Annotated in this window: 91 protein-coding genes (2 of these 91 only partly in view); 45 read left to right on the forward strand and 46 right to left on the reverse strand. The window is 65.1% G+C overall.

Annotation, left to right across the window (positions count from 1 at the left end):
• From ADBZ9O_RS30480 to ADBZ9O_RS30495, 4 genes are all read right to left on the reverse strand, one after another.
• On the reverse strand, window positions 1-1,107 hold the 5' portion of the coding sequence (locus ADBZ9O_RS30480) for a hypothetical protein (RefSeq protein WP_526527241.1). It extends 645 nt beyond the left edge of the window; only the first 1,107 of its 1,752 coding nucleotides appear in the window; the start codon lies at window positions 1,105-1,107; the stop codon falls past the left edge of the window.
• 45 nt (window positions 1,108-1,152) lie between these two features.
• Window positions 1,153-1,509: a hypothetical protein gene (locus ADBZ9O_RS30485; protein ID WP_526527243.1), complete on the reverse strand. Its 357-nt coding sequence runs from the start codon at window positions 1,507-1,509 to the stop codon at window positions 1,153-1,155.
• Between the two features lie 197 nt (window positions 1,510-1,706).
• Window positions 1,707-2,474: a hypothetical protein gene (locus tag ADBZ9O_RS30490; RefSeq protein ID WP_526527245.1), complete on the reverse strand. Its 768-nt coding sequence runs from the start codon at window positions 2,472-2,474 to the stop codon at window positions 1,707-1,709.
• A 516-nt stretch (window positions 2,475-2,990) separates the two neighbouring features.
• Window positions 2,991-3,764: a trans-aconitate 2-methyltransferase gene (locus ADBZ9O_RS30495; RefSeq protein WP_526527246.1), complete on the reverse strand. Its 774-nt coding sequence runs from the start codon at window positions 3,762-3,764 to the stop codon at window positions 2,991-2,993.
• A 20-nt stretch (window positions 3,765-3,784) separates the two neighbouring features.
• Between ADBZ9O_RS30495 and ADBZ9O_RS30500 the strand changes: the two genes are divergently transcribed.
• Genes ADBZ9O_RS30500 through ADBZ9O_RS30510 form a run of 3 tightly spaced genes read left to right on the forward strand, consistent with a single transcriptional unit; the run spans window position 3,785 to window position 7,802 of the window.
• Window positions 3,785-4,669: an amidohydrolase family protein gene (locus ADBZ9O_RS30500; RefSeq protein WP_526527247.1), complete on the forward strand. Its 885-nt coding sequence runs from the start codon at window positions 3,785-3,787 to the stop codon at window positions 4,667-4,669.
• 52 nt (window positions 4,670-4,721) lie between these two features.
• The gene (locus ADBZ9O_RS30505) at window positions 4,722-6,563 is read left to right on the forward strand and encodes an ArnT family glycosyltransferase (RefSeq protein ID WP_526527248.1); all 1,842 of its coding nucleotides are present in this window, start codon (window positions 4,722-4,724) and stop codon (window positions 6,561-6,563) included.
• Window positions 6,564-6,590: 27 nt separating this feature from the next.
• On the forward strand, window positions 6,591-7,802 hold the full coding sequence (locus tag ADBZ9O_RS30510) for an alpha/beta hydrolase family protein (protein ID WP_526527249.1): 1,212 nt from the start codon (window positions 6,591-6,593) through the stop codon (window positions 7,800-7,802).
• On the opposite strand, the gene eccE is transcribed toward ADBZ9O_RS30510, so the two are convergent.
• The 12 genes from eccE to ADBZ9O_RS30570 all read right to left on the reverse strand — a co-directional run bounded on the left by eccE (window position 7,792) and on the right by ADBZ9O_RS30570 (window position 22,674).
• On the reverse strand, window positions 7,792-8,772 hold the full coding sequence (eccE, locus tag ADBZ9O_RS30515) for a type VII secretion protein EccE (RefSeq protein WP_526527250.1): 981 nt from the start codon (window positions 8,770-8,772) through the stop codon (window positions 7,792-7,794). The two genes, ADBZ9O_RS30510 and eccE, sit on opposite strands and share 11 nt — an antisense overlap.
• Window positions 8,769-10,154 (reverse strand): type VII secretion-associated serine protease mycosin, encoded by a 1,386-nt coding sequence (mycP, locus tag ADBZ9O_RS30520; RefSeq protein ID WP_526527251.1) that lies wholly within the window; start codon window positions 10,152-10,154, stop codon window positions 8,769-8,771. Before mycP ends, eccE begins: the two co-directional genes overlap by 4 nt.
• The gene (gene eccD, locus ADBZ9O_RS30525; protein ID WP_526527252.1) at window positions 10,151-11,596 is read right to left on the reverse strand and encodes a type VII secretion integral membrane protein EccD; all 1,446 of its coding nucleotides are present in this window, start codon (window positions 11,594-11,596) and stop codon (window positions 10,151-10,153) included. Before eccD ends, mycP begins: the two co-directional genes overlap by 4 nt.
• A gap of 21 nt (window positions 11,597-11,617) precedes the next feature.
• Window positions 11,618-12,463 (reverse strand): ESX secretion-associated protein EspG, encoded by an 846-nt coding sequence (locus tag ADBZ9O_RS30530; protein WP_526527253.1) that lies wholly within the window; start codon window positions 12,461-12,463, stop codon window positions 11,618-11,620.
• Between the two features lie 3 nt (window positions 12,464-12,466).
• Window positions 12,467-12,754 (reverse strand): WXG100 family type VII secretion target, encoded by a 288-nt coding sequence (locus tag ADBZ9O_RS30535; protein WP_526527254.1) that lies wholly within the window; start codon window positions 12,752-12,754, stop codon window positions 12,467-12,469.
• Between the two features lie 25 nt (window positions 12,755-12,779).
• Complete coding sequence (locus ADBZ9O_RS30540; protein WP_526527255.1) at window positions 12,780-13,073, reverse strand: type VII secretion protein EsxS; 294 nt, start codon at window positions 13,071-13,073, stop codon at window positions 12,780-12,782.
• A 76-nt stretch (window positions 13,074-13,149) separates the two neighbouring features.
• Window positions 13,150-13,464 (reverse strand): PE domain-containing protein, encoded by a 315-nt coding sequence (locus ADBZ9O_RS30545; protein WP_526527256.1) that lies wholly within the window; start codon window positions 13,462-13,464, stop codon window positions 13,150-13,152.
• A complete protein-coding gene (gene eccCa / locus ADBZ9O_RS30550) occupies window positions 13,461-17,426 on the reverse strand; it encodes a type VII secretion protein EccCa (RefSeq protein ID WP_526527257.1) in 3,966 nt (1,321 codons plus the stop codon). Before eccCa ends, ADBZ9O_RS30545 begins: the two co-directional genes overlap by 4 nt.
• A complete protein-coding gene (gene eccB / locus ADBZ9O_RS30555) occupies window positions 17,423-18,964 on the reverse strand; it encodes a type VII secretion protein EccB (RefSeq protein ID WP_526527258.1) in 1,542 nt (513 codons plus the stop codon). The genes eccCa and eccB overlap by 4 nt, the downstream gene beginning before the upstream one ends.
• Complete coding sequence (eccA, locus tag ADBZ9O_RS30560; RefSeq protein ID WP_526527259.1) at window positions 18,961-20,754, reverse strand: type VII secretion AAA-ATPase EccA; 1,794 nt, start codon at window positions 20,752-20,754, stop codon at window positions 18,961-18,963. Before eccA ends, eccB begins: the two co-directional genes overlap by 4 nt.
• A 196-nt stretch (window positions 20,755-20,950) precedes the next feature.
• The gene (locus ADBZ9O_RS30565; RefSeq protein WP_526527260.1) at window positions 20,951-21,844 is read right to left on the reverse strand and encodes an SAM-dependent methyltransferase; all 894 of its coding nucleotides are present in this window, start codon (window positions 21,842-21,844) and stop codon (window positions 20,951-20,953) included.
• Window positions 21,845-21,861: 17 nt separating this feature from the next.
• Window positions 21,862-22,674, reverse strand: a complete 813-nt coding sequence (locus ADBZ9O_RS30570; RefSeq protein ID WP_526527261.1) for an oxygenase MpaB family protein — start codon at window positions 22,672-22,674, stop codon at window positions 21,862-21,864.
• A gap of 91 nt (window positions 22,675-22,765) precedes the next feature.
• Here ADBZ9O_RS30570 and ADBZ9O_RS30575 point away from each other — a divergent pair, with 91 nt between their 5' ends.
• The gene (locus ADBZ9O_RS30575; protein ID WP_526527262.1) at window positions 22,766-23,386 is read left to right on the forward strand and encodes a TetR/AcrR family transcriptional regulator; all 621 of its coding nucleotides are present in this window, start codon (window positions 22,766-22,768) and stop codon (window positions 23,384-23,386) included.
• Here ADBZ9O_RS30575 and ADBZ9O_RS30580 read toward each other — a convergent pair.
• A complete protein-coding gene (locus ADBZ9O_RS30580) occupies window positions 23,379-23,948 on the reverse strand; it encodes a VOC family protein (protein ID WP_526527263.1) in 570 nt (189 codons plus the stop codon). The genes ADBZ9O_RS30575 and ADBZ9O_RS30580 overlap by 8 nt on opposite strands.
• Window positions 23,949-23,999: 51 nt before the next feature.
• Between ADBZ9O_RS30580 and ADBZ9O_RS30585 the strand changes: the two genes are divergently transcribed.
• The 4 genes from ADBZ9O_RS30585 to ADBZ9O_RS30600 are packed head-to-tail and all read left to right on the forward strand — an operon-like array spanning window position 24,000 to window position 28,625.
• Complete coding sequence (locus ADBZ9O_RS30585; protein ID WP_526527264.1) at window positions 24,000-25,136, forward strand: alpha/beta hydrolase family protein; 1,137 nt, start codon at window positions 24,000-24,002, stop codon at window positions 25,134-25,136.
• Window positions 25,112-26,077, forward strand: coding sequence for a 2-hydroxyacid dehydrogenase (locus ADBZ9O_RS30590; protein ID WP_526527265.1), 966 nt, complete (start codon window positions 25,112-25,114; stop codon window positions 26,075-26,077). Before ADBZ9O_RS30585 ends, ADBZ9O_RS30590 begins: the two co-directional genes overlap by 25 nt.
• 50 nt (window positions 26,078-26,127) lie before the next feature.
• The gene (locus tag ADBZ9O_RS30595) at window positions 26,128-28,317 is read left to right on the forward strand and encodes an acyl-CoA dehydrogenase family protein (protein WP_526527266.1); all 2,190 of its coding nucleotides are present in this window, start codon (window positions 26,128-26,130) and stop codon (window positions 28,315-28,317) included.
• A gap of 20 nt (window positions 28,318-28,337) precedes the next feature.
• Window positions 28,338-28,625, forward strand: coding sequence for a hypothetical protein (locus tag ADBZ9O_RS30600; RefSeq protein ID WP_526527267.1), 288 nt, complete (start codon window positions 28,338-28,340; stop codon window positions 28,623-28,625).
• Window positions 28,626-28,634: 9 nt separating this feature from the next.
• Here the strand turns inward: ADBZ9O_RS30600 and fadD2 are convergent, their stop codons facing one another.
• Window positions 28,635-30,317, reverse strand: a complete 1,683-nt coding sequence (gene fadD2 / locus ADBZ9O_RS30605; protein WP_526527268.1) for a long-chain-fatty-acid--CoA ligase FadD2 — start codon at window positions 30,315-30,317, stop codon at window positions 28,635-28,637.
• A 55-nt stretch (window positions 30,318-30,372) separates the two neighbouring features.
• On the opposite strand from fadD2, the gene ligD reads away from it, so the two are divergent.
• From ligD to ADBZ9O_RS30630, 5 genes are all read left to right on the forward strand, one after another.
• Entirely contained in the window at window positions 30,373-31,620 is a 1,248-nt protein-coding gene (gene ligD, locus ADBZ9O_RS30610; RefSeq protein ID WP_526527269.1) for a non-homologous end-joining DNA ligase, read from the forward strand.
• A 192-nt stretch (window positions 31,621-31,812) separates the two neighbouring features.
• Complete coding sequence (locus ADBZ9O_RS30615; RefSeq protein WP_526527270.1) at window positions 31,813-32,187, forward strand: hemophore-related protein; 375 nt, start codon at window positions 31,813-31,815, stop codon at window positions 32,185-32,187.
• Window positions 32,188-32,247: 60 nt separating this feature from the next.
• On the forward strand, window positions 32,248-33,594 hold the full coding sequence (locus tag ADBZ9O_RS30620) for an alpha/beta hydrolase (protein ID WP_526527271.1): 1,347 nt from the start codon (window positions 32,248-32,250) through the stop codon (window positions 33,592-33,594).
• Between the two features lie 83 nt (window positions 33,595-33,677).
• Window positions 33,678-34,991: an NtaA/DmoA family FMN-dependent monooxygenase gene (locus ADBZ9O_RS30625; RefSeq protein ID WP_526527272.1), complete on the forward strand. Its 1,314-nt coding sequence runs from the start codon at window positions 33,678-33,680 to the stop codon at window positions 34,989-34,991.
• Between the two features lie 149 nt (window positions 34,992-35,140).
• Window positions 35,141-36,781: an ABC transporter substrate-binding protein gene (locus tag ADBZ9O_RS30630; RefSeq protein ID WP_526527273.1), complete on the forward strand. Its 1,641-nt coding sequence runs from the start codon at window positions 35,141-35,143 to the stop codon at window positions 36,779-36,781.
• Between the two features lie 72 nt (window positions 36,782-36,853).
• Here ADBZ9O_RS30630 and ADBZ9O_RS30635 read toward each other — a convergent pair whose 3' ends face one another.
• Together ADBZ9O_RS30635 and ADBZ9O_RS30640 are read right to left on the reverse strand one after the other, a co-directional pair.
• Window positions 36,854-37,351 (reverse strand): flavin reductase family protein, encoded by a 498-nt coding sequence (locus tag ADBZ9O_RS30635; protein ID WP_526533680.1) that lies wholly within the window; start codon window positions 37,349-37,351, stop codon window positions 36,854-36,856.
• On the reverse strand, window positions 37,351-37,836 hold the full coding sequence (locus ADBZ9O_RS30640; RefSeq protein WP_526527274.1) for an NADPH-dependent FMN reductase: 486 nt from the start codon (window positions 37,834-37,836) through the stop codon (window positions 37,351-37,353). Before ADBZ9O_RS30640 ends, ADBZ9O_RS30635 begins: the two co-directional genes overlap by 1 nt.
• 352 nt (window positions 37,837-38,188) lie before the next feature.
• Here ADBZ9O_RS30640 and ADBZ9O_RS30645 point away from each other — a divergent pair, with 352 nt between their 5' ends.
• From ADBZ9O_RS30645 to ADBZ9O_RS30665, 5 genes are read left to right on the forward strand one after another with little or no spacing between them, the layout of a single operon-like run.
• Entirely contained in the window at window positions 38,189-40,186 is a 1,998-nt protein-coding gene (locus ADBZ9O_RS30645) for a dipeptide ABC transporter ATP-binding protein (RefSeq protein ID WP_526527275.1), read from the forward strand.
• 31 nt (window positions 40,187-40,217) lie between these two features.
• Window positions 40,218-41,534: an NtaA/DmoA family FMN-dependent monooxygenase gene (locus tag ADBZ9O_RS30650; RefSeq protein ID WP_526527276.1), complete on the forward strand. Its 1,317-nt coding sequence runs from the start codon at window positions 40,218-40,220 to the stop codon at window positions 41,532-41,534.
• A 23-nt stretch (window positions 41,535-41,557) separates the two neighbouring features.
• Window positions 41,558-42,436, forward strand: a complete 879-nt coding sequence (locus ADBZ9O_RS30655) for an ABC transporter permease (RefSeq protein WP_526527277.1) — start codon at window positions 41,558-41,560, stop codon at window positions 42,434-42,436.
• Complete coding sequence (locus tag ADBZ9O_RS30660) at window positions 42,436-43,431, forward strand: ABC transporter permease (RefSeq protein WP_526527278.1); 996 nt, start codon at window positions 42,436-42,438, stop codon at window positions 43,429-43,431. The genes ADBZ9O_RS30655 and ADBZ9O_RS30660 overlap by 1 nt, the downstream gene beginning before the upstream one ends.
• A 38-nt stretch (window positions 43,432-43,469) precedes the next feature.
• Entirely contained in the window at window positions 43,470-44,717 is a 1,248-nt protein-coding gene (locus ADBZ9O_RS30665) for an MFS transporter (protein ID WP_526527279.1), read from the forward strand.
• On the opposite strand, the gene ADBZ9O_RS30670 is transcribed toward ADBZ9O_RS30665, so the two are convergent.
• The 5 genes from ADBZ9O_RS30670 to ADBZ9O_RS30690 all read right to left on the reverse strand — a co-directional run bounded on the left by ADBZ9O_RS30670 (window position 44,649) and on the right by ADBZ9O_RS30690 (window position 49,845).
• Window positions 44,649-45,458, reverse strand: a complete 810-nt coding sequence (locus ADBZ9O_RS30670) for a GntR family transcriptional regulator (RefSeq protein WP_526527280.1) — start codon at window positions 45,456-45,458, stop codon at window positions 44,649-44,651. The genes ADBZ9O_RS30665 and ADBZ9O_RS30670 overlap by 69 nt on opposite strands.
• Before the next feature lie 78 nt (window positions 45,459-45,536).
• Window positions 45,537-46,655, reverse strand: a complete 1,119-nt coding sequence (locus ADBZ9O_RS30675) for an MFS transporter (RefSeq protein ID WP_526527281.1) — start codon at window positions 46,653-46,655, stop codon at window positions 45,537-45,539.
• A 41-nt stretch (window positions 46,656-46,696) separates the two neighbouring features.
• Window positions 46,697-47,857 carry a 3,4-dihydroxy-2-butanone-4-phosphate synthase gene (gene ribB / locus ADBZ9O_RS30680; RefSeq protein WP_526527282.1) on the reverse strand — a complete coding sequence of 387 codons (1,161 nt, stop codon included), beginning with the start codon at window positions 47,855-47,857 and terminating at the stop codon, window positions 46,697-46,699.
• 2 nt (window positions 47,858-47,859) lie between these two features.
• Window positions 47,860-49,158, reverse strand: a complete 1,299-nt coding sequence (locus tag ADBZ9O_RS30685) for an NtaA/DmoA family FMN-dependent monooxygenase (RefSeq protein WP_526527283.1) — start codon at window positions 49,156-49,158, stop codon at window positions 47,860-47,862.
• A 90-nt stretch (window positions 49,159-49,248) separates the two neighbouring features.
• A complete protein-coding gene (locus tag ADBZ9O_RS30690; protein WP_526527284.1) occupies window positions 49,249-49,845 on the reverse strand; it encodes a TetR/AcrR family transcriptional regulator in 597 nt (198 codons plus the stop codon).
• 229 nt (window positions 49,846-50,074) lie between these two features.
• Here ADBZ9O_RS30690 and car point away from each other — a divergent pair, with 229 nt between their 5' ends.
• The gene (gene car, locus ADBZ9O_RS30695) at window positions 50,075-53,626 is read left to right on the forward strand and encodes a carboxylic acid reductase (RefSeq protein ID WP_526533682.1); all 3,552 of its coding nucleotides are present in this window, start codon (window positions 50,075-50,077) and stop codon (window positions 53,624-53,626) included.
• Between the two features lie 70 nt (window positions 53,627-53,696).
• Here car and ADBZ9O_RS30700 read toward each other — a convergent pair whose 3' ends face one another.
• From ADBZ9O_RS30700 to ADBZ9O_RS30710, 3 genes are all read right to left on the reverse strand, one after another.
• A complete protein-coding gene (locus ADBZ9O_RS30700; RefSeq protein WP_526527285.1) occupies window positions 53,697-54,029 on the reverse strand; it encodes a hemophore-related protein in 333 nt (110 codons plus the stop codon).
• A gap of 171 nt (window positions 54,030-54,200) precedes the next feature.
• Window positions 54,201-54,500, reverse strand: coding sequence for a hypothetical protein (locus tag ADBZ9O_RS30705; protein ID WP_526527286.1), 300 nt, complete (start codon window positions 54,498-54,500; stop codon window positions 54,201-54,203).
• A gap of 115 nt (window positions 54,501-54,615) precedes the next feature.
• The gene (locus tag ADBZ9O_RS30710) at window positions 54,616-55,485 is read right to left on the reverse strand and encodes an ArgP/LysG family DNA-binding transcriptional regulator (protein ID WP_526527287.1); all 870 of its coding nucleotides are present in this window, start codon (window positions 55,483-55,485) and stop codon (window positions 54,616-54,618) included.
• 128 nt (window positions 55,486-55,613) lie between these two features.
• Here ADBZ9O_RS30710 and purU point away from each other — a divergent pair, with 128 nt between their 5' ends.
• Window positions 55,614-56,483 carry a formyltetrahydrofolate deformylase gene (gene purU / locus ADBZ9O_RS30715; protein WP_526527288.1) on the forward strand — a complete coding sequence of 290 codons (870 nt, stop codon included), beginning with the start codon at window positions 55,614-55,616 and terminating at the stop codon, window positions 56,481-56,483.
• A gap of 12 nt (window positions 56,484-56,495) precedes the next feature.
• Here purU and ADBZ9O_RS30720 read toward each other — a convergent pair whose 3' ends face one another.
• Window positions 56,496-56,750, reverse strand: a complete 255-nt coding sequence (locus tag ADBZ9O_RS30720) for a hypothetical protein (protein ID WP_526527289.1) — start codon at window positions 56,748-56,750, stop codon at window positions 56,496-56,498.
• A gap of 210 nt (window positions 56,751-56,960) precedes the next feature.
• Here ADBZ9O_RS30720 and ADBZ9O_RS30725 point away from each other — a divergent pair, with 210 nt between their 5' ends.
• The gene (locus ADBZ9O_RS30725; RefSeq protein WP_526527290.1) at window positions 56,961-57,230 is read left to right on the forward strand and encodes a YdeI/OmpD-associated family protein; all 270 of its coding nucleotides are present in this window, start codon (window positions 56,961-56,963) and stop codon (window positions 57,228-57,230) included.
• A gap of 22 nt (window positions 57,231-57,252) precedes the next feature.
• On the opposite strand, the gene ADBZ9O_RS30730 is transcribed toward ADBZ9O_RS30725, so the two are convergent.
• The 3 genes from ADBZ9O_RS30730 to ADBZ9O_RS30740 are packed head-to-tail and all read right to left on the reverse strand — an operon-like array spanning window position 57,253 to window position 59,872.
• Window positions 57,253-57,882 carry a 3-oxoacid CoA-transferase subunit B gene (locus tag ADBZ9O_RS30730; RefSeq protein WP_526527291.1) on the reverse strand — a complete coding sequence of 210 codons (630 nt, stop codon included), beginning with the start codon at window positions 57,880-57,882 and terminating at the stop codon, window positions 57,253-57,255.
• A complete protein-coding gene (locus ADBZ9O_RS30735) occupies window positions 57,879-58,664 on the reverse strand; it encodes a CoA transferase subunit A (protein WP_526527292.1) in 786 nt (261 codons plus the stop codon). The genes ADBZ9O_RS30730 and ADBZ9O_RS30735 overlap by 4 nt, the downstream gene beginning before the upstream one ends.
• Window positions 58,661-59,872 (reverse strand): thiolase family protein, encoded by a 1,212-nt coding sequence (locus ADBZ9O_RS30740; protein ID WP_526527293.1) that lies wholly within the window; start codon window positions 59,870-59,872, stop codon window positions 58,661-58,663. Before ADBZ9O_RS30740 ends, ADBZ9O_RS30735 begins: the two co-directional genes overlap by 4 nt.
• Window positions 59,873-59,948: 76 nt before the next feature.
• On the opposite strand from ADBZ9O_RS30740, the gene ADBZ9O_RS30745 reads away from it, so the two are divergent.
• From ADBZ9O_RS30745 to ADBZ9O_RS30790, 10 genes are all read left to right on the forward strand, one after another.
• Window positions 59,949-60,830: a LysR family substrate-binding domain-containing protein gene (locus tag ADBZ9O_RS30745; protein WP_526527294.1), complete on the forward strand. Its 882-nt coding sequence runs from the start codon at window positions 59,949-59,951 to the stop codon at window positions 60,828-60,830.
• A 171-nt stretch (window positions 60,831-61,001) separates the two neighbouring features.
• Window positions 61,002-61,610, forward strand: coding sequence for an L-lysine exporter (gene lysE / locus ADBZ9O_RS30750; protein ID WP_526527295.1), 609 nt, complete (start codon window positions 61,002-61,004; stop codon window positions 61,608-61,610).
• A 99-nt stretch (window positions 61,611-61,709) separates the two neighbouring features.
• Window positions 61,710-62,507 carry an SDR family oxidoreductase gene (locus tag ADBZ9O_RS30755; protein ID WP_526527296.1) on the forward strand — a complete coding sequence of 266 codons (798 nt, stop codon included), beginning with the start codon at window positions 61,710-61,712 and terminating at the stop codon, window positions 62,505-62,507.
• Window positions 62,508-62,556: 49 nt separating this feature from the next.
• Window positions 62,557-63,546, forward strand: coding sequence for an ABC transporter substrate-binding protein (locus ADBZ9O_RS30760; protein WP_526527297.1), 990 nt, complete (start codon window positions 62,557-62,559; stop codon window positions 63,544-63,546).
• Between the two features lie 23 nt (window positions 63,547-63,569).
• Complete coding sequence (locus ADBZ9O_RS30765) at window positions 63,570-64,271, forward strand: queuosine precursor transporter (RefSeq protein ID WP_526527298.1); 702 nt, start codon at window positions 63,570-63,572, stop codon at window positions 64,269-64,271.
• Window positions 64,271-64,900 (forward strand): 5-oxoprolinase subunit B family protein, encoded by a 630-nt coding sequence (locus ADBZ9O_RS30770; protein ID WP_526527299.1) that lies wholly within the window; start codon window positions 64,271-64,273, stop codon window positions 64,898-64,900. The genes ADBZ9O_RS30765 and ADBZ9O_RS30770 overlap by 1 nt, the downstream gene beginning before the upstream one ends.
• A 2-nt stretch (window positions 64,901-64,902) precedes the next feature.
• Window positions 64,903-65,778, forward strand: coding sequence for a 5-oxoprolinase/urea amidolyase family protein (locus ADBZ9O_RS30775; RefSeq protein ID WP_526527300.1), 876 nt, complete (start codon window positions 64,903-64,905; stop codon window positions 65,776-65,778).
• 25 nt (window positions 65,779-65,803) lie between these two features.
• Complete coding sequence (locus tag ADBZ9O_RS30780; protein WP_526527301.1) at window positions 65,804-66,349, forward strand: GNAT family N-acetyltransferase; 546 nt, start codon at window positions 65,804-65,806, stop codon at window positions 66,347-66,349.
• A 165-nt stretch (window positions 66,350-66,514) separates the two neighbouring features.
• Window positions 66,515-67,660, forward strand: a complete 1,146-nt coding sequence (locus ADBZ9O_RS30785; protein WP_526527302.1) for a uroporphyrinogen-III synthase — start codon at window positions 66,515-66,517, stop codon at window positions 67,658-67,660.
• Window positions 67,660-68,349: a sirohydrochlorin chelatase gene (locus tag ADBZ9O_RS30790; protein ID WP_526527303.1), complete on the forward strand. Its 690-nt coding sequence runs from the start codon at window positions 67,660-67,662 to the stop codon at window positions 68,347-68,349. The genes ADBZ9O_RS30785 and ADBZ9O_RS30790 overlap by 1 nt, the downstream gene beginning before the upstream one ends.
• A gap of 9 nt (window positions 68,350-68,358) precedes the next feature.
• Here ADBZ9O_RS30790 and ADBZ9O_RS30795 read toward each other — a convergent pair whose 3' ends face one another.
• The 5 genes from ADBZ9O_RS30795 to ADBZ9O_RS30815 all read right to left on the reverse strand — a co-directional run bounded on the left by ADBZ9O_RS30795 (window position 68,359) and on the right by ADBZ9O_RS30815 (window position 74,607).
• Complete coding sequence (locus ADBZ9O_RS30795; RefSeq protein WP_526527304.1) at window positions 68,359-70,290, reverse strand: alkaline phosphatase family protein; 1,932 nt, start codon at window positions 70,288-70,290, stop codon at window positions 68,359-68,361.
• A 110-nt stretch (window positions 70,291-70,400) separates the two neighbouring features.
• Window positions 70,401-70,760, reverse strand: a complete 360-nt coding sequence (gene nirD, locus ADBZ9O_RS30800) for a nitrite reductase small subunit NirD (RefSeq protein ID WP_526527305.1) — start codon at window positions 70,758-70,760, stop codon at window positions 70,401-70,403.
• Window positions 70,757-73,318: a nitrite reductase large subunit NirB gene (nirB, locus tag ADBZ9O_RS30805; RefSeq protein WP_526527306.1), complete on the reverse strand. Its 2,562-nt coding sequence runs from the start codon at window positions 73,316-73,318 to the stop codon at window positions 70,757-70,759. The genes nirD and nirB overlap by 4 nt, the downstream gene beginning before the upstream one ends.
• A 98-nt stretch (window positions 73,319-73,416) precedes the next feature.
• Window positions 73,417-73,800, reverse strand: coding sequence for a hypothetical protein (locus tag ADBZ9O_RS30810; protein WP_526527307.1), 384 nt, complete (start codon window positions 73,798-73,800; stop codon window positions 73,417-73,419).
• 48 nt (window positions 73,801-73,848) lie between these two features.
• Window positions 73,849-74,607 (reverse strand): isocitrate lyase/PEP mutase family protein, encoded by a 759-nt coding sequence (locus tag ADBZ9O_RS30815; protein ID WP_526527308.1) that lies wholly within the window; start codon window positions 74,605-74,607, stop codon window positions 73,849-73,851.
• Between the two features lie 127 nt (window positions 74,608-74,734).
• On the opposite strand from ADBZ9O_RS30815, the gene ADBZ9O_RS30820 reads away from it, so the two are divergent.
• The 5 genes from ADBZ9O_RS30820 (at window position 74,735) to ADBZ9O_RS30840 (ending at window position 78,968) form a co-directional block, all read left to right on the forward strand.
• Window positions 74,735-75,034 carry an Rv0250c family protein gene (locus tag ADBZ9O_RS30820; RefSeq protein ID WP_526527309.1) on the forward strand — a complete coding sequence of 100 codons (300 nt, stop codon included), beginning with the start codon at window positions 74,735-74,737 and terminating at the stop codon, window positions 75,032-75,034.
• A gap of 80 nt (window positions 75,035-75,114) precedes the next feature.
• A complete protein-coding gene (gene sdhC / locus ADBZ9O_RS30825) occupies window positions 75,115-75,936 on the forward strand; it encodes a succinate dehydrogenase subunit SdhC (RefSeq protein WP_526527310.1) in 822 nt (273 codons plus the stop codon).
• Between the two features lie 44 nt (window positions 75,937-75,980).
• Window positions 75,981-77,897 carry a fumarate reductase/succinate dehydrogenase flavoprotein subunit gene (locus ADBZ9O_RS30830; protein WP_526527311.1) on the forward strand — a complete coding sequence of 639 codons (1,917 nt, stop codon included), beginning with the start codon at window positions 75,981-75,983 and terminating at the stop codon, window positions 77,895-77,897.
• 1 nt (window position 77,898) lies between these two features.
• Window positions 77,899-78,648, forward strand: a complete 750-nt coding sequence (locus ADBZ9O_RS30835; RefSeq protein ID WP_526527312.1) for a succinate dehydrogenase/fumarate reductase iron-sulfur subunit — start codon at window positions 77,899-77,901, stop codon at window positions 78,646-78,648.
• A 158-nt stretch (window positions 78,649-78,806) separates the two neighbouring features.
• On the forward strand, window positions 78,807-78,968 hold the full coding sequence (locus ADBZ9O_RS30840) for a hypothetical protein (protein ID WP_526533812.1): 162 nt from the start codon (window positions 78,807-78,809) through the stop codon (window positions 78,966-78,968).
• A gap of 11 nt (window positions 78,969-78,979) precedes the next feature.
• Here ADBZ9O_RS30840 and ADBZ9O_RS30845 read toward each other — a convergent pair whose 3' ends face one another.
• The 5 genes from ADBZ9O_RS30845 to ADBZ9O_RS30865 form a co-directional block, all read right to left on the reverse strand.
• Window positions 78,980-79,465: a flavin reductase family protein gene (locus ADBZ9O_RS30845; protein WP_526527313.1), complete on the reverse strand. Its 486-nt coding sequence runs from the start codon at window positions 79,463-79,465 to the stop codon at window positions 78,980-78,982.
• 57 nt (window positions 79,466-79,522) lie between these two features.
• A complete protein-coding gene (locus tag ADBZ9O_RS30850; protein WP_526533684.1) occupies window positions 79,523-81,235 on the reverse strand; it encodes a fatty-acid--AMP ligase in 1,713 nt (570 codons plus the stop codon).
• 62 nt (window positions 81,236-81,297) lie between these two features.
• Window positions 81,298-82,425 carry an acyltransferase PE gene (gene pe, locus ADBZ9O_RS30855; protein WP_526527314.1) on the reverse strand — a complete coding sequence of 376 codons (1,128 nt, stop codon included), beginning with the start codon at window positions 82,423-82,425 and terminating at the stop codon, window positions 81,298-81,300.
• A gap of 57 nt (window positions 82,426-82,482) precedes the next feature.
• On the reverse strand, window positions 82,483-85,509 hold the full coding sequence (locus ADBZ9O_RS30860; RefSeq protein WP_526527315.1) for an MMPL/RND family transporter: 3,027 nt from the start codon (window positions 85,507-85,509) through the stop codon (window positions 82,483-82,485).
• Between the two features lie 45 nt (window positions 85,510-85,554).
• Complete coding sequence (locus ADBZ9O_RS30865; RefSeq protein WP_526527316.1) at window positions 85,555-86,976, reverse strand: condensation domain-containing protein; 1,422 nt, start codon at window positions 86,974-86,976, stop codon at window positions 85,555-85,557.
• Between the two features lie 245 nt (window positions 86,977-87,221).
• On the opposite strand from ADBZ9O_RS30865, the gene ADBZ9O_RS30870 reads away from it, so the two are divergent.
• Window positions 87,222-98,177, forward strand: coding sequence for a type I polyketide synthase (locus ADBZ9O_RS30870; RefSeq protein WP_526527317.1), 10,956 nt, complete (start codon window positions 87,222-87,224; stop codon window positions 98,175-98,177).
• A gap of 6 nt (window positions 98,178-98,183) precedes the next feature.
• Here the strand turns inward: ADBZ9O_RS30870 and ADBZ9O_RS30875 are convergent, their stop codons facing one another.
• The gene (locus ADBZ9O_RS30875) at window positions 98,184-99,233 is read right to left on the reverse strand and encodes an NAD(P)H-dependent amine dehydrogenase family protein (RefSeq protein ID WP_526533686.1); all 1,050 of its coding nucleotides are present in this window, start codon (window positions 99,231-99,233) and stop codon (window positions 98,184-98,186) included.
• A gap of 285 nt (window positions 99,234-99,518) precedes the next feature.
• Between ADBZ9O_RS30875 and ADBZ9O_RS30880 the strand changes: the two genes are divergently transcribed.
• Window positions 99,519-101,354, forward strand: coding sequence for an acyl-CoA dehydrogenase C-terminal domain-containing protein (locus ADBZ9O_RS30880; RefSeq protein WP_526527318.1), 1,836 nt, complete (start codon window positions 99,519-99,521; stop codon window positions 101,352-101,354).
• 271 nt (window positions 101,355-101,625) lie between these two features.
• On the opposite strand, the gene ADBZ9O_RS30885 is transcribed toward ADBZ9O_RS30880, so the two are convergent.
• A complete protein-coding gene (locus tag ADBZ9O_RS30885; RefSeq protein WP_526527319.1) occupies window positions 101,626-102,927 on the reverse strand; it encodes an acetyl-CoA C-acetyltransferase in 1,302 nt (433 codons plus the stop codon).
• Between the two features lie 190 nt (window positions 102,928-103,117).
• On the opposite strand from ADBZ9O_RS30885, the gene ADBZ9O_RS30890 reads away from it, so the two are divergent.
• The 3 genes from ADBZ9O_RS30890 to ADBZ9O_RS30900 all read left to right on the forward strand — a co-directional run bounded on the left by ADBZ9O_RS30890 (window position 103,118) and on the right by ADBZ9O_RS30900 (window position 106,531).
• A complete protein-coding gene (locus tag ADBZ9O_RS30890; protein WP_526533688.1) occupies window positions 103,118-104,479 on the forward strand; it encodes a 3-oxoacyl-ACP reductase in 1,362 nt (453 codons plus the stop codon).
• Window positions 104,479-105,333, forward strand: coding sequence for a MaoC/PaaZ C-terminal domain-containing protein (locus ADBZ9O_RS30895; protein WP_526527320.1), 855 nt, complete (start codon window positions 104,479-104,481; stop codon window positions 105,331-105,333). The genes ADBZ9O_RS30890 and ADBZ9O_RS30895 overlap by 1 nt, the downstream gene beginning before the upstream one ends.
• 217 nt (window positions 105,334-105,550) lie before the next feature.
• A complete protein-coding gene (locus ADBZ9O_RS30900) occupies window positions 105,551-106,531 on the forward strand; it encodes a GGDEF domain-containing protein (RefSeq protein ID WP_526527321.1) in 981 nt (326 codons plus the stop codon).
• A 23-nt stretch (window positions 106,532-106,554) separates the two neighbouring features.
• Here the strand turns inward: ADBZ9O_RS30900 and ADBZ9O_RS30905 are convergent, their stop codons facing one another.
• Together ADBZ9O_RS30905 and ADBZ9O_RS30910 are read right to left on the reverse strand one after the other, a co-directional pair.
• Window positions 106,555-107,193 (reverse strand): TetR/AcrR family transcriptional regulator, encoded by a 639-nt coding sequence (locus ADBZ9O_RS30905; RefSeq protein ID WP_526527322.1) that lies wholly within the window; start codon window positions 107,191-107,193, stop codon window positions 106,555-106,557.
• Window positions 107,194-107,262: 69 nt separating this feature from the next.
• Window positions 107,263-108,450, reverse strand: a complete 1,188-nt coding sequence (locus tag ADBZ9O_RS30910; protein ID WP_526527323.1) for a glycoside hydrolase family 3 N-terminal domain-containing protein — start codon at window positions 108,448-108,450, stop codon at window positions 107,263-107,265.
• 115 nt (window positions 108,451-108,565) lie between these two features.
• Here ADBZ9O_RS30910 and ADBZ9O_RS30915 point away from each other — a divergent pair, with 115 nt between their 5' ends.
• The 4 genes from ADBZ9O_RS30915 to ADBZ9O_RS30930 form a co-directional block, all read left to right on the forward strand.
• Window positions 108,566-108,739, forward strand: coding sequence for a DUF2613 family protein (locus ADBZ9O_RS30915; protein ID WP_526527324.1), 174 nt, complete (start codon window positions 108,566-108,568; stop codon window positions 108,737-108,739).
• 58 nt (window positions 108,740-108,797) lie between these two features.
• On the forward strand, window positions 108,798-113,015 hold the full coding sequence (locus ADBZ9O_RS30920) for an alpha-(1->3)-arabinofuranosyltransferase domain-containing protein (protein ID WP_526533690.1): 4,218 nt from the start codon (window positions 108,798-108,800) through the stop codon (window positions 113,013-113,015).
• Window positions 113,016-113,085: 70 nt separating this feature from the next.
• Window positions 113,086-114,003: a phosphotriesterase family protein gene (locus ADBZ9O_RS30925; RefSeq protein WP_526533692.1), complete on the forward strand. Its 918-nt coding sequence runs from the start codon at window positions 113,086-113,088 to the stop codon at window positions 114,001-114,003.
• A 1-nt stretch (window position 114,004) separates the two neighbouring features.
• Window positions 114,005-115,343, forward strand: the 5' portion of a protein-coding gene (locus ADBZ9O_RS30930) for an AMP-binding protein (protein ID WP_526527325.1). 143 nt of this gene lie beyond the right edge of the window; only the first 1,339 of its 1,482 coding nucleotides appear in the window; it begins with the start codon at window positions 114,005-114,007; the stop codon falls past the right edge of the window.

A 115,343-nucleotide genomic window follows, 5' to 3' on the forward strand; every position in this document is an offset into this window, starting at 1 on the left:
CACCGGCTTGAACACGAACAGAACCGCGCCCCAGCCACCGTTGCCACCATTGCCGCCTGTCCCGCCGACGCCGCCGGTGCCACCCAGGCCGCCGGCTCCGCCTGCGTGGGTGGCGTTCGCGCCCGCGCCTCCGGTACCGCCTGCTCCGCCTGCGCCGCCCGACCCCCCGATGCCGCCACCGCCGTAGATCAGGCTGCCGTTGCCGCCATTACCGCCATTACCTCCTCGCAGGCCGTTGCTTCCCGTCGACCCGGTGGCACCCACCGCTCCGGCGGTCGCAGCCCCGCCGGAGCCACCGCCTCCGCCGTTGCCCCACAGCCCGAACACGGATGCGCTGCCGCCGTTACCGCCATTACCGCCGGCGATGCCGGACACCGTGGTCGTGGATGCGCCACCCCCGTCGCCGCCCGCACCGCCGCTACCGCCCAATAGGCCACCCGCACCGCCACTTCCACCGTCGGAGCCTCCGCCGCCGGTGCCACCCGCACCGCCGTCACCGAACATCCGCGCTGACCCCCCTGCCCCGCCGGCGCCGCCCGCCAGGCCGGTGGTGGTAGGCCTGGATCCACCCGCGCCGCCGTTGCCTGCGAGGATCCCACCCCGTCCACCGACGCCCGCGGTCCCAGTGGCGCCGATGCCACCACCAGCGCCTCCGCTGCCGAACAATCCGGCGTCACCGCCCTGCCCGCCGATGCAGTTGCTTACGCACGAACTGGATGCGGCACCGCCGTTGCCCGCTGCGCCCACGAAAACCCCGGCGTTGCCACCGAATCCCCCATTCCAGCCGTTACCACCGGAGCCGATGAACAACCCGCCCTGACCACCGCTACATGCGGTGGTTCCGGTGCAGGTGGTGGCGTCGTAGCTGAATCCGTTGCCGATCAGCAGACCCGCATTCGGATGCTCGGCGGTGCCGTTGGCGATCAGCAGGTTCACGATGCTGCCGGGCGTCCAGTTGGCCACCACGGGCGCAGCGGGTGAGGTGTCAGCACGCGCCAGTGCGGAGCCCAGGGCCAGCGGCGTCCCTAGGGCCAAGGCACCGATGGCCAGCCAGGTGTACGGCCGCAGTGCTGTTCCTGGCGTCGAATTGCCTAGTTGCCTACCCATGTCAATACCCTTCTGGCCCAATGACTTCGGCCAAACATCCAGCCGCTACGTGGTATGCGGGATGACACCGAACAGGCCGCCGCCGGCCGCGTCTCCGAGGTAGTACACGACGTCGTTCTCCCGGAACAGCAGGATCCCGGTGTTGAGGTAATACGTCGTGTTACCCGGCTTGTAGTTCTGGACGCTGACGATCTTCAGATCCGCTTCGCCCGACGCCGGGCTCTTGGTGGTGAAGTCATACAGCGCGACCTGGGCTCCGGTGGTCGTGGTGGCCGAGACGTAGAACTGCAGGCCACTCTCCAAGTTGCCGCCGTCGGTGATGGCGGCGTACTGGGTCGGCAGGGGAAGCGGGGTCATGTTGGTGTTGTGCACTGTGGTGCTCGCCCCGGTGTCGGCGGTCATCCCGACGTCCGCACTGGTGAGGACCGTGACGTCGGCACCGGTGTTGGGGTCCTTGATCGAGATTGTGATGTTCGCCCGGAACGATTGCTCGCCGTAATAGCGAACGTTGCTGTAGGGATTTTTCGCCCACGACGGCGCGTACGGGTCGATGACGGCAGGGATGTACGCGCCAGTGGGGTCCGCAAGATCGGCCGAGGTTAGGCCGATCTGGAGCCAGGCCGTCCCGGCCGGGTCGAAATGGATGCGGTATCCGGGAAGGACGCCGTTGGTGAGACCAGCTGAGCCAGCACGTTGGAAATCCCGTTGGTCCCATAGGGCTGCGCCAGGCCGAAGTCGCCGTAGAACGCGCCGTTGATCGGTGGAGTGGAGGTGCCCGCGGGCAGACCATCCGGAGTCCAGAGCGACTTGTCACCGTTGGTGATGCTGTCCATCTGACCCACAACGACTCGGGCCGTCGACAGCAGCGGCGTGCCGTCTGAGGTGTAGAGAGAGACCTGCGTCGTGGCGGCGTAACCCTGGTAATAGTTGCCGCTGTCGTAGAGGACATCGACCTGGCTCGGCGTGGTAACCACACCGTCGCCCCACCAGTCGGAGTTATTGGTGTTGTTCGGCGCATAAGCGCCATAGAGGCCGGGGCCACCGGTATCCAACTCGAACAACGCGGGTGTGGCGTTCGAGCCCAAGGCGACGTAGATGCCCAGCTTCTCGTTCGGACCGCCGTTGACGAGCGTCGGGTACACCGGCACCACGATCGGCTTCGTGACGACACCGACGCTGGACGGGAAGAAGGTGCGGCGCAGCAGATACACCGTGCCCTGCACAAGGTCGGTGAACGGATTCGCCGGCAACGTTGCCAGCCAGTTCGCCGCTCCGGTGAGGATCTGACTCAGTCCCGAGCCCATACTCTGCAACGGGGAGACGCTCAGCGCAGCAGGCGATCCGCCGACTGTTACGACAGCTGCCACCGCGGGGGTGACCGTGGTCGTCGTGAGCGAGGGGGCGTCGGGCGCAGAGTCTGCAGATCCGACTGGTTGGGTACGCGAATGAACTTGCTCCCGAACAGATTTCGATCCACTACCGTTCGGTGACGCTGTCATTGCAGCAGGTCGCTGCGCGGAGATGGCGCTGGTGCGCGTGCTTCGGACGGCGGCCTGACCCGATTTGGCAAGATGACCACCGGACCCGCGCCCCGCCGACGTCGCCGACGACGACGACCGCGTCAGCTTCGTCGCCCCAGCGTCGGAAGATGCCGCTACTGCACCTGAGTCAGCACCATCGTCGGCGCTCGCAACGGCGGCATGCGGCACCGCGAGCGTGAGCCCCACCAGAAACGTTGCGGCACCCAACCGTGCAGCACAATTCAGCATTAAATTACCCCCGACCTCCGGCGCGCAGAAGGACTGACCCGCGAAAACGATACGACAAGATCGCTCAGAAGGGACGATTTCTCACCCGCGCCAAGAGGCAAATTTCCGCGGACCTCAGCCCACCTGCGCGACGACGAAGATACGCCGGAATGGGAAGAACGTACGGCCATCCGGGCGGGGCGGGTAGGCCTCGGTCAGCAACGGGATCAGCTGATGTCGGTACTGTGCGTAGGCCTCGGCGGAAAGCCGGCTCTTCACCTCGGTCAGCGCTGTGCCGCTGATCCAGCCCAATACCGGGTTCTCGCCGGTCAATTCGTGAACGTAGGTGGTCTCCCAGGTGTCCACCGTGCAGCCGGCGTCAGTCAGGAGCTCGGCATAGCGCACCGGTGTCTCGACGATTTTTCCTTCATTGAACCGCAAGTCACTCAACGGGTTTGCGAATGGCGCGCGACGGGCCACTTCACGTACCGCCCGATGCGACGGCGCATCGAAGTTGCCAGGGACCTGGAATGCAATCCACGACCCTGGGGCCAGTTCGCGGGCCCAACGGACCACCAGCTCGGTGTGGTCGGGGATCCACTGCAACGCCGCATTGGACACCACCACATCGGTATCGGGTTTCGGTGACCAGGCGCCGATGTCACCGACGACAGCGTCGACCCCGCGTTCGACGGCGGCCGCGACCATTTCCGGCGAGCTGTCGACCGCCTCGACCTCGGCGGCAGGCCAACGCTGGCCCAGGGTCACCGTCAAGTTGCCGGGACCGCACCCCAGGTCGACCACACGACGTGGCTGGGCGGCGGCGACCCGCGACAGCAGGTCGAAAAAGGGCCGGCCACGGTGATCCGCGAAGGCCAGATAGACGTCGGGGTCCCAGGGATTCGGCATGGTGACATCATCTATGACCGATGCATGAATCTGACTCGGTCAACAGGATCTGGATGTCGCTGCGACTGCCCGGCATCGTGGACGTGCACACCCATTTCATGCCGAAATCGGTGATGGACAAGGTCTGGCAGTACTTCGATTCCGCGGGTCCACTGACCGGGCGGGTCTGGCCGATCACCTACCGGACGGCGGAATCGGAACGTGTCGAGACGTTGCGGCAGTTCGGTGTGCGGGCCTTCACGTCGCTGGTCTATGCGCACAAGCCACAGATGGCCGCCTGGCTCAACCAATGGGCGGCCCAATTCGCCGCGGACACCCCGGACTGCCTGCGCACAGCGACGTTCTATCCCGAGGACGGTGCCACCGGGTACGTCGCCGACGCGATCGACGCAGGTACCCGGGTCTTCAAAGCCCATGTCCAGGTCGGCAACTACGACCCGAACGACCCACTGCTCGACGGGGTCTGGGGCACGATCGAGGACGCGCGCACCCCCGTCGTCATCCACTGTGGCTCGGGCCCGGCACCCGGCGATTTCACCGGACCGGACCGGATCCGCGCCCTGCTACGCCGGTATCCGCGGCTGGTCCTGATCATCGCCCATATGGGCATGCCGGAGTACACCGAGTTCCTCGACCTCTGCCAAGACCACGACCAGCTCCGCCTGGACACCACCATGGTGTTCACCCCGTTCGCGGAGACCATGATGCCGTTCCCACCGTCTGCGCTGGGCCGCCTGCGAGATCTCGGTGACCGCATCCTGTTCGGCAGCGATTTCCCGAATATCCCCTACGACTACGCGACCGCAATGCAGGCGCTGACCAGCCTCGACGGTATCGATGATGACTGGCTGCGTGGCGTGTTCCACGATAATGCGGCACGGCTCTTCGGGCTGACTGCCAGCTAGTTCGCAGCTATCACCCAGGGCCGCCACCAGGGTTGACCGCCACAGTGGTGCCGTGACTGCCGTCGCTGACAGCCCCGCCGTCCGGCCCTCTGCCCACGCCGAGCGGCCCGCCGACTCCCGGTCACCGCGCTGGCCGCCCTACGCCTTGGCTGCGCTCCTGGCGCTCACGGCTGTGTTGTACCTCTGGGACCTGTCGACCAACGGGTACGGCAACGCTTTCTACGCCGCCGCCTCCCAGTCCGGCGCGCAGAGTTGGTCGGCGTGGTTTTTCGGCTCGCTGGACCCGAACAATTTCGTGACGGTCGACAAACCGCCTGCGGCCCTGTGGGTGAGCGGCCTGTCGGTGCGACTGTTCGGGATGAACCCGTGGTCGGTTCTGGTGCCGCAAGCCCTGATCGGCGTTGCCACCGTCGCCGTCCTTACCGCGGCGGTGCGCCGGGTCGTGACCAACCCGCGTCTGGGCGCGGCCGCGGGCCTGCTGGCCGGCGCCGCGTGCGCGCTGACACCGGTGTCGGTGCTGATCTTCCGCTACAACAATCCTGACGCCCTGATGGTCCTGCTGATCACCATCGCCGCCTACTGCCTGACGCGGGCCGTGCAGGCCGCATCGTGGCATTGGCTCGCGCTGGTCGGCGTCGCGCTGGGTTTTGCCTTCCTGACCAAAATGCTCGAGGGCCTGCTGGTGTTGCCGGTATTCACCATGGCCTATCTACTGTTCGCTCCGACGCGTTGGCGAAAGCGGTTGGGCCACTTATTGATCGCGGGTATCGCCCTGCTGATCTCCGCCGGCTGGTGGGTGCTGGCGGTTGCGCTGTGGCCGACCGATGCCAGGCCCTACATCAGCAACTCAGGCGATAACAGCGTGCTCGATCTCGCACTCGGCTACAACGGGGTCAATCGGATTGTCGGCAGCAACAAACACGAAGGTGGGTTCGGTACGGCGTCCAGCCTGCACCGGCTCTTCGTTTCCGAGATGGGCAACGAGATTTCGTGGCTGCTGCCGGTCGCACTGTTCGCCGTGTGCTTCGGCATCTATCTGAGTCTGCGCGGCGCGCTCAGCCGTGACGAGAAGGCTGCACTGCTCACCTGGGGTGGCTGGCTCCTGCTGTGCGGCAGCGTATTCAGCTATATGGATGGCATGGTCCATCCGTATTACACGGTGGCGATGGCTCCTGCGATCGGGGCGTTGGTCGGCCTCGGCGGCGTGTGGGCGTGGCGGCGCCGCACCGGTTGGGACGGCCGGGTGGCGATGGCCGCGATGATCACCCTTGGCGCCGGATGGGCGATTCTGCTGTTGCATCGGGCTGGGCTCGGCCCGGTGTGGATCCGGTGGGGTATCGCCATCGCAGCCATCGCCGCGGTCGCGACGCTCACCGCGTCACACCGAATGCCGCGGCTGATTCCGGTGGCTACCGTCGTGGGGGTGGTCGCGAGTCTGGGTGGAACCGCGGTCTTCGCGATCGCCACGGCGGCGACACCCCATGACGGCGCGATACCGAATGCCGTGCACACCGGCACCATGTGGCCGACCGTCGGAAAACGTTTCGGGGCACCGGTGTTCCGGATGGGCGATCTGCAGACGAATGCCGCATTGGGCGAAATGCTGCGCGGCACCTCGACGCGGTGGTCGGCGGCCGTCATCGGCTCCCAACCGGCCGCAGCGCTGGAAGTGTCCTCCGGTACCGCGGTGATGGCGATCGGCGGCTGGAGCACTGACCCGGTGCCGACACTGGACCAGTTCATCGACGATGTGCGGTCCGGTCAGATCACCTACTTCGTCGACAGCGGTAGGAACCACATCATGGCGCCGTACGGCAAGGCGATCGCGAACTGGGTGATTGCCCACTATCCGGTCAGCAATATCAGCGGGACGAAGGTATACCGCCTCGGCTAACCGATGGCGCCCGCTAACATCGCGGTCGTGGCAGCTCCCCCGGATAACGCAGCTATTGCCGACCCCGTAGTCCCGCTTCCCGTCCCCGATGTCCCCGGTGACGACGCCGATGCGCGGGGCCTGCCGGACCGGTCCGAGTTATCGGTGGGCCAGCGCGCGATTGTCGATGCATCGGTGGTTGCCGATCTCGGTCTGCGCACCGCCGTCGCGTCGCTGGTGGGGGCGGCGATGCTGCCACCGGTGATCACCGGCCTGCTGCGCCGCAGCGACGCGAAAGCCGAACGCGATAACTTGGCGTTCTACGCCGACCTGGCCGCCCACCGGGACAGCACGAAATCGTTTCCGGCACCCACCGTCGCACCCTCGGTATCGACGCGGGGCGCCAATCCGCTGGCCAGCTGGATGGCTCACGGTCATGTGGAGCACATCAGGTTCACCAGCAGCTTTGCACCGGTCAACCCAGCCATGCGCCCACTGTGGCAACGATTCGACCGCAATAACGTTGTGCACGCCCAGCATTGGCGTCACGACGATGACGGGCCGCGGCCCACGCTGTGCGTCATCCACGGTTTCCTCGGTTCGGCGTACATGTTCAACGGGATGTTCTTCTCGCTGCCGTGGTTCTTCCGTTCGGGCTATGACATCGTGCTGTACACGCTGCCGTTCCACGGCCGTCGGGCCGAGAAGCACTCGCCGTTCAGTGGTTACGGCATTTTCGCCAACGGCATGGCCGGGTTCGCCGAATCGATGGCGCAGGCGGTGCACGACTTCCGTTCGGTGCTGGATTATCTGCAGTACACCGGTGTGGACAAGATGGCCGTGACCGGTATGTCCCTGGGCGGCTATACCTCGTCGCTGATCGCCTCGGCCGATGACCGCCTGGCCGCGGTGATCCCCAATGTTCCTGTGGTGACTCCCGAGTCGGCCTTCGACGACTGGTTTCCCGCGAACAAGCTGGTGTCTTTGGGCCGCGCGTTCGGTGGGGTCAGCAAGGAAGCGTCGGCGGCGGCATCGTCGTATCACTCACCGCTGAACTACGCGCCGCGGGTGCCCAAGGAGCGACGGCTCATCATCACCGGGCTCGGTGATCGACTGGCACCCCCGGAACAGGCCGAAGCGTTGTGGGAGCACTGGGATCGCTGCGCGCTGCACTGGTTCCCCGGCAATCACGTCTTGCATGTCAGCCAGCCCGAGTACCTGCGCCGGATGACCAGGTTCCTGCGGCCATTCATGTTCTGACGGGCACCCGATTCGCATGCCAACTCAGCCCGGAGTCCGCGCGCCAAGGAAATGACTGTGCGGCAACGTATCCGGTGAAAAACGGGTGAAGGGCCGTCAGCGCCGCGCGCTGCAGGCCCGGTTGTGGCCCGAGTTCGGGTAGCGGCGCGGCGGCCGCGGGTATCTCGTCGGTACGCACCGCGCACGCCACCGATGCCTGCACATCATCGCCGGAACCGCTGAACTGCAGAACTGTCCACACTTCGACGCAGGGCAGTGCCCACAGCTCGGGCAGCACCTCGGCCGGTGCGGCGCCTGCCCGCACCTCATAGGCGGCGACGTAACCGTGTGCACCGTCCTGCACGGCTCGCCACCGCTCCTTGACCTGGGGTCCGAGCAGATCGGGCACGCCGATATCGACGGTGCTGACAGTCCACCCATATTCGCGAAGGTGATCGGCCAGTCGGCGCAGCACGATCTCGGCGGTGTCCCGCAAGGGAATTGTGGCCGAACGTGCCTGCAGCGCAGCCAGATTAGTGGCGGCCGACATGGTCAGGCCGATCCACGTGGTCCGGCCCGCCACAGTGTCCCGGCTGGTCACCCGTACGGCGTCGCAGCGGATACCGTACCTATCGAGATACTCCGCGATCAATGGCAACGGCAGATCTGGCGACAGTTCATCGGACCGTTCCGGCAGCACACGGAGCACGACCGTGGTGCGGGCATCGGCCGCCGATCCGTCCACCAGTGTGTGTGCGCCGGATTCGTGGCCGGCACCCCCGCGCAACAGGGCCAGTCGCCGCCCCACGATGGTGGTGAGGTGCAGGCCACGCCACCAACTCAGCAGCACAACCGCCACGATGACCGCGATGCCTGCGATCCACCGCTCATTGGTGGTTCGCCACGGGTACATCATTGCCGCTGGCACAATCACCAACAGCACCAGTGTGATTCGTCCCGCTCCTGGCACGGCGACCCCCCCTGGACTCACTGGGCCTGTTCCTTTCGTCTGTGCATGGCGAATGCCGCCACCGCCACGGCGAGCACGAGCACCGCTGCGCCCGTGAACGCGATGGTGCGCGGTCTGTGGTTGACCGGGGGCGCCGCCACCGGCGCCGCGATCTGAGTGGCCGGCACGACGACCGGCTCCGATGAGACGGGCAGCTGCCAGGTCAACGCCGCGACCGGGTCCACCGTGCCCGCCCCGATCAGATTCGACGGTGCCTGCGCGCCACGGTGCGCGCTTGCGGTCAGGCGGTTCATCACCTGTGCCGCAGCGAGTTCGGGGAATCGACTGCGCACCAGTGCGGCCACCCCGGAGACATACGCCGCGGCATAACTGGTTCCGCTGAGGCTCGACAGGGTGCCGCGACCGTCCGGCATACCGTTGGCCAGGCCTCCGCCGTCACCGTTACTCAGCGAGACGATGTCCTGTCCCGGTGCGGCGATCCCCAGCCACGGCCCGGCCATGGTGAATGCGGACGGCTGCGCCGCCGAGGTCAGCGAACCGACGCTCACCAAATACGGCTGCCACCATGATGGGGACGAAACCGACGTGACCCCAGCCCAATTGCGCGGATCATCGGCATTTCCGCCATTGCCGAGCGGATTGGATACGCACGCCGCACCGCCGGACAGCCCGGTCGGTGCCGCATTACCCGCTGCCGCGACGATCACCACATCTTTGTCCACCGCCGCGTAGCGAAGCGCCGCACCGAGTGCGGACTGGTCGACGGTGTTGTCGGCGGGCAGGCACGTCACGGTGGAGATGTTGATGATCCGGGCGCCCAGGTCGGCGGCGTGCACGATGGCCCGCGCCAGCGAGGCGGTATCGATGGCGGCCCGCGCCAGCGCCGGGTCTTCACCCGGTGTGCGTGGTGCGTACGCGGCCGAGGTCTGGCGGATGGACAGGACGCGGGCACCGGGCGCCACACCGGAGAAGGCATCGTCACCGGGCTGGCCCGCGATGATGCCCGCGATCAACGTGCCATGGCCGTCACAATCGGTCAGGCCGTCGGTGCTCGCCACGTAGTCACCGCCGGGTTCGACGTTGGGCAGCCTCGGTCCCGGGGTGACGCCGGTATCGATCACCGCGACAGTCTGGCCCTCGCCGCGGGAGAACTGCCATGCCCCAGCAAGATTGAGCATCGCCTGCGCCGGCGCCGCCGCATCGGCGGGCGTGCCGAGCGTTCCGGGAATGACGCCGGTGGTGACGCACTCGGTGCGCTGGGTCATCGGCACCGCGGGCCCGGTGCTGCCGGTTGGCGGCGCAGTCTCCCCTGCGACGACCGGCGGGCTGATCGCCCACGCCGCCGGGCACGCCAGCAGCGCCACCGTGGCAGTGACCGCCGCCGAACGCACGAGACCTCTCATCGATTGAGCACCCAAGTGAAGATGCCGACCAGGTAAGCCATCACCGGGATCAGTGAGGCGTCGAAACCGGCGGAGACAAAACCCACCAACCGCCGCATCGGCAGGGAGAAGCTCTCCGGTGATGCCAGCCGCGGATTGGTCGCGACGACGACCCAGGCGGCTACCAGCACCGCAAGAACCGCCAACGTCCACAGCGCCAGCAGGAAGCGGTGCTGCACGGTGAAGATGACCACCAGCGCCAGCGCAACGAGGAACGGCGCGGCGAGCAGCCAGGCCTTGCAGGCGGCGGTATCCCACACTCGGGCGCGCAGCACAGCCGCAGCGGCGGTGGCGATCACCAGATACCAGCCCCAGATACCCGATGATTCGGCCCGGCCGACGATCAGCAGCGAGCCCAGAACCGCCAGCAGCACGGCCCCGGCGATGAATCCGGTCTGATGGGCGTTACTGACCCGTACCCGCCGGGGCAGGTCTGCCAGCACCTTCAGCGATGGCGCCGACGGCGCCGGATCGCCGGGCGCGGGGATGACCGGCACCGGAAAGCGCGCCCACATCGCCGACAGTTGTGCGGCCTGAATGGTGACCACCAGCGCCAGCACGATCAGCACGCAGCCCAGAGTCAGCAGCGGCAGAGCCCAGATGGCGGCCACCGCGGCACTCAGCAGCACACCCGCCCCGACCACCGCGGTCGCCGTGAAAAAGCCGAGTTCCGCTTCGTTCCCGTCGCGGCCCAACAACATGGCAATCAGTGACCATGCGGTCACGCCCGCGGCGGCGAGCAGAACATGTGCAGAGCCGATATCGCCGGGGATCGCCAGGACGAACGCCGCGGCGATCGGAACCAGCGCGACGATGGAGATCTCGGTGGCCGGGCGCTGTGTCTTGGCCCGCAGGAGTAGGGCCGCAACCACGGTCACCGCCACCAGCGCACTGACGACATAGAGGCCGACCGAGCCGCCGCTGGCCGCACTGTGCGCGACCGCGACACCGGTGATGGCCAGTACCAGGGCGACGACGCCGGCGCGGGCGATCGCCTGGATGTGTGCCAACCCCCACGAGTTCGACCGCGACGCCGAAAAGATGACGGCCGCATCGGCGATATCCTCGACAATGCCCGGCGCGGCCGGACCCACCGGAAGCGGTTGCAGCGCAAGTAGATCGCCGTCGACGATACCCACGGTGTCCAGACTGGCATCGAGGCTGAACGGCGCCCCACCGATCGGTGCGAGGCTCAGCCGCCGTGATGCGACAGGAGATGGTTCATCCCAGTCGGTGGCCTCGTCGTCGCTGGTGAGCAGCAGCCGTTGCACGGCGGGCAGTATCTCGCGCAGTGGTAACTCCGCAGGCAGCGCCATCTCCGATATCCGGCTATCGGCGAGGATTGCCACCCGCACGATCGGCAGGGCTACGGTCCCCACGGGACCCGTCGAAACCTCAGTCATGTGTTGGTTCGTCTCTTTCGCTCAGTGGGACAGTTGTGCGGCCGGAAACCATTGGCCGTCAGTCAAGGTGGCGGTCAGGCCATCGACGGCCAGCGCAATCGCCAGCGGCGTTCCCGGTGCGAAGGTCGATACCCATTCACCGTCGAACGCCTGCGCCGGGCTGACGAGCACGCGGCCCTCGCTGGTGTCGATGACGGCGATACCGACCTCGGTACTCGCATAGGTGCCGTCGTGGTGCTGTCCCGCCACGACCTCGACGTAGGTGCGTTGACCAGCGAACACCGATTCGACCACCCGCCGAGCCGAGGCGGGGACGCCGAGGTAGTCGAGTACACCGGCCAGGTCGGCGCCGCTGCGCAGCTGCTCATCGGCCCGGGCGCCGACGCGCGCAGGCAGCGAGAACTCGGTGAACCGCGCGGGTGCGCGCGGGGACAACCCGGCGGCGAGAACCGGTACCAGTCCGGACGGGTCATCGATATCCATCGCGGTGAAGGTGACCAACGCCGCGCTGCGCAGCGCGACGATGGTCCGGGCGCCGCGCCGGGCGACGAAACCACGCAGCATCGCGGGCGTCTCCGCCGCCGATGCGGACGTGGCTTCGACGTAACGTAATTCGAGCCAGCGGTCGGGGAAACACACCGCTTTGATCCAGTCGGCGACAACCGGGTCGATCCGGCCGGTGTCAGCGGCGATCACCCCGAGCCCCATCAGATCCTCGGCCTGTCTGGTATTGAAGGCAGACCGCTGAGAGACATCGGCATACGGCGGGGTAATGGCCAGCACCCAGGGAAATGTGCCGAGCCCCAACGCATCCGCGATGTACCACGCGGCGTCGACTGTCAGCTCGACAGCGTTAGGAGCGCCCACAAGTTAGCCCCACTTGGCGCCTTCGGACTGATCGCGCGCCAACATCGACATGGTGTTGGTCTCGTGCGTCCCGGCCATGGCGCGATAGGCGCGGACGAGATCCTCCATCGCCTGATTCCACTGCGCCTGCCAGGCCTGATAGGTGATGGCGGTATCACCGGCCCAGGCATTGGACAGAGCGGACTGCTCGACTGCGATATCCGCACCGACGGCCTGCAACGCGCCGGAGTAGCCGGCCATATCCCCCGCGTGGCCGAGCATCGCGGGGTAGTTGTACATGATCTGCGACATGGTATTTCGCTCCTGTCAGTGTGTTTCAGTGACTGCCGTAGGTGCTGGCTGCTGCCGCATCCTGGGCAACGTAGGTGGCGCCCGCTTCTCCGAGGTTGGCCTGGGCGATGTCAAGCAGCATGTTCACCCTGGCCGCGACCTCGACGAAGCGCGCGTGCGCGGCCTGGAAGGCTGCCGACGATTCGCCGACGTGGAACGCCTGCGCGGACATTGCGGCTTGCTCGGCCTGGCCGATGGTGCTGCGCATCAGCGCCGTCTTGGCCCCGAACGCCGCTTCTGAGGCAATGATCTGCGGGATATGCGCGTCGAGAAGACTCATCCTCGTTGTGCTCCAATCACTTTTAGTGTCGTTTGTTTTCGGTGGTTTCGAACAGACTGCTGGCGGTCAGGAGTGGTCATCGGCCGCCGCGTGCGAGCAGGTACGTCGAGGCGGCCTGCGCATCCCCGGTCGCATAACTGGCGGCGGACTCACCGACACCCGCACCGGAGCGGCCGAGCTCGTCGATACCGTGGGTCGCGAGGGCGGCATGTTCGGTGCCCTGCGCACTGAACCCTGCTGCGGTTTGCAGTGATACCGGATCAGCAGCCGGTGGAATCACCGCGGTGATCAACGGTGCAGCCGCGGCGTGCGCGGCCGCGAGTCGGGCGGTCAGCGCCTCGACGGCGGCGCTGGTGGCCGCCAAACCTTCTGGAACAACGCGAAGGGTCATGACGGATACTGCCTTCCTATTTCTCGCTGTGCTGAACCACTGTGCTGCGCAACCCGCGGATGCACGAGTTGCAGATGGGTGCCGGTGTCGCCGTCGTCGAGCAGCACCGCCCGCCCGGCGGGCAGCCGGGTGAAGCGTTGGCCGCGGATCTTTCCGCCGTCCTGCGGGTTACCCGACAGCATCAGCGTGGTGGCCTGCAGATCGTTGAGCCGGCGCAGCAGCGGATTGGTCATCAGCGCGTGCGCCGAACCGGTGGCCCGCCCGGTGACGATCACCCGAAGACCCAGATCGATGGCCTGGGACAGCAATCCGATCAGCGGCGTCCACGGTCGCTGGCCCACGTATGGTCCGTTCAACGCGGGACTGTCCGGAATCTGATCGACATCGTCGATCAGCAGATAGTGGGTGTGACCGGTGTAGTCCCTGGGGCGACGCGCTTGGATGAGGGCGGCCAGGCCGAGCATCGCCGGGGTGATCCGGTCGATATTGCCGGTGTACTCGTTATCACCGAACAGCGGCTCGTCGGCGAGCTGAAGCCTGCGATCCAAGACGGTGAAGGCCACCTGATCCGGCGTCGAGTTCTCCCGGATCGTGCGGATGAGATGCCGCAGCAGTGTGGTCTTTCCGGACTTGCTGTCGCCGAGGACCATCAACAGCGGCTGGTCAGCAAAATCGATGGCAACCGATGCGAGATCGTCCTCGCGCTGACCGATGACCACCCGATCGGGGCCAAGGTACACCGGAGCCAACTCGCGCGGGTCGAGGTCGGTGGGCAGCAGGCGCACCGGCGGTGCAGCGACGCCAGGGTGACGGGAGTTGATCACAGCGATCTGATCGAGTTGCGGTGCGGCGAAAAGGAAGTGCTCGGCCGCCATGGTCAGGCCGCGCCCGGGCTGGTCGTGCGGGACGCTCTCCGCCGGTCGGTGCAGCGCTCCGACCACCCGGACGTTGCTCTCCCTGGGATCGGCCAGCCGCAGCTCCAACCGCATACCCAGCCCATCACGCATCGCCAGCGGCACCTCAAGCCAGTTCGGCGTGGTGATGACGACATGGATACCGTAGGCCAGACCGACATTGGCCAGCTCGGTCACTCTGGCCAGCAACGGATTACGAGTGTTGAACTGGTCGGTGTTTTCACGGCTGAACGCGTAGAGATTGTCGATCACCAAAAACACCGGGGAGAACCCGCCGCTGGCGTGGCCCGCCTGTTGGCGGGCGTGCAACAGCGCATCGAGTTCTCCGAAGGTGCGCCGGATCCGTTCGCCGTCAAGCGGCGACGCGACGCTGCCCACGTGGGCCAGCGACTCCAGCTCACGCAGCTTTCCGCCGCCGTAGTCCAGGCAATAGAACGACACCTCGCGGGGTGAGTGCAGGGCCGCCGCGGACAAGATGAAGGTCTGCACCGCTGTCGATTTTCCGGATTTGGGCCCACCGTGGATCAGCAGGTTGCCCGCCGCCGACAGTGCGTCGAAAACCAGAGGGTCACGGCGCATCTCGAAGGGTTTGTCGATCTCGCCGACCGGCCACCGCATCAGGCCTGGCTCGACTCCTGCGGTGCCAAGCAGCGACGTCAGCGGGACAGGTTCGTCCAGCGGCGGCAGCCACAGCGGCGGTGCGTAGGGGCCATAGGCGGCGAGTTGGTCGCCGATGGTGGCGATGAGTTTCCTCGGCGGGCCAACCGGCAGATCGTTCTGCTCGGCCAGGGTCACGATGTCCTGGTCGAGTTCCACGGCGCCCGCGGTGAATAGCCGCGGCTCCGGAGTCGTCGGCACGACAAACGATCTCACCGGTTGCGGCGGATCGTAGATACCGTCGACATAGGTGGCACGAAACTTCACCGGATCGGCACCTGGAGCGGGAACCAGGAAGCCGACGCCTTTGTGCTCTTTACCCGATTCGATGTGATAGGCGTCCTCGACGCCGATGATCTGTCGGGATACCGACGGGCTGGCCACCTTCAAGCCGATTCGGTAGGAGGTGTTCTTGTCGATATCTTTGATCTTGCCGACATCGAGCGTCTGGGATGCGAACAGGATGTGGATCCGGAACGAGCGCCCCTTGCGCGCAACGTAATCGAAGAGCTCGGCGTACTCGGGATGATCGGCCAGCATCAGCGTGAACTCGTCGGCGACGACGAACAGGGTCGGCAGGGCCGGCAGGTCGATGCCCGCTGCTTCGGCCGATTCACGGGCAGCCTCGTACTCGGTCACCGAGTTGAAGGCGCTGCCCTGAATCCGGCGACCGGACTCCCGCAGCAGCGTCTCGCGGCGAGCCACCTCACCGCGCAGGGTGTCGGCGAACCGGTCCGCCAGCGATTTCTTCTCGGCCATATTCGAGATCACCGCGACGACCTGGGGAAAGTGCCGGAAGATATCGGCACCCGCCTCACCCTTGAAATCGGCGTAGATCACGATGAGGCGGTCAGCGGAATGGGTGGTCAACAGGGACAACAGGATTGCCATCAGCGTCTGGGATTTGCCCGCGCCGGTCATGCCGATCATCAAGCCGTGCGGACCCATCCCGCCCTCGGCTTCATCCTTGAGGTCGAAGTACAGCGGTTCACCGTTGGGAGTGACCCCGATCGGCACCCGAAGCTCATCCTCGCGTCGTCGCGGCGCCCACAGGGTCGGCACATCCAACTGGGACGCATCGGCGATATCGAGCAACGTGGTGAATGTCGCTCCCCTGGTGGCGGCCGAGCGCAGACCGGCATGGGTGGGATTGGAATCCCAGCGCGACAGCTGCCGGGCCAGATGCGCCGCGTCGGCGGTCGACAAGGCGTCGGCGCGGTCGACATAGGGCGCCCAGCCGTTAGACAGCCAGCGTTCGATGCGAGCCACTTCCTCAGTACCACGCCCGACCCGCAGGATCGGCTTCTCCGGATCCGGGTACTGCTCGCGGTGCGGCGGCGTCTGCGAAAGATGGATGACAGTGACACCTGCCAGGCCCGCGGAAAGCACCGAGCTGGCCAGGTCATAGCCGGGATCGTCGACAATGATCAGCAGGTGGCGTTGCGACTGGTGGTTGGCGCCGTCAGCGGCACCGAAGAGGGCGCGCTCGGCCAGTAGTGGGCCGATCTTCGCGATCAGTTCATCGGGCGAGGCACAGAGGAAGCGGGCCGGACCGACCCCGTCGATATCACCGGGGATATCCACGTGCGGCAGCCATTTCAGCCACGACCAGCTCTGTGACTCCAGGTGGGGACTGGCCAGCGCGACTCCGAGCACGGATGGGTCGTGCCAGCTGACCGCCTGGGCGGTCCAGGCGCGGACCGCGGCCCGCGCCTGGTCGATATCGCCGGTCACCGTGACTCGGGAGACCGCGGTCAAGTCGATCCCGGTCGGGGCGTCGCGGACGGTGCGCTGGGTGTCGAGGAGGCCGCGAAGACTGCTGTGCGACACCGGTTCCAGATCGATGTCGTCGGCGGCATCCTTGACCCGCACGGTGGTCTCCAGTGGGACATCGTGCAGTCCGGTGCGCAGGACCAGGAAGTCGGAATCGTGCGGATCGCGCTCCCACTGCCGTCTGCGTCCCCTCGATCCGAGAATCTCGGCCAGCGCGGCAGGTTCGGGATGTGACCACTGCAGTGCGACCCGCTGGTCGGCGGCTTGGGCTCGGACGTTGTCGCGGATCACCGACAAGTAGCGCAAATAGTCGGCCCGCTCGGCGTCGACCTCCTCGGTGCGCATCTTGTTTCCGGTTCCGCGGTAGAGCGCGGTCGCCGCCAACAGCAGCACGAAGGGGAAGAAGAGCATCTGGGGTGAGACCAGACGCATTCCGGTGGCGATCAGCGCGATGATCATCCCGACAATCAGGATGACGATCAGATATGGCAGCGCGCGGCGCAGCAGTGACGGCGGAATCACCCGCGGCAACTCCGGTGGCGCCTCGATGGTGATGGTGCCCTTGCGTGACTGCGGTCGTGGCAGACGTCTACGTGCCTCGAAGATCAGCCTGCTCATCGGTTCTCCGTCCCTGCATATGCCGTTAGCGCATCAGCCTTCGACAGTGCGGTCCCCGCCGAGAACAGGGACAGCACCGACCACGGCATCGGTGTTGCCGGCAGCGTCAAGCCCAGCGCGGCTACGGTTTTGGCCACCTGGTCCTCGTCCCGGCCGCCTTCGATGCCGTACCGGACACCGGTATCGGCGACCCAGAACAGCGACCCGGCCGCTGGCGAGACCGGCTCCTGGCCCACGGTCTGCACGAAGTATCCGGAGCCGGGGGTCAGTGCCACCCGGGTGGCCGACCCGTCAAGGCCGCCGCCGACCAGATCGACGGTGTGCACCCCGTCGGCAAGTGGCAGCGAAGAGCCGGACAGCAGAGTCAGCGAACTCGTCGAGGCATCAACGGGTTTCGTCCAGCGAACGCAGGTCACGGGCGCGGCCGCCGCATCAGCCAGCGACAGTTGACGCACCGGATAGGCACCGGTGTCGATCATTCGCGAGACGGGCATCCTGGCGATATCGTCGGCGCCGAGCCGCGGCGGCTGCGCCATCCCGTAGGAGTTGGTGTTGCGCAGTACGGCCGCCAGAACCGGTGAGACCGGCTGCAATCCATCGGAGAGCACCGCGTAGTACAGCAGCGTGTTATCGGTGCCGTAGGCGACCACGACCGCGCCGACCGGAGCCGGAACCGGCAGCGCAAACTGCGGTGGCGCCCCGGCGTCAGGGATGGGTGGCGCACTCAGCGGCGCACTCTCGGGGATTGCATTGAACAGTCCCGGCGAGATAGACCGCGCGGCAGGGATTTCCGCGCCAAGGCCGAGTGCGGAGGTCACCGCACGGTCGGCGAGGTTGATCGGACTGCGACGACCGTCCCACAGCAGCCAGGTCGCGGGACCCGTCAAGGATCCGTTGTCCACCAGGACCGCGGAGCCGTCGGCGAGAGCGGCGGCCCGCTCGCCACCCGTGGCAGGGGTGCCCGCGATAACCGTGACGCCGGGGGCGGCGGTACCCGAACCTTCGCAGACCGTCCAGTCGGCATCGCGTGCGGTGTTCTGCACCATCCGCTCCGGTGCTCCTGGGATGCCGATCGCACTTCCGCGCGGAAGCTTGTCCAGCTCAGTGCTTTTCACCTGCACTGGGTTATCCGGCTTGCCGACAATGAGCCGTGCGGAGGTCAGGTTCAGGACGGGGTGGAGTTCGTCGTTGACCCGGACATACAGTGCGGCGGTGTCCCGGTCGGCGAGCACGGCGTTATCGCCGACGACGCCGTTGGGGCGGATCAGCGAGAAGACAAAACAGCCGATGACGCCGGTGATCACGATCAGCACACCCATCAGCACCGCGCGCGACTGGCTGCGCAGGGGGTCGACGAGCATCCGGGCATCGTGCAGTGCGACGCCAGAGGCGATCCGGCGCATGACAAATCGCCACCCGGTCACCTGATGTCGGGTCACGAAGCCGCGGCGGTAGGTCACCCGGTCCTGGTTGGTGTTGGCCGGGGTGCGAGAGGTGAAGGCGCGACGGTCGTTATCCCCAGAGTTGTCGTCGCTCATGCCGGTACCGTCAATCCGAGGCCACGCAGCAGCGGCACCACCGAGGTGCGGACGTCGCTGGCGGTGATGGTCATGAGGTCCTCGTCGGTAAAGGTGACCGGGCCTGCCTGCGGAGAATGCTCCCGGTGGTCGAGCCGGAATTCGCGTTCCTCTTCCGAACGCTCGACGACGTTGCGGACGAACCGGCCGTTACCGGCGATATCGAGACTGCGGCGGTCGACACCGGCGGCGTCGGGGCTCGACGATGCGGCCAACTGCCCAAACAGCGTCTGTAGATCGTCGAGGGCAGCCTGGGAGAAGACGCTGTCCCGTTGGCCCGCCATCGCATTGGCGATCTCGACCAGTTCGGCGGCCGAATACGACGGGAAGTCGATGCTTCTGGTGAACCGGGATCGGAGGCCTTCGTTGGTGTCGAGAAACCGGTCGAGATCGGCGCGGTAGCCGGCGATGATGACGACCAACCGGTCGCGGTCGTTCTCCATCCGAGCCAGCAGCGTATCGATGGCGACCAGACCGAAATCGTTCTTGGCGCCGGTGGCGACCAGGGCGTAGGCCTCATCCAGGAACAGCACGCCGTCGAGTGCGCTGTCGATCATGGCGTTGGTCTTCGCCTCGGTCTCGCCGATGTGCTGACCGATCAGATCGGCGCGATGCACCTCTTTGACGGTTTCCTTCTTCAACAACCCCAGGCCGCAGTAGATCTTCGCAACCACACGCGCGATGGTCGTCTTACCGGTTCCCGGCGGACCGGCGAACACCAGGTGATGGGTGCGCTGGGCGACCGCGAGCCCGCGCTGCTGGCGCAGCAATGCCATCGCCACCGAGCTCTTGAGGCGCGCCACCTGATTCTTGACTTCGTCGAGACCGATGAATTCGCCAAGCTGCTGCTCGGCTTCGGCCAGGAGTGCCGCCTTGCGTTCATGGGCGCCGGGATCAACGAAATCTGCGTCACTGGGTTCGGTTTCGCGATCCCATGGATCGCTGCGGGCTTCGATACGCGCTGCGGTGGTGGTGACGATTCCGAACGACGGATCCGACAAGGCCTGTTCGATCTGGCCATTCTCCGGGTTCGCGGCATACAGGTCCTGCAGCACCTCGCTGGCGGTCTCTTCGTCACCGTGTGCGCGCAGCGCCAGTGCCTTGGCGAACGCCCCGTCGGTGGCTGCAACTGCCACCGGACCCGCAGCATCCTCCAGGTAGGACAGCGCCGGAGCGAACATCCCGAGGCGCGCCAGAGCCGTGCCGAGGGTGACCTTGGCGGCGTGCGCGAACAGTTCGTCGAGACTGTCATCGTTGACGATCGGTGTGAGCAGTTTGACCACGTCCGACCAACGTTCGGCGCGGTAGTTCACCGCGACCGCGACCCAACGCGCCCGCGGTGACTTCAGGTCAGGGATCAGTGCCGCTGCCTCGCCGAATCTACCGGCGGTGGCGAGCGCCGCCGCATACGCCAAATGGAAATCCTGCGGACCCGTCGCCAGGAACTGCAAGTACAGACCGGTGTCGTACTCGAAGCCCAGCGCGTGCGGAGCGATGTCGACCTGACGCTGCAATACCCCTGCGCTGTTCGCGGTCTCTGACACAGCGTGCAGAACCCGCAACGAGAGATCGCCCGCAGCCGCCAGCCCGGTCCACGCGTCGCACTGTTCGTGGGCGACGCGGGTCAGCGCGGCGAAACCTGACCGCGCAGCCGCGAGATCGGCGGGGCGGCGACGGTCGTAGACCTGCAGTCCGAGTGCTCTGCAACAGGTCGCGAACCGACTGACGACATCGTCGTCGACACGGGGCATCGTCCGTGCTGGCGGCCCTGCTGCCGACTGCACCGCAAGGGTGTCACTACCGATTTCCATGGGCGATGTAGGCGGGCGCAGCATGGCGCGGCCCCGCCGTCTCCTTAAGTTAGATATGCCTACGCTAACTTCAGGAAGTTAGCATCGCATAACCTAACAGTCGAGATCGCCCAAGTGGGCTCCCCACGTAGCGGACCTAGATCTTCACCGCACTGACCAGTGTGTTCGACCGAACCATCTGGCTGGCCTCGGAATCTGCCGTAGGCAGAGTGCGGCCCATCTGGACCAGATACTCACTCAGTGGGGTGCGCTCCGGCGTCCACCCGTGCCGCCCGAACCACGTATCGGCGCGCTCGAATTGCTCGTTGTAGATCAATGCGAAGAAGGTGGCGTCGGCACCTTCGGCTTGTTCACGGGCCTTCAGGAATTGGAAGACCTCGTCGGGCATCGGCTCACCCTCCTCGATAGCCACGTGGCTGCCCGAGCAGGCGAGGCTGTCGATCCCCGCGAACAACTGGCCCTGCGCGACGGCAGGCAGGTAGACCATCAGGCCCTCGGCGAGAAACGCGGCCGGTCGGTGCCGATCGAACCCGGCATCGTTGAGGGCCGTGGCCCAGTCGTCGCGCAAATCGACCGCGATCTCGCGTCGATCGGCCGTCGGCTGGTCGCCACGCCCGGCGAGGACGTCGCGCTTGAATTCGAGGACCAGGGGCTGATCCAACTCGAAGACGACGGTGTCTTCGGGCCACGGCAGGCGGTAGGCCCGAGAGTCCAACCCGGCTGCCAGCAGGACGATTTGACGTACACCGGCGTCGGCGGCGCGGACAAAGTAGTTGTCGAAGTATCTGGTCCTGGCGCCCTGAAAATTGACGAAATGAGCACCGAAGTCGCCGGTCAGCTTGCTCTCGGGTGACTTACCGTCGATGACGTCGGCCCAGTGTTCCCCGGCCGCCCGGCAGAACACCTCAGCGTAGGGGTCGACGGCCAGCGCATCTGGCTTGTGCGCCTCCAGCGCCCTGGCGGCCGCGACCAGCAGTGCCGTCGAGCCAACGCTTGTGGTGATGTCCCAGCTGTCATCGTCGGTGCGCATCTGGCCGAGGCAACGCGCTACACCAGTGGGCGACCTGTCCTGATCCGCCAGTCCACGTCGCGCAGCAGCACGTTGAATGGGAACTGCCGCAGAAACCGCGGCATGGCGCCGTTGACGGCACCGATCACCTTCACCAGACGGTCGAACCGGCGTTGCCGCTCCGGGTCCCACGAGAGGCGCATCTCATCGCGAAAGCGTTGTGGCAGAAAGCCTGTGGTAATCAACAGCGCCAGGCTCTCGGACCGTTGCCGGATCGCTGCGGGCAGGCGGACGCCGCGGATCCGGTTCACCGCAATGGGGTACAGGTACTCGCGGATCGCGTCGTCGATATGCACCTGGTCAAGCGATTCCTGCCAGTAGCGATCGAAGGCCGCCCGGTCGGCAGGCCACATCTCCTGCGGTACCTGCAGTGTCGTGCCCAATGCACTGCCTTCGATGTAGTGCCGGTCAGCGGCCTCGTCGTCCATCTCGCCGACGAAGGCTCGGTACACGTCAACGCCCCCTTTGTAGAGGCAGGCCGCGACCCAGAGCTGCAGATCCTTGTCGAAGGCGTTGTAGGCGACCGGACTGTCGTCGGTCGAGTACACCTGAGCATGTGCCCCGTTGACCGCGCGCCGGAATGCCGCCTTCTGCGCGTCACTCCCCATGGAGGCCACTGCCAGGTAGGTGAACGTGGTGCGGGCCCGCTTGATCGGATGCCGGTCCACCCGTCCGCTCTCGACCCGGCTCTCCATGACGCCATAGCCGACGCCCGGCCGCGCCAACTGCATGATCACGTTGGCCGGCCCGGCCAGTAGTGCAACGCCCATCATGCCGTCATCAATCGTCATGGCTCGACTCCCCGGAATGCTCGCGACCAAATGTGAGAACGAATGTTTCCTGATATTGCCCGTAGTGGCGGACAGGTGTCAAGATGATCCGGTGGCCCAGGTCAGGACGTATCGCGGCATCGAGGCATCGGACCGCCTCGCACAACGCAGACGCAGTTTCCTCGAGGCGGGCCTGGAGTTGCTCGGCGGGGAGTCCGCACCGGATGAATTGACGGTGCGAGCGGTGTGTCAGCAGGCGGGCCTGGCCTTGCGGTACTTCTACGAGAGCTTCGCCGATAAGGACGCGTTCGTCGTCGAGGTGGTGGACTCGGTGACGGCCGGCTTGGCCGCCACCACCCAGGCTGCGGTGGCTGCCGCCCCAGTACCGGAGCAGAACCGCGCCGGTATCGCCAATATCGTGTCGACCATCGCCGCCGACCCGCGGATCGGCCGACTGCTGTTCAGTACTCAACTCGCCAATGCGATCGTGCTGCGTAAACGCGGCGAGCGCGGCGGGCTGTTCGCCATGCTGTCCGGTGAGCACATCCAGTCAGCATTGCGCGTCGAACAGAACACCCGCGTGAAGGCAACCGCACACTTTGTCGTCGGGGGTGTCAGCCAGACGATCAGTGCCTGGCTGGCAGGTGAAATAGCCATGGAGGCAACCGAACTCGTGGATCAGCTGACGTCGATCCTGGACGGGTTCGCCGATCCGAGACTGTATCTCAGCTAGCGCTACGCCGGTCCGCCGCGGTCTTGGGCTCCGTTTGCGTGTCGTTGGCCGCGAATTCCTTAGTCCAGCAGGCGAATTCGAGGGTGATTCCGTCAGGGTCGAAGAAGTAGAACGAGCGCACGTACACACCGGGGTGCAGTTTTGCGGCCACCTGCGCCGGGCTCTCGTCGTGATTGAGCACCGGGCCGACGCGTACCCCCTTGTCCTTCAACCGCTGCCGGTAGGCGTCGAACTTCTCCTCGGGCACATGGAACGCCAGGTGATTCATGGAGCCGACGGCGCTGACGATCTCGCCGATGCCCGGGATGGCGGCGGGAGCAGAAATGCCGGGCACCCCGTCCGGTGCGGTGGCGAACCAGAAAAACGCCACGCAGTCACCATTGCCGGCATCGAAGAAGAAGTGCTGGCCCATGCCGCCGGGCAGATCCAGCGACTTGATCAACGGCATGCCAAGCACACCCGAATAAAACTCGACTGTGCGCGCCATATCGGCGCAGACCAGCGCGACATGGTTGATACCGCCGAGTTCGAACTCGCTGTTGGTGTTGTGCGGCTTGATCATGTCGCGCACCTCCCTGTTCAAAGCCGTTTCTCGAACCTAACATCGAAGGCAATGGGTACTCCGGGTGTCATCCGCGAATTCATCGGACTGTCCTCCCCCACCGCCAAGCGCAACGGCGCTGGTGGGCACCCCTGTCAGGGACTGTATTACCGCGGTGTCGGCCGCAAACCCAAGGTGGCGATGATTGCCACGCACTACCAAATCGACTTTTCCGAGCATTACCTGGCCGACTACATGGCGACCAGGGGTATCGGCTTCCTCGGCTGGAACACCCGCTTCCGCGGTTTCGAAAGCAGCTTCCTGCTCGATCACGCGTTGGTCGATATCGGCGTCGGCGTGCGTTGGCTGCGCGATTCTGCCGGGGTGGACACCGTGGTGCTGCTGGGCAATTCCGGTGGCGGCTCGCTGATGGCCGCCTATCAGGCGCAGGCCCAGGCCGCCCAACAGCAGATCCATCACGTGACACCGTTGGAGGGGATGCGACCCGCCGCCGGGCTCAACGAACTACCACCCGCCGACGGCTATATCGCCAGTGCGGCGCATCCCGGCCGCCCCGACGTGCTGACTGCCTGGATGGATGCCGCCGTCGTCGATGAGAACGATCCGGTGGCCGCAGACCCCGCGCTGGATCTGTTCGACGAGCGGAACGGTCGTCCGTTCAGCGCCGATTTCCTCACCCGCTATCGGGCCGCCCAGACCGCCCGCAACGACGCCATCACCGACTGGGCCGAGGCCGAACTCGCCCGCGTGCGCGCGGCCGGATTTTCCGACCGCCCGTTCACCGTCATGCGGACCTGGGCCGATCCGCGGATGGTTGACCCGACGATCGAACCGACCAAACGCCAGCCCAACCTCTGCTACGCCGGGGTGCCGGCCAAGGCGAACCGCTCGACGCACGGCATCGCCGCGGCCTGCACCCTGCGGAACTGGATCGGGATGTGGAGCCTGCGCCACGCCCAGACGCGGGCCGAACCGCATCTGGCGCGCATCGATTGCCCGGCACTGGTGATCAACGCCGACCAGGACACCGGGGTGTTCCCCTCCGACGCCAAGCGCATCTTCGACGCGCTCGCCGGCACGGACAAAAAGCTGTGCTCGATCGACACCGACCACTACTTCACCACCCCTGGGGCACGCAGTGAGCAGGCCGATACGATCGCGAAATGGATAGCGAAAAGGTGGCGGTGAGAGTCCTCGCGCACTTCACTCCTGGCAGCAGAGTTCTCGAACAGGTTGCCGCCGAGGCAGATTGGCTCGATATCCGATGGGTTGCCGAAGATGACGACGCCGCGCTGTACCGAGAGTTACCTGAGGCTGATGTCATCTGGCACGTGCTTCGGCCGTTGACCGCTGCTCAGATGGAACGCGCACCCCGACTGCGCCTGATCCACAAGCTGGGTGCAGGGGTAAACACCATCGACATCAACAGCGCCACTGCGCGAGGTATCGCCGTCGCGAACATGCCCGGTGCGAACGCCCCATCGGTCGCCGAAGGCACCGTGATGATGATGTTGGCCGCGCTGCGACGACTCCTTGCGCTCGACCGCGCCACCAGGGCGGGTCAGGGTTGGCCATCGGATCCCGACCTCGGCGAGACGGTGCGCGATCTCGGCAGCTGCACCGTTGGGCTGGTGGGTTACGGCAACGTCGCCAAGCGGGTGGAACAGATCGTGCGCAGCATGGGTGCCAACGTCATCCACACCACCTCCGCGCGCGACCCGTTTCACCTCCACTGGACGACGCTCAACGAGCTTCTGAAGAACAGCGATATCGTCTCGCTGCACCTGCCACTGACGGCCGCCACCGAACGGCTGATCGACGCCAACGCCCTGGCGAAGATGAAATCCGATGCCGTCCTGGTCAACACGTCGCGTGGTGGCGTGGTCGACGAGGCCGCCCTGGTGGATGCCCTCAGCAGCGGCCGGTTGGCCGCGGCAGCCCTGGATGTGTTCACCGAGGAACCCGTCGCACCGGACAATCCGCTGCTGAAGCTCGACAATGTGCTGCTCACCCCTCACGTCAGTTGGTACACCGCCGACACGATGACCCGCTATCTGACGGCTGCCATCAGCAACTGCCGCAGGGTGCGCGATGGGCTGCCGCCGTACTCGGTTGTCAACGCGGTGTGAGTCGCAGGTACTCTTGCTCCCAACCCACCGGTTAATAGGGAAGGCAACGTATGCCGATCGCCGTCAATTCCGAGCACGCTGACCTCGCCGATTCGGTGCGATCTCTGGTCGAACGCGTCGCACCGTCCGATGTGCTGCACGAGGCCCTCGAGACGCCGATAGTGAACCCGCCGCCGTATTGGCGTGCGGCCGCCGAGCAGGGACTGCAGGGGCTGCACCTCTCCGAATCCGTCGGCGGACAGGGCTTCGGCATTCTCGAGCTGGCGATTGTGCTTGCCGAATTCGGTTATGGCGCAGTGCCTGGCCCCTTCGTACCGTCGGCGATCGCGAGCGCGCTGATCGCCGCGCACGACCCCGAATCGAAGCTGCTGACCGACCTGGCCTCAGGTGCCGCGATCGCCGCGTACGCCATCGATTCCGGCCTGACCGCGACCCGGCAGGGAGACGCGTTGGTGATCCGCGGTGAGGTGCGCGCGGTTCCCGCCGCCGCACAGGCATCGCTGCTGGTCCTGCCCGTCTCGATCGAAAGCGGCGAGGAATGGGTGGTTTTCGACGCCGAGGGCCTCGAAATCGTCCCCGTGGACAGCGTCGATCCGCTGCGTCCCGTCGCGCATGTGCGCGTCAACGCCGTCGAGGTGAGCGACGACCGGGTGTTGAGCAACCTCAGCCGCGAGGATGCCCGCGCCCTGATGTCGACCCTGCTGTCCGCCGAAGCGATCGGCGTCGCGCGCTGGGCGACCGACACTGCGTCGGCCTACGCCAAGATCCGCGAGCAGTTCGGCAGGCCGATCGGCCAGTTCCAGGCCGTCAAGCACAAATGCGCCGAGATGATCGCCGTCACCGAACGGGCCACGGCTGCCGTCTGGGACGCGGCGCGGGCGCTCGACGACGCGAATAACGGCGACGAGAACGCGCATGCCGCGTTCGCCGCCGCTGTCGCCGCGACGCTGGCACCGCACGCCGCCCAGCACTGCGCGCAGGACTGCATCCAGGTGCACGGCGGTATCGGGTTCACCTGGGAACACGACACCAACGTCTACTACCGCCGCGCGCTGCTGCTGGCCGCCTGTTTCGGGCGGGCGTCGGATTACCCGCAGCGCGTCGTCGATACCGCGACGTCCACCGGTATGCGCACCATCGCCATCGACCTCGATCCGGATACCGAGAAGCTCCGCGACGAGATCCGTGCCGAAGTCGCTGGGCTGAAAGCACTTCCGCGCGACGAGCGTCTTGTCGCGATCGCCGAGGGCGGCTGGGTACAGCCACACCTGCCCACCCCGTGGGGCCGGGGGGCGAGCCCGATCGAGCAGATCATCATCGCCCAAGAATTCCCGGCCGGGCAGGTCAAGCGGCCACCGATGGGTATCGCGGCGTGGATCATCCCCTCGATCGTGGCGTTCGGCACCGATGAGCAGAAGCAACGGTTCCTGCCGCCGACGTTCCGCGGCGAAATGATCTGGTGTCAGCTGTTTTCCGAGCCTGGCGCCGGCTCCGACCTGGCCAGCCTGTCCACCAAGGCCACCAAGGTCGACGGTGGCTGGCGGATCACCGGCCAGAAGATCTGGACCACCGGCGCCCAGTTCTCGCAGTGGGGTGCACTACTGGCGCGCACCGACAGCACCGCCCCCAAACACAATGGCATCACCTACTTCCTGCTCGATATGGCCAGCGAGGGTGTCGAGGTCAAACCCCTACGTGAGCTGACCGGCAACGCGATGTTCAACACCGTTTTTATCGACGATGTGTTCGTCCCGGACGCGATGGTGCTCGGCGAGGTCAACCGCGGCTGGGAGGTCAGCCGCAACACACTGACCGCCGAGCGGGTGTCGATCGGTAGCAGCGAGCCCGGATTCCTGGCCACCCTGGACGGTTTCGTCGATTTCGTCAAAGCGGGTCAGTTCGACCAGATCGCCCAGAACCGGGCCGGCCAGTTGATCGCCGAAGGACATGCGGCCAAACTGCTCAACCTGCGTTCGACCCTGCTGACGCTCGCCGGTGGTGACGCGATGCCGTCGGCGGCGATCTCCAAACTGTTGTCGATGAAAACCGGGCAGGGGTACGCGGAGTTCGCGGTCGAATCATTCGGCACCGATGCGGTTATCGGCGATCTTGAAACGCTGTCTGGCAAGTGGGTCGAGTGGCTGCTGGGTAGCCGGGCCACCACCATCTACGGCGGCACCACCGAGGTGCAGCTGAATATCATCGCCGAACGATTGCTCGGATTACCCCGCGACCCGTAGGGCGGGCGTACCGTCAGACGATGAGCACTCGTCAGCGGACCGTCGGGCGCATCGTCGCCTGTTCGGCGCTGCTGACGGGTCTTATCGTGGGCCCCCAGCTCGTCGGTGACCCGCCGGTGTCGGCGGTAGCTGCGCCCTGCGTCAACGGGATAGTTCCGCTCAACCCGTACATCCAGAACTGCAACCTGCCGCCGCGTGGTAATCGTGTGCGGGGCGCTGCCCCCGACGCAGGCGCGATCATCGCCTGCCGGGACAACCCTTGGTGCTTATCGGATTACGTCAATGGTGGGTTCGGCTGGCGGCCCTAGCGTGGCTCGTCAGCTTTCGACCTCGATTTCGCGCAATTCCCGCTTGAGGACCTTGCCCGTCGGGTTCCGCGGCAGCTCGTCCATGAAGATGACTTCACGCGGCACCTTGTACCGGGCCAGGTTCTCCTTGACGTAGAGCTTGATCGCGTCCTCGTCGACAGTGGCGCCTTCGGTTTTCACCACGAACGCCCGCAGTCGGTGGCCCCACTCTTTGTCCTCGACGCCCAGCGCGGTGGCTTCGACGACCTCGGGATGCCCACTGATCAGATCTTCGACTTCGGCGGGGAACACGTTCTCGCCGCCGCACACGATCATCTCGTCGTCGCGCCCACTGACGTAGAGCAGGTCGTGCTCGTCGAAGTAGCCGACATCGCCGGACGACATCAGCCCGTCGATGATCGCCTTGCCGCCACCGCCGGTGTACCCCTCGAACGGGAAGGTGTTCCCGACGAAGATGCGGCCCACCTCACCCTTGGGTACTTCCTTGCCGTTCTCATCGAAGAGCTTGACCTTGACCCCCTTGACGACGGGGCCGACCGTCGACGGGTTCTTCTTCAGATCCTGCGGCCGCGCGATCGACGCGAACGCGATTTCCGTTGAGCCATAAAGGTTGTAGACGACCGGGCCGATATCCTTCATCGCCCTGGTGGCGAGTTCGGCGCCGAGTTGAGAGCCCGATACGAAGATGATCCGCAGGGTCGACAGATCTGGCTTGGGATCGGTCTTTTCCAGTTGGTCCAGGATGCGCGACAACATCACCGGCACCACCACGATGGCCGTCACCTTGTGCTTCTCGATGTCTTCGAGCACGGTCGACGGTTTGAACCGCCGCCGCAGCACCAGCGTCGAACCCAGCATCATGGCGATCGTGCCGTGCAGGAAGCCGAGCGCATGGAACATCGGTGCCGGCAACGACGTCACCTCACCGGCCTTGAATGGCACGTGCGAAAGCACCCCGCCGATGGGGGCCAGCGACGGCGGCGAGCTGCGGTTGGCGCCCTTGGGTGTGCCGGTGGTGCCGCTGGTCAAGATGATGATCTTCGAGTGCTTGGTGGCCTTCGGCGCGTGCTGTTTACTGCTGCGCGCGATCAGCTCGGCCAGGGTCTCGTCCGTCGAACCGGACGGCTCCTCTTTGTCGGGGTTGGTGCCCAGAGCCCGCATCTTGCCCAGCGGCGGCTCGGCCTTCGCCACCGCAGAGGTGTACTCGTCGTCGTAGATGATGACCTTCGCGCCTTCGCGTTCGGACACCTCTTTGATCTGCGGCCCGGAGAATTCGCTGTTGAGCAAGATCAGCCGGGCACCGGTCCGCGCGGCCCCGTACAACGCGACCAGGAACCAGCGGTGGTTGCGGATCAGCAGAGCAACCCCGTCGCCGCCCTTGACGCCCATGGCGAGCAAGCCGTTGGCCACCGCATGGGCGGCCTCATCGAGCTCCCGAAACGTCATCTCGCCGTCGTCGTCGATGATGGCGACGCCGTTGGGCGTCCGGCGGGCGTTGAGGGCGGGGATCATGCCGAATTCGCCCCACTTGCGAATATCGCCGATCATGCCCGCGACGATCTGCGGGTTCTCCAGCTTGAACACACCCGCTTCGATCATTTTGCGGACGTAGTGCAGCTCAGCGGACCCTCGCTCGAAATACTGCTGCGCTTTGGCGGCAATCTGCAACGGCACATCTGTCAGGTTCGGCATCGCACCACAATATGTGACGGGCGTCGCAGAACGGTTGGGAAATTACCATGACGGTATGGCCGGACCGTTTTTGCTGGAGGTGGCCGGTCGTCAGATATCTGTGACGCATCCGGACAAGGTGGTCTTCCCCGAAGCGGGACTGACCAAGCTTGACTTGATCGCCTACTACCTGGCGGTGGCCGACGGGGCGCTGCGCGGTGTCGCCGGCCGCCCGATGATCCTGAAACGCTTCGTCAAGGGGATCAACCAGGAGGCGATCTTCCAGAAGCGGGCGCCGGAGAAACGACCGGACTGGATCGACGTCGCGGAGCTGAAATACGCCTCGGGCACATCGGCCAAGGAAGCCGTGATCCACGATGCCGCCGGCTTGGCGTGGGCGGTCAACCTCGGCTGTGTGGATCTCAACCCACACCCGGTGCAGGCCGGTGACCTGGAACATCCCGATGAATTACGTGTCGACCTCGACCCGATGCCCGGCGTCGGCTGGCAACAGATCGTCGATACCGCCCTGGTGGCGCGAGAGGTTCTCTCCGATCACGGTCTGGCCGCGTGGCCGAAGACGTCAGGGTCGCGCGGGTTCCATATCTATGCCCGGATTGCACCGAACTGGTCCTACCGGCAGGTCCGGCTGGCCGCGGAGACCGTGGCCAGGGAGGTGGAACGCCGAGCACCGGAGCTGGCCACCAGCCGCTGGTGGAAGGAGGAGCGCCAGGGGGTGTTCGTCGACTTCAACCAGAACGCAAAGGACCGGACCGTCGCGTCGGCGTACTCGGTGCGGGCCCTACCCGACGCCAGGGTCTCCACACCGCTGCACTGGGCCGAGGTGCCCGGTTGCCGTCCGGAAGAGTTCACCGTCGCTACCGTGCCGCAACGGTTCGCCGCCATCGGTGATCCGTGGGCCGGGATGGACTCTCCCGACGCGGCTGCCGGCGGCCTCGATCGGCTGCTGGCGCTGGCCGAGGAGTTGGGTCCCGCCGAGAAGGCCCCCAAGGGCGCGCGCCGCGGCGATGGGTCAGGCAACAGGGTGTCTCAGATGCCCTTGATCGAGATCGCCAGGACCAAGACCAAAGACGAGGCGATGGCTGCGCTGGACACGTGGAAACAGCGCTACCCCGACGCCGCCGAACGGCTGGAACCCATCGATGTGCTGGTCGACGGTATGCGCGGCCCCAGCTCGATCTGGTACCGGATCCGGATCAATCTGCAGCACGTGCCGGAGGATCGGCGGCCACCGCAGGATGAGCTGATCGCCGACTACTCCCCCTGGGAGAAGTACTCGGGCCCGCAGTTCCCGCGCGGCTGACCTGGTGTTTTGTCCGTGGCGCCGTGGCGCCGACTGTGCAGGAAGTCGTCGAGAATTTGCCGATTCTTCGACAAGACCCTGCACAGTCGACGAGCGCTACTAGCGAGCGGATGTGTTCATCAGGGCGCGTTCGGGTAGCCAACAGGGCAGGGATCGGGGGATGACCTGTTCAAAGCTATGTAAGGACATCACATGACATTCGTTCGTATCGCCAGTGCCTGCGCCATCAGCGGCTTCGCGGCGGCCACCTTGGCTGCACCGATCGCCACGGCTGCGCCTGCGGACTGCAGCCCCGGCGGGATCGCCAACACCGTGTCGACGACGACGATCTCCGCCCGGCAGTACCTCGATGCGCATCCCGGTGCCAACCAGGCCGTGACGGCCGCGCAGAACCAGCCGCAGGCCGAGGCATCGGCGAACCTGCGGAGCTATTTCACGGCCAACCCCGGCGAGTACCACGATCTGCGCGGCATCCTGGCGCCCATCGGCAATACCCAGGATCAGTGCAATGTGCAGGTGTTGCCTGCCAACCTGGCGGCGGCATACTCCGAGTTCATGGCCGGCTGACCGAGCGCCAATCCGGCCAAACCCGCCTCAGGTAATTAGCGCGGTTGTTAGTTTTCGCCCATGACTACCTATGTGGGCCGCACGGGCGGGCTAGCCGTGGCCATGGGCATCGGTGCAGCCCTGATCACCCTCGGTTGCGGCTCGGCACAAGCAGAGGCGGAGGGGACGGCGTCGGCGTCATCTGCGTCTGCGTCGGCCTCCTCGGCGTCGGCCTCTTCGACATCGAGGTCGGCGAAATCCGCTCGGTCGAAGTCCACCGGCGCCCGCTCCGCACCGCAACGCCTGCGCGCCAACACCGTGACGACAAGCTCGGCGAGCACACGCAAGGCACCCGCAGCGTTGTCGTCGTCCACCACTGTTCCGACCACCCCCGCCGATCCGCCCCCGCTGGAGGCACTGCTGGGGCTCACCCGACGTAATCTCGCCACCAAATCCGCCCCGACCCTGGACGCGACTTTCACCGGCGAACCGTCGCTGGTCTCCCAAGCTCTGGTCACCGGACTGCGCCTGCTCAAACCGATCGTCGATCTGTTCGGCGCCGATATCGCCGGCTCGGGTGCCAGTATCCCGCTGTTTACCGACGGTATTCCGCCGGGCATCCTGACCCACGGCCTCAACGTCACCAACGACGAGTACGACGGCTGGAAGGTGTGGACGCTGACACCGGCCGAGCCGACCGGGGAAGTAGTCATCGGCATCCACGGTGGTTCGTTCACCTTGCAGGCCAGCTTCTTTCACTGGTGGACCTACGCCGATACCGCTCGTGATACCGGCGCCACCGTCATCGTGCCGTTGTACCCCTTGGCCAATGCGGCAGGCACCGGCGGAACCGCCGTCACCGTCATCCCGACGATGGCCGATTTCATCGCGGGCCAGGTCGCCGCACACGGGGCCGAGAACGTCAGTGTCCTCGGCGACTCCGCCGGCGGCACCATTGCCATGGCAGCCGCCCAAGAGCTGGTCCGGCGGTGCGACGGCGACCAGGAGTGCCTGGCCGATCACCTGCCCAGCCGCATGGTCCTGCTATCGCCCGCACTCGATCTCAGCGACACCAATCCCTATGTCGGGTTGATCGACGATCCGCTACTCGCTCTGGTGTCAGGGTCCGGCGCTGCCTTCACCTGGGCCAACGGCCTACAGACCCCTGAGGATCCGGACGGGACGCTCAACCCCTTGGTCAGTCCGCTGTTCGGGTCGCTCGACAGCCTGCCGCAAACCGCGGTCTACGCCGGGTCACTCGATCTGACCGCGGCCAGTGTCCTTGCCCTGCAACAGAAAGTCGCCGACAATCCCAGTTCGATCTTCACCTTCGAACTGCGCAAGGGCCAGATCCACGACTGGGTGATCTTTCCCCTGCCCGACGCGATCGCCGAACGGCCGGGCATCTATCACGATCTGGGATTGTGAACAGCGCAATGCGGACGCAATCATCTGACCCCGCCGTCTGAAACATCGGCACGCCACATTGGACCCACCTGAGGGAGGTCCATATGTTTCATCTCGGTTGGTTCATGGGCAGTGGATTCAGTGCGCAAACGTGGGCGCTGGACCCGTGGGCGGGTAATACGGGCCACGACTGGATGAAGGGTGACCTCTTCGTCGACCTGGCCGCATCACTGGAGCGGGCCCGCTTCGACTATCTATTGGTCGAGGACACCAGCATGGTCGAAGATGCCTACGGCCGCTCCATGGAGACCACCCTCAAATACGGGATGCTGGCACCGAAATGCGATCCGGTGCCACTGATTCCGCTGTTGACGCAGCGCACCAAACACATCGGGATCGCGGTCACCCTGTCGACGAGTTTTTACCACCCGTTCATGGCGGCCAGGACGATGACGACCCTGGACCACCTCACCGAGGGCCGCGTCGGACTGAACGTGGTGACGGGGAGCTCGGACCGCGCCGCGCAACAGTACGGCTACGACGGGTTGATGTTGCACAGCGAGCGCTACGGAATGGCCGCCGAATGGATGGAAGCAGTTGGTGCGCTGTGGGATTCATGGGAAGAAGGTGCCGTCCTGGTGGACCAGGAGACGCCCCGCTACGCCGACCACACCAAGGTGCACCCCGTCGACTTCGAGGGGAAGTACTTCCGGACCAGGGGGCCGCTGAACACCATTCCCGGCCCTCAGCGCCGACCGGTGATCGTGCAGGCGGGTGCCTCACCCGCCGGACGCGACCTGGCGGCCAGGTACGCGGAGTCAATGTTGGCGCACGGCACCAGCATCGAGAGCATGAAAGCATTCCGGCTCGATATGCACCGCCGGATGAAGGAATACGGTCGCGATCCCAGCACGCTGAAAATCCTCTTCCTGATCGACCCGATTCTGGGCGACAGCGACCGGGTCGCCCATGCCAGGGAAGAAGACATGAAAGAGGCACGGTGGAGTGACCACGCGATCGAAAAGGCGCTATGGGGTTTGAGTTACACCTCCGGCGGCGAGTTCGACTTCTCCACCTTCGACCTCGACAAGGAAGTCCCCGACGTCTGGGGCAACGGCGAGACCAGCACACTGCGCACCTTCATCGAGGGCGCCAGGGGTAAGACACTGCGGGAGGCCATCGCCACCGTCGACACCCATGCCGGCCTCGCCTTCGTCGGCTCGCCGGACACCGTCGCGGCCAAGATGGGCGAGGCCATGGAAGAAGTCGGCGGCGACGGCTTCCTACTCTCCCCTGTGGTCACCCGACGCAACATCGCCGAGATCGCCGATGGTCTGTCACCGGCACTGCGCAAGCGCGGACTCATCCGAGATGGGTACCAGCACAGTACGTTCCGCGAGAACCTGCTGGAGTTCTGACCGGTCGGCGAACCGGCGGCGGTGTTTACCGGCGTAATACGAGAGGTACCGATGTGACGCGGAGGCGTCACGCAACGCCGGTGTACTTGCGCGGAGGAGCGCCAACGAGAGCCGTGACTCGGTCAAGCTGATCCGAGCAGGAGGAATTCGTGTTCCAGAAAACACGCCCGAACAATAATCCGTCCGCCCCCGCCATAGAATGGGATCGCCGCGCCTTCCTCAAGGCCAGCGGCATCACCATTGGCGGAGTCAGCCTCGCGGCCCTGGCAGCCGCCTGCGGCGCTGGAGGCGGGGCAGGCGGCGGATCGGCCGGTGGCGACACCCTGACGCTGAAGATGCCGTTCCTGGCGGATATGCAGGTGCCCGATCCCGACATCATGTACGAAGGCGAAGGCGCCCAGTTGATGGAGTTCGCCTACGAGGGACTGGTCCGCTACAAGCCAGGTTCTGCAGAAATCATCCCGCAGCTGGCCAAGTCCTGGACGCTCTCCCCCGATCAGCTGACCTACACGTTCACGTTGGAACCCGACGTGAAGTTCCACGACGGCACGCCGGTCGACGCCGCATCCTGGATCAAGGGCTTTGAGCGCCGTACCAAGGTCAACCAGGGCCCCGCGTACATGGTGGCGGGCGTGGTCAAGACTGAGGCGCCGAATCCGACGACGTTCGTGGTCACTCTCAAAGAACCCAACAACGCCTTCATGCACTACCTGGCCTGCCCGTGGCAGCCGTTCGCGGTGAGCCCGACGACGGTGGCCAAGAACGCCATTGGTGACGACCTGGCGCAGGAGTGGCTCAAAACTCATGACGCGGGCAGCGGTCCGTACACGATCACGGAGTTCGTCCCAGGCAGCCATTACACGCTGACCGCATTCCCCGACTACCGGCAGGGTAAGCCGCCATTCGAGACCATCCGGATCAACATCACCCCGGATATCACCAGCCAGAAGCTGCAGCTCGACTCTGGTGCCTTCGACCTGGTGTCGAAAGGCTTCTCCATCCCGGATGTGCTTGCTTATCAACAGAATGCGAAGTTCTCGGTGGTGAACGCCATCGGCGGTGTCGGCGAAGCCATCTGGCTCAATCCCACCTCGGGGATCTTCGCCAACCTGGCACTGCGGAAAGCGATGATGACCGCCCTGGATCGCAAGACCATCGTCGATACCGCGTGGGGCGGATTGGCGACGGCCCAGGAGTCGATGTGGCCTACCGAGTCCCTACCCCCCGCGATGGCTCCCTTCCCGACCGATGTCGACCCCGCGGCGCTGACGGCGATGATCGGTTCACTCCCATCGAAGAAGGTCGACCTGGCCTGGGCCGCCGACGGCGGCGCACCCCGCCAACAGATGGCCGAGCTGATCCAGAATCAGCTGGCCACACTGGGTCTCGATGTGACCGTCCGAACGCTACCGGTGGCGGAAATGTTCGACCTGTCGAATCAACCGCCCGAGAAGCGGCCCGATCTGATGGTGGCCTTCCTCGGTGGCGACACCTTGCACCTGGACACCACATTCCGGATTCTGCTGCGTACCGGCGCGGCGCCGTTGAATTTCTTCCAGTACTCGAACACAGAACTGGACGGGTTGATGGACCAGGCCGTCCGGGCGCCGGACAAGGAACAGATGAATGCCATCTACCAGCAATGCAGCAAGATCGTCATCGATGACGCGATCTGGATCCCGCTATGCCTGCCGCCGAACTCGACGATCACACACAAGAGCCTGACCGGTATCGAGAGCAACTCGTTCTACCCGCAGATCTTCTGGCCGCCCGCACTCAAGAGGACCTGACGTGCCCACAAAAACCTAGGCCAGCAAGCGCGCTGCCGGATCGTCGAGTCCGGCAGCGCGCTTTGGCCGATATCAACCCGCGGTAGCCAAACCATGAAAGTTGCTGCGGTGGAAGACCATCGGAGCAACATCGGGGTATACCGCCAGCGCAACGATCTGCAGCACGACGATCTCGTGATCGCCGGCCTCGACCCGCTTGAACGGTACGCATTCGAGCCACAGTGTGGACCCGTGCACAAACACCGCACCGGTGTCGGTCGAGGTCCAGTCGACACCGCTGAACCGGTCACCGGTCTTCGACGCCAGCGACCGCGCGACCGTTGTGTGCTCGTTGGCCAGCACGCTGAGCCCGAGGTGCTCTAGCTCCGCCAGTTTGGGCCACGTGCTGGAGGTGTTGGCAACACAGACCGAAACCAGCGGCGGGTCAAGGGAAACGGAGGTGAACGAACTGGCCGCCATCCCCTCAGGAACGCCGTTGATCAGACCGCAGAACGCGGTGACGCCACTAGGGAAGGCTCCGAAGGCCTGCCGCAGCAGGGCCTGGTCGAAGTTGCCGTCGATCGCGGTGATCATGCGGACACCTGCGGGACGAAGCGACGGGCGACGCTGAGCCACTTTTCCAGCTCCGGCGAGGTTTCGTATTCGGTGTCGATCAGGTACAGACTCGGTGCCGGGCAGCTGGCCCCGATCTCGACCAGGACAGGTCGCAGCGTCAACTCGGGGGCCAGCGCATGCGCCAGCGAGCCACCGAGCATCAACGGAAACGTGGTGATCTGGCCGAGCTCACCAGCCCCGAACTGATCGAGGAACAGTTTCAGCAGACCGGTGTAGGTGGCTTTGAACGTCGGTGAGGCCACCACCAGCGAATCGGCGGACTTCACAATTTCCTTGGCCTCGGCCACCTTTGGGTCACCCCAGCCGAGCAGGCCGGGACCGAGGTCGACGACGTCGATGACATGCTCGGGAGCGGTGCCGGTCAGCTTCTCGGCCACCAGCTCAGCGGCGGCCCGCGTCCGCGACATCGGTTTCGGATTTCCTACCACTACGACTGTCATGAGCGCACTCTCCCACTGGCCGACGACCACTTCAACCTGTTCATCGTTGCAGTTAACGAGAAGCAAATTTCTCCGGCCCGGTCCAGGGGTAAAGCTTGGATTGCGCCGCGCCAGGTCGACGACGCAGAGCGAGGCACGAGCGATGAGGAGGAGCCGACAATCGGGCTATGTGCTCTAGGTGATTTCAATCCGCGATATGACGGCGCAATCCGATGGTCATAGGCGCGTCCTAAATCTGTCACGCGCCGCCGCTTTGCTGTGGATACACCGATTGAGCGAACCCGTGCCAGCGCCGACCGCGGTCCCGCTCCCCCGATTCGGAACCTCCCACCGGAACCGAGGGTTGTCAGCTATGAGCATCGACGCGCACGACATCGCACCAGCGGATGTTTCCGATCAGCACCCTGGCCCGGACACCCCCCGGGCCAGGGTGCGCGACCTCAACGTCACCTTCCAGCGCCGCGGGGTGCCCCTGAACGCACTGCGCGGCGTCAGCCTCGATATTCAGCCGGGCGAAGTACTCGCACTCGTCGGGGAATCGGGGTCGGGAAAAAGTGTCCTCGGCATGGCGTTACTGGGTCTGCTCGCCGGCCAGCCCGCACCCGTGATCTCCGGCTCTGCCGAAGTCTGCGGTGTCGATATGGTCGCGGCCAGCCCCGCTGAACGCCGCCGCGTGCGCAAAGCGCACCTCGGTGCTGTGTTCCAAGACCCGATGACATCGCTGGACCCCACGATGCGTGTCGGTAAACAGATCACCGAGCTGACCGAAGATCCCGACGAAGCACGGCGCCTGCTTGAACTGGTCGGCGTGCCCGACCCCGCCCGACGGATGAAAGCCTTCCCGCACGAGCTCTCTGGCGGCCTGCGCCAGCGCGTGATGATCGCGATGGCGGTCGCAGGTAAACCAGATCTGGTCATCGCCGACGAACCGACCACCGCCCTTGACGTCACCGTGCAGGCGCAGGTGCTGGCCCTGCTGCGCGATCTGTGCAGCGAGTTGGGCACATCGTTCATCGTCGTCACCCACGACATCGGGGTGGCTTCCCAGATCGCCGACCGCATCGCGGTGCTCTACGGCGGCCGGCTGGCCGAGATGGGCACCATGGACGAGGTCCTGCGGGCGCCGTCGCATCCATACACCTACGGACTGCTCAACTCACGCCTCGACCTGGATCTGCCGCTGGGCCACGCGATCAGCGCGCTGCCGGGTCAGCCGCCGGATCCGCGCCACCATCCCAGTGGGTGTGCCTTCTCGCCGCGTTGCCCGGCCTCGACTCCCGCGTGCTCGGACGTGCTACCGGATCCCACACCGGCCAGGACCCATTCCGGTGTGGCGGCCTGCATCGTGCCCAACGCAACCGCCGAGACCCAGGCCCGCCTGGAGACCCCGCCGTTCGGGCCGATGATGGACGTCGACGACACCCTGCCCGCACTGCAGATCAACGGAGTCGACAAGCACTTCCCGGTGCGCCGCGGCCTGTTCGGGAAGGACAACCTGCACGCGCTGCGTCACATCATCCTCGATGTTGCACCGGGGGAATCCATTGCGGTGGTGGGTGAATCGGGTTCGGGAAAATCGACATTGCTTCGGGTCGTGGCCGGGCTGATGCAGCCCGACGGTGGCACCGTGAAGTACATCGGCGAACGGCCACAGATGGTGTTCCAGGATGCGGGCGCATCGCTGACCCCCTGGATGTCGGTCGGCGAGATCGTCGGCGAACGGCTGCTGAAAACCACGACGCGGACCCAACGCCGGGAACGGGTCGACGCCGCCCTGCACCAAGTCGGGCTGCCACCGGATGTGGCCAGTATCAAGGCATCCAGCCTCTCCGGTGGTCAGCGCCAACGGGTGGCCTTCGCGCGCGCGATCATCGTGCCGCCCCGACTGCTCCTGTGCGACGAACCGACCTCGGCGCTCGACGCGTCCCTGGCGGCGTCGGTATTGAACCTGCTGCAGGAGCTGCGGCGCGAGCTGGGTATGGCGGTCATGTTCGTCACCCACGACCTGGCCGCCGCGCGCTTCATCGCCGACCGGATCGCAGTGATGTACCTCGGTCAGATCGTCGAGCTGGCACCGACCGAGGCACTGATCAACAACCCGAAACACCCCTACACGAAGGCACTTCTGGCTGCGGTGCCCAGCCCGGGTAAGGAACCGGTGCGGTTACCCGGTGAACCGGCCAGCCCATTGTCGATCCCGTCCGGATGCTCGTTTCACCCCCGCTGCACCGAGCGGGTGGAGCGCTGCGCCAGCGACGTGCCGAATCTGCTGTCTACCGACGACACCACCCGGCACCTGGCGTCCTGCCTGCTGACCAACGGCCAGATTGACCAGCTGCTCGTCAACTGAAGCGATACCCGTACCGACAAAGGAGAAGACTGTGACGAAGAAGTTCCACCTGGGCTGGTTCATGAACTTCATTCCGCCGGAATGGGATTCGCCTTGGGCCTCACCGGATGTGGCGAACTGGTCCAACGGCAAGTTCTACGTCGACATGGCGCGCAGCATGGAACGGGCCTGCTTCGACTTCATCATGATCGAAGACACCGTGATGGTGGCCGACGCCTACGGCAGTTCGATGGAAGGCGCGCTGAAGAACTCGGTGTTCGCGCCCAAACACGATCCGATTCCGTTGGCAGTGCTGATCGCGGCGAAGACCGAGCACCTCGGCGTGGTGGCCACGATGTCGACGTCGTTCTACCCGCCATACTTGTTGGCCCGGTTGGCCTCGACCGTAGATTCGATCGCCGAAGGGCGCTTCGGCTGGAATATCGTCTCCTCCGCCGAGGACCGGGCCGCACAGAACTTCGGCCTTGACGGCCTGCCCGAGCACGACGAGCGGTACAGCGTCGCCGACGAGTACTTCGACGTGGTCACCCAGCTCTGGGACTCCTGGGATGCCGACGCGGTGGTGATGGACCGGGAAACCCACACCTACGCCGATTTCAACAAGGTCCGCCCGATCGACTTCGTCGGAAAGTACTTCAAGTCCAGGGGGCCACTCAACACCATCCCGTCCCCGCAGCACCGGCCGACCATCCTGCAGGCCGGGGCCTCGCCGCGCGGTCGGGCCTTCGCGGCCCGCGCGGCCGATTCGATCGTCGCGGTCGGCACCGGCGTAGAAGGAATGCGCGAGTACCGCAACGATATTCGCGCTCGGGCCGCGGCTGCGGGACGCAACCCCGATGACATCAAGCTGATGTTCTGTGTCTCACCGGTGGTCGCGGCGACCGAGTCCGAGGCCCGAGCGGAGATCGACCGACTGACCTCGGTGGACAGCTATATCGAGAAGCAACTCGTCGGGATTTCCTCCAACACCGAGATCGATTTCAAGCAGTTCGACTGGGATGAACCATTACCCGCGGATCTGACCACCAACGGCGAGCGCGGCTCGTTGGAGCATTTCATGCGCGGTGACGGTAGCCCGGGACCAAAGACGCTGCGCCAGCTGGCAATCGACTGGGCGACCACCGGTATCGAGTTCGTCGGCACGCCGGAGTCGGTCGCACGCGAAATGGGTGAGGCCATGGAGGAGATCGGCGGTGACGGTTTCTTGATCATGAAGCCGGGCTGGGATCTCAACCGGCAGTACATTTCGTCGATCACCGACGGTCTGGTGCCTGAGCTGCAGCGTCTCGGCCTGACGCGGACCGAGTACACCGAGAACACCCTGCGCGAGACACTGCGCGAGTTCTGACACACGAGACCCCAGGAGCGGCAATGGCAATCGCAGAGTATTACGTGCCGACACCCATGGTGCGGTACCGCAGTCGAATGGGTCTGGCGACCCGGCAGTACTTTCAGGGCACGTCGGTGGCCAGTTACATCGCGTTCGGCGCGCTGGGGCTGATGTTCTTCGTCGCGATCTTCGCCAAGCAGATCGCCCCCTTCGACCCCCTCATCGCGGTCGGCAAGCCGATGACTGCGCCCGGTGCGGCGAATCTGCTCGGTACCGACACCGTCGGGCGCGACATCTTGTCCCGGGTCCTGTGTGGTACGCAGACCAGCTGGTTCGGCGCACTGGCTGTGGTCGCATTCTCCGTGGTGTTCGGTGGGCTGATCGGACTGATCGCCGGGGCGGCCGGCGGCTGGTTCGACGCCGTCCTGATGCGGATGACCGACGCGTTCCTCGCGCTGCCCGGCCCGATCCTGGCACTGGCCGTGGTGGCGGCGCTGGGCCGGTCCTACACGCACACACTGATCGGTGTCGCGATCGTCTGGTGGCCGCTGTACACCCGCATCGTCCGCTCAGAGGTACGAAAACTGCGGGCCTCTCCGCATATGGAAGCAGCGCGGGTCGGCGGCGTGAGTTGGTGGCGGTTGCTGCGACGACACCTGCTGCCTGGGGCGGTGCCGGTGACGATCGTGACCGCGAGTCTGGATATCGCCGCCCTGGTGTTGATGCTGTCCAGCCTGTCGTTCCTCGGTCTCGGCGCCCCACAACCCGCACCCGAACTGGGGTCGATGAGCGCCCAGGGCATCACCTACATCTTCAGCGCCTGGTGGATCCCGATCATGCCTGCGCTGGCCGTGGCCATCATCGCGATCGTCGCCAACTTCGCCGGCGATGCGATCCGCGACCGGATCCGGGACCGTTGATGCTGACCGTCCTGCCCCGGCGTCTGCTCGGCGCGATCCCGGTACTGCTGGTCCTGGTCATCGCGGTGTTCACCCTGCAACAGGTGGCACCGGTCGACCCGGTGGCTGCGCTGGTCGGCGCGAAAGCGTCGCCCGAGGTGTACGCCGCCGCGCGGCATCAGCTCGGGTATGACCAGCCGCTACCGATGCAATTCGTGCACTATTTGGTCAACGCGGTCCAGGGTGATCTCGGCCAATCCAGCCTGACCCGCACACCGGTGGTCTCCGATATCGCGACGTTCCTTCCGGTCACCTTGGAATTACTTTTCGTCGCAATGATTTTCACCGTTCTGATCGGTGCCCTCCTCGGCCTGGCGACGGCCCAGGGCTGGCGGGGATCGGGAGTGCTTCGCGTGGTGATGATCTCCGGCGCGTCGGTGCCGGTCTTCCTGGCCTGCCTGCTGGGGATGCTGGTGTTCTACCGGTATCTGAACATCCTGCCGGTCACCGGCACCACCGCCTACTACGACGCCCCGACGGGACCAACGCATTTCCTGCTGATCGACAGCATCCTGGCCGGGCGTCCCGAGCTCTTTTTCGACGACTTGTACCACCTGGTCCTGCCGGCGTTCTGCCTGGCGCTGACACCCGCGGTGGCGGTGGGCCGGGTGCTGCGCAGCAGTCTCGAGACGACGATGCACAGCGACCATATCCGGACCTTCCGCGCGAAAGGCATGGGCGAGAAGCGGATTCTGTTCATGCACACCGCCCGTAACTCCCTGGGTCCGGTGCTGGCCTTGATGGGCCTACAGCTCGCGGTGATGATCGGCAACTGCATTCTGGTCGAGCTGATCTTCGCCCGACCCGGTATCGGGCTGTACATCGCCAAGGCCATCGACAAGGCCGACTTCAATGCGATCGCCGGGGTCACGCTGGTGGTCGGGGTACTCTATGTCGTGACCAATATCGTGGTAGACGCCCTGCAGTCGGTGGCCGATCCGAGGGTCGCACTCTGACGAAAGTTCCCGTCACACATGGTGGTTCGCTGCCATGGTTGCTGATCAGTTCGTGGATGTGGCACCTGACCCGATGGGATGGGTTGTTCCTGGGGACCTACCTGGTCACCCATCTCGGCGCCCCACCCATCGCGAATCAGTTCGTCGGCGTCGGCATGTTCGCACCGATGCTGCTGGGCGCCTACTTCTCGGCGCGCAACGCCTCGCACCGCAACAAACCGCACCTGGTACTGCGCACCGAGCTTGTCCTGCTACCCATTTCGGTACTGATGGCAGTGCTCGTCGGCAGCGGCGTGGTGCAGACCTGGATGGTCTACCCGTTCATGCTGGCGTACGGTTTCGGCGGCATGGTGAACATGACCACCCAGCGCGAACTGCTGTTCCAGATGAGTGGGCCACTGCGCTCGACCCGGGTGCTGAACACCGAGGTCACCGCGCAAGCCAGCGCGATGATGCTGGGCCCGCTGATCGGCGGGGTCACCATTCAAGCGTTCGGTCTTGGCGTGGCCTTCGCCGTTCCCGCTGTGCTGCTGGCGTGCTCGGCTCCACTGCTGTGGTTCTCGACGCGGCACATGCCACCGGGGCTGCTGCCGATCATCCCAGAGGCGGTGGTGGGCGGGGGTCGGAAAACCGACTGGCACCTGTTGCGGCGCTCGCGGGCCCTGGCGGTCATCCTGCTGGTGACCCTGATCTGCAATCTCTTCTACTTCGCTTTCACGCCGCTGGTACCCGTCATCGCCAAACGCCTCGGGGCGGACGCCCTGATGGCAGGCGTGATCGGCTCGGCGGCAGGCATCGTGCAGCTCGCGGTGGCCGGCGTGTTGGTGGTACGGCCGACGCGGCACCCGTTCTACGCGTACGCGGCCGGAGTGGCGTTGTGCCTGTGTGGCCTTGCGGTGCTCGCCTACGCCCCATTGGTGATCGTCGCGCTGCTCGCCCTCGGCGTGGCGGGGATCGGACAGGCATACTTCGGCTCAGGCCAGGCGACGTTGCCGGTCGAGGCCGTGGCCCCGCACGAACGTGCGGATGCGCTCGGATTGGTCTCCACCACCATCGGTTTGGCGCTACCCGCCGGCATGGTCATCCTCGGCGTGATGTCGAGTCTGCTCGGTCCTCAGCGCGCGATGCTGGTGTCTGCCCTGGCCGGGCTGGTGGTCCTCGCGGTTACCGCGTTCCTCAGCCGAGACCTGACGCGGACCGTGGGCACTCCCGAGGCTTCACGCGCTGTGCCGGTAAGCGGTAGCCGAGAAGGCAACTCGATCACCACGCAGCCTGAGCTGGGATAACGCCCTGGGCTGGCCGCCATCGTCTTCGATGACATCTTCGAGCCAGACCATCGGGGCGCCGACCTCGACATCGAGTAGTTGAGCGCTCTGCTCGTCAGCAGCGACCGCGCCGACGGTGGTGCTGCTGGCCCCGATCCGGACGCCCAGTTGTCGCTCAAGAATGAGCAGGACATCGGCATCCTCGACGACGAACTCCGGCTGATCCTCTTCCACCGCAATGTAATTGACGGTCAGACCCAGCGGGAGCTGATCCTGCAATACCAGACTCTCGATCATCAGCACATTCCACCCGGCAGACAGTCGCAGGCGGTCCCGCACCATCGGCGGGCAGCCCAGCCAGCGGCATTCGAGAGCGCGCACCTCGATCTGGTTGGACGGCTCGCTGGTGAACTGGTCGAGGGTGTTCAGTTCGTCGATGCGCAGCAGTATCGAGCCGGTGGCGCGCGTTCCGTTCTTGGGCTCGCGGGTCACCATGCCCTCCCGCGCCAGCTGTTGCAGCACGGCCCTGACGGTGTTGCGGCTGGCCGACATCGCGTCGGTGAGCTCGCGCTCGCCAAGGCATACGCTGCGGCCGGTGCTGACCAGGGTCGATCGAAGAAGGTCATAGGTTCGGCGAGCCGAGTTGTTCAGCCGGTCGGGCCTCGGCCGCTGGCGCTGGTAGACCACTTCCGGCCGCACTGGTGCGTTCGGGCTGGCGCGGACGGACCAGCCACTGTGTAATGCGCGGTCATCTATCGACACGGTTCGAATCCTTCCGTACCCCGCGATTATTTGATCAGACATTTGTTAACGCATTCGAGCCAAGGTGATTCGGCTGAGTTACGTTGGCGTCAGACGGCGCCCGACCACCCGCGCCAACTGTGCGCTGGCTAACAGTACGGCGGCGATGAGACCGAAGAGGACGGCAACACCGGCCTGAGCTCCCAGAACTGCGCAGCCGACCGACCCCACCAGCATCCCAATCCCTGCCGAAATCCGGAATTTTGCCAATCCGGCGGAGGATTCACCGACCTGAGCCACGACGAGCACCGGCAGGCTCACCGTCGCCCCGGCCAGACTCACGCCGAACAGAGCCGACGCCAGCAGATACGTCGTCTGGCCCGGTATGAATGCCAGCAGCGCCGCACACACCATGCCCAGCGCGAACGAGCCGATCAAGATGGCGACCACCCCGTCGGGACGGACAGAGCGGTAGGCGATCAACAACACGATGATCTCCACCCCGGACATCAATGCGATGGCCACCGAGATCGTCAGATTGGAGTACTCCAGGGCAGCACCTGCCAGCGGCAGCGCGGTGAAGAGCACGCCGCCGCGCAGGAAATCGCCGCTCATCGCCAGCACCAGTGCCGCGCGGCCGCCGGTGGTCTTGTCGAAAAGTGGTAGGCCGATCCGGGCCGGCGGAATTCCCAGCGGGGCAGCCAATCTCGGCAGTGCGACAGCCAGGGTTACGGCGATGAGCAAGGCCAGCACACCCGTGCCGACAAACGCTGCCTGATACCCGAGCCGGCCGTCGATGAACCCCGCAACCAGAAGCCCTCCTGGTGAGCCGATCGCACCCCCGAACAGGAAGGCGGCATTGAACCGGCCCACCGATCGGGCCACCCCGTGATCTGCACCTGCCTGGATCGGCCGGACCCGCACCGCGGCCTGTAATCCTGCGCCGAGCACCACACCCCCACCGATGCCCTGCAGGATGCGCGATGCCATCAGCGCAACGCCGCCGGTTGCCAATCCGATGCCGATACAGGCCACCCCGAACAAGACCAGTCCGACGGTGAGCGTGACCCTGGCGTCGAGTCCTGGGATGAATCTGGTACCGAACACGTCGACGATGATCACGCCCATGGATGCGGTCAGCATGAAGACGCCGATGAACAGACCGGTGTGCCAGAACTCTCGGGCGAAGACGACTTCCAATGGTGCGGTGAGGCTCATCGCCACTCCACCGGCCGCCATCAGGGGCAGGAACCAGCGCATCAGTCTGAGTCGCGCCCGGCCTGCAGCCGCTCTGTTGCAGTAACTTCCAGACCGTAGGCCTCCAACCCGATGCGCTTCACCGGGTTGTCGGTCAACAGCCGCATCCGCCGTACCCCGAGATCGGCGAGGATCTGCGCGCCGACCCCATAGTCACGTCGGTCGGCGGGCCTGGCCTGCCCCACGCTCAACGCGGGCATCGGAAGCAATCCACCGCAGCGACCCTCGTGCCCGCGCAGATAGACGACGACACCACGGCCCTCGTCGGCAATCATCTCCAACGCACCGTCCATTTTGGCACTGCAGTCACATAGCCCTGAGCCAAATACGTTGCCCATCAAGCACTCCGAGTGCACCCGGACCAGCGTGGGTGAGGTGTCCGAACCCGATATGTCGCCCATCACCAGCGCGATATGTTCATGATCGTCGAGCACTGACCGAAATCCATGCGCGCGGAACACCCCGTGCCGTGTGGGTAGCCGGCTGCAGGCCTTGAATTCCACCAGACGCTCCGTGCGACGCCGGTACGCGATCAGCTCGGCCATCGTCACGATCGGCACCCCATGGGCGGCGGCGAAGGTGTGCAGTCGATCGCCCCTGGCAACGGCACCGTCGTCGTCGACCACCTCACCGATCACCGCGACGGGCGGCAAGCCCGCCATCTGCACCATATCGACGGCGGCCTCGGTGTGACCGGCCCTGCGCAGCACACCACCCTCGACGGCGCGCAGCGGAAAGACATGGCCGGGCCTGCTCAGGTCGGCCGGTTGGGTGTCCGGGCTGGTCAGCAGTGAGATGGTCCTGGCCCGGTCCGTCGCGGAGATACCGGTAGTGATGCCGGTCCTGGCATTTACCGACACCGTGTACCCGACGCCTCGCGGGTCCTCGCTGATCGCGACCATGGGCGGAAGATGCAGCCGGTCGAGGTCGGCCGCCGGCATCGGGACGCAGAGGATGCCACCGGTGTGGCGCATCATGAACGCCAACCGCGCAGGCGTGACATGGGCGGCGGCCAGCATGAGATCGCCGTCGTCATCGGGGTTTTCGGCATCCACCACAATCGCCATGTCGCCATTGCGCAACGCTTCGACGGCGACGTCGACCGATGAGAACGCGCCAGCCCCGGCGTCCAGTGGCAGGCACCGGGTACCGATGACTGTCATGATCAGAACTCGCGCAACGTGTCTCGCAACGTGGTGGCCGTGTACTCGGTGCGGGTCAGGCCCAGCTTCTGCAGTTCGGGGATCAGGCCGTCGGTGATCTCGGTGACGTAGCGGCGGTTGAGCCGCATCACCGGGCTGGTGATCAGGAAGCCGTCACCACCAACCTCTTCCATCAGATCGCCCATCTCCTTGGCCACCTCGGCCGGGGTGCCGACCAGCGGAATCTTGCCGGACAGCCCGTTGCCGGTCACGATCTCCCGCAACGTTTTTCCTTCACTTCCGGAGAGGAACGCATTCAGGGAGCCCCGCTCGCCGTTGGTCGTCACCGGCGGAACCGGCTTGTCGAGATCGAATTGGGAGAAGTCGATTTCGGTGATCGATGAGATCTCGGCCAGCATGTACTCGATATAGGAGTCGGTGCTGAACCAGCGGTCCCGTTTGGCCAGGGCCTCCTCGTGGGTATCGGCCACGATCGGCGACACCAGATACAGCACCTTGCACTCGGATGGATCGCGACCGTTGGCCTTCATCCGCTCGTGGATGTCATCGCGGTAGGCCTTCATCGCCTCGGCACCACTGGACGGAGCGACGATGGTGTCGGCGTGCTGCGCGGCCAGTTCACGTCCCGGGGGCGAGGCGCCGGCCTGGGCGATGGTGGGTCGGTACTGCGGCGACGGCGCGGTGTTCAGCGGGCCGCGGGACTTGTAATACTTGCCTTCGAAGTCAATCGTGTTGACCTTCTTGTAATTTGCGTACGTCCCGGTCTCGTAATCGCGCTCGATGGCGTCGGGCTCCCAGGATTCCCAGAGCTTGCTGACCACCTCCATGTACTCGCTGGCCATCGCGTAGCGCTCGTCGTGCTCATAGAGCTTGTCCATACCGAAGTTCTGCGCCGAGCGGTCTTCGCCGGAGGTCACCACGTTCCAGCCGAACCTGCCCCTGGCGATGTGGTCAATGGTGCTGCACAACCGGGCCAGCATGAACGGCGGGTAGAAGCTGGTCGACATCGTCGGGATGACGCCGATATTTTTGGTGGCGGCGGCGATCAACACGGCCAACGGCACCGGGTCGTGTTTGGGATTGATTCCGTGCTTGAGGTCATGCTCCATCGTGCCGCCGAAAGCGGTCGAGACCATCAGCTTGTCCTCGATGAGGATGTAATCGAACTTGGCGCGCTCGAAGTCACGGGCTATGTCGACGTAGAAGTCGCCGGTGAAGTCACGCCCGCCGTCACCCCAGTTGCCATTCCACTCGTCGGCGACGAAGTTCAGGAACCACCCCAGATGGAACTTGTCAGTCATGGGGATAAGGCAAACAGTGCTGCGTTACTTCGCGGTGTCCTCGCGGTACCACCGAGATTGCGCGGGATTTGCCGCTGTCGGTTCGCGCGGTCAGATGGCGGTTGGGCGCGGCAGCAGTGCGATGAACTGCTCAGCACCGGATCGCATTCTGGCAGTGCTGAATCCGGATTTTCGCAACGCTTCGGACCCGCGCAGGAAGGTGAGGACCAACAGAGCCAACTCCTCGGGATCGGCGCTGGGATCGATATCGCCGTCGCGTTGGGCCGCCTCGATCGTCGAACGCAACTCCGACTGGTACTGCGTCATGGCGCGCTTGACCCGGAGCAGGACGTCCTTGTCGGTGGAGCCCAGTTCGGCCGCACTCTTGGCCATCAGGCAGCCGCGGCTCGCCTGCGCCGCGGTGGCAGTCGCCATCTTGCGGATATGGCCGATGAGGCGCTGGTAACCGGTGGCGCCGGCAACATGTAGATCCGCGATGATGCCGGCCATCACGTTGCCGCGATAGTCATCGAGCGCGCGCAGGAAAAGATCATGCTTATCGCCGAAAGCGCCGTACAGGCTCCCCCGGCCCAGACCCGTGACCTGGGTCAGATCATCAAGCGAGGTACCCGCATAGCCGGCGGACCAGAACTGATCGCGGGCAGCCGCAACCACATCCTCCTCGGCGAATTTACGCGGTCGGGCCATCTCACCACCGTACTAGTCGTTCAAAAACCGCCGCAGGTCGTGACAGTGGTCACTGCCCGGCTCGGGACCATGGCTGCGACCTGCGCACCCTGACTGGCGACGGTGGACAACGGCTCCACTGACAGCAAACTCCCAGGAATATTTAGTTTTGCTTACGTAGTTTTCTGGGGTGGGCGCCACCTACTACGCCGCCGACGAACTGAATATTGAGATATTTGAGGAGAATGCTGTGGCTACGGATTTTTCTAGGCCAGTCCCCACCACCGGCCGCGAAGCGCGGCTCTACCGTCGTTTCGACAAGTTGACCTCTGGCGATGCCCAACTCATTGCCGCCCAGCCTGATCCAGCAATCGCCGCCGCCATCGACGGACCCGATATCGTGCTGTCCGATGTGATCCGCACCGTCATGAACGGTTACGCAGACCGGCCCGCCCTCGGGCAGCGCGCTATCGAGTTCGTCACCGATGCCTCCGGCCGCACGGTCGAGCAGTTGCAACCGCGGTTCGACACCCTGACCTATCGAGAGACCTGGGCCAAGGTGCGCGCACTGGCCGACGCCCTGGCAGGCCACCCCGTAGTGCCCGGTGACCGCGTCGCCACGCTCGGCTTCACCAGCGCCGACTACGCGATCGTCGACATGGCCTTGTCCCTGACCGGTGCCGTCGCGGTTCCGCTGCAGACAAGCGCGCCTGTGCCACAACTGCAACCGATCCTGACCGAGACCGAACCCGTCGCGATCCTGTCCAGCGTCGACCACCTCGCGGACGCCGTCGAACTCGCGCTCACCGCGCACGCCCCCAGCCGTCTGGTGGTGTTCGACTATCACCCCGAGGTCGACGATCACCGCGAGGCCTTCGAAGCCGCCACCGCGCGCCTTGCCGAACTGAACGTCAGCGTCGAAGCACTCGATGACGTCATCGCGCTGGGCGCCCAGCACAGCGACGGTCCTGACATCCCACGCGGTGATCGAGACGCGCTGCGCCTGTTGATCTATACCTCCGGCAGCACCGGCACTCCCAAGGGCGCGATGTATACCGACCGCCTGATGGCCAACTGCTGGCGCGGATGGTTCCGCCCCGAGTGGGATAGCGAAGGCAAGCTGCCTGCGATCACCCTGAGCTTCATGCCGGTCAGCCACGTGATGGGTCGCGTGATTCTGTACTCGACATTGGGAGTGGGCGGGACCGCCTACTTCGCCGCGAAGAGCGATCTATCTACGCTGCTTGACGACCTCGCGCTAGTACGGCCGACGAAACTCGATCTGGTCCCGCGGATCTGGGAGATGCTGTTTCAGGAAGTACAGGGTGAAGTAGACCGCAAGGTGGTGGCGACGGGCGCTGAGCGGGCCGAGGTCGAGATCGAGGTGATGGCGCAGCGACGCGCGAATCTCATTGGCGGACGCCAATTTTCGGCGATGACGGGGTCCGCGCCGATCTCCCCCGAATTGCGTGCCTGGGTGGAGGAATTCCTCGATATCCACCTGATCAACGGCTACGGCTCCACCGAGGACGGCGTCGTCCTGGTCGATGACCAGATCCGCCGCCCACCGCTGCTCGATTACAAACTGGTCGACGTGCCGGAGCTCGGCTACTTCAATACCGATCGACCGCATCCCCGAGGCGAATTATGGGTCAAGTCAACCGATGTCATCCCCGGTTACTACAAGCGCCCGGAAGTCACGGCCGAGCTCTTCGACGCCGACGGCTGGTATCACACCGGCGATGTGTTCGCCGAGATCGGACCCGATCAGCTCATCTATGTGGACCGTCGCAATAACGTCCTGAAGCTCTCCCAGGGTGAATTCGTCACAGTATCCAAGCTGGAAGCAGCCTTTGGCGGTCATCCCTCGATACGGCAGATCTACGTCTATGGCAACAGCGCCCGCTCCTATCTGCTTGCGGTCATCGTCCCGACCGACGATGCATTGGCCGGCGTCGGCGGCGATGCGATAGCGGTCAGACCGGTGCTCGCCGAGGCGCTGCAGAGTATCGCCAAGGAAGCCGGGCTGCAGTCGTATGAGATTCCTCGGGATTTTCTTGTCGAGACCACCCCCTTCACCCTGGAGAACGGTCTGCTGACGGGAATCCGGAAGTTGGCCCGCCCGCAGCTCAAGGCGCACTACGGTTCGGCCCTGGAGCAGCTCTACGTCGATCTGGCCGACGGTCAGGCCGATGTGCTGCGCACTTTGCGGCAGAACGGCTCGCAACGCCCGGTGCTGGAAACCATCGGTAAGGCCGCCAGTGCGTTGCTCGGTGCGGCCGCGGACGACCTGGCACCTGATGCAGCGTTCACCGATCTGGGCGGAGATTCGTTGTCGGCCTTGACATTCGCCAATCTTCTGCACGAAATCTTCGACGTGGACGTGCCCGTCGGGGTGATCGTCAGCCCGGCCAGCGACCTCACGTCCATCGCGGCCTACGTCGACGCTGCGCGGGCCGGCGGATCCAAGCGTCCGACCTATGATGCCGTGCACGGTCGTGACGCGACCGAGGTGCACGCGCGGGACCTGACGCTGGACAAGTTCATCGACTCGGCAACTCTCGCCGCGGCCGCCGGGCTGCCCGGACCCGCCCGTGAGGTCCGCACCGTCCTGTTGACCGGGGCCACCGGGTTCTTGGGCCGCTACCTCGCGTTGCAGTGGTTGGAGCGGATGGACCTGGTCGACGGCAAGGTCATCTGCCTGGTTCGGGCGAAGACGGACGCGGACGCCCGCGCACGTCTGGACGCGGTGTTCGATGGCGGCGATCCGACGCTGCTGGCCCGCTACCACTCGCTCGCGGCCGATCATCTCGAAGTGCTCGCCGGCGATAAGGGCGAGGCCGATCTGGGGCTGGAGCAAGCCACCTGGCAGCGCCTGGCCGATACCGTCGACCTCATCGTCGACCCCGCCGCACTGGTGAACCACGTGCTGCCCTACAGCCAGCTGTTCGGCCCCAACGCGGTCGGCACCGCTGAGCTCATCCGCATCGCCCTGACCAGTCGCATCAAACCGTTCGTCTATGTGTCGACGATCGGGGTCGGCGACGGTATCGAGCCCGGCCGATTCGTGGAGGAGACCGATATCCGGCAGATGAGCCCCACCCGCCAGGTTGGTGACACCTACGCCAATGGTTATGGCAACAGCAAGTGGGCAGGCGAGGTCCTGCTGCGTGAGGCGAACGACCTGGCCGGGTTGCCGGTCTCGGTGTTCCGCTGCGACATGATCATGGCCGACACCTCGTACGCGGGGCAGCTCAATGTGCCGGATATGTTCACCCGGATGATGCTCAGCCTGGTCGCCACCGGCGTGGCTCCGGAGTCGTTCTACGAACTGGACCCCGACGGCGGCCGGCAGCGGGCGCACTTCGACGGGCTGCCCGTGGAATTCATCGCGGACGCAATTTCCACCATCGGCGTGAATGTGACGGTCGCTTCTGGAGGCTTCGAGACCTTCCACGTGATGAACCCGTACGACGACGGCATCGGGATGGACACGTTCGTCGACTGGCTGGTCGAGGCCGGCCACCCGATCGTGCGGGTGCCCGGGTACTCAGCGTGGTTGAGCCGGTTCGACACCGCGTTGCGCGCACTGCCCGAGAAGCAACGGGCGGCGTCGTTGCTTCCGCTGATCCACAACTACCAGAAGCCCGAACGCCCGATCAATGGGTCGCTGGCGCCGGCAGATCACTTCCGGGCGGCGGTGCAGGACAACAAGATTGGGCCGGATAAGGATATTCCGCATCTCGGCGCACCGGTGATCGTGAAGTACGTCAGCGATCTGGAGCTACTCGGCCTGCTCTGATCGGCATCTGGCGATAACAAGAAAAACCCACCTGCGAGCACTGTGCTCGCAGGTGGGTTTTTTCAGTGCGTCAGTAGTTGTTGCAGGTGTTCGCAACCTGGGCGATCAAGCCGCTGTACTGCTGTACCGCCGGAACCTGTTGCGCCTGGTTGACCATCACCTGGCGTTGCGCCGGTGGCGCCGCCACGAGCTGCTGCAGCCACGCGTTGGCCATCATGTTGGAGCTCACCGTGGCGGCCATCACCGGATCCTCGGCGTTCATCGCCGCCATCACCTGCGGGTAGCTACAGGTGGAATTCACGATGGCGCTGGCGTCGGGGCTGGCGGCGGCAATTCCGCTTCCCATGACCAGTGCGGATGCGACACCACACAAACCGGCGGCCAGCCTCTTGGTCAATGTCATTTGTTGTCCCCTTGCCACAAGTAACTCGATACATCATGTGATGTGTCGTTATAGGTCAACGGTAGCAGTCCGGAGGACCTCGAAACAGGTTTCACTATCTCAGGTTTGTTGACACCGGTACCCGCCCCACGGGGTCGATCCCGTGAGGCGGGCAATGTGGTCGAGTACCGGTCAGAGGCAGACGTGCAGCAGGCCTAACGGTCCGTTGACGCAAGCGCTCACCGGGGCGCCGTAGCCGGCCCCGTATCCGTAGCCGCCATAGGCGGGCGGTGGTGGTGGCCCCCAGCCGGGTCCATTGTTCCAGCCGGGACCGCCGGGGCCCGGGCCACCGGGGCCCCACTGCGCCCAGCTGGTTCCCGAAACGGCGGGCGATGGCGCGGCGTTCGCCATACCTGAGCCGAGTCCCAGGGCGGCCAGCCCGAGCGATCCGACGACGGCGGCTCCGGTCGCGATGGCTTTCAAACTACTCATGCGAACCTCCAAAGATGTTGCAAAATAACGAGAGCGACGCCTTCGATGGCTACCGACCCTCGCCTTCGAACGTACGCGTGCGCGTTAGGTAGAGGCTGTGCATTACTTATGTAAGCTAATGAATTCGGCGCAGGTGAACCTCGGCGGCCGAGCGCACCGCATCGGTAACCGCCGCGACCGTCGGACTGGTCAATTTCCAGCATTGCCAATACAGCGGTACGTCGAGGTATTGGTCGCTGATCTGCGTAAACGAGTGATCGACCGATCCCTCCGGGTACATCGCCCACCCCAGCCCCGCCAGCACCGCGGCGCGGTACCCTTCAGCGGTCGGCACATAGTGCACGGGGCGGCCGACCGGTCGACGAAATACTTTGCGCACCAACATATCCTGCAGTGCGTCGGCTCGGTTCCAGGCCAGTGACGGTGCCGACGCGACAGCGTCTGCGGTGAAACCTTGCGGCAGGTAGCGGTCCACAAAGGCCGCCGTGGCCACGGCTAGGTAGCGCATCACTCCGAGCGCTTCCACGCGGCACCCCGGCACTGCTGCGCGCTCGGTGGTGACCGCACCCATCACCGCACCTTCGCGTAGGAGTTGCGCCGAGTGGTCCTGATCCTCGATGCGGATATCGAACAACACATCGGGCAGTTGGCCGAAGACCGCGGTGAACCACGTCGACATCGAATCGGCATTGACCGCCAGAGCCGTCCTGCGGCGCTCATCAGACCCGTCACCACCGATTTCGGTCAGAGCCTCCGCCTCCAACAACGCCATCTGCGCCGCCAGTCGCAGCACCGGGATACCAGCAGAGGTTGGCTCACAGGGCTTTCCGCGGACCACCAGCACCTGGCCGACCCGCTGCTCCAATGCCTTGATGCGCTGACTGATCGCCGACGGAGTGACGTGCAGTCGAGCCGCGGCGGCGTCGAAGCTGCCGAGTTCGATGACCGCGGCGAACGCGGCGAGCTGGGAACCGTCGAGCTGCACATTAGCTAGGTTAATGAAATTTGCAAAAGATTAACAGCGCTTGGACTGGGGCCGATTTACCTCGACTACGACCCGCAGGGAGGACGCGGCGCCACCCACTTCGACATCGTCTGAGACGATGACCAGCTATGGGTGAAGAGCGTCGCTTCGTGCTGACACTCAGCTGTCCTGACCGCACCGGCATCGTTGCGCGCATCACGACGTTCCTGGCTGATATCGGCGGCTGGATTACCGAAGCTGCCTACCATTCGGACTACGAATCGGGCCGGTTCTTCACCCGCCAAGAAATTCGCGCCGATTCGGTGTGTCTTGGTATTGACCAACTGCGGCGGCAGTTTGGCGACGTGGCAGACGAGCTGGAAGCCGACCACTGGCAAGTCGCCGATACCGCAGACCGCAAAACCGTCGTGGTCCTAGTTTCCAAAGAAGGGCACTGCCTCTACGAGCTGTTGGCACGATGGCACTCCGGCGAGCTGAGCGCGGATATCGCCATGGTCATCGGCAACCATGCCGACCTCGAGCCGGTGGCATCGATGTTCGGACTCCCGTTCCGGCTCATCCCGGTACCCAAGGACCCGGCGGGAAAGACGGCCGCGTTCGAAGACATCCGGGAGGAAGTCGACGCCCACCAGCCGGACGCGATCGTGCTGGCGCGGTACATGCAGGTCATTCCCGCCGACCTATGCGATGCGTGGGCGGGCCGGCTGATCAATATCCACCACGGGTTCCTACCGTCATTCCGGGGAGCCCGGCCCTACCACCAGGCCTACGCCCGCGGCGTCAAGATCATCGGCGCCACCTGCCATTACGTCAGCGCGGAGCTCGATGCAGGCCCGATCATCGATCAAGATGTCATCCGCGTCGACCACGCCGATTCGCCGACGGACATGGCGCGCCTCGGTCGCAATATCGAAAAGACAGTACTGGCAAGAGGTTTGACCTACCATCTGCAAAACCGAGTGCTACGCGACGGAGCGCGCACCATCGTCTTCAGCTGACGGGGTGTACCGCTACGGGAGGTCGTGGTCCTCCCGGGTGGCTTCGGCTCGTGCCTCAGCACCGCTCTCCTGCACTTCGGCGTCAAACTGCGGATTGGTCCGGCCGACGTAGCTACCGTCCTCGTCGTCCACATTGGCTCGTGAACCGGCGACACCCGCATCGGCGGTGATATCGGATTCGGATTTCTCCTGGCGGGCTACGTGTTCGTCCTTGGCCTTGCCGACGACACTGCCCAGCGTCTCCTTCATGGCGTCAAAGAGGCTCATAGTTGCTCACCCACCCGCCCGTTGCGCAAGCGTGTTACCCACGCCGGGTCATGCAGGGCACGAACGAAAGTTTTGCGCGAGCTCATGGACGTCCTTTGCATTGATGAACCGGGCGACGTGCGAGCACGTGCACTTCAGTACGCGGTACCCAGCCTCGATCACGTCAAACAGCTACCTGTTTTGGCCCGCCCCGCGGGTTACGCTGCGTCGGTGAGCGGTGGACAGATACCGGGCGGGGTGGTGCACCAGCTGCCGGCAGACCTGCGTGAGGCGCTGCTGGGCAACACCACTGCGCTGGCGGCGTGGAAAGACATCACACCTCTGGCGCGCAACGAGTTCATCTGTTGGGTTGACGACGCCAAGCAGGATGCGACCCGTCAGCGCCGTATTCGCCGCACCCAGGAAGAGCTGGAGGAAGGCCAACGCAGGCCGTGCTGTTGGCCGGGTTGCAAACACCGGGAGCGCACCGGAAAGGCGTGACCGGGTGCGTCAACCCACTGCACTAGTCGGTCACCGGGGCGGCGGTCTTGTCGACCACGTCGACAAACTCCACGCCCTTGGCCAGTTCTACGACGGCGAACCCGGCACCGGTCACGTCGAACACACCCAAATCAGTGATAACCCTGCTGACCACTGCCTTACCGGTCAACGGGAGGTCGCACGCGGAAACCAGCTTGGCGGCACCCGATTTCGAAACGTGATCCATCAGCACGATGACCCGTTCGGCACCGCTGACGAGGTCCATCGCGCCACCCATACCTTTGACCATCGAACCTGGCACCATCCAATTGGCCAGATCGCCGTTGGCCGCGACCTGCATCCCGCCCAGGACGGCCACATCGACGTGCCCGCCGCGGATCATCGCGAAACTGGTCGACGAGTCGAAGTACGACGCGCCGGGGATCACCGACACTGTCTGTTTGCCCGCGTTGACCAGATCGGGGTCGACCTCGTCGTCGTAGGGGAACGGTCCGACGCCGAGGATGCCGTTCTCGGCGTGCAGCGTGACTTCCGATCCTGTCGGCAGATGGTCCGCAATCATGGTCGGCAACCCGATCCCGAGATTGACGTAGTCACCATCGCGAAGTTCAAGGGCCGCACGCGCGGCCATCTGGTCACGGTTCCAGCTCATGACGACATCTTCTCTGCAGTGCGGCGTCGGGTGGTCCGCTTCTCAATACTCTTGCGGGAAGCCTGTTCCGGCGTCAGTTCGATGACGCGTTGAACGAAGATGCCGGCCAGGTGAACCTGGTCTGGATGCAGCTCACCGACATCGACCACCCGCTCCGCCTCCACAATGGTGACCCGGCCCGCCATCGCCGCCGGCGGGTTGAAGTTCCTTGCGGCCGCATGGAAGACGCAGTTGCCCGCCCTGTCAGCCACCGCCGCACGGACCAGCGCGTAGTCGGTGACGATCGACTCTTCCAGCAGCATCGGCCGACCGCCGAACGTCCGCACTTCCTTCGGCGGTGACGCCAGCGCCACCGTGCCGTCGGCGTGATAGCGCCACGGCAGGCCGCCGTCGGCGACCAGGGTGCCGACACCGGTCGGGGTGAAAAACGCGCCGATCCCGCTTCCGCCGGCGCGCAGCCGTTCGGCGAGCGTGCCCTGCGGGGTCAACTCGACCGTCAACTCTCCGGCCAGGTACTGCCGCGCGAATTCCTTGTTCTCCCCAACGTATGAGGCGATCACCCGGGTGATCCGGTGTGCCTCGAGAAGTAGCCCGAGCCCGGCACCGTCGATACCGCAGTTGTTGCTGACGATGGTCAGTTCGCCGGCGCCCTGTTCCAGCAGCGCATCGATGAGGAACCAGGGAATACCCGCGAGTCCGAATCCGCCGACGGCCAGGCTGGCGCCGTCGGGGATGTCGGCGACGGCCTCGGCGGCCGTGCCGACCACTTTGTTCAAGGTCATCGGACGACCTCGAAGACCGCAGCGAGGCCCTGGCCGCCGCCGATACACATGGTTTCCAGGACGTAGCGGGCGTCGCGCCGGCGCGCCTCGTAGGCTGCGGTGGCCAGAATGCGGGCACCGGTCGCTCCGATCGGATGGCCCAAGGAGATGCCAGAGCCATTCGGGTTCACGCGGTCGTCCAGTGGGTCGATCTTCCACTCGGACAGCACGGCCAGCACCTGCGCGGCGAAGGCCTCGTTGAGTTCGATGAGGTCGATATCGTCGAGCGTGATCCCGGCGCGCTGCAACGCGGCCGCAGTGGCGCTGACCGGACCGATGCCCATCATCTCCGGTGCGCATCCGGTCACCGCCCATGACCTCAACGCCAACATCGGGGTGAGCCCGTGCCGATCGGCACCGGCGCGGGTGGTGACGACACACAGTGCAGCGCCGTCATTTTGACCCGAGGCATTGCCCGCAGTGACCGTGGACTCGGCATCCACTGTGTTCCGTATCGCCCGCAGGCCGGCCAGCTTCTCGACGGTGATATCGGCGCGGGGATGCTCGTCACGCACGACCACCTCGGGTTCACCGCGCTTGGGGTGGACAGTCACCGGGACCAATTCAGCAGCGAAGCGCCCCGCATCGTGGGCAGCGACCGCCCGCTGATGAGACCGGACCGACAGCTCGTCCTGTTCCGCGCGCGAGATCCCGTAGTGACGACGCACATTCTCCGCTGTCTCGATCATCCCTCCCGCCACGGGATACAAACTGCCCCCAGCAGTTTCACGCGCGCGATCGAGGCGATCCAGAAGTGCAATACCGCCCTGGCGCACACCGGAACGCAGGCCCAGTGCGTAATGCTCCACAGTGGACATCGACTCCGCCCCGCCTGCCACGATCACACTGGCCGCACCGGTCGCGACCTGGCCCGCTGCGTAGAGCAGCGCCTGTAGGCCCGAACCGCACCGCCGGTCGATCTGCAGGCCGGGCACCGAAGTTCCCAGCCCAGCGTCCAAGGCGGCGATGCGCCCGATGGCGGGCGCTTCCCCGTTGGGATAACCGTTGCCGAGCACCACATCGTCGACGTCGCCCGCGCCAAGGCCGGTCCTCTCGACGAGAGCCCGCAGCGTCACCGTCGCCAGGTCGGCTGCCGTCAGCGTCGACAATGTTCCGCCCATCCGTCCCACCGGTGTACGCAGCGGATTGCAGATCACCACATCGGTCATCACTCGACCGTACGAGGCCTCGGCGATATACAGAAATACTTATAAAGGCACTATTGATATGCAGTAGATTCTAATCATGGAGCTTCGCCACTTGCGGTATTTCCGTGCCGTCGCCGAAGAACTGCACTTCGGCAGGGCAGCGGAGAAGCTGCACATTGCGCAACCGCCACTGTCCCAACAGATTCGACAGTTGGAGCGCGAACTTGAGGTCAGCCTCTTGACCAGAAGCACCCGGCGGGTCGAGTTGACGGCGGCGGGCACGGCGTACCTCAAGCGGGCCGTGGCAGTCCTTGACGCGGTGGACGACGCCGGAGAGCAGGCACGGCGCATCGCGGCGGGGGTCGAAGGGCACTTGACCATCGGGTGCGTGGGGTCGGCGACGTACTCGGTCCTACCGCGCCTCGTACGCGCGTTACGCGATGAGTTGCCCCATGTCGAGATCAGCATTCGTGGCGAGATGCTCGCACCGGCTCAGCTCGACGCGCTCCTCACCGGCGACATCGACATCGGGTTACTGCGGCCACCGGTCGATAATGCCCTGATCGGATCTGAGGTACTGCGCCGCGACCGATTGATTGCCGCGCTGCCCGCCGAACATCCTCTTGCACAACAGGATCAACTTCACGTCAGTGATCTACGTGACGAGGACATCATCGCCCATACCGGGCAGGGACAATCGGTGATGGGCGGCTTACTCGTCGCGGTATGTGCCGATGCCGGCTTCACTCCACTCGTCCGCCACGAAGTCTCGGAGACCTCGACGCTGGTCACCCTGGTAGCGGCCGGTCTCGGGGTGGCCGTGGTACCCGCGCCGACAGCCGACCTCGACGTCGCCGGAGTGACCTACCGAGAACTCGAACCCTCTCTGGGCGTGGACCTCATCGCGGCCCATCTGATCGCTACGGGATCGCCGGCGATCGAGCGCGCCCTCGGGGTGTTGCGCCGCATCACGCGGTAGCGCGACGGAGCTTTCCGGCGAATCGGTGGGATCTGCTTTCTGACAGAGTCGCCACCATGGGGCGGCCTGCGCTACCCGCTGAAGCGTTCTCCAACCGACGATTAGCATCTCTAATGCAGGTAACGAATCTTTAGCTGTACTGATCACGGCGCGGACCCTAACGTCGCTCCCATGTCTCCATCGCTCATCGTCTTCGGCACCGGCTTCCTGACCGCGTTCACCCTGATCGCCGCGATCGGCGCGCAAAACGCCTTCGTACTGCGCCAGGGCATCCGGCGTGAGCACGTCCTGCCGGTGGTCGCGGTGTGCACGGTCTCGGATATGGCGTTGATAGCGGCGGGAATTGGTGGCTTCGGCGCTCTCATCGCCACCCACCCCGATATCGTCACCGTCGCCAAAATCGGTGGTGCGGTGTTTCTCACCTGCTATGGCCTGCTCGCGGCACGGCGGGCCATCCGACCGAGCACTCTGAATCCGTCGGAGACGGCACCGGCGCGGCTGGCCGGTGTGCTCGCCACCTGCCTGGCGCTGACCTTCCTCAACCCGCACGTCTACCTGGACACGGTGGTGTTGCTCGGCGCCCTGGCCAACCAGTACGCCGATAGCCGGTGGCTCTTCGGGATCGGCGCCGCGGCGGCCAGCACCGTCTGGTTCACCGGCCTGGGGTTCGGCGCCCGCCGACTCAGCGGACTCTTCGCGGCATCACTGACCTGGCGAATCCTTGACGGTGTCATTGCCGTCACGATGGTCGCACTGGGCGCCTACCTCGCCCTGTCCTGACCATCGAATCCCCCGCCGAGGGGGAATCTCACGACGCTTCCGGGCCGATTTTCGTCGTCACATTCACTCTCGCGGTGCGCGCTCGGGTAAGCATGGGGCATGGGTAACAGCAAGAGCGTGTTCATCACCGGGGCTGCGGCGGGAATTGGGCGCGCCACTGCACTGCATTTCGCCGCCAAGGGTTACCTCGTCGGCGCCTACGACGTCGACGAGGCTGGGCTCCAGAGCCTGGCCGACGAGACAGACCGCCTGGGCGGGCGCGTCGTCACCGGTCACCTCGACGTCACCAACCCCTCTGAAATGGCCGAGCGGGTAACCGAATTCACGCAGGAAACCCGCGGCCGGCTCGACGTGATGATCAACAACGCCGGAATCCTGCTCACCGGCAGGTTCCAGGACGTCGAGGTGGCCGCGCAGCTCAAGGAGATCGACGTCAATACCAAGGGCGTGGTCAACGGGATGCACGCCGCGTTCCCCTACCTGCAGGCCACTGCGGGCGCGACGGTAGTTAACCTCGCCTCCGCATCAGCGATCTACGGCCAGGCCGAGCTCGCCACCTACAGCGCCACCAAATTCTTCGTTCGCGGTATCACCGAGGCCCTCGATATCGAATGGAGCCGCTACGGCATCCGGGTGATCGCGATCTGGCCGCTGTATGTCCAGACGGCAATGACCGACGGCATCAGCACCGGCACGACGAAATCCCTCGGTATCCAGCTGACCGCCCAGAACGTCGCCGACGCCATCTACGCTGCCCTGACACCCTCTCGACTGAGCCGGGCAGTGCATCAGGTGCATTTCCCGGTCGGCACCCAGACCAAGGTGATGACGACAAGCTCCCGCTTCCTGCCCGCCTGGCTGAACCGGCTGCTCAACAAGCGGCTCGCGGGGCTTTAGCGCCGGCGTTATCCCCGCACCGCCAGCAAATGCGCTATACGCTCTCGCCGTGCAGACACAGTGGAGCCGACGAGGATTCTTCGGCGTGGCGGGCGCCGCAGGGATGGCCGTCGCGGCGGCATGTTCGTCGGATAAACCCGCCGCGGGCACCCCGGGCGGGGGTGCGGTCACCATCAAGCACGCATTCGGCGAGACCACCATCCCGTCGCCGCCCAAAAGAGTTGTCAGCGCAGGGTTCACCGAACAGGACGACCTGCTGGCCGTCGGTGTGGTGCCCATCGCGACGACCGAGTGGTTCGGCAACGAGCCGTTCGCGGTGTGGCCCTGGGCGCAGCCGAAGCTGGGCAGCGCCCAACCGGTGGTCCTGAGCCTTAACGACGGCATCCAGGTCGACCAGATCGCCGCGCTCAAACCGGACCTGATCATCGCGATCAACGCCGGGGTCGATGCCGATACCTACCAAAAGCTCTCGGCGATCGCGCCGACCATCCCTCAGTCCGGCCAGGACGCGTTCTTCGAACCCTGGAAGGACCAGGCCAACACCGTCGGGATGGCGACCTTCCAGGCCGACAAGATGGCGTCGCTGATCACCGCGATCGATGACGGCTTCGCAGGCGTCGCAGGAAACAACCCGCAATTCAAGGATAAGAAGATACTTCTGTTGCAGGGCAACACCTTCTGGGAAAACAGCGTGATCGCCAAGCTGCCCGGCTGGCGTACCGACTTTCTGACCCAGATGGGTTTCGCGATTCCGGACAGCATCACGCCGTTCGCCCGCGATGACCGCGCGATCATTCCGCTCGATCAGATCGGGCCGGTACTCGACGCCGCCGATGTGCTGGTCTGGTCCACCGAAAGCGACGACGAGATCGCCAAGCTGCTGGCCGACCCGAATATCGCCGCATTGACGGCCACCAAACGAAACCGGAACGTCTTCACCACCAAGGAACTGGCCGGTGCGATGGCGTTCTCGTCGGCGCTGAGCCTGCCGGTGGTCACCCAGCAGCTACCGCCGCTCCTGGCCAAGGCGCTGGGCTAAGAATCTTCTGCTTGGATGTCCCGGTGACAAGCAACGAACTCCAGGGACTCGAACAACCCGGTGAAACGGTCGGCTTCGCCAAGGTGGGGTCTGTCTATTATCCGGTGCTCATCGCGATCTTCACGGCGCTGGTGATCATCTCGAACGTCACCGCGACCAAGGGCGTCGCGTTCGGACCGATCATCACCGACGGCGGTTTCATCGTGTTCCCGCTGACCTACATCATCGGCGATGTGCTGTCCGAGGTGTACGGATTCAAAGCGACGCGACGCGCGATCTTCTTGGGCTTTTCGATGAATGTCCTGGCTGCGGCCGCGTTCTGGGTGACGATCTATCTTCCGGCGGCCGACTTCTACGAAAATCAGGCGGCCTTCGAGAACGTCGTCCACGCCTACACCCAGCTGATCGTGGCCGGATTGGCCGGTTTCATCGTCGGCCAGACCATCAACGCCTGGGTGGTCGTCGCGATCAAGGAACGCACCAAAGAGAAACACCTGTGGGCCCGTCTCGTCGGCTCGACGTTCGCCGGACAGCTCGGTGACACGTTGGTGTTCTGCGCCATCGCCGCGAGCGCCATCGGGATCACCACATTCCGCGATTTCGCGGTGTACACCGCGTTGGGCTGGCTCTACAAAACCGCGGTGGAGATCGTCTTCCTGCCGGTGACCTACCGGGTGATCGCACTGATCAAACGACGCGAGCCCACCTACGAGCCGATGGTGTAGTGCCCACCCCGACGGTTCGCGACTACGGCGACCAGGCCCTGCTGCTCGAATGCGACAGCATCGGCGAGGTGCTGGCGTGGACCAAAGTGCTCACGGCGGCCGAGCTGCCCGACGTCGTCGATATCGTCCCAGCCGCCCGCACGGTGCTGGTGACGCTGGCGGCCCCGCGCGCTGCGGGCCCCGCCCGCCACCAGCTGGCCTGGCTGCAGATCGGCCCGGACGATATCGAGCACGCACCGACCGGCGGGCACGCTGATGTCGTCATCGACGTCCGCTATGACGGGGAGGATCTCACCGAAGTGGGCCGGCTCACCGGGCTGACCCCTGACGACGTCGTCGCCGCCCACACCGGCACCCCGTGGCGGGTCGGATTCGGCGGCTTTGCACCAGGTTTCGCCTATCTCGTCGACGGCGACCCTCGCCTTGAGGTGCCCCGCCGAGACGAACCGCGCACCAGGGTGCCGGCCGGCGCGGTCGGGTTGGCCGGTGAGTTCAGCGGTGTGTACCCCAGGGAGTCCCCTGGCGGTTGGCAACTGATCGGCCGCACCGACGCCGTGCTCTGGGATATCGGGCGCCCCGACCCGGCGCTGCTCGCGCCCGGTATGTGGGTGCAGTTCAAGGCCATCTGACCGTGACCACCCTGCACATCCTGCGCACCGGTCCGCTGGCATTGGTGCAGGATTTGGGGCGCACCGGCCTGGCCCACCTCGGTGTCACCAGCTCCGGCGCTGCCGATCGCGGTAGCCACGCGCTGGCGAATCGGCTGGTGGCCAATCCCGACGATCGGGCCACCGTGGAAGTGACCTTCGGTGGGTTCTCCGCACTGGTCGACGGCGCACTGGACATTGCGGTGACCGGTGCCGATACCAACCCGTCGATCAACGGAATCCCGTTCGGCACCAACAGCATTGCGCATGCCCAGGCCGGTGACGTCATTACGCTCGACCGTCCGAGTTCGGGGATGCGCAGCTATCTGGCCGTGCGCGGCGGTATCGATGTGGTGCCCGTCCTCGGGTCGCGGAGCCATGACGTGCTCTCGGCGATCGGACCGGCACCGCTACGTGCCGGCGACGTCGTGGCTGTCGGGACGCATCCGCGCGCTTATCCGGAGTTGGATCAGGCCCCGGTGGCGACCATCGAGAACACCGCGGTGGTCCTGTCCGTCGTGCCCGGTCCGCGCGACAGCTGGCTGACCGATCCCGACGCACTCGTGCGCACCCCATGGGTGGCCTCGGACCGGAGCGACCGCGTCGGTATGCGACTGACCGGGTCCGCGTTGCGCCATCGGTGGCCGGACCGGCAATTGCCCTCCGAAGGCGCCACCAGGGGCTCCATTCAGGTGCCACCCAACGGCCAGCCCGTCATCCTGGGCCCGGACCATCCCGTCACCGGCGGATATCCGGTCGTCGGAGTGGTCGTCGCCGCCGATATGGACAAGGTGGCGCAGATACGGCCGGGCCAGTCCGTGCGAATGCGTTGGGTGCGCGTCCGTTTCAACGCCTCCTGACCGTCGACCTGGTAGACCCGATGGTGTGCACACCCAGGTTCACACCGCCCGCCTGGTCCACACCGCCGATCTGGATGCCGAAACCCGCGACGGCGTCCAGCGCATGGTGATCGACGCGTTCGGCGACGATTTCAGCCGGCCGGATTGGGAGAACGCGCTCGGCGGTATGCATGCGCTGATCTGCCACCACGGGACGCTGATCGGTCATGCGGCGGTCGTGCAACGCCAGCTGTTCTCCGGCGGAGAAGCGCTGCGCTGCGGTTACGTCGAGGCGGTCGCGGTCAGGGAGGACTGGCGTGGGCAGGGTCTGGCTGGTGCCCTGATGGATGCCATCGAACAGGTGATCCGCGGCGCCTACCAGCTGGGGGCGCTGTCCTCATCGGAGCTGGGGCGTCCGCTGTACACCTCCCGCGGCTGGCTGCCATGGGCCGGTCAAACATCGGCGCTGACATTGACCGGCCCCGCCCGCACCCCCGATGACGACGCGAACATCTTCGTCCTGCCCGTAACCGTCGCCGTCGACACCAGCGCGGAGCTGATGTGCGATTGGCGTCACGGCGACCCCTGGTAGCAGTGACCCGCGACCTCACACGCCCAGACCTGCACCGGTGAGCGGATGTTCACTACGGGGTGACGGCACAGCGATTCTGGGCAATAAAGCCGCCCTACCGTGGTCGCTATGTCAGCGCAATTGCTGGGTAACACGGAGGAAACATGCGCTGCATACACAGGTCCCATGAGTGCGCCTGACTGGGCACCGCTGACCGGATACCGGGTGGCGGTGACTTCGGCGCGGCGGTCTGAGGAGTTGTCGGCGCTCCTGCGCCGCCGCGGCGCGACCGTATGTGCCGCGGCCGCCATCGATATGGTGCCGCTACCCGATGATGAGGAATTGCACGAACACACCAAGGCATTGATCGCAGATCCCCCCGATATCGTCGTCGCGACCACCGGGATCGGGTTCCGGGGCTGGGTTGCCGCCGCCGACGGCTGGGGCCTGGCCACCGATCTGATCGGCGCACTGTCCAAGGCCAGGATCGTCTCGCGCGGACCAAAAGCGACCGGAGCGCTGCGCGCCGCCGATCTGCCTGAAGAATGGTCACCGGATTCGGAGTCGTCGCGCGAGGTCGTGCAGTACCTGCTCGAAAAGGGCATCGCGGGACTGCGTATCGCGGTGCAGTTGCACGGCGCCACCGACGAGTGGGATCCCTACCCCGAGTTCCTCGACGAACTGCGCAATGCCGGCGGCCAGGTCGTGCCGATCAGGGTCTACCGCTGGCGGCCCACCCCCAGCGGCGGCGCCTTCGACCAACTGGTCACCGGGATCGCCGACCGACAGTTCGACGCCGTCAGCTTCACCTCCGCACCGGCCGTCGCCGCAACGCTGATGCGCGCCCGCGATCTCGGCATCGAGGACGAACTGCTCAACGCGCTGCGCACCGGGGTGCACGCCATGTGCGTCGGACCGGTGACCGCGCGGCCGCTGGTGCGACTCGGTGTGCCGACGTCGGCACCGGAGCGCATGCGCCTGGGCGCACTGGCTCGCCACATCACCGATGAACTACCGCTACTGCAATCGCGTACCCTCGCCGCCGCCGGTCACCTGGTGGAGATCCGCGGCACGTGCGTCCTGGTGGACGGCGAGGTGCGGGCGCTCTCCCCGGCCGGGATGGCCACGATGCGTGCCCTTGCGCTGCGACCGGGCACAGTGGTGTCGCGGCACGCGCTGCTGTCCGCACTTCCTGGCGCAGGTACCGACACCCACGCCGTCGAGACCGCGGTGCTGCGCCTGCGAACGGCGTTGGGTGACAAGAACATTGTCGCCACCGTCGTCAAACGTGGATACCGACTCGCGGTCGACGATACCGCGGCCGGACTGTGATGAACCGGCTTCTGGTTGCCCACGGCACCCGCAAACCCGAGGGGGTGGCCGTGATCGGTGAACTCGCGCAGCGCGTCGGGGCACTCCTGAACTGCCCTATCCGGGTGGCGTTCGTCGACGTGCTCGGCCCGACGCCCAGTGAGGTGTTGCGCACGCTGACCGACGGCCCGACGGTGCTGGTACCTGCGTTCCTGGCCAGCGGCTATCACGTGCACGCCGACATCCCCGCCCACGTCACCGCCAGCGAACGCGACGATGTCACGGTGACTCCCGCGCTGGGACCGAGCGCGCAGATGGTCCGCGTCGTCACCGATCGGCTGATCGAATCAGGTTGGCAGCCCGATGATTCGGTGATTCTCGCCGCCGCGGGAACCTCTGATCCCGGCGCCCAGCGCGATCTGCGCATCACCGCCACTCTGCTGTCCGCGGCCATCGGCAACCGGGTCGAGTTGGCCTACGCCGCAACAGGTGAACCACGAGTCGCCGACGCGGTGCTCGCGCTACGTGCCCGAGGCACCGGCCGGGGCCGAATCGTCGTCGCGTCATATCTGTTGGCGGACGGCCTTTTCCAGGATCGCCTGGTGGCATCGGGCGCTGATATCGTCACCAAACCGCTTGGCCGCCATCCTGGTACCGCCAGGCTGATCGCAGCCAGATTCCGCCGGGCCCGGGTTCCCATCGCTGTCTAGTCAGGCTGCCTACGTCCAGAATTCATTCATCGGTTGGGCATACCCGTCGTTAGCTGTCAGTGGCGCCACTCCCAGGGAGAGCTCGATGGTGCGTTGCAGGCTGTAGTGGTTGTAGTAATCGCTGGCAACGAATGCCCCTCCGCGCATCCCGGCCGCGACTGCCCCTGGCGATGGGATGACCACCATCACCACGTGGTTGCCTTCGTTGCCAAGGCCCCACGAGATGTTGTTGTTGTCCTCGTCAAAGGTCAGGAAGATCGCGCTGCTCTGGGTGGGATCATTCCAGACCGCCGAATTGTAGATGGTCGGTATGGTCGACTGGAGGAACTCGTCGCCCGCCGCGACGTTGTACTGCTGAGTCGTCAACTGGCTCAACGCAAATCGGACGATACCGTCGACGGTATCAATGGGACCTTCCATATTGTGATCCTCGTCGGCGGCCACCCACGCGAAGTTCGGAGTTGTGGCGCTGGACTCGAGATCGCTGCTCAGCTGGGACAGATCGAAGATATGGCTGTCGACCCGCGCGGGATCGGCATAGATGTCATGGAAAGCGAGGAACGGGGTCCGGTCGGTGGGGGTGCTGTACCCGCCTCCGCCCTGCTGATACGCGGCCCAGGTCTTACCCACCGCATCGATGTTGTCGGCCAGGTTCGTCACGTCGAAGCAGTCCGCGGCGCAGTTGTAGTTGATTCCGAAATCCGATCCACCAAGGATCGGGTAGTAGTTCGGATCGCTGGGGTGGGTCAGGGCGTAGTAGTTCGACGCGGACCCGTATGCGTCGATAAGGCTGTTGATATAGGGCGCATTCGGGCTGCCGACAATGTTGCCGGCGCCCTTGTTTTCCATATAGATCATGAATACGTGATCAAGCGCGCCGACGGTGCTCACCGGTGGGGTGGGCGCTGCGGGCGGGAGAAGACCGACGTCGCCGACGGTGAAGGAGATGTCGTCGGCATAGGCGTTGTTGTAGTTACCGGGTGCTGGGTTGCGGTCATCGAAGGTCACCACGATTTGGGCGCTGCGCGTACCTACCGGGATCGAGCCGGTGGAGGCACTCTCCTGTAGCCCAGTCTGAAGCCAACGATCCAACGCGGTTACGGGCCCGATCTGACCGCTGCCGAGGTAACCCTTGTTGGCGTCCAGGAAGTTGACGGTGACCGAGGCCCTGGACGGGTCGAGAAAGTAGCCGCCGAGCGCCCCACTGAGCGTGTAAGAGATAGTGCCGGAGTCGATGTTCTGGACGCCACTGAGATCGACTGTCTGCGTGAGCGTGGAGGTGGCCACGTTTCCACCACCGAAGAACTGCGAGCCGCTGCCCACCGGCGCGCTACCCGTAGTCGGGAATCCGAGGAAAGCCGGCAGCGTGACCCCCTCGGTGCCGAACAGCCCAGGTAGACGGCGCAAGGTGTTGTACTCGATCACGGTTGGGGTGCCCGTGACCGACCAGCCCGGGATGGTCACCGAGGCATAGCCAGTCAGCGACGGGTCGCCGAACTCAGCGCCCGAGTTGACAAGCAGATTTGGGCTCTGCGGTTGGCTCGGCGTGGTCGGGGTGACGGCCACCGTCTTGAGTCCCAGGTTCTGCCCGAGCTCGCGGCGCACGACGTCTGCGATCGCCAACACCAGCGCAGCAGGCGGCGTCGGCGCGTTCGGCCTGGGTGAGGCGCCTGCGGCAGCGCTTTCTCGCTGTGGAGGAGCCGAACTCGCCACGGCTACCGCTCTCACCTGCACTGAAGCCGTCGTCGAGGTGGTGGCCTTGGTACCGTTCGCCGCGGCGCGCACCGAGTGCTGGGATGACTTCACGGAGCGGTGCGCGCCCGACGACGCGTCGCCGGGGGCGGCATTGCCGACCGCCGGGTTGGCCGTCGCCAAGGCAAATCCCACGCCGAGACCTACCGCCAATGCCCCGACCCGACCGACGTATCTGCCGTCACCCATCGTGGTCTCCTCAACCGTCAGGCGGCGCCCCACTGGAGAAATAACCGCGCCTAGCAGAATGCTCCTGAGGACCTGAGGATGTTGACCATTTTCGCAAATAAATCTGGTGACTATTTGCCTACCGAAACCACGCCGTCGTCGTCCACCCTGGTCGCGTACACCGGTATCGAGAACGTCGGGTCATCCAGGCACGTACCGTCGTCAAAGGCGAACGCCTGCTTCTTGATTGGCGACTGCACTACGGCCCGGCCGGCCCGGTCACCGACGATGCCCCGCGACAGCACCGCCGCACCGGAGATGGGATCGATATTGCCCACCGCGTGTAGTGAGTCGTCGTCGAGTCGGAACAGAGCGGCCTGGGAGCCGTCGTCGAGAAGTACTCCGACACCGCGGCCAGGGATCAGATGGTCGAATGCGCAGGCGGTGGTCCACACCCGCGTATCGACACGGGTGTCATCGAGCAGGGTCATACCGTCTCCTCAATGTGTGCGTCGTCGCTGGGCGGGGGCATGCCTGGAATTCCCAAGACCAGCGGCACTTTTCGGCCGGACCGCTTGGTGAACTCGACTGTCGGGTCGGCGGCATCCGGTGCGTTGACGAACGAGACGAACCGCGACAGCTTGTCCGGGTCGTCGAGCACACCCTTCCATTCGCACGCATAACCGTCGACGTGCCTGGCCATCGCCGCCTCCAGGTCGGCGGCCAGGCCAAGGGAGTCGTTGCACACGACGTCGCGCAGATGCTCCAAGCCGCCTTCTAGGCTTTCCACCCACGGTGCGGTGCGCTGCAACCGGTCGGCGGTGCGGATGTAGAACATCAGGAACCGGTCGACATAACGGATCAGGGTGTCGGTGTCGAGGTCACCGGCCAGAAGTTCGGCGTGCCGCGGGGTCATCCCGCCGTTGCCACCGACGTAGAGATTCCAGCCGTTCTCGGTCGCGATCACCCCGACGTCCTTGCCCCGCGCTTCCGCGCATTCGCGGGCACACCCGGAGACACCCATCTTGATCTTGTGCGGCGCCCGCAGCCCCCGGTAGCGCAGCTCCAGGTCGATGGCCAGCTGTACCGAATCCTGCTGGCCGTAGCGGCACCAGTCACTACCGACGCAACTCTTCACCGTGCGCAGTGATTTGCCGTAGGCCTGACCGGATTCCATCCCGCCGTCGACGAGCCTGCGCCAGATCAGCGGTAACTGCTCGACCCTGGCGCCGAACAGGTCGATGCGCTGACCGCCGGTGATCTTGGTGTACAGCCCGAAATCCCTGGCGATCTCCCCGATCAGGATGAGCTGCTCGGCAGTGATATCTCCGCCGGGTACCCGCGGCACCACGGAGTAACTGCCGTTGCGCTGAATGTTGGCCAGGAAGTGGTCATTGGAGTCCTGCAGCGACGCCTGCTCACCGTCGAGGATGTGCTCCGAACTCGTGGACGCCAGAATCGATGCGACGACGGGTTTGCAGATATCACAACCCTTTCCGGCGCCGTACCGGTGCAGTAAGGCCGAGAAGGTGCGGATTTCACCGGCGGTGATGATCTCGAACAACTCGGCACGCGAGTGGGTGAAGTGCTCGCACAACGCTTTCGACTGCTCGACGCCCTTGGCCTGCAGCAACTGCTTGAGCAGCGGAATGCACGAGCCGCACGAGGTACCCGCAGCGGTGCAGGATTTCAGCGCGGGCACATCAGCGCAACCACCGTCGATAGCGGCGGTCAACTCGCCCTTGGTGACGTTGTTACATGAGCAGATCTGCGCCGCGTCCGGTAGCGCCGCGACACCCAGAGCCGTTGCACCGTCGCCAGATTGAGCCGGGGCGATGAGGGCCATCGGATCACCGGGCAACTGGCTGCCGACCATCGGTCGCAGCACACCGTAGGCGGCGGCATCGCCCACCAGTACCCCGCCGAGCAATGTCTTGGCGTCGTCGGAGAGCACAAGTTTTGCGTAGGTCTGGTTCACCGCATCGTTGACGACAACGTCGAGGCAGTGAGCCGTATCGCCCATCGCATCGCCGAAACTGGCCACGTCGACGCCGAGAAGCTTGAGTTTGGTGGACATATCGGCCCCGGGGAACTCCGCGGCACCGCCGAGCAACCGGTCGGCGACTACCTCGGCGCTGGTGTAGCCCGGTGCCACCAACCCGTAGCACCTGCCCTCGATGGCAGCTACTTCACCCACCGCGAAAATATTGGGATCCCTTGTTGCGCAGGATAAATCAGTCAGCACGCCGCCGCGCTCGGCAAGGGTGAGGCCGGCACCCCTTGCGAGTTCATCGCGCGGCCGGACACCAGCGGCGAAGACCACCAGGCCGGCATCGAGCAGGCTGCCATCGGACAGGGTGACCCGCAGTGTGCCGTTGTCGTCGCGCTCGATCGACTCCGTACCCACATCAACGTGCACGGCGATACCCAGGCCGGAAATCATCCGCGCCAGCAGTGCGCCCCCGGCCGGGTCCAGCTGTTGGGCCATCAGCCGTGGCGCGCGTTCGACGACATGAGCGGTCACCCCGAAGCTGCGCAGCGCATTGGCCGCCTCCAACCCGAGTAGGCCGCCGCCGATGACGACACCGGATCGGGTGTGTCCCGCCGCAAGTGCGGTTTGCACGTCAGCGCGGATGGCATCCAGGTCATCGAGGGTGCGGTAGACGTGACAGCCGGGCAGATCATGCCCGGGCACCGGCGGAACGAAGGCATACGAACCGGTCGCCAACACCAGCGCGTCATAACCGAATCGTTCGCCACCGGCGGTGAGCACGTCCTTGGCGGCCCGGTTGATCTCGATGACCGGCCTGCCCAGGAGCAGCCGGACGGCGTCATCGTCGCTGTAGCGGTTACCGGGCAGCGCCAGCTGTGCGCGATCCCAATGCGCCGTGTACCCGGTCAGTCCGACCCGGTCATAGGCGGCCTCGGTTTCTTCGGCGAGCACGGTGACCCGCCAGGTCGACTCGGCGTCGCGGGCCCGCAGCGCCTCGACGAGCCGGTGCCCGACCATGCCGTGCCCGATCACGACGAGTTCCTTCATTGACCGCATGCGCTGAGGTTAGGAACCCGATATTGCGGCGGTGTCGCGCTGTGTGAACCGGCCATCACACTGTGCTCACTTACGCCGGCCGGCGATGTGAGGCCAGTTCAGACGTGACCGGCAGCGGGCTGCGTCGTCGTGACGTACGGATTGAAAATCGTCGTCGACGTGGTGGGCGTCTGGGTATCTGGATCCGGTGCCTGTTCGGTTGGCTGATCGGTGGATGCGGTCGGCGCCCCGGGTGACAGCTCGCTGGTCTGCACACTGGGCACGGCGTAGGAGGTCTGCGTCGTCGACGACGAGCTGACGCTCGCCGAGGGCGTCACATAGCTCGGCGGCGGCGCGCCGGGGCCGGGCCGGTCGGAGGACCCCCCGGCCATCTGCACCACCGCATAGATCAGCAACCCGAGCAGGAGGACAGCGGCTGCACCGGCGCCCCACACCACCGCTTCGTGGTTATGCCAGCCGCTCTCGTCATCGCCGTCCATCACGGCCGCGCATCGTAGGGGACGCGGTCGAACAGCCCGGAAACTCGCTGCTTACGAGCTCCAGCGTCCGAGAAGCTCGTTGGCCCGTGTCGCCAGCGCCCACTGAAAGAACGGCCCGAAACTGATCCGGCCGACGCCGAGCGGGCCGAACGAGGCCGGATCGTCCTTGTCGGGCAGCGCGATCGCATTGACCGGCAGCGGGAGCTCACTGGTCAGCCTGCGCATCGTGTCCGGGTCATGGCGGCCCACCGGGTAGAGGCTGTCCGCGCCGGCGTCGGCGGCTTCCTTCATTCTCGCGATAGCCCGATCTGTCCGATCGGCCTCGTCACCGTCCTGGCGCATGAACAAATCGGTGCGGGCGTTGACGACGACATGCACGCCCGCGGCGTCGGCGGCGCTGCGCAGCGCGCCGACCAGGGCGGCGTGCTCACCCGAGGAGCCCTCGCGGTGCACGGTGTCCTCGATATTGAGTCCCACCGCGCCGGCTCGCAGCAAACCGGCGATGAGTTCCTCGGCGGGTAACCCATAACCCGATTCGATATCCACCGAGATCGGCACGTCCACCTTGGCGGTGATCTGCGCGACGCGGGTCAGCAGGTCCTCGTATTCCATCCCCTCGCCATCCGGCTTCCCGATCGAATCGGCCACCGGATGACTACCGACGGTCAGCGCGGCAAACCCGGCAGCGACGGATAGATCCGCAGACCACGCGTCCCAGACCGTCGGCAGGATGACCGGATCACCGGCTCGGTGCAGCGCTAAAAGTGTGTTGGCCTTCGCCGCGAGTGACTCGTGTGCTTCGTTGCTCATCGAATTCCTGAACTCTCATGGTCATGGAGGACATTCCGGACGTGATGCGGGTCACGTCCAGATGGTGAAGTAGCTAGCATTGGGTGTCGTAACGTGATCCATGACACCTTCAGCCCAAGGAGGTCACTTGTCCACCACCACCGATCTTGCCGAGCTTCACGATCTCATCGGCGGCCTACGACGCTGCGTGACATCGCTCCGGTCCCGCTACGGCGACAGTCCGGCGATGCGTCGCATCGTCCTTGACGCCGAACGGATCCTCAACGATGTCGAGATGCTCGACAGCGACGCCAGCGATCTTGATCTGGCCCGCTGCACCGTGCAGCACTCAGGCGAGAAGATCTCCATCCCGGACACCCAGTACGACAGCGATTTCTGGCGCGATGTCGATGACGAAGGCGTGGGCGGCCACAACCGAACCAAATGACGGGCAGGTTCACCTCAGCCCGTCTTGGCAATAGCACCAGCCAGCGAAATCCTCGATTGTTTCCGAAGGGAACCCTTTAGATGAGCGCGCCCACGTCGGATCGCAAAGCGACCGGTGTCTTCTCGCCCACCCGTGCCCAAATCTCGCAGCGCACACTGCGGACGGACAGCTGGTGGAAATCTCCGCTCATCACCGACCTCGGCTTCGCCGCGTTCGTCATCTACGCCACGGTGCGGGCGTTCATGCAGAACAACTACTTCGTTCCGGAGTACCACTACCTCACTCCGTTCTACTCGCCGTGCATCAGCACCGGCTGCACGCCTGAGGCCAGCGGCTTCTGGCCACAGTTCCTGCCTGATGTGTGGTGGCTGCCGTATGCAGCCGCTTCGCTGCCGTTCCTGCTGCTCTTCCGCTTGACCTGCTACTACTACCGCGGCGCCTACTACCGCTCAGTGTGGCAGTCACCGAGCGCCTGCGCCGTCGCCGAGCCGCACGCGAAATACACTGGTGAGACGCGACTTCCGCTGATCATTCAGAACACGCACCGCTACTTCTTCTACATCGCGGCGATCATCTCGCTGATCAACACCTATGACGCCATCGAGGCCTTCCATTCACCGTCCGGCTTCGGCTTCGGTCTTGGCAACATCATTTTGCTGATCAACGTCATCATGCTGTGGGTCTACACGATCTCCTGCCACTCCTGCCGCCACGCCGTCGGCGGCAAACTCAAGCACTTCTCCAAGCACCCTGTGCGGTACTGGATGTGGGTGCAGGTCAGCAGGCTCAACACCCGGCACAAGCTGTACGCATGGATCACGCTCGGGACACTGATGCTGACCGATTTCTACGTCATGCTGGTCGCCAGCGGAACCATTTCTGATCTCAGATTCATTGGGTAACAAGCCAATTCATCACTACTTTGGTTAAAAGATGAGGGTATTACATGGTTGAGCTCGAACGGCACCAGTACGACGTGGTCGTCATCGGTGCCGGCGGTGCAGGACTGCGAGCGGTCATCGAGGCTCGCGAACGGGGCCTGAAGGTCGCGGTCGTCACCAAGTCGTTGTTCGGTAAGGCGCATACCGTGATGGCCGAAGGCGGCTGTGCGGCGGCGATGCGCAACGTCAACTCCAAAGACTCGTGGCAGATCCATTTCGGCGACACGATGCGCGGCGGCAAGTTCCTGAACAACTGGCGGATGGCGGAACTGCACGCGCAGGAAGCTCCCGACCGGGTCTGGGAGCTGGAGACCTACGGGGCCCTGTTCGACAGAACCAAAGACGGCAAAATCAGCCAGCGAAACTTCGGTGGCCACACCTATCCGCGGTTGGCCCACGTCGGCGACCGCACCGGCCTGGAGATCATCCGCACCCTGCAGCAGAAGATCGTGTCGCTGCAGCAGGAGGACAAGGCCGAACTGGGCGACTACGAAGCCCGTATCAAGGTCTTCCACGAGTGCTCGATCACCGACCTGATCAAAGACGGTGACCGGATCGCGGGCGCGTTCGGCTACTGGCGTGAGAGCGGCAGCTTCATCCTGTTCGAGGCCCCAGCGGTGGTGCTCGCCACCGGCGGTATCGGCAAGTCGTTCAAGGTGTCGTCGAACTCGTGGGAGTACACCGGCGACGGACATGCGCTGGCGCTGCGTGCGGGTTCCAACCTGATCAACATGGAGTTCATCCAGTTCCACCCGACCGGAATGGTCTGGCCGCTGTCGGTCAAGGGCATCCTCGTCACCGAGGGTGTGCGCGGTGACGGCGGAGTGCTGAAGAACTCCGAGGGCAAGCGGTTCATGTTCGACTACATCCCCCCGGTGTTCAAGGGGCAGTACGCCGAGACCGAAGAAGAAGCCGATCAGTGGCTCAAGGACAACGACTCCGCACGTCGCACGCCTGACCTGCTGCCCCGCGACGAGGTGGCCAGGGCCATCGTCGCCGAGGTCAAGGCCGGCCGCGGCACACCGCACGGCGGGGTCTACCTCGATATCGCCTCGCGGATGCCCACCGAGGAGATCAAGCGCCGGCTCCCGTCGATGTACCACCAGTTCATCGAGCTGGCCGAAGTCGATATCACCAAGGACGAGATGGAGGTCGGTCCGACCTGTCACTACGTGATGGGCGGTATCGAGGTCGATCCCGACACCGGCGGCGCCGCGACCCCCGGACTGTTCGCGGCCGGTGAATGTTCCGGTGGCATGCACGGCTCCAACCGCCTCGGCGGTAACTCGCTGTCGGATCTGCTGGTGTTCGGCCGTCGCGCCGGACTCGGCGCATCGGATTACGTGCGGGCGCTCGCCGACCGGCCGACACCGCCGCAGGACGCCGTCGACGAGGCCACCAAGATGGCCTTGGCGCCGTACGAGCCCCACGAAAATCCGGAAAATCCGTACACGCTGCACGCCGAGCTTCAGCAGTCGATGAACGATCTGGTCGGCATCATCCGCAAGGAAGACGAGATCCACGAGGCGCTGGCCAAGCTCGATGAGCTGCGGGGCCGGTTGCAGAACGTCGCCGTCGAGGGCGGTCGGGTCTACAACCCGGGCTGGCACCTGGCGATCGATATGCGCAACATGCTGCTGGTCAGCGAATGCGTGGCCAAGGCCGCGCTGGAGCGCACCGAGAGCCGTGGCGGTCACACCCGCGACGATCATCCGGCGATGGACGCCAACTGGCGCAACAAGCTGCTGGTCTGCAAGACCACCGAGGTTGCGACCGCAGAGTCCATGGTCCCCCGCGTCACCGTGGTTCCCGAGGAACAGGTTCCGATGCGCGAGGACCTGCTCGGTGTCTTCGAGCTCTCCGAACTGGAGAAGTACTACACCGACGGCGAACTGACCAACCATCCCGAACGGAAGGGCTGAGATGACTGCCTACGACGCGAGCTTGCGTGTCTGGCGTGGCGACGACACCGGCGGCGAACTGAAGGACTACACCGTCGAGGTCAACGACGGTGAGGTGGTGCTCGACATCATCCACCGGCTGCAGGCCACCCAGGCCAACGACCTGGCCGTGCGCTGGAACTGCAAGGCCGGCAAGTGCGGCTCCTGCTCGGCTGAGATCAACGGCCGTCCGCGCCTGATGTGCATGACGCGCATGTCGACGTTCGGCGAGGACGAGACGGTGACGGTGACCCCGTTGCGGACCTTCCCCGTCATGCGCGATCTGGTCACCGACGTGTCCTTCAACTACACCAAGGCCCGCGAGATCCCCTCGTTCACGCCACCAAAGGACCTGCAGCCCGGCGATTACCGCATGCAGCAGGAGGACGTGGAGCGCAGCCAGGAGTTCCGCAAGTGCATCGAGTGCTTCCTGTGCCAGAACACCTGCCACGTGGTCCGCGATCACGAGGAGAACAAAGAGGCGTTCGCCGGTCCGCGTTATCTGATGCGGCAGGCCGAGTTGTCGATGCATCCGCTGGACACCCTGGACCGCCGCAATATGGCCCAGGAAGAGAACGGCCTTGGCCTGTGCAATATCACCAAGTGCTGCACCGAGGTCTGCCCCGAGCACATCAAGATCACCGACAACGCGCTGATCCCGATGAAGGAGCGCGTCGCGGACAAGAAGTACGACCCGATCGTCTGGCTGGGAAACAAGCTGTTCCGGCGATGAACCTGAGCTTGCGAAGGTGAAGAGCGGGCACTGACGTCTGTGCAACGGTGGCGAAATTCCGACCAGGAATTCGCCACCGTTTCACATTGGTGGGGTGCCACCTTGACCGACGGGCGTAGGCTCGGGGCAGCCGCCAGTCAACGTCGAAAGGCTGCACCGTGAAGATGCGAGAAACCACCAGCGTCAACGATATTCGCACAGCGATCCGGGAGTTGTCCGCCCGCGCGGATCTGGCCCGCAAAGAGGACAGACCCGATGACGCCGCCGAAATCGACAAGCGCATTCAGGGCTACCGCGACGAGCTCGCACAGCGACCCTAGTTGGCCGTGGCCTAAGCGCCCAGTTTCCTGAACGTGCTGCGGTGGAACACGATCGGCGCGATATCGTCATGCACCGTGATGTCGTGGACCCGGAGCACAACGATGGTGTGATCACCGGCAACCACCAGCTGTTCGATAGCGCTTTCCAACCACACGCTGGTGCCGTGGATGAACACTGCGCCGCCATCGGTGGACTGCGTTTCCAGTCCCGCGAACCGGTCGCCGGTCTTGGCGGCCAAGGTTTTCGCGGCCGCGTCATGGGATTCGCCGAGGACGGAAATGCCCAGCTTGGGCAGGTCCTTGAGCTTGGGCCAGGTGGTAGACGAGTTCTGCACACAGAACGAGACCAGTGGCGGATCCAGCGATACCGGAACGAACGTGCTGGCAGCCAAGCCCACGCGCTCCCCGTCTACTTCGGCGGCAATGGCGATGACACCAGACGGGAAATGGCCGTAGGCCTCGCGCAACGAGGTGGGGTTTAGATCGTTTGCAGTCATAGCACCACCATCATTACACGAATGACGAATACCGAATTTGCCATTCGGGGGCCGGGCTTAAGCGTCCAACCGGATAAATTGATCCTGTCGATACTGCTGGACGCAGGCGGCGCGGCGAATCTTGCCGCTCGTCGTCGTCGGAATCGATCCGGGTGGGACCAGAACGAGGTCGCCAACATTCAAGCCGTGCACATTGGATATCGCGGAGGTGACATCGCGTTTGACCCCGCTGAGCCACTGCATCGGCTCACCGGTGAAATTTCGCGGCTGCTTGACCTCGATGACGGTGACCAGTTTTTCGGTACTGTTCACCGGAACCGAAACCGCCGCGACCCGCCCACCCGTGATCCCTTGCACTGTCGCCTCGATGTCCTCGGGATAGTGATTGCGTCCACGAATGATCAGCAGGTCCTTGATGCGGCCAACGATGTAAAGCTCACCATCGGAGATGAACGCCAAATCGCCGGTCCGCAGCCATGATCCGTCAGCACTACCTGGCGGCGCATCGACGAGTGTGGCACCGAAGCACCGCTGTTCCTCCGATGGCCGGTTCCAATAGCCGGCCGCGACATTGTCGCCGTGGACCCAGATCTCACCGACTACATCCGGCGGGCATGACCGGTTTGTGTCGACGTCGACAATGCGCACCACCGGAGACTGCGGCACTTTGTATCTCACCAACGCTGAGCCGGTTCCTGGTGCACACCGCGCAGCGCGGCCGACGGCCAATTGCTCGGTATCGAAATGGCCTGCCGCAGCCGAATCACGCCAGGTACCGGACGCCACGAAGACGGTTGCCTCTGCCAGGCCATAGGACGGACGCAGCATATGGTCTCGAAAGTTGAAGTGCGCGAACCGATCTGCGAAACGCTCCAACGTGGCCGGCTCGACGCGTTCGGCGCCGTTGATGATGCCCAACACACCTCCAAGGTCGAGCCCGACGAGCTCGCGATCGGTGGTTTTCCGGGCGGCCAGATCGAAGGCGAAGTTGGGCGCCGCCGAGAAGGCATGAGAATTTTCAGCCAGCGCCCGTATCCATCTGGACGGCTTCTCCAGGAACGCAGTAGGGCTGGTCAGTTGCGCGGGAACGCCGCTCAGGATGGGTGCGCAAACGCCGAGTACCAAACCCATATCGTGGTAGAACGGCAGCCACGACACAAAGGTGGCATCTGTGGTGTTGATGCGCGACTCCGCGAAATAGCTACGCATCAGTTGCTCGAAATTAGCCTGGAGGTTGCGGTGCGAAATCACGACCCCGGTGGGAACCCGCGTCGAACCTGAGCTGTATTGCAGATAGGCCGTGCTGGGGAACCCCGCCGCCGAGGAGCCGGATCCGTGATCGACGTCCAGATCCAGCGAGTCGATCTCGATGATCGTCGGTGCGGTATGTAGGCCTGCCCGGTCGACGTATTCGCCGACCTCGCCCGCGACGGACGAGGTGGTGAACACGACCGAGGGTGACGTGTCGGCGAGGACCGCGCCCACGCGCTCGTCGCTGGCGCCGCGATGCGGCAACGGCAGCGGTACCGCAATCAGCCCAGCCTGCATGGATCCCAGAAAACCCAGCACGTACTCCAGGCCCTGCGGAGCCAGAATGACCGCCCGGTCTCCGGGCGACCCACGCTGGTGCAGCTCGCGTGCCACGTTCATCGTTCGGCGGGACAGTTGCGACCACGTGAGACTCTCGCGAACACCGTCCGGATCGTGACCGTAGTCAGTGAAGGTGAACGCCACGTCGTGAGGGCGCAAGCTGGCATGCCCGTGCAGCATGGCGAGAACAGATGACTGGGGCCCGCCCAGAGTTGGAGGCGTCACTGGCACGGAATCCGTGATCAGTGGCCGCCGTTGGACACCGAAGCCAACGCACCGTTGATGATCGAAAGCGGGTCGGTGCCGCCGAATGTCGCTTCGTTTGCCCCCGCAGTGATGACCAGGGGGTCAAAGCCGCGCTGCGGATCGACTTGCACAGGAGCGGTCGCCGGATCGTCATTTCGCGAATAACCCGCATTCACCCGCGGAAGGAGTATCGCATCGAGCTGATTGAGCGTGTCCTCCCCAAACCCGAGATATTTGAAGGGCAGCACTAAAGGAAGGTGCTGCTCAGGGATCAAGTAGGTGGTCGTCGTCGCGCCCTTGGAATTGACCGTCGTCCTGATGTTCTGCGCCGGAACCATGCTTGCGTTGGTGAACGCCACCGCGGTGTGTCCGCTGGCCAGACCCGCAATGGAGTTGGCGAGGGCGAACAGGTTGTCCGGGCGGTCCGGAAAGTCGGCGATGCTGTCGTAGGCCGAGATGAACTGATCGGTGTGGTACTGACTCTCCACCGGGGGTGGTATCCGGTAGTCCATCGCGGGAACGACGCTGCCAACGGGAAACATCTGGGTCAGGAAGCTCTCCCCAAACGGGGATTTCGCGATGGGGTCGCCGAATGTCGCGAGGCTCAGTTGATCCGGTGGTGGAGCTGTCGGATCATTAGCCAGCCGTGCCTTTATCGCATCGACCACGAGCGCGCCCTCGGACAACCCCATCGCTTTACCGGGACCACCGTTTCGGATGGCCGTATCGAGGTTCGACTCTCCGATATCGACCGACTCGCCGATGCTCGGACCGTCAAGACCCAGGTTGGGCAGGAAACTGTCGCCCAGCTGACCTATGCCAGGGAACAGACGCTCGATGGCGTGGCCCTGAATCTGTCCCGCGGGATAGCCGACGTTCTCCCGCTTCATGCCAGGGAACCAGTCCGCACCTGTGCGACGGATGTACTCGTCATAAGGAACACCCAGAACGCGGGCACCACCCAAGGCGTACGCGGTCCCCGGTGTCGCTGTCCCGGGGGCCGTCGGACCAGGGATTGTCGGCCCAGGGGGCGGCGTGTCGTCGGCGGCCGCGGTCACCGCGCCGAAAGATCCTGTGAGACACACGATTACCAGTGCCGCAAATGCTGTACGGGGCTTGTTCATTCCCCACTCCTGACCGCTTGGCTTCATTTGTAGTTTCACACAGATCCCGCGCGTGTGTTATCCACGCTGCTCGGCCGTTTCTGCCGGCGGCGGAGCCATCGGCGTACCCGTTGCGATGGAGCGCCTTGTGCCCGTTCGCGACGGCCACCAGTTTGCCCGTCCCAGCAGCGCCGCGATGGCAGGCACCGTGATGGTCCGCACCACGAAGGTATCGAGCAGGATCCCCACGCCGATCACGAAACCGCCCTGGATGACCATGCTGATACTCGAAAACATCAGACCGGCCATCGAGGCGGCGAAGATCAGGCCCGCCGTAGTGATCACGCCGCCCGTCGAACCCAAGGTGCGGATGATGCCGTACCGCACGCTGTGGAGGGACTCGTCCCGCATTCGTGACACGAGAAGCATGTTGTAGTCGGCGCCCACCGCGACCAACACCACGAAGGCCAACGGAGGCACGCTCCAATGCAGTTGCTGGCCGAGGATCACTTGGAATGTAAGGACACCGATGCCGATCGCCGCAAAGTACGAGATCACGACCGACCCGACGAGATACAGCGGCGCGACGATCGCGCGCAGCAGCAACATCAAGGTCAACAGGACAACGATCAGGGTCGCGGCGATGATGTATCGCACATCTTGCTGGTAATAGTCGCGGGTGTCCCGCAGCACGGCGGGGAACCCGCCCATCGATATGGTGGCGCCGGCGAGCGCGGTATTCGGCTGAGCACCCGCAGCGATGTCTCTGATCTCGTTGACCTGATCCATCGCTTCCGAGCTGAACGGGTTGAGTTTGGTTTCGATCAAATACCGCACGGAGTGTCCGTCCGGCGAGATGAACGCCTTGGCAGCCTTCTGGAAGTCCGGAAGACCCAGCACTTCGGGCGGAATGTTGAATCCCGCCATCGACGGTTCCGCAGCGCTGTCCCTCATCGTCAACAGAAATGTCGATGCCTCGTTGAGTCCGGAAGCAATCAGTTTGACCTGTCCGACTAGTTGGTCCACCCCGCCGGCCACTTCTTGGCTTCCCCGGGCCAGCCGGTCGGTACCTTGCCGCAGCTGAGCCAAGCCTGCTTGCGGGCCGCCGGGTTTGTCCAGCCCCATGGCGTGCATTGCCTTGGTGATGCTCATCAGCGCCGCATTGAGCTTGGTCACCGTCGCGTTGAGGGTCTGCCTGTCACTGAAACCCTGCAACTGGCCCGCGAGACCGTTGATCTGGTTCAGATTTCCAGAATTACGCGCGGCGAGCAGTTGCTCGAAATGGCCGCGGGTGGCGCTGCACGAAGCATCGGCGTCGCACACCGGGTTGCCCTGGATCGCGGTCAGGACCGGCCCTATCCAAGCGAACATATCCTTGACAGCGGAAAAGTTGACGCCCATGGCATTGCCGAGGGCGTTGACGCTGTCGACGATTTTGGCGGCGGTATCGACATCCCGCACCAGCTTGTCACCGCCATACTGACTACGCGTCGAGGAGAGCGCATCGACCAGGCTCTGGATACTGGGCGCGATTCTGTTGACCTGGGCCTGCACGTCACCGAGGCTGTCGGCCACGGTGTTGGCACCGTCCGCCAGTCGGTTCAGGTCGCCGGTGCGCTGGCCGATCTGCACCGCGCCGTCGGCAAGCCGGGAACCGACCAGGCCTGCCTGATAGGTAGCCCTGAACTCCGGCGGCACTTCACCGAGGGGGCGGGTGATACCGCTGACCAGAGCGACATTCGGCAACTGGGCGATACGGGAGGCCATCTGCTCCAAGTCCGCCAGCGCGCGGGGTGTCCGTAGGTCCTGCGGTGATTGGACAAGGACAAACTCGGGGATGGACTTGCTGATGGGGATGTGACGTTCCAACGCCGCGTAGCCGATCGAACTCGGCGCCGACGGCGGGACGGCCTTGCGATCGTCATAGTTGAAATGCGCCAGGGTCGCACAACTGGCCAGCAGGCCTAATACGAGCACGCTGGCAGCCAGATGCGCCACCGGCCTGCGCACGATGCGGATACCGGAACGCCGCCAGAACCGAGCGGTCAATTCGCGCCGGGGTTTGACCCAGCCGCGTGGCCCGGCGAGCACCAGAATCGCCGGGAGCAGGGTCACACCAGCGAGATAAGCGATACCGATCCCAATTGCCGACGACACGCCGACAGTTTTGAATACGCCCATTTTGGCGAAGCTGACGAGCAGAAAAGTGATCCCGACTGTGGTGGCCGATGCGGTGACCACCTTGCCGATCGAGATCATCGCCGCCTTGACCGCCTCATCGACATCCGCCCCCTCGCGCAGATAGTCGTGATAGCGGCTGATGAGGAAGACCGCATAATCCGTCCCGGCGCCCGCCATGATCGCGCTCAGGAACACGATGGACTGGTTCGAGACGCCAGCGCCAGTCAGATAGGAATAGCCCGCCACCACGGCCTGCGCTATCACCAACGACGATCCGATTGTCACCAATGGCAGCAGCATCGTGGCTGCGCTGCGGTAGACCAACAAAAGCACAAGGAGGACCAGGCCGGCGATCGCAATCTCGATCGGCAAGCGGTCCGTCTGACCAGCGACGGTGAGGTCAGCCGCGGTGGCCGCGGGACCAGTGAGATGGACTGTCAGGGGGCCGCCTGCGGTGCTGCGTTCGATAACGTCGGCCACTCGGTTGTACGACTCGAAGGACTGCGGCGTGCCCAACTCCCCCGCGAGGCCGACCGGCAGTACCCAGGTCGTCTTGTCCTCACTGGTCAGGAACTGTCGCAATTGTGGCGTGCCGAGGAAATCCTGCACAGTCTCGACATCAGTCGTGTCGTCGCGCAACGCGCCGACCAGCTTGCGGTAAGCGGCCTCGTCGGCAGGTCCCAGCCCCTTCTCGTTGATCAACGCCACCAACAGCAGATCGTCGCTGCCCGATTCGTGAAACGCCTCGGTCACCTTTTTGGCCGCGATGCTCGACGGTGCATCGCTGGGCACGACAGCGATGGGATGCTTCTCGGCCATCGCACTGAGCGACGGGAACGACAGCGGTAGGGCGACAGCCATTGCGACCCATATCGCTATCACCACCCACGGCCACCGCGCCACGAGATCGGCTAGCCGTCTCATATCACCCTCACGCTTTCACTCTGCCGCCCGTCGCTGTCCCCGAAGCTACGCCACACGTCCCCAGTCACCGCTGTCAGCGACGCGCACACACACCGACTTCATCGCCTCGAGATAGCGGGTCACCGACTTCTTCGCGATCGGGTTGTCGGGATGCATGATCGCCATGTGGGTCCCCTCCCCGTAACGGAATATGTAGCTGGTCAATTGGTACGAAAGCCGGTCGTCAGGGTAGATACCGATCTTGTCGGCAAGGCCCATGTCAGCCGCTGCGAGAACAGCATTGAGCGGGGCGGCGCCACCGTGCAAGAAATTTGACACTGGAAAGTTCGGCCGTGGCCAGTCCAGCCATGGCGCCAACTCCAATACGCGGTAGTAGGGCACTCGCGACATATCCAGACCCGTATCGAAAGAAGCCTGCGCCGCCCATGCGGCCTCGCTGAATGACGTCGCAGCGATGGGGACAGCAATCGGGATCAAACCGGTGAACCAACCCTGCGTCATGAAATTGTCGCCCGCCATGCGGGAATCCCTCGGAGTGAGCCCGTAATAGGTCAGTGCACCGGTGAACTCATGCTCCACCAGACCAAGACAAGCGAACAAACCACCAACGAAACGTGCGCCGGCCGCAGTGCAGGCCGATTCGAAGCGGTCTGTTTGTGCCGCGTCCATCAGAATCTCAGCGGTCATGGCACTGGTGGTCGATTCGTCCAGATTGCCCAGCGGGAGCGGGAATTCGGGAAACCCACCACCATTGTTCTCGGCGAAGTCGATCCACGCCCGTACCCGTGGCGAGTCCGCCGTCAACGCTGACGTGACCTCACGCTCGCGGATACAAAAATCGTCGAAGCTACCAGCGTCGGGCAACGTGAGGGCATGACCGCCTCCACTGAGGGCCGAATACATGCCGTTGGCTTCCATCATCGTCGTGCCAATCAACGTCGCGTCCCCATGGACGTGGTCCATGGCGGTAAAGAACGTGAAGTGATCGGCGTTCTGGATGATGCCGAAGGTAAAACAGCCCCACTCCAACGGACTTGGTATATCGACGACATGGGCACGTATTTCCTCAACCGTCATGTCACCCTGATGGATTGGCACGAATTCGATATCAGCCGGATCGGCGATGGCATGCCGGATGAATTGTTCATCACCGGACTGCTCGAACCAGCTGCGGAACGTGTCATGCCGACGTAGATATGCGTTCACAGCGCGATCCATGGCGGAGATATCGCACTGCCCGGCAACCTCGCAGCTGGCAATGATCTGCCGGGAAAAGCTCAGTCCCGCGGCTGTCCGTTCGCAGTGGTTGCGGAGGTGTTGTTGCTGCATATAGCTGACTGGCACGGAGCTGATCGGCGCTGCCCGAGCGATGTCCGCAGCCGCGGCAGTGGGATGCCAGGAGGTTACGGAGCCCGCAACCAACGCCCACTCATCAAGGGCGCCAATAGTGATCTTTCCGATGCGCAAACGCGTCGTCCTCCCAGCTTGGTTGGCAATCGCTCCGGTACAGCTCGTCAGGTGCTTCTCGAGTGAGCTGCGTTGGCACGCTACACACGCTGGCCACAGGTACCCGTGCCATAGTGGGCCGCCACAGTGAGCGCGAGCCGACCCTCAGGGGCGGATAACTCGCAGCGCCACCGAGCGACTGCCGCGTACGTTAATTTACGCTTGAGTAAGTTACCCTACCGGCCAACCTACGGAGGATAACGTCCATGGGACGCACTGAATACCAGATCGAATCTGCGCCGCGTTTTGCCGTGATCGGCTATGCGGCTCGTTTCCCAGGCGCACAGACGGCCGAGGGGTTCTGGGACGTGCTGCGCGAGGGCCGTGACGCGGTTTCCACAGTGCCCGAAGACCGTTGGGATGCCGAGGAGTTCTTCGATCCCGAACCCGGCGTGCCGGGCAAGATCGTGACCCGTCGCGCGGGCTTCGTCGATGACGTAACGGGGTTCGATGCGCCGTTCTTCGGTATGTCGACGCGCGAGGCCAGGTTCATGGACCCGCAGCACCGCCTGCTGCTGGAGACGGCATGGCGTGCGGTCGAACATTCGGGCACCGCGCCAACAGCCTTGGCTAACACCAATACCGGCGTATTCGTCGGACTGGCAACCCACGATTACCTGGGAATGGCATCCGAGGGGCTCGACTACCCCGAGATCGAGGCCTACCTGGCGATCGGAACGTCGAATGCCGCAGCAGCGGGACGGATCAGCTACCGGTTGGGACTTCAGGGGCCAGCCGTCGCCGTCGACACGGCGTGCAGCTCCTCGCTGGTGGCAATCCATCAGGCCTGCCAGGCGTTGACGTTGGGGGAATGCGACCTGGCGCTGGCCGGCGGTGCGAATGTCCTGCTCACACCCGCAACCATGATTACCTTCTCGCACGCGCACATGCTCGCGTCCGACGGCATGTGCAAAACCTTCGACGCTGCCGCGGACGGCTACGTGCGCGGCGAGGGGTGCGGTGTCATCGTCATCAAGCGGCTGCAGGACGCACTCCGCGATGGCGACCGAATTCGGGCCGTCATCCGCGGCAGCGCGATCAACCAGGACGGCGCGTCGGGTGGTCTGACGGTACCGAACGGTGTTGCCCAGCAACGGGTCATCACCGACGCGCTGCAACGCTCCGGCCTGCACCCCAGCGACGTCGACTACCTTGAGGCACACGGCACCGGCACCTCGCTCGGTGACCCGATTGAGGCCCAAGCCGCAGGTGCCGCCTACGGCGTGGGACGCGACCCCGACCGGCCGCTGTTGATCGGGTCGGCGAAGACGAATATCGGGCACTTAGAAGCTGCTGCGGGCATCGCCGGCGTGATCAAGGTCATCCTCTCCCTCGAACACCAGACTTTGCCCAAACACCTGCACTTCAAGAATCCTTCGCCGCACATCCCGTGGGACCGCCTCCCGGTGAAGGTTGTGCAGGAGTCCACCCCCTGGGAGCCGAGCGGCCGGCCACGTATTGCCGGCGTCAGCTCATTCGGATTTGCCGGTACCAACGCGCACGTCATCATCGAGGAAGCACCAGCGCCGACGACCGCGCATACCCTGACCGAACCGAGCGATGAACGACGGTTCGACATCCTTGCGCTCTCGGCCCGGACACCCACCGCATTGCTGCAGGTCGCCGATCAATACCGCAGCTGGTTGAGTGCGCACCCCGACGCCACCTTGGCGGACGTGTGCCTCACCGCCGGGGCGGGGCGCGCACACTTAGAACACCGGGCCGCACTGGTGGTCAACTCGAAAGCCGCTGCGCTCGAGTTACTCGACGCGCTCGCAGATGACCGACCAGCACCGGGTCTGGTGCGCGGCGAATCACATCACACGCCGAAGACGGCGTGGTTGTTCACCGGCCAGGGCAGCCAGTACCTCGGCATGGCGCGGGAGTTGTACGACACCGAGCCGGTATTCGCCGAGACGCTGAATCGCTGCGCGGCAGCGGTTGCCGACCGCCTCGAAAAGCCTTTGCTGGAAGTGGTTTTCGATGTAGATGGTCCAGACAGCGAAGAGGCGCTGCGGCAAACAAGCTATGCGCAACCCGCCTTGTTCGCGCTGGAGATGGGCCTGGCTCGCCTCTGGCAGTCACGGGGTTTCGAACCCGACGTGGTGCTGGGGCACAGCGTCGGCCAGTATGCGGCGGCCTGCGTCGCCGGGGTGTTCAGTCTTGAAGACGGCGCGCTACTGATGGCCGAGCGCGGCCGCCTCTTCGGCAGCCTGGCTGCGGGTGGCCGGATGGTCGCGGTGTTCGCCGCCGCCGAGCGTGTCGAGAGCCTGACCGAAGACTTCCCAACTCTGTCGGTCGCCGCCTACAACGGCGCCAACACCGTGCTGTCGGGACCCGCCCCAGACCTGGAGAAGGCGTTGGCCGGGCTGACGGCCGGCGGTATCCGGTGCGACTGGTTGGACACCAGCCACGCCTTCCACTCGGCGCTACTCGATCCGATTCTCGACGAGTTCGAATCGTATGCTCAACAGTTTACTTTTGCGCCGCCACAACGGATTCTGATTGACAATCGCACCGGCAGCACGCTCGGCAGGAGCGTGAAACTCGACGCCGCCTATTGGCGTCGGCACGCACGCCAACCGGTGGAATTCGCCAAGAGCGTGCGCACCCTTGCTGAGCTGAATTGCACACTGCTACTTGAGATCGGCCCACAACCGGTGCTTACCGCCGCGGCCCTGCGGGCATGGCCCGACCCGGCCACCGCGCCGCGGGCGATCGCCTCGCTCCGTCGTAACACCGCCGACCACCGACAATTCACCGAAGCGATTGCCGACGCATACGTGTGTGGCCATCTCCCAGACTTCGACGCACTTCGTCAGGCGCATACACGCAAGCTCGACCTCCCAACGTATCCGTTCGAGCACCGCCAGTACTGGTTCAACGACGATCAGGATCACGCCAAACAGCACCGCCCACCGGTTGCCCGCACCCAGGCTCTCCGCCTCCTCGAGGACGGCCGAATCGAGGAACTCGCGGCCATGCTCCAGGGCACGAGCGGTGATCAACAGACCCTGAATGTGCTGACCTCGCTTGCCGCGCAGCATAATCAACAACGCAGCGTCCAGCCCGTCGCAGATGACCGCTACGAGATTCGCTGGGAGAAATCCGCTGCGCCAAGTGCCGGTGCGCTCACCGACGCGGAATCGACCTGGCTTCTCATCGGCGATGATTCCCCGGCGATTCAGCCGCTGCTCGACACACTGACCGCACATGGACGGCGATATCGACTCCTTGCGTTACCGGCAACTGATGCAGACACCGCAGCGCTCGCGGACACGTTGCGGGCTGCGTCAGCAGCTGATTCGGCACTGTATGTCGTGAACGTCGCGGCGCTCGACTGCGACGATGCTCCCTCGATGCAGTCACTGCTGCGGATGCAACACCGCATCCTGGGCGGAACACGGCGGCTATTCCGTGCCGCGGTCGCCGCCGAGCTGCGCAGGCCCATCTGGGTGGTAACCCGCGACGCACAACACGTCACCGACGCCGACACCGTGGCGCCGAACCAGAGTTGCCTCTGGGGATTTGGCCGGGCCGCGGCATTGGAGCTTCCGCAGGTGTGGGGCGGCCTCGCGGATGTAAGCGAAGGCACACCCGAGGAATGGTCACACTTCATCAATCTCGTTGCGACATCGCATCAGTCGGCGATCAGAGAAGACCAGATCGCCCTGCGAGATCAAGCGATCTATGTGCCCCGGCTGGTTCGTCAGGACGAGCAGCGAACCGTTGCACCGCTGAATCTTCGTTCCGACGCCACGTATGTCGTGACCGGGGGCCTCGGCTCCATTGGTCTGGAGATTGCCGGATATCTGGCCGCCCAGGGTGCCAAACACGTGGTGCTGACCAGCCGACGTGGCCCCAGCGATACCGCGCAACAGCGCATCAGCGCGCTCACCGACCAGTACGACTGCGAGTTCCGGATCGTCACGGCAGATATCGCAGACGAACAGGACGTGACACGCCTGCTCGCCACCGTGGCGGCGCAGTTACCACAGTTGGCCGGCATCGTCCACGCCGCGGGTGAGCTGGGTACTACCCCGCTGAGTAACCTCGATGACGCCGAGATTGATCGCGTCTTCGCCGGGAAGGTATGGGGTGCTTGGCATTTGAGCGAAGCAATCGCCGATCTGCAGCTCGACTTCTTCATCAGCACCTCCTCGATCGCGTCGATATGGGGCGGATTCGGACAGACCGCCTACGGCGCGGCCAACGCCTTCCTCGACGGGCTGGCTTGGCGCATGCGCGCCAACGGCACCCACGGGACAAGTGTCAACTTCGGTCCATGGTCGACCGGAATGGCCGATGCGGAATCGCGTGCGCGACTGGATCGGCGAGGCGTTCGGACGTTATCTCCTGCCGACGCACTGGCAGGTCTGGCCGACGTCGTAGCAGTTTCGTCGGCGCACGGCTCGGCACAGGGGGTGGTAGCCCGGATCGACTGGGCCCGTTTCCTGCCGCTCTACCAGCAGGCGGGGCGACGGGCACTCCTGGCCGAGTTGGAGCGCGAGCTACCCGACACGGTTCCGGTCGAATTGCCTTCCGGAAAGACCCAACTGGTCGAGCAGCTCACCAATGCTCCCGTGCAACAGCGCAAGAAGCTCCTGACCGATTACCTGCGCGGCTCGGTGGCAGAAGTGACGCGCGTCGACGCCGCGGAGATCCGCCAGGACGTCGGTTTCTTTGACCTGGGCATGGATTCACTGATGGCAGTCGAACTACGGCGCCGTATCGAACAAGGTGTGGGCAAGGACATTCCGATCACCTTGGTGATGGACCACCCCCGGCTGTCCGACGTGGCCGACTATCTCCTGCGCGACGTGCTCGGGCTCAACGAGCAACCTGAGCTGCCTGCGCCCGCGTCGGCGGCACCGCTGCGCACAGACGAACCGATCGCGATTGTCGCGGTATCGTGCCGCTTTCCCGGCGCACCCAATCCGGAAGCCTTCTGGGACGTGCTATCCGGCGGTATCGATGCGATTCAGGAAATCCCCGAGGACCGATTCGATATCGACGAGTTCTATGACCCGGATCCAGAGACCCCGGGTAAGACCTACACGCGCTTCGGTGGATTCCTCGACGGTATCGACGGATTCGATCCCGAGTTCTTCGGCATCTCCCCCCGCGAAGCCGTCTGGATCGAGCCACAGCAGCGCCTGACACTCGAAACGGCATGGGAAGGTCTAGAGCGCGCCGGGTACTCGCCGGCGGCCCTACGCGGCAGCCAGACCGGAATCTTCATGGGTGTGGCCGCCAACGAGTACGCGCATCTGCTGTCATCAGAATCGATCGAGAAAATCGAGCCGTACTTCATCACCGGCAACGCGCTCAACGCGATTTCCGGTCGGGTTGCCTTCGCGCTCGGCCTCGAAGGGCCGGCGATGGCGGTCGATACCGCCTGCAGCTCGGCGTTGGTGGCCGTGCATCAGGCCTGCCAGGCGTTGCGCTTCGGCGACTGCGATATGGCATTGGCCGGCGGGGTCAACGTCCTGCTGAGCCCGGTGACGGTCATCGCCGCCTCCCGCGCCAGGATGCTTTCTCCGGTCGGGCGATGCAAGACCTTCGATGCGTCCGCCGACGGCTACGTGCGCAGTGAGGGCTGCGGGATTCTGGTACTCAAGAGGCTCAGTGACGCAGAGCGCGACGGCGATCGGATCTGCGCGGTTATCTCCAGCAGCGCGGTCAATCAGGATGGCGCTTCCAGTGGTCTGACAGTGCCCAATGGTGCTGCACAGCAACGACTCATCGGGACCGCGCTGACCCGCGCCGGTGTGACCGGCGGCGACGTCGACTACCTCGAGGCACACGGTACCGGCACCCCACTGGGTGATCCGATCGAGGTGGCCGCGGCCGCAGCAGCGTACGGCGCTTCTCGTGACGAAGAGCGGCCATTGCTGATGGGATCGGTGAAGAGCAATATCGGCCACACCGAATCAGCCTCGGGGGCAGCGGGTCTGATCAAAGTCGTGCTGTCACTGCAGCACGAACTGCTACCGAAGAGCCTGCACTTCGAGAACCCGTCGCCGCACATTGCCTGGGACTCGTTGCCCGTACGGGTCGTGGACGAAGCGGTCCCCTGGCAGACCAACGGCAGGCCTCGGCGGGCCGGTGTGAGCTCCTTCGGGTTCACCGGCACAAATGCGCACGTGCTGCTCGAGGAGGCGCCGGCACAACCGGCGATTCCGGAGTCGGGTGTTGACGAGCAGCCCTTCAACGTGCTGGCGCTGTCAGCGCGGTCACCGGAAGCGCTGGTGGCGCTGGCGAGCAGTTATCAGACCTGGCTGACCGCCCATCCCGATGTCGACCTTGCCGATGCCTGCCTTACCGCCGGCGCGGGTCGTTCGCATTTTGAACATCGGGCCGCTCTCGTCGTCGATTCGGTCGCCGGCGCGCGCGAGGCCCTGGCCGATTTGGCCGAGAATCGCCTTCGCCCCGGCGTCAATCGCGGCGAGCACACGCACCGCCCGACGACGGCGTGGTTGTTCACCGGGCAGGGCAGCCAGTATCCGGGCATGGCGCATGAGTTATTCGATGCAGAGCCGGTTTTCGCGCAGACCGTGACACGTTGTGCGGATGCGGTCAAAGAGATATTGCCGCGCCCCTTGCTGGAGGTAATGTTCGCCACCGATCGCGACAATGGCGAAACACTGCGGCACACGTCATTTGCGCAGCCTGCGCTATTCGCCGTCGAGATGGGCCTGGCCCGGCTGTGGCAGTCGTGGGGCATAGAGCCCGATGTGGTGCTGGGACACAGCGTGGGCCAGTACGCAGCGGCTTGTGTGGCAGGCGTGTTGACAATCGAGGACGGCGCTCGGCTGATGGCCGAACGCGGCCGGCTATTCGGGAGCCTGCCATCCGGTGGGCGAATGGTGGCGGTATTCGCCGACGCCAAGAATGTCGAAGAGATCGCCGGTGAATACCCACGGGTGTCCGTGGGCGCCTACAACGGACCTAACACCGTGTTATCAGGTCCAGGTGAGGACCTGGAACAGGTAGTCGCCAGATTCAATGACGAAGCGGTCCGCTGCACCTGGCTACAGACCAGCCATGCCTTCCACTCCGAATTGCTGGATCCTGTGCTCGACGAATTCGAATCGTTTGCAGCGCAATTGGAGTTCGCAGTCCCGACGCTGCCGCTGGTTTGTAACCGCACAGGCGCTGTACTGACGGCCCAGACCCCGATCGACGCCCAGTATTGGCGGCGGCATTCACGTCAGCCGGTGCAGTTCGCCGAGAGCGTACGCACGGTGGCGGCCCTGGGATGCTCGGTATTGATGGAGATCGGCCCGCAACCGGTGTTGACCGGGGCTGCGGTGCAGGTCTGGCCGGAGCACTTGGCCGCACCGCGCGCGATCGTGTCATTGCGCAAGGGTGTCGGCGACCGACGTCAGATCGCCGACGCGCTCGCCGGTACCTACGTTGCCGGCCAACGACCCGAATTCGCCGCGCTGCATAGCCAACCCCGCCGCAGAGTGGAGTTGCCCACCTATCCATTCCAGCGCCGCCGCTTCTGGCCCAAGACTTCGGGGCTTTCCGGATCGGGCGTGCCCGGTGAGACGGTCGCTGGAATCCTCGGCAGTGCAAAGCAACTCGCTTCGGGCGACTGCGTCTACACCAGCAGGCTATCGGTCAAATCGCAGCCGTGGCTTTCTGATCACGTCATCTACGGGACCGTGGTCGTCCCTGGGGCGACCTATGCGGCGATGGCCCTGGCCGCCGCCGGTCCGCCGGCGCGAGTGCGGGATGTTTTCTTCTACGAGCCGATCATCCTGCCCGAGAAGAGTTCTCGCGAGGTACAGCTCACGTTGCATCCGCTCGACGACGGCACCGGTTCGACGTTCAAGGTACACAGCCGCGCGTACGGTACACACGATGGCGAATGGTCCCTGAACGCCGAAGGTACCGTCGTCAGCGGTGTCGGCGACGGAACTGACGAGCCGTTATCTGAGCCGGGCGAGCCGATCGATATCGCCATCGAACGGCTGAACCGCATGCGCCCGCAGGAATTGTTCGACACCTTCGCCGATCTGGAGCTGGCGTGGGGACCCACCTGGTCGGGTTCGTTGAAGTCGCTGTGGCTCGGTGCGGGCGAAGCGATCGGTGACATCGTCGTTGGTGAAGAACTCGCCGAACAACTCGGAACCGAGCCGATGCACCCGGTGCTGATGGACCTGTGCACCGGTGTTGCCTTCCCAGCGTTCCCGGCAGTGCTCGCAGCCGAGCAGGGCGTAAATGATCTGTTCCTGCCGTTGCGATACGGACAGGTGACGCTGCGGGAGAAGATGCCTCGACGTTTCTACTGCCGTGCCAGGTGGCACGAAAGCGGCCTCGACAACGAGACCCAGGTCTTCGATCTGGACTTTGTCGATCGGGATGGCCGAGCGCTCGGCGGGATTCGCGAGTTCACGGTCAAACGCGCACCCCGTGAGGCGTTGCTGCGCGGTCTTGGCGGCGACGCCACCCGTCTGCTGTACACCGTTGGCTGGCACGAGGTGCCGCCGCCGCCGTCGTCCTGCGATGACGACATCGCACTACCCGACGGCACATGGCTGATTGCCGGATTCAACGACTTGGCCGCACAACTCCCTGGCTGCATCCCGGTCGATCAGGCGAACGATCCGGAGCTCCTTGGACAACTGCTGGCGCAGGCGCAGGAACGCGGTGTGCCGTTCTCCGGTGTCGTGTGGCGCGCCGCGACATGTGCCGACGATTCGACAGCTGGGGCGGAGAGCTTGGCTGCACGGATCGAGAAGGAGCTCGCCAATCTGCTCAGCGCCGTACATACGGTGCAGGGCGGCGTGAAACTACCTGGCGGACTGTGGATTGTCACCGATGGGGCCGTAGCAACCGAGTCCGGCGAACCGGTCGACCCAGTACAGGCGGCGCTGTGGGGATTCGGCCGCACCACGATCAACGAGGAACCGGCACTGCACGCCAAGCTGGTCGATTGCGACAACTCACCGGAGGCGGTACGCGCACTGGCCGGCCTACTCGCCACCCCGGGCTCAGCGCTGACCGAACCTGAGCTCGCGTTGCGGCAAGGGAAGCTACTGGCGTCGCGGCTGCTGCCGTGGGCACGCAGCGGACATCTCACGGTGCCACGCTCAACCGACTACGTCTTGGCACCCACCGAGCGTGGCGCGATCGACAACCTGAGGCTGACCGAGACGGACGTACCGCCGCCAGACGGCGGTTACGTGCAGGTCCGGGTGGAGGCCGCGGGTCTGAACTTCCGTGACGTGCTCAATGTGCTCGGACTCTACCCGGGTGATCCCGGACCGATCGGCGGGGATTTCGCCGGCGTCGTCACTCAATTGGGTAGCGACGTAACGGGACTCGAGGTGGGTCAGCGCGTCTACGGCTTCATGCAGGGCGCATTCGCCAGCCGGTTCAACGTGCCGGCGGTGTTGCTGGCACCGATTCCCTCTCGCGTGAGCGCTGTCGAGGCGGCGACGATCCCTGCTGCGGCCTTGACAGTACGGCTTGCGTTCGACTGGGCGCAGGTCAAACCCGGTGACCGCGTGCTCATCCACGCCGCAAGCGGTGGCGTCGGGCTCGCGGCAATTCAGATGGCCCTGCAGTGCGGTGCGACGGTCTTTGCCACGGCCAGCACCTACAAGCGCGAGACGCTGCGCAGGATGGGTATTCAGTACGTATATGACTCGCGGACAACCGATTTCGCCGACCAGATCCTCGCGGATACTGACGGCGAAGGTGTCGACGTCGTGCTCAACAGCCTCACCAACGAGGGGTTCCTCGAGGCGACCGTGCGGGCCACCGCCCAGAACGGTCGTTTCGCCGAGATCGCCAAGCGCGACATCTGGACACCGGAGCAGATCGCCGCGGCCCGTCCCGATATCGCCTACGAGATCGTGGCGCTGGATACGGTAACCATTGAAGATCCCGAGCGCATTCGCGACTTGCTGACTCAGGTGTCAGAGGGGTTGGCCACAGGAGAGTGGACGCCTCTTCCCGCGGAGATCTACCCGCTGACGGAGGCAAGAGCCGCGTTCCGTCGGATGCAACAGGCCCGTCATATCGGCAAGATCGTGTTGCAGATACCAAACGCTCTGCAGCCGCGCGGCGATCGGACCTATCTGATCACCGGTGGACTTGGTGCGATCGGCTTGCATACGGCGTCATATCTGGCCCAGCTCGGTGCCGGTGACATCGTGTTGACCAGCCGGCGCGCACCAGACGCCGATGCGCAACGCTTGATCGACGATATCGCCGAGCGCTACCGGTGCCGCATCCATGCCTTCGCTGCTGATATCTCCGAGGAGTCTCAGGTCGAGAAACTGCTGGAGCGAATCCGCGCGGAATTGCCGCCGCTCGCGGGGGTAGCGCACTTGGCCGGCGTGCTCGACGATGCCCTGCTATCGCAGCAGAGCCTGGAGCGATTCCGAGCAGTGTTGGCGCCCAAGGCATTCGGCGCCAGCCATCTGGATCGTTTGACCAGAGGCGACGCACTGGAGTTCTTCATCGTGTCCTCGTCGGTATCGAGTTTGTTCGGTTCACCCGGCCAGTCCAACTACGCCACGGCCAACGCATGGCTTGACGGCCTGGTCGCGCAACGACGGGCGACGGGCTTGCCTGCCACCGGTGTCAACTTCGGCCCCTGGGCCCAAGGAGGAATGGCCTCTTCGGAGGCCGCGCGCGCAAACATCGGCGCCCAGGGCCTCATTCCGCTCGACCCGACGGCGGCACTGGGCGCCCTCGCTGAGGCCGTCGCCAACGGAACCGGCCAAGCCAGCGTCATCAAGGCCAACTGGCAGCGGGCAGCCAAGGTGCTGGGCAGTGCACGTCCGCCGATTCTCGACCTCGTTCTGCCGAGCGCCATCGGGGAGGTCACCGGTGACAGTGAGTTGCTTCGGCAGTTGCAAGACATCCCAGTGGGCCAGCGCACCGGTTTCGTGACCGAATTTCTTCAGCGCGAGGTACAGACCTTCCTGCGGCTCGCACAACCGCCCGCCGCGACCAGTTCATTTCTGGACCTGGGTACCGATTCGCTGATGGCGATCGAACTCCGCAACCGGTTGGATAGTCAGTTCGGGGGTGCGTTCACCATCAACGCGACCGCGGTATTCGACTATCCGACCATCGGAGGGCTCGCCGGGCACCTCGTCAGTCAGCTGCCCGAGTCGGAGGCGCCGCAGGACTGACGGGGCTCAGTGCGCCCAGCGCTCCGCCTCCACCGCGGGCAGCCGCTCCTGTCGCAACGGCACATCGAGGCCGTCGTAAATCGCCGGCTTCTGTTGCGCCAGCCAGCCGATGGCACCGAGGAGGCGATTGGCTGCGGTGGTGTTGCCGCCGTCCGCCCTGGTACCGCCGGGCAGATCTGCCCGCACGACGATGGACAGCTCCGGATCGCCGTGCACGATCACCCGATGGTCGCCGACGCCTTCGTCCGGCTGCGGCCAATCGGGTGCGCAGGACGGATCGATGCGGGTGATGTGGTCGATGACAACGCGACGCCGCCCCGCCACCGAACCGATGACCTTGAGCCAGAACGCCCCTTGGGTGCCCGCCTCGAAATGCCCCATCACGTTATCGACGGCCGATTCGAGTGGTCGGCGTTCCAGCTCTTCGGTGATCTCGTCGATCTCAAGGCCAAGGCCGCGAGCGATCAGTCGGATATTTCCGCCCCACACCATGGTCGGGATGGACGGCAACAGCATCATCGGCATCTCATCCATCGATCCGCCGAATCCGCAGGACACCCGGACCGCATAGGGCTGGTCGTAGGTGGAGTAGTCGAAAATCTCCTGGCAGTGGATCGTGTCGATCCGGGTGCACAGCCCGGCGGCCATTACTGCCAGCGCGTCATTGCCCCAGCCGGGGTCCACGCCGCTGACCAGTAGTGACGCCCCACCGGTTTCGGCCGCGTCGGCGAGGCGTTCACGCAGCTCGACCGGCGCGGAGGTCGGGTCGTAGAGCGAGTACAGGGCCGGCGTGACCACATGCAGGCCCGCCCGCAGGCAACGCTCCACATCAGCCACCGCGTCGTCGGGACGGATATCGCCGGAGGCCATGTAGGCCACTGCATCGCAACCGTTGAGTGCGGCGTCGATATCGGTGGTCGCCGCAATGCCGGTGGTCTCGTCCAGGCCGGCGAAGGAACCTGCGTCGCGACCCGCCTTTTCCGGCGAGGATGTGATGACCGCGGACAGCTCCAAACCAGGGAAACCACGCAACGATCTGATCGCCGTCGCACCCATATTGCCCGTTCCCCAGACCGCTACGCGTTGTGCCATTCGGTCACCGTAACCCGGGCTGGCCAGCACAAAGGGCGAAATGGGAAGGGTGCGCAAAAGAATTGCACCGAGTCCAACCCAACCAGTGGGTTGAGTAGCTCACATCGACTTGCGTTTGGGTTACCGGCCGGTATAGTTACGGGGGTTACTGGTGGGTAACTTAGCCATAGCGCCCAACCATATGAGCCTGACCAAACAGCCTGCTTAACCAGCCTGATCCAGATGGATTCTCATCGAGGAGGAAGCATCGTGAGTCACTACAAGTCCAACGTGCGCGACCAGGAGTTCAACCTCTTTGAGGTACTGGGCTTCGAAAAGGCCCTCGGCCAGGGCAGCTACAGCGACGTCGACGCCGATACGGCGCGGGAAATGCTGCACGAGATGAGCCGGCTGGCCGAAGGGCCGGTCGCCGCCTCGTTCGTCGAAGGCGACCGCAACCCGCCAGTGTTCGATCCCGAGACCCACTCCGTGAAGTTGCCGGAGGCGTTCAAGAAGTCCGTCGCCGCGGTGATCGACGCCGGCTGGGACAAGGTCGGTATCGAGGAGGAGCTGGGCGGCACGCCAGTCCCCCGCGCGATCGTCTGGGCGCTGGCCGAGCATGTGCTCGGCGCGAACCCCGCCGTGTGGATGTACGGCGGCGGCGCCGGCTTCGCCAGCATCTTCTACAAGCTGGCCACTGAAGAGCAGAAGAAGTGGGCCATCATCGCCGCCGAGCGCGGTTGGGGCTCGACGATGGTGCTCACCGAGCCCGATGCCGGCTCGGATGTGGGCGCCGGTCGTACGAAGGCGGTCAAGCAGGACGACGGCTCCTGGCACATCGATGGCGTGAAGCGGTTCATCACCTCTGCCGATTCCGATGACATGTTCGAGAACATCTTCCACCTGGTGCTGGCCCGCCCCGAGGGTGCCGGCCCGGGCACCAAGGGTCTGTCCCTGTTCTTCGTGCCGAAGTTCCACTTCGACGGCGAGACCGGCGAGCTGGGCGAGCGCAACGGCGCCTTCGTCACCAATGTCGAGCACAAGATGGGCCTCAAGGTGTCCACCACCTGCGAGCTCACCTTCGGCCAGCACGGTGTACCGGCCAAGGGCTGGCTGGTCGGCGAGGTGCACGACGGTATCGCGCAGATGTTCGACGTCATCGAGATGGCCCGAATGCTGGTGGGTACCAAGGCAATCGCCACACTGTCGACGGGCTACCTGAACGCACTGGAGTACGCCAAGAGCCGGGTCCAGGGCGCCGATCTGACCCAGATGACCGATAAGACCGCACCGCGCGTCACCATCACGCATCACCCGGACGTGCGCCGTTCGCTGATGACCCAGAAGGGTTACGCCGAGGGTCTGCGCGCGCTGTACATGTTCACCGCGTCCTACCAGGACGCCGAGGTCGCCAAGGCACTCCACGGTGTGGATGGCGACCTGGCGGTCAAGGTCAACGACCTGCTGCTGCCGATCGTCAAGGGCGTGGGCTCCGAGCAGGCATACGCCAAGCTCACCGAAAGCCTGCAGACCTTCGGTGGCTCCGGCTTCCTGCAGGACTACCCGATCGAGCAGTACATCCGCGACGCCAAGATCGACTCGCTGTACGAGGGCACCACCGCCATCCAGGCGCAGGACTTCTTCTTCCGCAAGATCGTCCGCGACAAGGGTGTGGCCCTGGCCCACGTGGCCGGACAGATCGACACGTTCGTCAAGAACGAGTCGGGCAACGGTCGAATGAAGAGCGAGCGCGAGCTGCTGGCCACCGCACTGGTCGACGTGCAAGGCATGGCCGCCACGCTGACCGGCTACCTGATGGCCGCGCAGGAAGACACCGCCAGCATCTACAAGGTGGGTCTCGGTTCGGTGCGCTTCTTGATGAGCGTCGGCGATCTGGTCATCGGCTGGCTGCTGCAGCGTCAGGCTGCGGTCGCCATCGAGAAGCTCGACGCCGGTGCCACGGGCTCGGAGAAGTCCTTCTACGAGGGCAAGGTCGCGGTCGCGTCGTTCTTCGCGAAGAACTTCCTGCCGCTGCTGACCAGCACCCGTTCGGTCATCGAGAACATCGACAACGAGGTCATGGAATTGGACGAAGCGTCCTTCTGACGGACACAGAGAAATCCCGGTGCGCCACTGGCGTACCGGGATTTTTTATGGCTTAGGTGACCGCCGCTGGATTCCCCTCATATCCAGCGGCGGTCTGTTTATCCGCGTCCACAGGGACCCGGACAAGAGGATGCTCCGTGTTGCCGTCGGGTCGGGGGGTCAGACGGCAACACGGAGCTATCCATATCATCGCTTACCCGGGCGGCCGTGTTACGAAACCCAGAGCTTATTTCTGGACTTTTTTTGAGCAACCTCGCCTGATCCTCAGACGTCAGGCTTCGAGGATGGCAGCAACGCCCTGGCCGCCCGCTGCGCAAATCGAGATGAGGCCGCGAACAGGTTTGCCCGTCTCGGCTTTTTTCTGCGCCAGCTGCTTGGCGAGCTGTGCGACGATCCGTCCGCCGGTTGCTGCGAAGGGATGACCAGCGGCCAGAGATGACCCGTTGACGTTCAGTTTGGAGCGGTCGATCGACCCCAGCGCGGTGTCCAATCCGAGCCGGGTCTTGCAGTACTCCGGCGACTCCCATGCGGCGAGAGTGGCCAGCACCACTGACGCGAATGCCTCGTGGATTTCATAGAAATCGAAATCCTGCAGCGCCAGTCCGTTGCGCGCCAGGAGACGGGGCACCGCATACGTCGGCGCCATCAACAGCCCGTCGTCTCCGTTGACGTAATCAACCGCGGCGGTCTCCCCGTCGACGAAGTATGCGAGCACCGGCAGGGCACGCTCCTGCGCCCATTCATCGGTGGCCAGCAGGGCCACCGATGCGCCGTCGGTCAACGGGGTCGAATTACCGGCCGTCATCGTCGCGTCGCCGTTCTTGACGCCGAAGACCGGTCGCAGTTTCGCCAACTTTTCTGCAGTGGAGTCCGCCCTGAGATTGTTATCGCGGTAGAGCCCGAGGAACGGGGTGATGAGGTCGTCGAAGAACCCGCGGTCATAGGCAGCGGCCATGTTCTGATGGCTGGCGGCTGCGAGCGCATCCTGCTCGACGCGCTTGACGCCCATCTGCTTGGCGGTGACGGCGGCGTGCTCACCCATCGACATGCCGGTACGTGGTTCACCATTGGAGGGGATCTCCACCCCGAGCGCTGCGGGTAGCTTGCCGACGAGCTTGAGGCGATCCACATTCGACTTCGCGCGCCGCAGGCCCAACAGCACCCGGCGCAGGTCGTCGCCGAAGGCGATCGGCGCATCGGAGGTGGTATCGACTCCGCCAGCCACACCCGAGTCGTACTGGCCCAGCGCGATACCTCCCGCAACGGCGATCGCCGACTGCAGTCCGGTGCCGCAGGCCTGCTGCAGGTCGTAGGCCGGCGTGTAGGGCGACAGGGCGCTGCCGAGGACGCATTCACGCATCAGGTTGAAATCGCGACTGTGCTTGAGCACGGCGCCCCCGACGACGGCTCCGAGCCGCTCCCCGCTGAGGTTGAACCGGTCAATGAGCCCGGTCAGCGCCGCGGTGAACATATCCTGGTTGGACGCCTGCGCGTAAGCGGTGTCGGATCGGGCGAACGGAATCCTGTTACCGCCGAGAATCGCGACCCGGCGGGCTGATGTGGTGTCGGCCACTGTGCTTCTCCAGTTCCTGTAATACCTGCACTACCGTCCAATGCCCCGACGAGGGGCTTTCACGTGTCGAGCGTCATACTACCCACCGTTCTTACTCTGGAGTAAGTTCGTGACGGATACGACAGCCCGGGTACCCCACCCGACGTACTACCCGTTTCAGTACCGCGTTTCTCACACGAAAGGCAGCGCAGTGGCTTCCGATCTGTTCACCCAAGTCGTCACCTCGGGCCCGGGATCGTTCCTGGCCAAACAGCTGGGCGTTCCGCAGCCCGAAACCCTGCGGAGATACCGCGCGGGTGAACCCCCGCTGGCAGGTTCGCTGCTGATCGGCGGGGAGGGTCGCGTCGCCGAACCGCTGCGCGCCGCGCTGGCCGACGACTACGACCTGGTCGGAGACAACCTCGGGGGGCGGTGGGCCGATTCGTTCGGCGGATTGTTGTTCGACGCGACCGGGATCACCACCGCAGTCGGCTTGAAGGCCCTCCATGACTTCTTCACCCCGCTGCTGCGCAATGTCGGGCACTCCGGCCGCATCGTGGTGGTAGGCACCACTCCTGATCAGACCGGCAGCATCGACGAGCACATCGCCCAACGAGCACTGGAAGGTTTCACCCGCTCACTGGGCAAGGAGATGCAACGCGGCGCGACGGTATCGCTGGTGTACCTGTCACCGGATGCGAAACCCGCTGCTACCGGCCTGGAATCGACGCTGCGCTTCATTCTGTCGGCGAAATCTGCCTATGTCGACGGCCAGGTCTATTACGTCGGGCCCGCCGATTCCACGCCGCCCGCAGACTGGGACCGCCCATTGGACGGCAAGGTCGCCATCATCACCGGCGCGGCGCGCGGAATCGGCGCGACGATCGCCGAGGTGTTCGCCCGCGACGGCGCGAAAGTAGTGGCGATCGACATGGCGGGTCCAGCGGGTGCACCCGATGCTCTTGCCGCCCAGGCCGCCAAGGTCGGCGGGACGGCTCTGGCCCTCGACGTCACCGCCGACGACGCCGTTGACCGCATCACCGCACATCTGCGCGAACACTATGACGGCCAGGCAGACGTGCTGGTCAACAACGCCGGCATCACCCGCGACAAGCTGCTGGCGAATATGGATGATGCTCGCTGGGATGCGGTTGTTGCCGTGAATCTTCTTGCCCCGCAGCGCCTTACCGATGGTCTGATCGCCAATGGCGCCATCCCCGACGGTGGCCGGATCATCGGCCTGTCCTCGATGGCCGGAATCGCCGGTAACCGCGGCCAGACGAACTACGCCGCCACCAAAGCCGGCATGATCGGCCTCACTCAGGCGTTGGCACCGGTACTCGCCGACAAGGGCATCACCATCAACGCCGTCGCACCCGGGTTCATCGAAACCGCGATGACCGCCGCCATCCCGCTGGCCACCCGCGAGGTGGGTCGGCGGATGAACTCGCTGTTCCAGGGTGGTCAGCCCGTCGACGTCGCCGAAACCATCGCCTTCTTCGCCAGCCCGGCATCAAATGCCGTCACGGGCAACGTGATTCGGGTGTGCGGCCAGGCCATGTTGGGAGCCTGATGAGTACCACCCGAGATCAACCCAGTGGGTGGGCGAACATGGTGCGGGCAGCAGCGGGGGCGCTGCCGTTCGTCCCGCGCGGTGACACCGTGCCGGAGCGCAGCGTCACGGTGGCGGAGCTTGCCATCGACCGCACCAACGTTGCCGCGTACGCCGCGGTGACCGGCCTGCGATATGGCGACACCGTGCCGCTGACCTATCCGTTCGCGCTGACCTTCCCGATCATGATGTCGTTGGTGTCGGGATTCGACTTCCCTTTCGCCGCAATGGGTTCGGTGCATATCGAGAACCACATCACGTCGTACCGGCCGATCGCGGTCACCGATACCGTCGGGGTGAAAGTGCATGCCGAGAATCTGCGCGAACACCGCAAGGGTCTACTCGTCGATCTGGTCACCGCCGTCAATGTCGGCAATGACCTGGCCTGGCATCAGGTGACCACATTTCTGCACCAACAACGGACCAGCCTGTCCGATCAGCCCAAATCGCCGCCCCAGAAGCGACTCAAGCTGCCGCCCCCCAACTCCGTCCTGCGCATCTCCCCCAGCCAAATCCGGCGCTACGGAGCCGTCGGCGGCGATCTCAACCCCATCCACATGAACCCGATGGCCGCCAAACTTTTCGGCTTCCCGACCGTGATCGCACACGGGATGTTCAGCGCGGCTGCGGTACTGGCAAATATCGAAGGTCAGCTACCCCCGGCCGTTCGATATTCGGTGAAATTCGGCAAACCCGTACTGCTTCCCGCCAGCGTCGGACTGTATGTCGACCGGGTCGAGAGCGGTTGGGATGTGGTCCTGCGCAATATGTCGAAGGGTTACCCGCATCTGACGGGTACCGTCCGGGCGCTTTAGCCTGCAAATAGCTCTGGAGTCCAATCCTGCCCACTTGGTACTGTCGATGATCATTTAGCTGTCAGGCTCTGCACACCTGCCGAACCGCGGATCATTGCTGAACGGGGCGAGGACGTTGGTCATTCCGCTGCTCAATCGATGGTGGCGACAACCCAGCCACTACGACTGGCTCAGCGGTTATCTTCATGCCCGCGGTATCAGCGGAGCAGCGCGCGCCATGATGGCATCTATCTCGGCCTCGTTATCGCTATGCCTGGTCGTCCTGCTGGTCAGCACCGACGCTCCGCTGGGCGCGCTGCCGGTGGCCATGACCTGGACGGCGTTCGCGGGCGGGGTGGCCGGTGCCATTCTCTGGATCGTGCGCTGGCCCACGCATGGCCAATCCGTCGCATTCGCGGTGGCGACCAACACCTCGATCGCGCTGGCCTGCCTGGCACATCCGAATCCCCTGGCTGCACTGATCGGCTGTATCGCGTTCGCGACCAGTGGCGCCTATGTCGCGTTCTTCCATACCTCCAAGTACGTGTTCTACAACTTCACGGTGGCTGCTGTCGTCGCTCTCTACCAGGCGGCCAGGTTGGCGGCGGAGGGGCACGCGGGACTGGCCGCCGTCGACTTCTTCCTCGTGCTTCAGGTCAATATCGCGTTGCCTCTTGCCATCACGGTGCTGATCAGGGCGCTGGGCAACGACCTCGCTCATGCCGACAGCGACCCATTGACCGGTCTGCTCAACCGGCGGGCGTTTCAACACCAGGTGCTTGGCCTCCTGCTGGCGCGGCCCGCGCCCAACATGTTCCTGTTGGTCGTCGTCATCGACCTCGATAACTTCAAGGCGATCAACGATCGCTATGGTCATGCGGCCGGCGATCAGGCCCTGGTCCAGGTCGCCCGGGCGCTACGGTCGAGCACGCGCGAGACCGCGATCATCGCGCGCAGCGGTGGCGAGGAGTTCATCGTCGTCGATACGTCCTACGCCAGCGACCCTGCGCCCCTGGCCAAGCGGCTCTGCGAAGCGATAGCGAACCTCCCGATCCCCGCCACCGCCAGTGTCGGAACCGCCTACGCGCCGCTACACCACGCCCACGACGGCGCCTACCAATCGCTGATCGACAATCTGATCACAGCGGCCGACGAGGCGATGTACAACGCGAAACGACTCGGCGGGAACCGCTCACACCATCACGGCACCATGCGCTGAGCGGCGCGATCAACCCGTCGGTCTCAACCCCAGTGCGCGGTGACCGAACTCGCCTCGGTGCCTTCTCGGTCCGCGGGCTTACCCTTCAGCCCACGCCAGAACAGATTGATCAGCAGCTCGGCGGCATCATGGACGTCGACGTCGCCGGTGCTGACCCGGGTCGCCACCGCCTCGCCCGCGCCGACCAGTGCAATCGCTGTCATCTGGAAGTCAGCTTCCGGCTGCGGGTTTCGGGTACCGGCACTGAGCATCCTGGCGACCAGGTCGATGATCCGCTCACGCCCCTCGCGGACGGTATGTGCGAACGCCTGAGAGCTGGTGGCCTGGGTGTACAGCACGATCCACGACGCCCGGTTGGCATCGATATAGCTCAGGAAGGACAGGATGATGCCGCGCAACATGTCTTGCGGCGGCAACTTGAAATCGATATCGGCGCGTACCGCGTCGATGAACCGGCCGAGCTCGCGGCTCAGGCAGGCACCGAACAGTTCCTCTTTGGAGCCGTAATAGAGATAGAGCATCGGTTTGGAGATCTCCGCTTTCGCGGCGATCGCGTCCATCGATGTCTCGTGATAGCCGTTGATGGAGAACACCAGAACGGCAGCGTCCAGCATCTGCTGCTCACGGACAGCGCGCGGCAAGCGCTTGGTACCACCTGCCATACGCCCTCCAACCTGTGCTGATCCGAACCCAGGGTAAGCAATGCGCGGCCGTTTTGTGAGACGGACCGTTCAGCAGTGTGGGTTGGGGCCCTTGAAACCTGCCACCCGCAGGACGGAGTTGTCCACCGCAGGCATCGCCAGCTCGCCGGCAGCGACCGCCTTTTCCAGCCGGTCCAGCACGGCGGGCACCTCATCGGTGGTGACCCATAACGCCACATCCGCTCCGGCCTGCAAGCTGCGCAGGACGGCCTCGGCGACACCGTAGTGGGCGTTGATGGCCGCCATCGACGACAGGTCATCGGTGAACACCGGACCATTAAACGGTGGGCCGCCGTAGCCACCGCTACGCAGCAGGTCGTAGGCGGGAGCGCTCAGGCTGGCCGGATCGGTACCTGTCAGTCCAGGCACCTGCAGATGACCGACCATCACGGCGACCGGCGCCTCGGTGGTCAAACTCCGATACGGCACCAGATCATTGGTCTGCAGCTCGGCCAGCGCCGGCGTGACCACCCCACCGGTGTGCGAGTCGCCAGAACCGTGACCGTGACCGGGGAAATGTTTGAGGACCGGGAGCAGTCCGGCGTCACGCAGGCCGCGGGCATAGGCGCCGGCGTACTCGGTGACCACGGCGGGATCCGAACCGAAGGACCGATCGCCGATCACCTCGTCGTCGGGTTCTGTCGTGACGTCGACGACGGGCGCGAAGTCGACGGTGATACCGAGCTTGCGCATCGCCTGACCGCGCGCCAGCGCGATTCCGTACACCTGATCGGGCGTCTGGGTCTGCGCCAGCACTCGCGGCGACTCCTGGCTGCCGATCAGCGCGGACAGTCGCTCGACGCGGCCACCCTCCTCATCGACGCTGACCGCGAGCGGCAAGGGACTGGCGTTGCCTGCGATCTCGGGCAACGATCCGTCCGAGAGCATCGACAGGTCCGTCCAGCTGCCGATGAAGATGCCGCCGACGTGATAGTCGGTGACCACCGCGCGCGCGTCGTCGGCGCCGGTGACACCGACCATCAGTAGTTGCGCCAACTTGTCGCGGGTCGACATCGCGGCGAGCATGGCCGCTGGGTCGCCGCAGGCCTGCGGGGCCGGCGCGGCCGGAATCGTGTTGGACGCCGGCGCGGCGGTATCCGATGTCTGCGCCGACGGGGTGGCGGACGCCGGTTGCGGCCCCGACGAGCACGCCATCAGCAGAGCGAGTGGTGCCGCGACGGACACCAGCGTTCGGGTCTGCACTCTCCAGAAAGCCATACCCCACTGTTTCATGACGCTCCGCGCGCCGATCGCGCGATCCGGGGCGTCACTCGTGCCGTGCTAGTTTGGCGGGCGACCCGAACATCCCTTCCACTGTCAGCGAGGAGCCCCCATGACCCGTTTTGTGGTGCCAGCCGTCGCGAGCCTTGTGGTCGGCCTGCTCCTGGGTGCAGCCGGGGTCTTCGGGGTGACGCTGATGGTGCAGCAGGACACCAAGCCGCCCCTGGTCGCAGGTGATCCCGCCTCGTCGGTGCTGAACCGCGTCGAGTACGGCGACCGCGGCTAGGCTGATCGACCTGTCCGAACCGGCCCGCGCGGATGGGCCGTCTCCTCTATCTACGGCACTGTCCCGGCGCTGGCTGTGGGCCGTCGGTGCGGTCTCGCTGGTTCTGACCTTTGCCCAGTCGCCCGGACTGATCTCACCTGATACCAAACTCGATCTGACCGCGAACCCGCTGCGCTTTCTGAGCAGGGCGGCGAACCTGTGGAACAGCGATCTGCCGTTCGGCCAGGCCCAGAATCAGGCCTACGGCTATCTCTTCCCGCACGGCGCGTTCTTCCTGGCCGGAGACATGGTCGGGATACCCGGCTGGATCACCCAACGATTGTGGTGGGCGCTACTGCTGGCAGCCGGATTCTGGGGTCTGCTGCGCGTGATGGAAGCCGTGGGTGAGCGGGGTATCGGCACCACCGCGTCCCGCGTGGTGGCCGCGACGGCGTTCGCCCTCTCCCCGCGGGTGCTCACCACGCTCGGCTCGATCTCATCGGAAACCCTGCCGATGATGCTGGCACCGTGGGTACTGCTACCCGTCATCCTGGCGATGCGTGGCGACAGTGGCCGGTCCCTTCGGGTGCTGGCTGCCCGCGCGGGGTTGGCGCTGGCGTTGATGGGGGCTGTCAACGCGGTGGCCACGCTGACCGGGTGCCTGCCCGCGATCATCTGGTGGGCCTGCCACCGGCCGAACCGGCAGTGGCTGCGCTTCACCGGGTGGTGGCTGCTGACCAGTCTGCTGGCGGTGCTGTGGTGGGTGATCGCACTGGTCCTCCTCGGCCGGATCAGTCCACCGTTCCTGGACTTCATCGAATCCTCCGGCGTCACCACGCAGTGGACGTCGCTGACCGAGATGCTGCGCGGCACCGACAGCTGGACCCCGTTTGTCGCTCCCACCGCCACCGCGGGCTCCACGCTGGTGACCGGGCCTGCGGCCATTCTGGCGACGACACTGGTCGCGGCGGCGGGCCTGGCGGGACTGGCATTGCGGACGATGCCCGCTCGCGGCCGACTGGTCACGATGTTGCTGATCGGCATCGTCGCGCTGGCGGTCGGCTATTCGGGTGGGCTCGGCTCGCCGCTGGCCCATCAGGTGCAGCTTTTCCTCGATGCGGGCGGCGCCCCGCTGCGCAACGTGCACAAACTCGAACCGGTCCTGCGGATACCGCTGGCGCTGGGGCTGGCGCACCTGCTGGGCCGGATCCCGCTACCGGGCAGCGTGCCCCGGCGGGAATGGATCCATGCGTTCGCCCACCCCGAGGACGATAAACGCGTCGCCGTCGGCATCGTGGTGTTGGTCGCGCTGACCGTCAGCACGTCGATCGCGTGGACAGGACGCCTGACCCCACCGGGTGCCTTCACCGGGATACCGGACTACTGGCATGCCGCCGCAGACTGGCTGACCGAGCACAACACCGGCACACCGACGCCTGGCCGTGTCCTGGTGGTGCCAGGCGCCCCGTTCGCCACCCAACTCTGGGGCACCAGTCATGACGAACCACTGCAGGTGCTCGGCGAAAGTCCCTGGGGGGTAAGGGATTCCATCCCCTTGAATCCGCCGGAGACGATCAGGGCGCTGGATTCGGTCCAGCGGCTTTTCGCGGCGGGCCGACCATCGGTCGGACTTGCCGATACCCTGGCTCGCCAAGGCATTTCCTACGTCGTGGTGCGTAACGATCTGGATCCCGATACGTCCCGCTCGGCGCGACCCATCCTGGTGCACCGCGCCATCGACGGGTCACCCGGACTGGACAAAGCGGCGCAGTTCGGTGACCCGGTCGGCCCAGGGACCCTGGACGGATTCATCACCGACAGCGGCCTGCGGCCCCGCTACCCCGCCGTGGAGATCTACCGCGTGAATACACCGACCAACCCGGGTGCGCCCTATCTCACCGACATCGATGCGATGACGCGCGTCGACGGCGGGCCCGAAGTTCTTCTGCGCCTTGATGAACGGCGACGGCTACGCGGACAACCCCCGATGGGTCCGGCACTTCTGACGGCCGACGCGCAACGCGCCGGCCTGACCGCACCGGTGGTCACCGTCACCGACACCCCGGTGGCACGTGAGACCGACTACGGCCGGGTCGACGATCACTCCTCTGCGGCCCGCGCCGAGGGCGATCTGCGCCATACCTTCAACCGGATACCCGACTATCCGGTGCCGGGCGCCGCTCTCGTTCAGGGCGGTTGGGCCGGTGGCCGCCTCAGCGTGTCCAGTTCGGCCGCGGATTCGACAGCACTGCCATACGTGGCGCCCGCGACGGGTCCGGCCGCGGCCATCGACGGTGACAGCGGAACCAGTTGGGTGTCCAACAGCCTGCAGGCCGCGGTCGGACAGTGGCTGCAGGTCGATCTCGAACACCCGGTCACCAACGCGACACTGACCATCACCCCCAGCGCGACGGCGGTCGGTGCACAGGTCGACCGGGTCCAGATCTCTACTGCCAACGGCACTTCCACGCTGCATATCGACGAGCCGGGCACTCCGCTGGCCGTGGCACTGCCCGTCGGGGAGACACCCTGGGTCCGAGTCACCGCAGTCGGCACCCAAGACGGTTCCAGCGGTGTGCAGTTCGGCATCACCGACCTGGCCATCACTCAGTACGACGCTTCGGGGTTCGCACAGCCGGTCAACCTGCGCCACACTCTCCTGGTCCCCGGACCACCGCCGGATTCGCAGGTCAGTGAGTGGGACTTGGGCTCTGAGTTACTGGGCAGACCGGGGTGTGCGGCATCGCCAGACGGTGTGCACTGCGCAGCCTCGATGGCGCTGGCCCCGGAAGAGCCGGTGAATTTCAGTCGTACGCTCACGGTTCCAGCACCTGTCAACGTGCTCCCGACGGTCTGGGTGCGTGCCCGTCAGGGCCCGAACCTGGCCGATCTGATCCGCCAGCCCGGTACCACCCGCGCCGACGGCGACTCAGATGTCATCGATGTGCTGGGGTCGGCGTACGCCGCCACCGACGGTGACCCCGCGACCACGTGGACCGCTCCGCAACGCAACGTCGGGCAGCGCAGCGCACCCTCGCTGACGCTGACCCTGCCGCGCGCCACCGAGGTCACCGGGCTGGCGCTCACCCCGAGCGCCTCACCGCTGCCGACGCATCCGCGGCTGGTCGCCGTCGACCTCGGCGACGGGCCGCAGGTCCGCGCGCTCGATCACGATGGGCGGCAGACCATTTCGCTCAAACCCAGGGTGACCAACACCGTCAAGATCAGCCTGTTGGACTGGGACGACGTCATTGACCGGACCGCGCTGGGCTTCGACCAGGTCAAGCCGCCCGGCCTGGCCGAGGTGGCAGCGCTGGGACCGGATGGCAAGCCGATCGGCGCCGCCGACGCAGCCACCAACCGGGAACGGACGATCACCATGGCGTGCGGTCAGGGCCCCGTCATCGCCCTGGCCGGCCGGTTCCTCCAGACCTCCATCACGACCACTGTCGGTGCCCTGCTCGAGGGTCGCCCCATCGCCGCGCAACCCTGTGACCGGGCACCGGTGGCGCTACCGGCCGGGCAGCAGGAGTTGCTGATCAGCCCCAGAGCCGCCTTCACCGTCGACGGGGCCACCCTGGCCACCCCGCTGGCCGCCGAAGTATCCAGTGCCACAGAAACTTCCGTCGAGACCGGCGCCTGGACCGCCGATCACCGCGAGATCCGGCTGCCTGCCGCAGATCAGGCGCGGGTCCTCGTCGTGCCCGAGAGCACCAGCCCGGGATGGTCGGCCAGAACAGCGGACGGGACGGTGTTGACCCCGGTCACCGTCAACGGCTGGCAACAGGGTTGGGTGGTCCCCGCCGGTGGCACGGGCACCATCACCTTGAGCTTCGACTCAAACCCGCTGTACCGCATCGGGCTGGCCGGTGGGCTGATGCTGCTACCGGTGCTGCTGCTCTTGGCACTGTGGCCGGTACGACGCCCGCGTCGCGACGATCAACCGGTCTCGCCGTGGCGCCCGGGAACGTGGGCTGTGGCGCCCGTTCTCGTGGCCGGCGGGCTGATCGCCGGCGTGGCAGGCACCCTGGTGTTCGGCGCGGCCGCGGCGGGGCTCCACGCGCTGCGGGATCGCCCCGGCTGGTCCAAGACCCTCACCCTTGGCGGCACCGCGGGTGGGCTGATCCTGTCGGGGGCGGCGCTGGCGCGTCATCCCTGGCGCTCCGTCGACGGTTACGCCGGCCACTCGGCCTGGGTACAGCTGATGGCGCTGATCGCGGTGGGTCTGTTGGCCGCATCGGTGGTCATCTGGAGCAGACCGGCCGATTCCCCGGAACCGGAAGCAGGATCGCCCTAGCATCGGCTGGGTGTCATCGGTAAGCACGGTTGCAGGACCGCTCACAACAGATCAGCTCGGCGTCACCTTGATGCACGAGCACATCTTCATCCTCTCACCGGAGATGATGGCGAACTATCCCGAGGCCTGGGGTGACGAGGAGGCCCGGGTCGCCGATGCGGTCACCCGCCTGCGCGAGCTCAAGGCCCGCGGCGTCGATACCGTCGTCGATCTGACGGTCATCGGCCTGGGCCGCTATCTGCCCAGGGTCGCCCGCGTCGCCGCCCAGACTGACCTGAATATCATTGTGGCAACCGGGGTTTACACGTTTAACGACGTGCCGATGCACTTCCACTACCTCGGGCCCGGCGCCGAATTCGGCGGCGATGAGACCATGACCGCGTTGTTCGTCCGCGATATCACCGAAGGTATCGCCGACACCGGGATCAAAGCCGCCATCCTCAAGTGCGCGACGGACCGACCAGGGGTGACCCCGGGGGTCGAGCGGGTGTTGCGCGCCGTGGCCGCCGCGCACCGCGAAACCGGGGTGCCGATCTCCACGCATACCCACGCCGGAACCCGCCGCGGCCTCGAACAGCAGCGCATCTTCGAGCAGGAAGGCGTCGACCTGTCCAGGGTGATCATCGGCCACTCCGGCGATTCCACCGATATCGGCTACCTCGAAGAGTTGATCGCCGGCGGTTCGTATCTCGGAATGGACCGGTTCGGGCTCGACTTGTTGCTGCCATTCTCCGACCGGGTGGCCACCGTCGCGACGATGTGCGAGCGCGGTCACGCCGACAAAATGGTGCTCTCCCACGACGCGATGTGTTTCTTTGATGCACTGCCGGAGGACATGATCTCTACTGTCGCACCGAATTGGCACTACCTGCATATCCACAACGACGTACTGCCCGCGCTACGGCAGCGCGGGGTGACCGACGAGCAGATCGACACCATGCTGATCCACAACCCGCGCAAGATCTTCGACACCACGGGCGGGTACTGACATGGGCGAGCTGACCCCGCCGATCGGCACCCAGATCTCCGCCCTGGCCGCACAGGCACCCGACGCGCCCGCCGTCACCGCGGCCGGTCGCACCCTGACCCGCGCCGAACTGGATGCGAGCACCAACCGGCTGGCCCGCGCGTACGCCGGACTCGGTGTCGGAGTGGGCGATTACGTGACGATCACCGTGCCCAATTCCATCGAGTGGATTCAGGCCGCGGTCGCCTGCTGGAAGCTGGGCGCGGTCCCACAGCCGCTCGCCCCACGGATGCCCGACCACGAGTTCGCGGGGCTGCTGGCGCTGCGACCACGCGCCCTGATCGTCGGCAGAACTGACCCGTCCGGTGTCATCCCCAGTGTGCCAATGGATTTCATACCGGACGCCGGCCTGCCGGATGCGCCGCTGCCCGAGGCGGTGTCACCGGTGTGGAAGGCGATGGCCTCCGGCGGCAGTACCGGGCGGCCGAAGCTCATCGAGGCAGGTGGGGACAGCCGGGTCCCGGCGGCCATCGGATATCCGCTCGGTGCCGTCGAAGGCGATGTCAACTTGGTGTCGGTACCGATGAGCCACAACACCGGGTTCTCTGTCGCGGTGGTCGGCCTGCTGATGGGCCATCACCTGGTGCTGATGGCACGTTTCGAGGCGGCCGAGTTCCTGCGCCTGGTCACCGAGCACCGGGTGACGTTCCTGGCGACGGTCCCGACCATCATGCAGCGTTTGCTCCCGGTGTACCGTGCCGGCGCGCACACCTACGACCTGTCGTCGATCCGGCGGTTCTGGCATCTCGCCGCACCCTGTCCCCCGACGGTCAAGGCGGCGTGGATCGATATCGTTGGGCCAGAAGCGGTGTGGGAGCTCTACGGCGGTACCGAATTGCAAGCCATGACATTCATCGACGGAGTGCAATGGCTGACGCACCGCGGTTCGGTCGGCACCGTTGTCACCGGTGAGATGAAGGTGCTCGACGACGAGGGCCGGGAATGCGCACCGGGCGTGGAGGGGGAGATCTATATGCGTCCCACCCCGGGCAGTGGACCGACCTACCGCTATATCGGCTCGGAGGCCAAGTCCCGCGACGGTTGGGATTCGCTGGGCGATCTGGGCTGGTTCGATGCCGACGGGTTCCTCTACCTTTCCGACCGGCGGGTGGACATGTTCACCGTCGGTGGGCGCAACGTCTATCCCGCCGAGATCGAGTCGACCCTGGGCGCACACCCGGATGTGCTGTCCTGCTTGGCTTTCGGCGTGCCCGATCCGGGCGATCTGGGCCAGGTACCGCATGTTCTGGTCCAAGCCGCCGACAATTCAGCGCTGGATGAGGCGGGCGTTGTCGACTTCC

Origin of the sequence: Mycobacterium sp. (genome assembly GCF_965229105.1) — a bacterium.
Lineage (GTDB): Bacteria > Actinomycetota > Actinomycetes > Mycobacteriales > Mycobacteriaceae > Mycobacterium.

Bases quoted from the DNA above. Each gene is read 5' to 3' on its own strand.
- ADBZ9O_RS30485 (WP_526527243.1), bottom strand. From the start codon at position 1,509: ATGACCGCCGACACCGGGGCGAGCACCACAGTGCACAACACCAACATG.
- ADBZ9O_RS30495 (WP_526527246.1), bottom strand. From the start codon at position 3,764: ATGCCGAATCCCTGGGACCCCGACGTCTATCTGGCCTTCGCGGATCAC.
- ADBZ9O_RS30500 (WP_526527247.1), top strand. From the start codon at position 3,785: ATGCATGAATCTGACTCGGTCAACAGGATCTGGATGTCGCTGCGACTG.
- mycP (WP_526527251.1), bottom strand. From the start codon at position 10,154: ATGAGAGGTCTCGTGCGTTCGGCGGCGGTCACTGCCACGGTGGCGCTG.
- eccD (WP_526527252.1), bottom strand. From the start codon at position 11,596: ATGACTGAGGTTTCGACGGGTCCCGTGGGGACCGTAGCCCTGCCGATC.
- ADBZ9O_RS30535 (WP_526527254.1), bottom strand. From the start codon at position 12,754: ATGTCGCAGATCATGTACAACTACCCCGCGATGCTCGGCCACGCGGGG.
- ADBZ9O_RS30540 (WP_526527255.1), bottom strand. From the start codon at position 13,073: ATGAGTCTTCTCGACGCGCATATCCCGCAGATCATTGCCTCAGAAGCG.
- ADBZ9O_RS30545 (WP_526527256.1), bottom strand. From the start codon at position 13,464: ATGACCCTTCGCGTTGTTCCAGAAGGTTTGGCGGCCACCAGCGCCGCC.
- eccCa (WP_526527257.1), bottom strand. From the start codon at position 17,426: ATGAGCAGGCTGATCTTCGAGGCACGTAGACGTCTGCCACGACCGCAG.
- eccB (WP_526527258.1), bottom strand. From the start codon at position 18,964: ATGAGCGACGACAACTCTGGGGATAACGACCGTCGCGCCTTCACCTCT.
- eccA (WP_526527259.1), bottom strand. From the start codon at position 20,754: ATGCCCCGTGTCGACGACGATGTCGTCAGTCGGTTCGCGACCTGTTGC.
- ADBZ9O_RS30565 (WP_526527260.1), bottom strand. From the start codon at position 21,844: ATGCGCACCGACGATGACAGCTGGGACATCACCACAAGCGTTGGCTCG.
- ADBZ9O_RS30570 (WP_526527261.1), bottom strand. From the start codon at position 22,674: ATGACGATTGATGACGGCATGATGGGCGTTGCACTACTGGCCGGGCCG.
- ADBZ9O_RS30580 (WP_526527263.1), bottom strand. From the start codon at position 23,948: ATGATCAAGCCGCACAACACCAACAGCGAGTTCGAACTCGGCGGTATC.
- ADBZ9O_RS30585 (WP_526527264.1), top strand. From the start codon at position 24,000: ATGGGTACTCCGGGTGTCATCCGCGAATTCATCGGACTGTCCTCCCCC.
- ADBZ9O_RS30590 (WP_526527265.1), top strand. From the start codon at position 25,112: ATGGATAGCGAAAAGGTGGCGGTGAGAGTCCTCGCGCACTTCACTCCT.
- ADBZ9O_RS30595 (WP_526527266.1), top strand. From the start codon at position 26,128: ATGCCGATCGCCGTCAATTCCGAGCACGCTGACCTCGCCGATTCGGTG.
- ADBZ9O_RS30600 (WP_526527267.1), top strand. From the start codon at position 28,338: ATGAGCACTCGTCAGCGGACCGTCGGGCGCATCGTCGCCTGTTCGGCG.
- fadD2 (WP_526527268.1), bottom strand. From the start codon at position 30,317: ATGCCGAACCTGACAGATGTGCCGTTGCAGATTGCCGCCAAAGCGCAG.
- ligD (WP_526527269.1), top strand. From the start codon at position 30,373: ATGGCCGGACCGTTTTTGCTGGAGGTGGCCGGTCGTCAGATATCTGTG.
- ADBZ9O_RS30615 (WP_526527270.1), top strand. From the start codon at position 31,813: ATGACATTCGTTCGTATCGCCAGTGCCTGCGCCATCAGCGGCTTCGCG.
- ADBZ9O_RS30620 (WP_526527271.1), top strand. From the start codon at position 32,248: ATGACTACCTATGTGGGCCGCACGGGCGGGCTAGCCGTGGCCATGGGC.
- ADBZ9O_RS30625 (WP_526527272.1), top strand. From the start codon at position 33,678: ATGTTTCATCTCGGTTGGTTCATGGGCAGTGGATTCAGTGCGCAAACG.
- ADBZ9O_RS30640 (WP_526527274.1), bottom strand. From the start codon at position 37,836: ATGACAGTCGTAGTGGTAGGAAATCCGAAACCGATGTCGCGGACGCGG.
- ADBZ9O_RS30645 (WP_526527275.1), top strand. From the start codon at position 38,189: ATGAGCATCGACGCGCACGACATCGCACCAGCGGATGTTTCCGATCAG.
- ADBZ9O_RS30655 (WP_526527277.1), top strand. From the start codon at position 41,558: ATGGCAATCGCAGAGTATTACGTGCCGACACCCATGGTGCGGTACCGC.
- ADBZ9O_RS30660 (WP_526527278.1), top strand. From the start codon at position 42,436: ATGCTGACCGTCCTGCCCCGGCGTCTGCTCGGCGCGATCCCGGTACTG.
- ADBZ9O_RS30675 (WP_526527281.1), bottom strand. From the start codon at position 46,655: ATGAGCCTCACCGCACCATTGGAAGTCGTCTTCGCCCGAGAGTTCTGG.
- ribB (WP_526527282.1), bottom strand. From the start codon at position 47,857: ATGACAGTCATCGGTACCCGGTGCCTGCCACTGGACGCCGGGGCTGGC.
- ADBZ9O_RS30685 (WP_526527283.1), bottom strand. From the start codon at position 49,158: ATGACTGACAAGTTCCATCTGGGGTGGTTCCTGAACTTCGTCGCCGAC.
- ADBZ9O_RS30690 (WP_526527284.1), bottom strand. From the start codon at position 49,845: ATGGCCCGACCGCGTAAATTCGCCGAGGAGGATGTGGTTGCGGCTGCC.
- ADBZ9O_RS30700 (WP_526527285.1), bottom strand. From the start codon at position 54,029: ATGACATTGACCAAGAGGCTGGCCGCCGGTTTGTGTGGTGTCGCATCC.
- ADBZ9O_RS30705 (WP_526527286.1), bottom strand. From the start codon at position 54,500: ATGAGTAGTTTGAAAGCCATCGCGACCGGAGCCGCCGTCGTCGGATCG.
- purU (WP_526527288.1), top strand. From the start codon at position 55,614: ATGGGTGAAGAGCGTCGCTTCGTGCTGACACTCAGCTGTCCTGACCGC.
- ADBZ9O_RS30720 (WP_526527289.1), bottom strand. From the start codon at position 56,750: ATGAGCCTCTTTGACGCCATGAAGGAGACGCTGGGCAGTGTCGTCGGC.
- ADBZ9O_RS30730 (WP_526527291.1), bottom strand. From the start codon at position 57,882: ATGAGCTGGAACCGTGACCAGATGGCCGCGCGTGCGGCCCTTGAACTT.
- ADBZ9O_RS30735 (WP_526527292.1), bottom strand. From the start codon at position 58,664: ATGACCTTGAACAAAGTGGTCGGCACGGCCGCCGAGGCCGTCGCCGAC.
- ADBZ9O_RS30740 (WP_526527293.1), bottom strand. From the start codon at position 59,872: ATGACCGATGTGGTGATCTGCAATCCGCTGCGTACACCGGTGGGACGG.
- ADBZ9O_RS30745 (WP_526527294.1), top strand. From the start codon at position 59,949: ATGGAGCTTCGCCACTTGCGGTATTTCCGTGCCGTCGCCGAAGAACTG.
- lysE (WP_526527295.1), top strand. From the start codon at position 61,002: ATGTCTCCATCGCTCATCGTCTTCGGCACCGGCTTCCTGACCGCGTTC.
- ADBZ9O_RS30755 (WP_526527296.1), top strand. From the start codon at position 61,710: ATGGGTAACAGCAAGAGCGTGTTCATCACCGGGGCTGCGGCGGGAATT.
- ADBZ9O_RS30785 (WP_526527302.1), top strand. From the start codon at position 66,515: ATGAGTGCGCCTGACTGGGCACCGCTGACCGGATACCGGGTGGCGGTG.
- ADBZ9O_RS30790 (WP_526527303.1), top strand. From the start codon at position 67,660: ATGAACCGGCTTCTGGTTGCCCACGGCACCCGCAAACCCGAGGGGGTG.
- ADBZ9O_RS30795 (WP_526527304.1), bottom strand. From the start codon at position 70,290: ATGGGTGACGGCAGATACGTCGGTCGGGTCGGGGCATTGGCGGTAGGT.
- nirD (WP_526527305.1), bottom strand. From the start codon at position 70,760: ATGACCCTGCTCGATGACACCCGTGTCGATACGCGGGTGTGGACCACC.
- nirB (WP_526527306.1), bottom strand. From the start codon at position 73,318: ATGCGGTCAATGAAGGAACTCGTCGTGATCGGGCACGGCATGGTCGGG.
- ADBZ9O_RS30815 (WP_526527308.1), bottom strand. From the start codon at position 74,607: ATGAGCAACGAAGCACACGAGTCACTCGCGGCGAAGGCCAACACACTT.
- sdhC (WP_526527310.1), top strand. From the start codon at position 75,115: ATGAGCGCGCCCACGTCGGATCGCAAAGCGACCGGTGTCTTCTCGCCC.
- ADBZ9O_RS30830 (WP_526527311.1), top strand. From the start codon at position 75,981: ATGGTTGAGCTCGAACGGCACCAGTACGACGTGGTCGTCATCGGTGCC.
- ADBZ9O_RS30835 (WP_526527312.1), top strand. From the start codon at position 77,899: ATGACTGCCTACGACGCGAGCTTGCGTGTCTGGCGTGGCGACGACACC.
- ADBZ9O_RS30845 (WP_526527313.1), bottom strand. From the start codon at position 79,465: ATGACTGCAAACGATCTAAACCCCACCTCGTTGCGCGAGGCCTACGGC.
- ADBZ9O_RS30850 (WP_526533684.1), bottom strand. From the start codon at position 81,235: ATGCTGCACGGGCATGCCAGCTTGCGCCCTCACGACGTGGCGTTCACC.
- pe (WP_526527314.1), bottom strand. From the start codon at position 82,425: ATGAACAAGCCCCGTACAGCATTTGCGGCACTGGTAATCGTGTGTCTC.
- ADBZ9O_RS30860 (WP_526527315.1), bottom strand. From the start codon at position 85,509: ATGAGACGGCTAGCCGATCTCGTGGCGCGGTGGCCGTGGGTGGTGATA.
- ADBZ9O_RS30870 (WP_526527317.1), top strand. From the start codon at position 87,222: ATGGGACGCACTGAATACCAGATCGAATCTGCGCCGCGTTTTGCCGTG.
- ADBZ9O_RS30875 (WP_526533686.1), bottom strand. From the start codon at position 99,233: ATGGGTGCGACGGCGATCAGATCGTTGCGTGGTTTCCCTGGTTTGGAG.
- ADBZ9O_RS30895 (WP_526527320.1), top strand. From the start codon at position 104,479: ATGAGTACCACCCGAGATCAACCCAGTGGGTGGGCGAACATGGTGCGG.
- ADBZ9O_RS30900 (WP_526527321.1), top strand. From the start codon at position 105,551: ATGATGGCATCTATCTCGGCCTCGTTATCGCTATGCCTGGTCGTCCTG.
- ADBZ9O_RS30905 (WP_526527322.1), bottom strand. From the start codon at position 107,193: ATGGCAGGTGGTACCAAGCGCTTGCCGCGCGCTGTCCGTGAGCAGCAG.
- ADBZ9O_RS30910 (WP_526527323.1), bottom strand. From the start codon at position 108,450: ATGGCTTTCTGGAGAGTGCAGACCCGAACGCTGGTGTCCGTCGCGGCA.
- ADBZ9O_RS30915 (WP_526527324.1), top strand. From the start codon at position 108,566: ATGACCCGTTTTGTGGTGCCAGCCGTCGCGAGCCTTGTGGTCGGCCTG.
- ADBZ9O_RS30925 (WP_526533692.1), top strand. From the start codon at position 113,086: ATGCACGAGCACATCTTCATCCTCTCACCGGAGATGATGGCGAACTAT.